Consider the following 91,377-nt stretch of genomic DNA (forward strand, 5'->3'; position numbering starts at 1 on the left):
TGTGGGTTGTGGTGATTTACATAAGATCATAAATTGCTGTGCCTGTCACGTTTTGGGGATTCGTCAGCCCTTTGGGTTCTTTCTAGGAACGATTAACTCTTTGTTACTCAGTTTTTACTTAGCCCACTAGGTTACAAACCTCGCGCCGCGATTAAATCGCTCCTAGATTGAACAAATTTCAATCCACAAAGGCCAACACGCCCCAGTGTTTACGCGTGATATAGGCGTTTGGATCGTTGTAGTTGCAATCTTGTGTCGAATGGTTGCGAATTCAAGGGGATTTTAGATAAAAGTTAGTAATACGTAAGAAGGCCAAGCAAATGCTTGGCCTTTCAATTTTTTAAATTTAGTAATTTAAATTATTCAGGGGCAACTTCAAGCGTTGTAAATAATGCATAACGTCCTGCATCTACGCCTTCTTCATTTACGGTAACCTTGTTAGAGGTTTCGATTAGGTATAGGCCTGGCTCTTTCCACGTAATTGTAAACATCCCGTCTTTATCGGTCGTTACTTTTACTTCGCCACGCTCGTTACGGTAGCGTGTGTCGCCTTTTAAAATACTTACTTCAACGCCTTCACCAGCAGATTTACCATCTTGTAGTAACTGAAAACGTGCTTGTTCACCTACAAATAAATCGTTTGGATGCGTTGGACCGCTAAGCTCTAAGCCTAAACCTAACTGTGCAGGTTTTGAGGTGCCATTTCGGCTTACAAATGTATCTACTGTTGAAACAACCTTCGTTGTCGTTACATCTTTTGCATTGCTTGGTAATTTTGCGTCTGTTTTTTTACCAAATACGCGCTTGCGCTTACCTTCTTCATTTTTGTAGAAGGTCATGTACATTGGCTTTTGGGTCATTGCAATGTGGTAAGTGCCTTGCTCTGTTAAGCTTACAGCAGCTGAGCTTTTACGTTTTAAGTAATAAGCACGAATAGTGTCGCTTACTGGCTCACCATTAGGCGCAAGTGCCATTAATAATGTGTCGTCGTACTCGGCGCCTTTTTCTTTAGGTTTAAAGGCTTTGTCTGGTGCAAATATTTCGTTAGAGATACTAGCGTCAATCATTACGTAATGCGCTTTATCGCCTGATAAAGATGTATGCGAAGGTAGTAACCAGCGTCCGTGTGCACTTGCTGAAGTTGACACTAAAGCAGATAAGCTCAATGCGCCGATTAATGCGGTTTTTAATAAATTAATTTTCATTGTATTTCCTTAAATTCAAATGATTAAGTAGCAGCTACTTAGTGCTTACAGTGACGAAGCTTTTAGAAAACTCGTTTTTACCATCAATTGTCAGCTTGCCTGATTTAGTTAAATCGAGCTCAACGCGGGTGTAGTCTCTGCCGCCTTCTTCGCGTACAACTTCAATATTTAGTAAGTATTTACCAGGTTTTACTGGGTTACCGTCTAAATCATTACCTTGCCAATTTATGGTGTAAGTACCTGCGCGTTTTGTTGCGCCGCTAATGCCGTCAAAGTTGGCATCGCTTTTACCAGCTTTACGCCACCATTGGCGTAAGTCTTTAAACCATTCTGTTTTTTGCACCCAAAGTGCAAGCGTTGTAACGTGTTTGCGCTCTGGTGTTTCAAGCCAAACTGCAACGTATGGGCGGTGATACGGTTGTACTTCTAAGTCGGGAAGCGTTAATTCAACCTCTAGCTGTGGTGTTTGCGCATGCGCCGTTGTTTGAAAAAACGCAGCTACGAGCAGTAATGCGGTGCTTATAAATAATTTAAATTTAACCATTAAGACACTCCTTTTATTTGTGGAACCCAACATAAATATATAACCAGTGGAGTTGCCACTCCCAGTAAAGTTATCCATATTCCTGCTAAGCGTTTTTTTCTATTTTGAAACAAAATAATCATGCCGGTGATGGCAAATATAATCATTAGTACGGCAGATATATCAATCACTAAACTCCATACTTCACCGCTGTGGCGGCCTTTATGTAAGTCGCCAATAAGGCTTAAAAAGCCACCTGTTTGGTAATCAAGATTTAGCTCGCCAGTTGTAAAGTCAAGCTCTGCGTAGGCAAACCCAGCAGGTAGTGGGTAGTCGAGCATGACAAGCGCGTCTTCTTTTTCCCACTCAATGCTTTTTACTTTTGTAAGTGAATATTGCTCGGCTAGGTAAGCTTCTATTTCAGGGTAAAGCGTAGGTAACGTATTTAGCTGTTCATTCGCTTTGGTAACTAACTCAGCTGGAATTGCCGCCGTTACTTGGCCGTTATTTTTATCGTTTTTAAGCCAGTCAATGTGGTTGAGCACAATGCCGCTAACGCAAAACAAAATAAGCAGAAAAAACAAAGCTGTAGAAATATAAATATGTAGAGCGCGACTTGTACTATACAAAGTTCGCTTATTAATAAACGCCATAAATAGTTTAATGTTGTAAAATTTACAACATGATAATGATTTGCATTAGTCATTACAAATTTACTTACTTAACTTTACATTAAGATTTTACAAGTAGAGGGTATTTGTAGGGATGCGTTTAGTACTTAGGTGGAGTGGAGGGCCTTAAGATAAGGTAAATCATTACCGATATTTCTATCGCTGCAACGAGGTAAATAACCCAAATCGGGGCAGTAGAGTACAGTAAAAATATAAACCCAATTAACATGCCAATGGCGGCATAACATTTTGCTTTAACGGGAACCACTTTGTGAGCTTGCCACTGTTGTAATGTAGTCCCATAACGAGGATGGTTAAGTAACCAGTGTTCTAGCGCGGGCGATGAGCGAGTAAAACAAGTGAGCGCTAAAATGAAAAATATAGTGGTGGGCATAACAGGCAGTACAATGCCAATAATACCAAGTGCAACCAGTATCAGCCCTAGCATTTTTAGCCATAAATTTTTATAACAAACAAAGGCTGCTCTTATATTCACTTATACTCATTTTGTTTAATTACGGATACATTAAATTGTAGGCTAATTGAGGCGTAATTCGAAGTACTTATGCCAATTTTATTAAAAACATGATGATTATATAGTATTAAATAGTGACTCATTTCGTTAAAAATTTTTGCTTGGTTTTAGTGCGGTTTTTTATCATTTAATAGACCAAATATATAAGCAGATTGGTATGAAATAACAACAGCACGCAATAAAAAAGGACAAATGTATTTTGCCCTTTTTTATTGTTAAATAGATTATGTGCGACTTTTTTAGAAATAGTAACCTAAATTTATATTGAAGCGACGCTCTGTATCGCCATCTCCTATCATTGTTCCGCCAATAAATGGCTGGTTACGCGCTTGAACATAATCAAAGTAGGTAAAAAAGGCACCGGCCGATACACTCACACCTGTTATATTCATCCATGTATTGGCGCTATCGTCTGATTTGTCGTATATGGTGCTGTAGTCGTTATAAAATTGTAGGGCATTTACAGGCCCCCATTCTACCGAATAATTGTAGGCAACGTTAAGGCTAGACATAGTTGCCTCGCTTGAAATCGTATCGTAATAGGCATAGGCTGCAACCGAAATACGGTCACTTTGATCGTCTAAGTCGTAGTCATACTCGCCATGTTGAAGCTGAATATTCCAGTTATTAATCTGACTATCAAGGTGTACAGCCCATGCACCATAACTACCTGCTCGATCTACACCGTCATGTAAGCCGCCACTGAGTAGTGAAATACCAATATCTGTTGTTATGTTTTTATTGTGCTTAATTTGATATGTTGCACGCCCAGCAAAGGTATTGTACTCACCAAGCTCATTAGCTGGTTCTGCATATGTTCCTTCGCTTGCACTGCGGCTACCAACAATATCATAAGAATAACGATGGCTTTTATCTGATGCTGATCCGTCAACACCGCCAAGCTCGTCATTTTTGAAAAAGCCTAAGTCTAATTTCCAGTTATCTTTCAATTTGCGTTTAACGACAACACCTAAATCAAAATCATCTTCTAGGCCAATATAATAGTTGCTGCTAAAAAAGTAGTTATGAGAATTATAAGGACCGTTACCAAATGGCACTTGTGTAATGCCTGCTTGCGCTTCCCAATCATTTGTAAACTCATAACCTAGATAGGCATATTTAATTACGGTCATATAATCAAAAAAGCGAATTTCACCATTTACTGAGATATCGTTAATTTTTCCTGATACATTTAAACGAAAAATATCAAAATCGAAATCACCGTCACGATCTTTATTATCTTCATCGTATGAGGCCACGCTATAGTTAGCGCGAATTGCACCACCGAATTTAATACCGTCGTCTTTTTTTACTGGCTCTACAACAGTTGCTGTTTGCTGAGCCTTTTTACTAATTTTAGCAACTTGCTCTTCATGCTTTTTATTGATTTTCTGTTGTTTGGATTTCTCTTCGATTAATTGATTTTCGAGCAGCTGCATTTGCTGTTTTAGTTGTTTTAATTGGTTTTGAAGGGTGTCGAGATCCGTGGCGTAAGAAGTGCCAGTAACACCACTTAAAATTAATGCTAACGTTAATTTAGAGAGTTTAGTCATAGTAGCTGCTCAGATGTTGATTAAAAAATAAAAAATTCAAGGCGTCAAAAAACGCCTTACGTTTAGAGTAAGTACAAAACTTATGTGTTTTTATTCTTTAGGAGCTTGAGTCAGCGCACCAACTTCTAGTAGGGGAGATGCATCTAATTTGTCAGCATCCATCATTGCGGCTACGCGCTGCATTGACGAGAGTAAAAGACTCTGTTCCCATTCAGCAAGTGCAGAGAACTTTTCAATGAAGTGTTCTTGCAATGGCTGAGGTGCTTTTTCAAGTAACTCTTTTCCTTTTTCTGTGAGGTATAAGCTCACTCGTCGTTTATCCATTTGACTGCGTACGCGTGTTACTAAATCTCTACTTTCGATTCTATCTAGAATATTTGTGACGGTTGCTGGGCTTAAATTGACATTTTGAGCAATACGACTGGCAGTTATGCCGTTTGTTTGGGAAACTTCCTGCATAATAAGCAGTTGTGGCCCTGTTAAACCCGCTGTTTTATTTAGTTGCTTAGAGTGCAAATCAATCGCACGGATCACTTTACGTAAAGAAACTAATAACTCGTCATATTTCTGCATTTTTTTATCTCGTCGAAAAAGCAATAGCTTGCCGTAATCGCGAAATGTTACACATCAAATAAATTGAATTCAAATTATATATTGTATTTCAACCCGCTTTTATTGGTTTTTAATGCTTAGAGCAGAAACTAATGTAAAATTATATTGTTCAAAATTTATTAAATATTCTTAGCATCTTGTATACATTAACTTGCGCACAGTACGTAGGTTGTGAATAATTGGCAAGTCTTATTACATAGACTTTAGTATTGTTCATCTACAGCTGTTAGTACAAAGTAATTGTTTGTGAGTTTACTGTAGATGTATTAATCGGCAATGAACAAATTCAGCAATCAATATTTAATATCAATAGCGTATACTTTAAGCATGCATTATTGTTTTTGCACAAATATTAAAAATCTTTAGTATCAGTATTATAGGGGAAGGTATGAAATTATCGCCATCAGTTAGCATTGAGCAAAGCGAAACCGGTCTTGAGTTTATTAAAATAGCTAGTGCAAAGTGCGATGCAAAAATATTTTTGCAAGGTGGGCAAATTACCGAGTTTATTCCTAAAAATAACAAGCCGCTTATTTGGGTGTCACAGAGCGAAACCTATCAAGAAGGTGTAAGTATTCGAGGTGGTATTCCAATTTGTTGGCCATGGTTTGGTACACATGCTAATGATGGATGGCCAGCCCATGGTTTTGCGCGCACAAGCGTATGGCAAGCCGATGAAGTACACGAATCTGATGAGCAAATTACAGTTAGTCTGAAGCTACCCATGAAACTTGTTAATACAACGTATTGGCCGCATCAGTCCGCATTCAAAGTTGAGTTTGTGTTAAGCGATAAGTTACAGGTTCGCTTGACGACCACTAACTTAGGAAGTGTGCCATTTAGCTTTACTCAAGCACTGCATACCTATTTTCCTACCTCAGACATTACAAATACTCATGTTGATGGGTTGCAAGGCGCGCAATATGTTGAGTTTAGTGAGGGGCCATTTGTACAAAATGACATTGTAAGCTTTGAGCGCGAAACCGACATGGTTTATACACAAGCAAATACAGAGCAAACCATTAATACGCCAGAAGGTGTTATTAATGTGAGCCGCGAAAATTCAAGTTCGTGTGTACTGTGGAACCCATGGATAGAAAAGTCAAAACGCTTATCTAACTTTGCTGATGATGAATATAAAACAATGCTCTGCCTAGAGGCCGCTAATGTTTTAGGCGATAAAGTAACGCTTGAGCCAAAACAAAGCCACACCTTAATAACCACCATTAGTTGGTAAGTAATTAAAGCAGTAATAGGGATAAATAGTGTTTAACAATCAACAAATAATGGATTTGCCAAAGCATGGTGATATTAGCTTTAAGCCGTTGGCTAACAAAGCGTTATTACATGCGCAACTTAGCTCGCTTCTGTTTTATATTCCGCTAATTGGAGCGCTTATTGCTGTTTGTTATTTTAATGAAGCCTTTGCTAATAAGGCACAAACGTATTTGCTAATTGGTATGCCTATTTTGGTGGCCATATCTATGGCGTACAACATGATAAGTGTGAGGTTGCGAGGTTTTGCAGTGCGAAATCATGACATTGCTTTTAAAAAAGGCGTTATTTGGCAACAAGTGACGGTATTGCCTTTAGCGCGTGTACAGCATATGGAAATACACCAAGGGCCAATAGAGCGAAAACTTAGCCTTGCGAGCATTAAATTATTTAGCGCTGGCGGTGTAAGTGCCGATTTACAAATTAGTGGGCTAACCCATGATGATTGTAAAAATATGCGCCAATTTGTACAAAATTACCGTCAAGACGACGCAACTACTCAGGCAACTTTAGTCGATGAGTAATACAATTATCGAAGATAAAGCGAGCCCTATTTACTGGCAAAAAGTATCGCCCTGGGCACTTTTATACTTTGTTGTGCACTTTAGTGTGCGGTTTGTAAAAGATGGCCTTTTAAACTTACTGCCCATGCTTGTGGTGTTTGTTACTCAAGTAGAAAATAAATTATTTTGGGCACAGGTTGCAGGCGGTCTTGCGCTGATTTTGCTACTTATTTACTCATTTTTATATTATTTAAATTTTAAGTTTTCTATTAGTAGCGACAACGAAATATTGCTTAACAAAGGTGTATTTAAAAAAGAGCGACTTACGCTTAAATTTGGCCGTGTGCAAAACGTTAATATTGCCGAGCCATTTTATTTTATCCCTGTAAACTTAGTTAATTGTATTTTTGATGCCGCAGGCAGTGTGTCACAAGAAGTTGTTTTACCTGGCGTCACTCAAGATTACGCACAGCAAATGCGTAAACAAATATTTGATTTTAAAGCGCAGCAACAGCAAGAAATACAAAATACTGAACAAAGCGAAACAGACACTATCGAAAACAGCCTAAGCATTAGTAATAAAGAAATAGCCAAATTTGGTTTAATGTCGAATATGGCTATTTTAGCAATCGCTGCTGTTGCCCCTTTTATAAACCTGATTGTTGATTTTTTAGAGAAGCAAATTATTGCGAAAGTAGAAGGCTTTTATCAACAAGAGCTTGGCATGCTGGCAAGTGCTGCTACTTTTGCGATGATCACCTTAATTGTTTTGCTAGTTTTGGTCGCTGTGATGCTATCGGTGACTATGTCGCTTATTCGTTTTTATAACTTTGAGCTTTATTTTAAAGGTCAAAAGTTTAAACGTATTGCTGGCTTGTTAGAGCGCCATCAGCTTTCAATGAGCATGGATAAAGTGCAATCTATTGTTATTAAACAAAACCTAATGGGGCGATTACTAAAGCGATTTACCGTGGAGTGTTTACAAGCAAGTAGCGGCGGAATAGCAGCCGGTGTTGCAGCTAAGAAAAATAAACAAACCTTAGTATTACCTGTATTAAATAGCGAACAAGTTGATAGTGTATGCCAATGGATTTACCCGTGGTTTAATAGTAAAAAACTCGCTTTTAAGCGCGCAGAGCGAGCGCTTTTGTATAAAAATTTAGGCTTTTATTCATTGTTACCGAGTGCACTCGTGTTTGGCTTTTGTTTTATTGCTGATATTAATACTCTGATAAGCCTTGGTGTTTTGGTGGGGTTTTCTGGCTTGGTAACTTTATCGTATCAGCGTTATGGTTATTACATGCATGAGGATAATGGCCGATTTTACATGGTTGTACGTAAAGGTATGATTGGCGTTCACTACCGTGTTTTTGAGCTTTATAAAGCGCAAAGTGCGCGCAGTATAAGTACGTACTTAATGAGAAAATCAGGCTTAAAAAGCCTGTATATACAACTTGCTTCAGGCTTTGCATTTATGCCTTATATAAAGCAGCAAGATGCTGACTTTATTATTGATTTTACAATCAAACAGATTGAGTCAGATACTCGCAGCTGGATGTAAATCACCCTAATAAAACATGTGTAAATACTCATTTTCACATGTTTTATTACACTTTCTTACTGCCCATGAAAGACATTTAATAATACTCTAGATGGTATTAAGGAATTCTTTTAGGGACGCTCATGAAAAAAACACTTATCGCATCGGCTTTATTACTAGCAGCACCGAGCTTTGCAGCCGATTGGCAAACTATTCATACCGAACATTTTAATGTTCACTACAGTGTTGAGCATGCTGATTTTGCTAAATCAACTGCAGCAGAGCTTGAAATAGTACGCATCAAAGTGCTTGAGCAGCAAAACCGAGCACTTGATAAAACAGTTGATGTAGTGGTGTTTGATCCCCTAAATGCGGCAAATGGCTTTGCGCTACCTACCTCAAATAATCCTGTAATGGCGCTTTTTACAACCCCACCACAATCCGACACCGTTATATCAAACAGCGCTGGCTGGCAGCAGTTACTTGTACTGCATGAATATATTCACTTAGTACACTTAGCACAGCCAACACGCAATGACTGGCAGCAAAAAGTACGTGGCATATGGGATTTATACGACTTAACCTACAGTGATACACCGCGCTGGGTAGCCGAAGGTTATGCCACATTGATTGAGTCTAAAATGACGGGCCGTGGGCGTTTATTTGATAACTACTCAGAGTCAATACTGCGAGAATTTGCTCAGCAAGGTGCTTTGCCAACCTATGGGCAATTAAATGGCGAGCAGGGCTTTATGGGCGGCTCAATGGCGTATTTAATGGGGAGCCGCTTTTTAAATTGGCTAGAGCAAAACTATTCAGAGCAAACACTCGATAGTGTTTGGACGCGAATGCAAGGCGTAAAAACGCGGGATTTTGATGAGGCATTTGGCGGTGTGTTTGGGCAAAGTGCAGCCAAGCTATATCGTCGATTTATAGCTGAATATACCTATAAAGCAATGCAAATAGAGCAAGGGGAGGTGTTACTTAATAGTGAACTTTGGCTTGAGCTAAATTTATATGCAAGTAACCCCGCACTTTCAAAAGATGGTAGTAAAATTGCGATTGTTGAGCGAGACAAAGAGAGTAATACCAAGCTTATAATTTATAGCACGGATGACAACATTAAAGCGCAAGAAGAGTTTACTAAAGCGCAAAAAGAGCTACTCGAAAACGATGCACAAGACATCCCCGATACAGCGCCAAGTGTGTTTAAGCGCGAACAAAAACAAGTGCTTAATCAAATTAATCGAGCCGGTATTGCAAACCCTCAATGGGTAAATAGCACAACGTTATATTTTAATGCGTACAGCAATGAAGAGTCGGGTATTTATAACAAAGTGTCTGACATATTTAGCTATAACACTGACACTGGAAATATTACACAACTTACCGAACTTGCTGGTATACGTCGTTTTAAAGTAACCAGTAACGGCGAAACCTTGTATGGCGAGCAAATAAGAGATGGCTACTCTGAATTAGTAAAGGTTGAACTCAATACGCAAACCATCACACCATTATTTACAAAAAGCCTTGAGACAACTTACGATTACCCAATACTCAGTCCTGATGAAACTAAATTAGCTTATTTATCAACGTCATTAAATGAAAACTGGCAGTTGTATATACAAGATGTGAGCGGCGAACAACAGCAACTAGTACCTATGCCAAACGGGTATCAATATTTAAGCCAGCCGAGCTTTAGTTTTAATGGCGAGTCACTTTACTTTGTTGCAGGCTTAAATAGCGCCACCGATATTTACAATTATCATATTAAAAGTAAAACACTCACCAAGTTAACCCAAGGACAAGAGGCCGTTGCTCACCCAATTGAAATGGCTGATGGCTCGTTACTCTATTTTTCGATAACCGCAGATGGGCCAAATGTAAAAACACTGCCAAAAGCTATAAAAAGCACTGTAGTTACTGAATTTTCGGCTAACAAAAAAGCACCGCTGCTAATTGTAAACGAACATACGCTTCCAAAAGCTAAAATATATACGCACCAAACAACGCAGCAGACAAATTACAACGTACTCGATCAGCACGCTACTTTTGCACTAGGAACACAGTATTATTCGGCTTCTACCAGTTTGTTAGATTTAAGCATTAAAAGTAGCGACTTATTAAAGCAGCTCGACTTGCAAGCGGGATATAGCACTGATTTACACGATGGAGCACTGCACGGTGGTTATGTGCAGGCAAAATATAATGCGCTTGATGTAAAACTGAAACTTGCACTGTTTGACTATGATTTAAATACATCGCGCCAGTACCAAGCAAGTTTAAATACCGACATAGATGCCCGTGGTGGTTTTGCTGCAGTAAGTTACCCAGTTAAATTTGGGCAGCTAAGTTTAACGCCAGAGATTGCCTACAATTACACTGATTATAAGATAAGCCATAAAAGTTGGACGCGTTTAGGCGTTGCTCAAAATTGGCAATATGATCGTCAAGATTTTGCGATAGGCCAAAGTGTTTATGCGAGTTGGTACGATGGCAGTAGTAAAAGTAGCAATTGGCAAGGCTACGATTTAGCCGCCAAAATTTTTGGTAAGGCGTTTGGTATTCCTCTTTATGCAAACTTTGATCAAAAACAGCGTGATGACAATAGCCTTGCATTAGGTGGTTTTAGCTCAAATCTTATTAATCAGCAACAAAGTAGTGAACATGTACTTTCATCTGATCTGCCCTTTTACAGCGCAACTGCAAAGCGCTATCAAGGCTACGGTGGCGGCTTTAGCCTTAAAGAAGGCATGCCGTGGCTTTATTATAAGCAACATCAACTCGACGACACCGTATACGCACAAAGCTACGGCTTAAAATACCAAGGTGATTTTAGCTTTGGGATGGGGCCTGCGGGCGTAAATGATTTAACCTTTAATATGGGGCTGTCGCGAGTAGAAGGCGTCAGTTTTGAAGATGAAATGCGTGCTTGGCTGAGCTTCTATTATTCGTTATAAATATTAATCGGCTAAGTTACTTTTCCATCTGCAAGGATAGTAACTTAGCTTGATATATATCGAGCTTTTGGTTATCACGCTCTAGTTTAATTGCTTTTTCAAGTAAGGTTTGTGTTTGTTTGGTATTGCCTTGTCGATAGCGAACTTTTGCGAGTTCCAAGTATAACTCAGCAATGTAAGGCGCTTTAGTAATGGCTTGCTCAAGGTTTGCTTTAGCTTGATGAACGTGGCCAGCTTGTAAGTTGTTTTTAGCGATCACTAATAATTCGTATGGGTCTTTTTCTTTATTAACTAATTGTGAGGTGAGCTCTTTAACAAGCTCTTTGTCGCCTAACTCTTCAGCTAAAAGCTTATAGTTGCTGATTAAATTAATGCTTATCTCGTTATTGCTAAGTGCTGTTTGGTAGATGTTTTTAGCGCTTTGTAAATCACCAACTCGGCGATGTAAAATACCAGCTATGTTAAATAGTTCTGCATCATTTGGTGTAAATTTATTCGCTTGTAAAATAAGAGAGTAAGCCGTATTAAATTGTTTTTTGACAAGTGCGTTTGCCGCTAAGTTACTATAAAACTTAGCTAGCAAATCGTTATAAGTTGCACTACCAGAATAGATACTACCTTGAGTCGGGAAATAGTCTATCAGTGTTCCTGCTCTAATAAATTCGATATAATTATCTTCTTTCTTTACTTTGGGAGCATATACCTTTGTCCTAAAGTGATTAGCCACATAGACTATGTTGCTTTCTTTGGCATACACCGGTTCGCTGGTCACTTCCTGGAAACTTGTATCGAGACTTAAGGTTTGTGCGTAGCTTTGTGTTAGTACCGCTAGACTAATGCAATTACCTTGCGATAATTTAAGGGCTTGCTTTGAAGTAAGTGTATCGCCATGGTACTTGAAGTTTTCTAACCGACCTTCTAGATAATTAAAAATAACTTGATCAGCTCGGGTATCTGCTAGATTTTCATTTGCATAGGTTAAGAATTTTTGCTTTTCTGCTTGAGGCAATTCAAAAATGCTTTGCTCGGTTGGAGTGTCCAAGCGCTCAAAAAGCGAATGATTTATAAGACTGGATAACTGTACTTTTTGAGCCGCAGTAATTGCGGGTGTATTTTTACATGCAGTTAAAAAAAGACAAAATATTAATATTATAAACTTCATAAGCCACCTCAATGTGAACTTTGACTTTACATTGAGGTGGTTTTCAAATCAAGCGTTAACTATGCCTCGCTTATTTGAGCGATTTACCTGTGACTGTTTTTTACGTTTTCGGCGGGTAAACCATAAGTAAAAGCCGGTTCCGGCTAGCCATACTGGACTTAAGCCAATTACACACCACAGTATTTTACTAGTAAGACCTGCAAAATAACCAAAGTGAAGTTTTCTGAAGCTATCAATTACTTGCCAGCCAATACCAACTTCGCGAATATCCCAGTTGACCATGTGGTCACCAGTCAATTTATTGTAGGTAACAGTATTGGCGTATTCACTGGCAAGCGGGTTGGCAGTTTTAACTTCTCCAAATACGGTAATATTTTCATCCGGTTCTAATGGCATAACCAAAAAAGTGCTATTAAAAGTAGTTATTTGTTGTTTGCTATTATCTAAAATATCTTGAAACGAGATATCTGCACTATGTAGCTTTTTGGTTAGCACAAAATGTTCTTCTTCTGCGTGCTCTATTACTTCGTGATACCAAACAGCCCAGTTAAAGTAGCCACCTGTAATCGCTAAAATAATAATGATAGGGGAGCCAATAACACCGGTCATTTTATGGATATCGCTAAGGACTATTTGTAGTGTCGCACGCCAGCGTACACTAAACAGACGTTGCCAAAACTTGCGATAAATAATGAGGCCTGTAATGCCTAAGATTAATAAAAACAAAGCAAAAAAGAAGCCTAAAACAGTACCTGTTTGGCCAGGTAAACTTTTTAAGTCATTTAGTAAAAATGTGTAATGTAGTTCTAAAAACCAATCAGTAAAGTAATGGCTAGTGCCTACTGGCTCCGATAAAATATCACCTGTGTACTGGTTTAAATGAAACTTATACCATTGCTCTGTACCGCGTTTAACTAAGTAAACCCGATCAGCAGTATCATTGTTAAAAATCTCCCAGCTACCCACTAGATACTCAGGGTAAGCATGTTCTGCTTTAGCGATTAATTTATCGATTGTTATACGCTCTGGCAACGCTTTTACAACAAAGTGACTATCAGGCATAAGTAAGCCATCTATTTCACTTTTAAAAACTAATACACTGCCTGTAATACTAATGACAATGAGTGGAATGATTGCAATAAGGGCAATCCAGCTGTGGATCTTAAAAAGTATTTTTCTCATGGATGGTTTTATATGCAGTAGCTAATGACCTGCGCATGATAACAACTATCATTTTTATTTGTAAGTTGCAGTAATGAATTTCAATAAAACAAACAAACTGTGAACTTAATTCTACGGTTTTTGTATACTCAGCTTGCCAGTACCTAAAATAAGTTTTTGCTATTTAGTTGAGTTAAATTTACGCGGCTCTACAATGCCGCGCTCATAGTAAAAGCCTTTTAAAACATATGTTTAATAAATGTTTTTATTTCCATTTCTAGTTAACATTTATGTAACGAGTGAGGTTGCTTTGGCGCATTATTTGCCTATATTGTCTTCTTTTATTTTGGTTTTTAGTTTTTTACCGCTACTAAACAAAATTCGAAAAAATCGTAGTGTCTCAGGTTTATCACTATTGATGATGACGTTTGGGTTAGCGCAAAGCCTTTATTTTATAACCTACAATATTTACTTTGAGCGCTATTATATTGCATTACCATTTATTGTAACCGGTGCGTTAAGCGGGCTTATTTTGTATTTTTTTGCACGTTTCAACGCAGCTAAACGAGAGCGCGTACAGCTGGTTACTATGTTAGGTTTTTCGTTACTGCCCTTTTCACTGCTTTTGAATTCAAACCTCGATACTGCAACGGTATTAAGCGCTTTAACGTATGTTGGCCTTGTGATGAGTTCGGTACGTGTTATGCCGCAAACTTATAAAACATTGCGTACGGGTAATGTAAGTAATTTAAGCGCGCGCTACTTTAGCTTGCAGTTTATTGCTGGTATTTGCGGCTTAGTTGTTGAGCTTTCAAATGCAGCCACAAGTACTGCGCACTTACTTATGTTTATTATGTTGTTGCTTACAAATGCTGTGCAATTTGGCTGTATGCAATATTATAGAGTGCGACCTGTAATGGCTTAAAGCTAAAATAAAAGTGCTAATTGAGTTTAGGTGTGGCAGTTTTAAGCTATTAATCATTACAAAGTTTAAACAATGCAATTAACTATTCATCAAATTGATGCGTTTACGAATGAGTTATTTAAAGGTAACTATGCGGCAGTGATCTCATTGAAATCGTGGTTAAGTGACGATTTAATGCTAAAAATTGGCGCAGAAAATAACGTATCTGAAACGGCTTTTACCTGCCAGCAAGACGATGGCAGTTTTGTTATTCGCTGGTTTTCGCCGTTAATGGAAATCGACTTTTGCGGTCATGCCACACTTGCGGCTGCCTATGTTTTATGTGAAGAGCATAATATATCGCAAATTCGCTTTATTGCTGATGCGGTGGGCGAGCTGATCGTTAATAAAAACGCTGATGGCAGCTTTGCAATGACCTTTCCGAAACAAGCACCGGTTGAAGTGCAAAATGTACCGCAGCAATTGCTTGATGGCTTGTCTATACAACCGAGTAAAGTGCTTAAAAACCGCCAAGCTTACTTTGCTATTTATGAAAATGCCGATCAAATACTTGAATTAAAAACTAGCTCAGAGCTTTTAAAAACGCTTTATCCACTTGATGTAGTGGCCACTGCTCCGAGTGCTGAATATGATTTTATATCTCGTTATTTTTGGCCTGCAAGCGGTGGCGACGAAGATTATGTGACAGGTTCTATTCATACTGGCTTGGCACCTTACTGGGCGCTGCAATTAGGTAAAACTACGTTAAGCGCTTATCAGGCTTCAAGCAGAGGCGGGCAGCTAACTTGCGAAGTGGGTGATACAACCGTCACCTTAACCGGGCATGCTGTAAGGTATTTAAAAGGCACTATTTATATTTAATCTTTATTGTTCTTGTTATAAAAAAGGCCACGTTTAACGTGGCCTTGGTTTTACTCAATTGTTAGAGCTGCTTTACGCTTCTAGCGCTTTTGCAATTAAGCGATCAATATATTTTTTATGCGCTTTAGTCGCAGTATCTGATCCCCATGCAACACTGGTATCGGCTATTTGAGTTAGCTGATATAACGCAGCGGTTTTAGCTAGGTTATCAAATTTACTTGCTTTACCAAGGCCTGCAATCGCGATTAGCTGGTTAACATACTCAATTTGTAAGTTGTGGCTAATAGAGTTGGCGTCTTTGCTTTTCACAAAAATGCTGGCAGTTAAATCTTGCATAAACTGAGTTAGACTATATTCATTACCGTATAGAGCGGTGTCAGAAATACGCAGTAACACAGCAGGGTGTAATAGCTGCGCAAGTACAGACTTTTGCATGCCTAAAATCATTTTGTGTGCTTTAGGGTCTTCATTTTTACCAAAGTGATTAAAGCCACGACGTTGCAGCTGTAAGTAGCTATAAAGAGGTTGCATGTTTTGTAGTACATCTGGTGCAAATACAAACTTTGCGAGTATATCCATCGCTTGTGTTTGACGCTCAAGCGATACCGGTGTAAATGGTTTATCTGCGTTTGCATCACCCACTACAGCGCGCTCAACGTACACACCACCAATCTGGCGAGAAACAACACCTGCTTGAGCTCGGTATTGACCAAATAAGCTATTAGCAGAGGTAACAAGCTGTTGGTAAGACTCACCTTTAACCGTTGCTTTATCTTTTAGTTCAGTAAATAGTTTATTGATAAGTGCCATACGATCTGCGCCATAGGCTGCAGGGTTTGACGACAAATCACCAATCATTACACGTGGATCGATATGGCGACCTGGTGCGCGCATGTCGTCGGCATCGTTACCAAAGGCAAGGGCATGTTCACTTGAACGAGCAAGTATTTTTTCAAGTCGAGCTTGCTCAGCAGCTTCATCTGCAAGCGCTACGCTGTAGCCGTAGTTAATTGCCCAATCATCATAAGGACCTGGTTTTGTTTGAAAAATATCACCTTGCTGCACACCAATTGGGGCAATGTTAGCCGGTGCATAATCCATAACAGAACCGGTTACTATGCCTTGGGTTTTGTTTTTGTCGTGTACTTCTTTTTCATCCCACAAAATAGATGATTTCATATTGTGGTTAAGACCTAAAGTATGGCCTACTTCGTGAAGTACCAGTTGCGTTAAACCTTGGCGAAGCATTTCTTTATCTTCAATTTTGTCGCCGCTAGCAAGGCCTTTGGCAAGCATTAGATTTTGTTGAATCTCATGCCCAAGAGAGCAATTTAGCTCGCCGGTATCTGTTGCTTCACCGTGGCTCATTGTTCCTTGGGTGAAAAGTGTGTCGTAAATCCAGCGGTTTTTCATAAATACAAACTCAAGCATAATGTCTGAGCCCAGTATTTCGCCTGTTAATGGGTTAGCAAGTGCTGGTCCGTATCCGCCAAATGGAGGCTTAGGTGACGAAGTCCAACGTAGTACGTTGTAATTAATATCGCCCGCATCCCAATCCGCATCGTCTGGTTGTACTTTTACTTCCAGCGCATTTTTAAAACCGGCTTTTTCAAAAGAAGTATTCCATGTTAAAACTGCATCACGAATAGTATCGCGCCATTCAACTGGTGTCGTATTCTCTATCCACCAAGTAATTGGTTTTACTGGCTCTGAAAGTGTTGCACTAGGGTCTTTCTTTTGTAAGTCCCAGCGTTTTATAACATCTTGATAAGGTGCCCAATCGGTAGATGTCATTTGATCAAATTGGTTGGTAAAATAACCAATGCGAGCATCATCCATACGGGGTGCATAATTGTTGCTAGGAAGAGCAACAAACGAGTGCTGCACTTTTACCGATACACTGCGAGGATCGCTTACTGCATTAGAGCCACGTACAGTAGGGCTTGGGTTAGTAAATACGTAATCAACTACTACGTCTAAGTTATTAGGGTATGGACGCTGTTTAATAATGCGTGATTTTTTATCGTCTAGTTTACCTACTTTAAAGCGTTTTTTAGCGTTTTTATCTGCTGGATTTGGCGTAGGTGATACTTTATGAAGTGCTTCGCTTAAAAATAACTTATTTACATTAAATGCTATTTTACCGTCTTCTTCTTTTTCTATTTTAATGCTCGCAAGTACCGCTTCACTAATATTGGCATCACTCGCTTTTGAAATCGCACTGCTTTCGTCAAATTTGTAGCGAGGTGTTTTGCTAATAATATCGATACGGTCAAAGTATTTTCTAAATTCAATTAACTTAGTTTCACGGTATGCACCACGATAATGGCCTGCATCTGTAACGCCATCGACAGTGTGCGCAAAATACACAAACGGCGTATTGAGTTGGGATTCGTTAATCACCATAAGGTGCTTACCGGTTTTTTCGTCTTGATAAAGGCTAAATATACCGGTAAATTCGGTTTGTCCTTTGATCATTTCGCTAAGTGTTTTTGACTCTTTTTCGTCTTTTTTATCGGCTGCAAATGCATGGCTGCCAAACGCTAAGCTAAGCGCAAGGGTGATGGACGTTAATTTCATTTTGAGACTTTTAATATTTGTTAATTTAATTGGACTGTACGTAAATTAATTTAATTTCGCACATCTTCGCGATGAAATTTAAGCGTTCAAAGCTAATTAATTGATATAAATAAATAAAAGTTTGTAACAAAATATAACGAATGAGATGAATCACCATTTTATTCATCTTTTATACTTATATAAAGTTGTAATTTATATGTATTTGCAACAGTTGCTTACAAATGTCATCTTAATGTTTCGTATAGCTCTGGTATTATGGTGTTAATAGAATTTTAGGGATAAATAAGATATGCAATCAAATTCACTTAGATGGGTTTTTCCATTCGTCGCGCTTGCTTTAGGTATCGTTGGTTTTATGGCAATTAACGCTATTGCAAAAGAATCAGAAAAAAAAGAAGTTATTGATGCTCGTCCAACGGTGCAAGTTGAGCCTGTGGCAGCAAATGATCACCAAGTTATCATTAATAGCTACGGCGAAGTAAAACCACTTGAAAATACACAGCTTTCGGCGCAGGTGTCGGGCGAGGTGTTAAGTTGGCATCCTAATTTTGTAGCCGGTGGTGTAGTTGCTCGTGGCGAGACGCTATTTACTATTGAAAAAGATAACTACGAAGCAGCAGTACTTGTTGCAGAGGCCGAGCTTGCTCGCGCGCAAGCGGGTTTAATTGAAGAGCAAGCTCAAGCGCAAGTAGCCGAAGACGAAGCCAAGCGCTTTCCAAGTAAAGCGCGCACAGATTTATTTTTACGTAAACCTCAAGTGCTCAGTGCACAAGCATCTGTTAAGTCGGCGCAAGCTGCATTAAAGCGCGCGCAACGTGATTTGGATAATTGTGATGTAACAGCCCCTTATGATGCGTTGGTGATTAGCCGAAATATAGGTGTTGGACAATTTGTTACTATGGGTTCGCAAGTTGCTGAACTCAATAATATTGAGACCGCTGAAGTGATTATTCCTATCGCAGGATTCGATAGCGTTTTTTTGCCAGAACGTATTAAAGGCATTACCGCAACGATTATTCAAAAAGGCCTAAACAGCTTTACCCGAGAAGGTGTAATTGACCGCGACCTAGGAATTGTTGATAACGCTACGCGTATGAGCAGTTTAGTGGTGCGTATAGAAGACCCATACGGTCTTAAAAATAAACAACCAGCGATTAAGTTTGGTAGCTACGTACAGATAAATTTTGCAGGTGCAATGCTTAATAATATTTACCGTTTACCGCAAGAGTTAGTTAATAACAAAACCGTATGGATCGTTAATGAAGAGCAGCAACTTGAGCCACGCAAAGTCACAGTTATTCGTGAAGAGGGTGAGTACTTTTACATCAGTGATGGTTTGCAAGCAGATGATAAGTTGGTGATTACGTTGCCAGAGTATCCGCAAAAAGGCATGGCTGTAAAAATTGCGGGCCTTCAAGATACTAAAAAAACAGAGGCACTTGAAAATGCTTCCACTGAAAAATTATAAAGGTAGGCTGAGTTATGAGTAACACTGAACTACCAAATACAGCGTCTAACGCTGAAAAACAAACCGGTATTATTGCTTATTTTGCCAATAACTCCGTTGCTGCCAACCTAATGATGATTTTTATTGTGGTGATGGGGATTATTAGCTTTCTAAATATCCAACGTCAAATGTTCCCTAATGTAGAAATTAACTACATTAATATTGAAGCTAACTATCCTGGCGCTTCACCACAAGAAATAGAAGAAAGCATACTTATAAAAATAGAAGAGTCACTAAAAGATGTGACCGAAATTAAAAAAGGCGTGTATCGCGCATTTAGAAATGGCGGTACAGCAAGCCTGGAAATAAACACCGATGCAAAACTTACCGATGTGCTTGATAAAGTAAAGTTACGTGTTGATGGTATAGCAACGTTCCCAGCCGGTATGGAACCGGTCACCATAAGTCAGGTTGAGTTTAGGCAAGATGTAATAGGTATGACGCTTGTTGCTGACCTACCTCTTACTGAGCTTAAGCCTATAGCAAACCAAATAGAGGATGAGTTACTACAGCTGTCTAACGTGTCGTTAGTGGTAAACGATGTTCCTCTTGATGAAATAGCAATTGAAATAGAACCCGATACGCTTCGTCAATATAACCTAACCCTTAGTGATGTAATGAATGCAGTGCGTCGTTACTCAGCTAACTTTTCGGCGGGGCAATTAAAAACAGACGCAGGTGTTATTTCTGTACGCGTCGAAAATCAGTTTTACTCAGGTGAAGAATTTAGACAAATACCGGTAAAAATAGGGGCTAATGGCGCTAAAGTGTTACTGCAAGATATTGCCGTGATTAAAGATCAGTTCACTGAAGGTGAGCGTTACTTTAAATTCAATGGTGAAAATGCAGTTTATATATCGGTAAAAGCGACTGAAGAGCAAAGTATTATCCCAGTTGCTGATTCAGTAAAAGCATTTATAGAATTAAAAAACAAAGAGCTACCACTGGGGGTTCGTTTAGAGCCACTAATGGATTTTACGTATTACCTAAATGCCCGCTTAGACATGATGGTTACAAACCTCATTCAGGGCGCTATTTTGGTTGCAATTATGCTATCAATCTTTTTACGCTTTAAGTTGGCATTATGGGTGATGATTGGTTTGCCAGTGTGCTTTTTGGGCGCAATGATGATGATGCCATTGTTTGGTGTAACCATTAATATTTTATCACTTTTTGCCTTTATTATGGTGCTAGGGATTGTGGTGGACGACGCCATTGTCATAGGCGAAAGTGCCTACACCGAAATAGAAAAAAAAGGCGGTGGTGTTGTTAATGTGGTTAATGGCGCAAAACGCGTAGCAACCCCTGCAACTTTTGGTGTACTAACTACCATTGCAGTATTTGCTCCGTTTACGTTATCTACAGGCCCAGAAAGTGCCTTCTTTTATGGTATAGCTGTGGTGGTAATGTTGTGTTTAGTATTTAGTTTGATTGAATCAAAGTTGATACTGCCAGCCCATATTGCTCACACTCATTTTTCACCAATAAAAGAGGGTGGCTGGCGAGATCGGTTTAATACGCGATTTTTTGGTTTTGTAAATGGCCCATATAAGCGCTTTGTTATACGTTGTGTTGAATGGCGTTGGTCAGTGTTATTTTCATTTATTGCCCTATTAATCGTAACCTTTGCTTTAATCTCATCAAATCAAGTTCGTACTGGGTTTATGCCAAAAATCCCGCATGACTACCCACAAATAAATCTAGAAATGAATGACAATGTATCAGACATACAAACAATAAATGCTATTCGTGAAATAGAGGCGATGGTGATTGCGATTGATGAAGATACCGAGCGCAAATATGGTCAAAAGCTCATAAGAGATATTTTAGTATTTAACCAAGGGCGCACCGAAGCCCAAGTGCTTGTACCTCTTGTTGATGAAAGTGTACGTCCTTATAACGCGTTTGAATTATCACGCCGTTGGCGCGAGGCCATGCCTGATATTGCCGGTGTTAAATCATTAACCATTTATGATGATGTAAATGGAGGAGGCAGTGACGGCGAATTTGGTTATTTATTATATGGCTCAGATATTGATACATTAAATAATGCAGGTCGTCGCTTTATAGAATTGCTGCAACAGCAAGAAGGTTTGTTTGATATTAGCTCAACAATAGACCCTGCCAGTAAAGAAGTGCAAATGAGCCTAAAACCGGTCGCTTACGACTTAGGTTTAGATTTGGCTTCTATTGCTAATCAAGTTGGGGCAAGCTTTTACGGTGGTGAGGCTCAGCGTGTTATTCGAAACGGCGAAGAGGTGCGTGTAATGGTACGTTACCCTAAACTGACTCGAGAGGCATTTTCGTCACTTAAGCATGCGGTTGTTACTACCCCGCAGGGCCGTGAAGTACTGCTTGGCGATGTAGTTGAACTCACTGAAACACCGGGTATTAGTTATATTCGCCGCGAAGGGGGTTATCGTACAGTGTATGTTTATGGCAACATTGATGAGGAAGTGATTGAGCCAAACGAAGTTGTAGATCAAATTAAAGAAAAATTACTACCACAACTTAAAGAAGAGTACCCAAGTGTTAAGTCAGAACTTGGTGGCGCCATTGAAGAGCAACAAGATCAAGCTAATCAGCAGAAGATGTTTTTCTTCGGCGGTATGATTTTGGTGTATATTTTATTAGCCGTACCCCTTAAGAGTTATGCGCAACCACTTATTGTTATGTCGGTGATTCCATTTAGCTTAACGGGAGCAATATGGGGGCATTACTGGTTTGGTTTGGATATAACTTTAATGTCTGGCTTTGGTATTATTGCTGCAGCTGGGGTGGTTATAAACGACTCACTCGTTATGACCGATTATGTGAATCAAGCCCGTAAAGCAGGTGTTAGTATTAAAAATGCTGTAATAGATGCCGGTTGTGCTCGATTCAGACCTATATTACTTACTTCAATCACTACATTTGCAGGCGTATTGCCCATTATGTTTGAAACAAGTTTGCAGGCTAAGTTTGTAATACCTATGGCGGTAGCGCTTGGTTTTGCAGTGATGTTTGCAACATTAATAACACTTATATTGGTACCATGTTTGTATATCATATTAAGCGATATTGGTAACTTGTTTAAGCGCTTGTCGGGGCTTATTAAGCGTATATTTAAACGCAGCCCAGTTAAGGTTTAGTTTAATAAGTAATATATGTATTTCAATAATAGATACAAAAAAGCACGGAACGGTTAACCGTTCCGTGCTTTTTTATTACTTATTGTTACTTCATCAAGCAGCTAAAACAATAATAATTAATCTTTAAATTGTTTATGGCAATCTTTACAGCCTTTAGCCCATGCACCAAAAGCTTTACCGATTACGGCTTTATCGCCTGATTGAGCAGCTAACGCTAGCTTATCTGCATTTACTGCAAAAGCATTCGCTTTTTCAACGAAGGTTGCATTTTCAGCCCAAACAGCAGCAAGTGCAGCTGTGTCGCCTTTATCGGTTCCTTCGTAAAACGCTTCCCATGGCATTTTTGAAAGTGCAGCTGCGTTGTTAGCACGCTTTTTAAATTGCTCTGCGTCAAAAGGTACTTTGCCTTTTAGCATTGCACCCATATCGCTTATTTGTACTGAGATCATTGAAAATGCAGCTTGGCGATACTCAATTGCGTCACTTGGCTCTTTAAATGCAGAATTTGCCGATACACTAAATACACACGTTGCTAGCGCTATTGTTGCTAATACGTTTTTTAATTTCATGTTTGCCCCTGTTGGAAATTTTAATTATTAATTAAGTATATTGTATCTAACATCGTATTTATTCAAGCAAATGCGATGGGTTTAATTAAAATTTAATCGTTTATGTCTATGTCAGCAAATATCATCCCGCGACGCATGCTTCGAGTTGCTAAAAATACCTCGCCAAGTAAAGACATAAAGGCACATATAAGCAATGCCATTGCTGCAACAAAGCAGCAGGCAATTGTAACGCCTAAATTTATAGATTGAATATGTGATAAAAACAACAGCATAACAACGGCACATACAAGCAAAGCACTTAAAACACTCAAGCTAAAAGCGATATGTATACATCGAGAGCGCTTTAAAAGGGCGCGAAGTTCTGTAGCCAGTGATTTATTGAAATCTTCATCTGTACTTACCTTTAACCTGCGTTCTAATTGACGTGCCCTATCGGTAATTCGTGCTAAGCGATTAGATAAAACACCCAGTGTGGCAGCAATCCCGGTTATGAGAAATACAGGAGCCACTGCGGTTTGAATTACTTTAGCCATAGTTAAGATGTTAATCACTTCATTATTCATATTTGTCTCAAAAAGGTCGGTTTGTTTACACTTGTTTACAAATTTAGATTGAATTATTGTTACTTCAAATCAATTGCTTAGGCTTGTTTTCTGTCTTTGTGTAGACGCATTGTAATTTGTTTGTAATCAAGGTGTTGCTCAGGGTGGGTGTAAAGTTTTATATTCTAGTTACAAACCAATTACGATTGGTATAAGCACAATAATATAAAACTCGTCCCAGGGGAAATAATGTCTAAAAACATAATAAAAAGAACTGCAATAGCAACTGCAGTATCAAGTGCGTTTATTGCAACATTCGCAAGTGCAACAACTTTACCTACAGTTACTATTGCTCATCACCAAGCAGAGCAAGTTAAAGATACTGTTTCTGCACAGAAAGAACCATCAGCATATATGATCGTACTTCGTGCGACGACCTCTGTTGATGGATTTGTAAATGGTACTTATCAGGCATCAAACAACCGTGAAATTACGGCAAATATTGAGCAGCTTCAAGATACAATGACTTTAGAGCTCAATAGCTTAGATTTTGATGCGAAAGTAATTGGTAAAACTAAAATACTAGCACCAACACTAATTGTTCAAGCATCACCAGAAGCATTAGCTAAAATAGCAAAAGACTCACGTGTAGCTAAAGTATTACCTATGTTTGATAACGAGTTACATGTAGCTGCAACGTCGGACTATATTCATGCTAAACCTTTAATCGATGAGGGTATTGTAAGTGGTAAAGGCCAGCGAGTAGCTGTTTTAGATACAGGTATTGATTATACTCACAAAGCATTTGATGGCGCGGGTACTGTTGAGGCATATGATGCTGCTCAGGAAGATCCTGCCGCAGTTACTTGGCCACAAGGTATTGTAAAAGGTGGTTTCGATTTTATTCGCAATGATGCAGACCCAATTGAAAACGATCCTGTTGTTGTTATTCCTGATGTTGATGAGCCAACAAATCACGGTACATCTTCTTCACACTCAGTAAGTGGTATTGCACCTGATGTAGAGCTGTATGTTTACTCTGTTTGTGGTGGTGGTTGTCCAAGTGCGGCACAAGTTGCAGCATTAGAAGCTGCGATGGATCCTAATGGAGATGGTGACATTTCTGATCGTGTAGATGTAATGAATATGTCACTCGGTGGCGAGTTTGGTGATACATACACAGGTGGTGGTGCGCAGTATTTAATTCAACGCGCTGTTGATCTAGGTGTAAATATGGTTATCTCTGCTGGTAATGACGGCGATAACCCATTTCGTGTTGGTGGTCCAAGTACAACACCGAATGCACTATCTGTAGGCGCGATGACGCATCCAACAACTCAAGTTAGTATAGCTACTGGTACTGTTGCGGGTGTTGAAGGTAATATCCAAGGTTCAGGGTTTGGTTTGCAGGCTGACTATGCTATTTCAGGCGCTGATATTGACTTAGTTTACCCTGATGCTAACCAAAATGGTTGTGACGAGTTTGCCGCTGATGTTGATTTTACAGGTAAAGCTGTATTAATTGACCGTGGTGCATGTGCATTTACAGTTAAAGTACTTAATGCGCAGAAAAAAGGTGCTGAATTTGTACTGATTGCTAACAATACAGATGATGGTACCCCTGCACCAATGGGTGGCAGTGACGCTGCTGTTACGATTAAAAATGTAGGTATCAATTTTGCTGCAGGTGCTGCTTTAAAAGCGCAATTAGCGGCAGGTAATACGGCAACATTTGATATTGATGTAAAAGTTAAAACAACATCGGGAGCCGTAGCAACATTCTCTTCTCGTGGTCCTTCTATGGATGGTTTATTAAAGCCTGAAATTACAGCTCCAGGTACAAGTATTGAAGTAGCTGCAGCTGGTACGCAAACTGAGAATAACCCTGTATCTGGTACGTCTTTCTCTGGCCCTATAACTGCCGGTGCCGTTGCGATGATTCGCGAAGCTCACCCTGAGCGAAATGCATTTGAAATTAAAGCTACGATCATGAATGCAGCTGATCTAAATGTAACCAACGAGCCGCTAGCAACTAACCCTGACTCAAAGCTTGCTCCAATTAGTATGATTGGTTCAGGCTTAGTTGACGTAACTAAAGCAGTTAATTTACCAGTAGCTGCATGGGTTAATAATACACAATTTAATACTAAGCAAGCTGCGCTTTCTTTTGGTCTGGTGTCTATGACTGAAACAGAGTCGTTAACGCAGACTGTAACGGTTAAAAACTTTTCATCAGACGCTAAAACGTATGCACTTCGCACTGAAGCGCGTTACCAGAATGATGAAGATACAGCAGCAATTAGTTGGGATTTCCCTGCATCAGTAACAATTCCTGCAGGTCAGTCAATGAATTTTGACGTGGTACTAACTGTTGATCCTACAAAACTGCCAGTATGGGAATTAGAAAACCCGTTTAGTGCTGACGATATTGCAGCAAGAAGCGCAGCACTTACTTCAGTAGAGTTTGATGGTGCATTAGTATTTGATGATGCAAGTACAGATACAGATCATGATTTACACGTTGTGTATCACGTAATGCCAAAAGCAGCGACAGCGCTAAGTGTTTCATCTCAAATTATAGACAACGAGATGGCACTTATCGTTGAAAATAGTGGTCAAACAGAAATTACGCCGTTCGCAGAAACCATTATTGCAATGGGTACTGAAAAAACACGAGAAGAAGCTGAATTTAATATTATTTCGACTACTTTCTCTGCTTTTGCTGATGACTCTTGTGATTCGGGTATCTTTGTAACATCTTCTATCCAATTACGTGACCCATTAACTCATGTATTCCAAGCTGGCGTTAGACTTGAAATAGATACAGATAATGACGGCGTATATGATCAAATTATGCAAAACTATAACGACCGTGGTCGTCAAACTGCATTCCCAGGTCGTAGCCGTACAGTAATTGGAACAACAGATGGTGCGGGTAACGACTCTTTAGCATGGGTTACTCCGATGTTTCATTCAGCGGGTGAGAACACGGTTACATTCTCTGCGTGTACAAACTTATTTAACGTAGATGCTTCGCTAATTGGCGAGCAAATGAACTTTAAAGCTTCAGTAGGTAGCCCTGCTTATCAAACGGGTGTGTTTTCTGAAACAGACAGCATTGAAGGTTCAACGTTATTTGGTACTTCTCCTACTGTAGCATTAACGTCATTAGAGACAGGCGAAGTGGTTTCATCACTTAAACCTGGTGAAAAAGCGATTGTTGAAGCTAGCGGTCCATTTGCATTATCGCAAACATCTGGCCTGGGTGTTGTTAAAGCAATGGCAAGTGCTGATTTAGAGCTTCCTGCAATTGAAGCTCCAATGTTAGTTGGTGGTGAATTTACAGTTTCTGAAGATGCAGAAAATGGCACAGTTGTTGGTAAATTAACAATTACGGAGTCTGATTTTGACTTAGACGTTTCGGAGTACTTCGTTCAGTCTAATACCAATATTGGTCTAGGTGTTGATGAGCAAGGTCAAGTAGTTGTTGTAAATACAGAGTTATTAGTTGGAAATTCATCAGCTGAAATTCAAGTTGTGGCAATTGATGTACGCGGTAATGTTTCTGAACCTGTAATGGTTAACGTTAGCGTTGCTGAAGTGGTAGTACCTCCAGTTGTTGAGACTAAGAAGAAAAGCTCTTCTGGTTCTCTTGCATGGTTAACATTACTAGTAGCGCCGTTTGCATTTATGCGTCGTCGTAAACAAAAGTAATTTTATAACTTAACTGTTATATAGAGGGAGCTTCGGCTCCCTTTTTACATGGTTTCTCAAATTAAATAACGACAAATTCTAATTTTAGATATATTTATACCAATCTGCTTGATTAAATGAGCTACTTTGAGTTAAGAAAATCCTGTCGATAATAAGGCAAAAATTTCGTTATTTAGTTGTTCTATATCAGAAATTTTTAACACAGTTAGCGTCAGGTTTAATCTCTCAAATTGATTAAGTTGGTATTACTTAATAAAAATTAAATACAACAAGGACTTTGACTGATGAAACGTACTCCATTCGCACTTGCTGCATTATCGCTAGCTATTTTAAGTGGCTGTAATCAAGCCCCAGAAGAGACTCAAAAAAGTAATACACAAGTTAAAACGGTTCAAGTAGTCCAAGCTGCAGCCCCTATTGCTAAAAAAGTGCCTCATGAGATGACTATTCATGGGGATACGCGTATAGATGATTACTATTGGTTACGTGATGACGAACGTAAAGCGCCAGAGGTGATTAACTATTTAGAAGCTGAAAATACATACACAGATGCAATGCTTGCACATACTAAAACGCTGCAAAGTGAATTGTTTGAGGAGCTAAAAGGGCGTATTCAAAAAGACGATGATTCAGTCCCAGTTAAAAGCGGTGATTATTTTTACTCAACGCAGACACGTGGCGATAACGAGTACACTACTTATTTACGCAGCAGCGATTTTGCAGGTAACGATCAGCAAGTTATTTTAGATGTAAATGAGCTTGCTAAAGGCCATGATTATTATGCGGTAAGTGGCTTAGATGTAAGCCCGAATGGCAATTTAATGGCTTATGGCGAAGATACTGTTAGTCGTCGTATTTATAGTATAAAAATAAAAGATTTAACAACCGGTAAATTACTCGAAGACACACTTGAGGGCACTAACGGTGGCATTGTGTGGGCAAACGATAATAAAACGGTTTACTACATTAAAAAAGATTTACAAACTCTACTAGGTTATCAAGTTTATCGTCATACATTAGGTACACCACAAGCTGATGATGAGCTAATTTACGAAGAAACTGATACCAGTTACTACATGGGTATGAGTAAAAGTAAAGATGAGTCAGAGATTTATATTTGGCACAGCAGCACGGCTGCATCAGGTGTGTCGGTATTGAGCGCTGATGATGCTAAGGCAATGCCTAAGCGTTTAATTGAGCGCGAAGTAGGGCTTGAATATGAAATATCTAAACTAGGGAATACTTACTATATTGTAACTAACTTAGATGCTGTAAATTTTCAGTTGATGAAAGTGGATATTGATAGAGCAGGCGACAAAGCAAATTGGCAAAGTGTGATCCCAGCGCGCGACGGTATTAAACTCGAAGGCATTGATTTATTTAATGACTACTTAGTTTACCAAGAGCGTGAAATGGGTCAGTCAAAACTTATTGCTCGCAATTTAAAAACAGGTAAAGAGTTACCACTGAGCTTTAACGATAGCGCTTATACAATTGGTACTTATGGCAATAATGATATAGATAGCAGCACGTTACGTGTTTACTACACAAGCATGACAACGCCTGATTCATCATACGATGTAAATTTAGCAACAGGCAACAAAACATTACTTAAACAACAAACTGTATTGGGCGACTTTAGTGCTGACAACTATGCCTCAGAGCGCATTTTTGTAACTGCACGTGACGGTATAAAAGTACCGGTAAGTTTGGTTTATCGTAAAGATGCGTTTAAAAAAGACGGTACAAATCCATTGCTGCAGTACGGTTATGGTTCGTACGGGGCAACGATGGATCCAACGTTCTCCAGCTCACGCTTGAGCTTGTTAGACCGTGGCTTTGTATTTGCAATTGCCCATGTACGTGGCTCGCAAATGCTAGGTCGTCCTTGGTACGAAGACGGCAAGCTACTTACTAAAAAGAATACGTTTAATGACTTTGTTGATGTAACCAAAGCATTGGTTTCTCAAAAGTATGGCGCAAAAGATGAAATATTTGCGTTAGGTGGCAGTGCTGGTGGCTTATTAATGGGCGCAGTAGCAAACCAAGCGCCTGAGCTTTATAAAGGCATGGTTGCTGCGGTACCGTTTGTTGATGTAGTAACCACGATGCTTGATGCGAGTATTCCGCTTACAACAAATGAATATGGCGAATGGGGTAATCCGAACGAAAAAGCGTATTACGATTACATGCTATCTTACTCGCCATACGACCAAGTATCTAAGCAAGCATATCCTAATATGCTAGTAACGACTGGCTTGCACGATTCACAAGTTCAATACTTTGAGCCAGCTAAATGGGTTGCTAAGCTGCGTGACTATAAAACTGATGACAATAAATTATTGTTTAAAATAGATATGGAAGCAGGGCACGGTGGTGCATCGGGTCGCTTTAAGCGCTTAGAAGATACCGCGCTAAACTATGCATTTATGCTTGATTTAGCGGGTATTAAAAAGTAGTTAATTTATATATTTAAAATAAATAAAAATGTAAGGTGCTTTTTAAGAAAGCACCTTTTTTTGTGGCAAATTAAAGCTAAACATAGTGCCTTTGCCAATTTCACTTTGCACGTATATTTCGCTATCCATCAGTTTCAATAACCCCCGACATATAGCTAGCCCTAAACCACCTTGCTGACGCCCCTCTTTATTAGAATTACTTGCTTGATAGTGAGGATTAAAAATAGCACTCAGTTCATCTTGTTTTATTCCAACGCCAGTATCTGAAACATGCACAAATAGCTGATTGTCGCCACTGCGCTTTACATGTACTGCAATGCTACCACCGCTAGGCGTATGCCTAATAGCGTTATCAATTAAGTTACTTAATACGCGTTCTAATTTTGCGATATCGGCTACAACAGGGAAATCACAAATTGCAGGTTCTACCGATAAATGAATACCCTTTTTATTTACAGCTAAGCTAAATTTAGCAATGCAGTCATAAATTAACTCGCCTAAATTAAAGGTTTCTTTATTTATGTTTATTTCGCCATTTTCTAAATGGGCAAGTTCAAATATTTGTTCTATGAGTAATTTTAATTGTCCGCAATTATTAAGCGACACTTGTAAGTATTCTTGTTGTTCTTTTTGACTTAATTGCTCACCAGATTGATTTAAAACCTCTAAAAATCCTTGCAGTGATGCAAGTGGTGTACGTAGGTCGTGCGATAAGTGAGTGAGTAACTCTTTGCGTTGTTTATCGCCCTCTTCAAGTGCTTTAAATTGCTCATTAATACGGGTAAGCATTGCTTGAATGCTGCGACCCAAACTATGTACTTCATTGCTTTTTTGTGTTGAATAGTTACTTAATTTTGTATCTGTAAGGCTGTAATTGGCCGCTTCAATATTGCTTACATCACGGGCTAAACGCTGTATTGGATTGGTGAAAAAACGCAGTAAGATTAGCATTGCAATGAGTAAAAAGGCTAAAGCGGAGCCAAGCCATAAAGCGGCTAGCCATAGCCTGTCATTATTTTTTATAGTATTGAGGGAGGTATCGTAGGCTTCACCGCCAATAATTACATATAGGTAACCTTGTAACTTGTCGTGATTAAATACAGGCGCAACCGAAAATATTTTTTGTTGGTCTTTATTGCGCGGATTATCACCATAGATAGGTGCTGCTTTAGGGTCATTAATGAGCTTTTTTAAAGGCGCTAAATCGATATAGTTACGCTTAACTTTTCCTGGTTTTGCTGAGTAAGTAAGAATTTTTCCGGTTTCGTCTACAAAATAAAATTCAAACGCAGGGCCTAATAGCATTAAAGTATGAAAAAGGTTTTCGAGCGCTTTATAGTCGTAAACACCTTCTTTTATCAATGGGTTATCTTGTACTAAATGCTCAGCTAACGCTAAATGCAGATTTTGCTCACCATGGTGTTTTGAAGTAAGTTCTAATTGTTTGCTCCAGCCATAAACAAGTGCACAAATAAAACAAAATATAACAACTAACGATATGGCTAATTTTTGGTACAAAGATAATTTCATAATAGGAGTCTTAATTTAGTTGGCTAGGGTTTAGTTTATAACCCACACCCCAAACTGTTTCTATAATGGGCATTTTCTGGTGCTCTTCTAGCTTGGCGCGTAAGCGGTTTATGTGCGAATTAACTGTGTGCTCGTAACCACTATGTTGATATCCCCATACTTTATCGAGTAATTGTTGGCGACTAAAAACATGACTAGGGTGGCGTGCAAAATAAACAAGTAAATCAAATTCGGTGGCGGTAAGGTTGAGTGCTTGCTTGCCTAAATAAACTTGGTGCGAACTGAACTCAATGTGGAGTGAGCCTACGTTTAGCGTTTGTTCGCTATCAACGGGTGAGTTATCGTTATTCTGACTGGCAAGTAATTGTGCTCTGTGGCGCAATTGGGTCTTTACTCTGGCTTGTAACTCACGCGCAAAAAATGGTTTACAAATATAATCATCTGCGCCCATTTCAAGACCAATCACTCTGTCCATATCGCTACTGAGCGCGGTCAGTAAAATCACAGAGGTAGTAGGATAATGTTCTTTTATTTTTCGGCATAAACTCAAACCATCCATTTGCGGTAAGTTTATATCGAGTAAAATGAGTCCGTAGGGGTGCTTAGCTATTTTTTTTAAAGCAAGCTCGGCACTCACAACATGATCAACATGTAAGTTAAGTGAAGTAAGCTGCGTGGTAATTAATTTACCTATTTCTCTGTCGTCTTCTACTACTAATAATTTTTCGTGACGCATGTATAACCTCGTAAAAAGGGGGGCATCCGTGCTCCCTTACTTCCCCATTACAAGCTGGTATGTCAACGCGTAAATATCGTTAATATTAATTACTGAGTTCGAGTAATGACAACTTTCGCCAATGGATTATCAAATTTATGTTCAGGGCTTAGCACTGAACTTGATAGCCCGTCTTCATTAGTAACTACACCAGGGTGTCTTGCTACAAAATCAACATCATCGCGGGCTTCATTAAAGCCTTCGCCGCCATCCACAGGACCCGGTAATGTACCAGCTGCTTCTGTATTTGCTTCCGTACCTGCATCATAAGCAACGGTGGTGCGCATAATAGACTCACCAACGGCTAATGTAGATACATCTACAGCACTAAGACCGGTAAACCCATCATTTGTATTCACCATCATAGTGGCAAGCGATAGTTTTAGTACTTCGAGCGTGTCGGTAGTAATCGTGATTGTGGTATTTGCACCAGGTCCAACTGGGCCTTCACTCGATGCATTAGCAATACCATTTTCAAATGTAAGGAGTTGGCTGTTATCCCCGCCTTCAGCCATTGTTTCTAATGCCACTGATGAAGGACTGCCTATTTGCCATAGCGTACCTTCATGGTGTGCAATAACGGCAACTGGTGAAAATGGTTGACCAGCAGTTAAATTACTTACAGTAACGTTAAATTCATAGCTGGTAGCTGTCGGTGCTGGTGTTGGTGCAACTACTTGATCAGGCTCGTTGCTATCATTGTCGCCACATGCTGCAAGAGTAGTTGCAAGCGCTAGTATTAAAGCGCTTTTTTTAAAGTTTTTAAAAGATGACATTATAGCGCTCCTACTTAACCGTAACGGTTAGTTTTGCTACTGGGTTTAACCATCTGTGCACTGTATTGCTTAAGTCACTATTACCAGCGGTTAGATCGTCATCACCTAAGTTACCAGGATGAATATGAATATTAATATTGCTATCGGTGCTTGTTAAACCAGCACCACCGGTACCAGCATTACCACCAGGAGCAGCTGGAATACCAGGCGTACCTGGTGCACCTGAACCTTCTACTACAAGTTCATTATTTTGTTCAGTACCTGCATCGTAAGCATTTAAAAACACAGTATACGTTCCAGCTTCGGTTGGAATTTTCCAGCTATCAAGACCGACAAAACCGTCATTTGTAGGAAGTAGCATTGCGGCAACAGAAAGGTATTCGTTACCATCAGATGTCGTTAGGGTTGCCATTGCAGATACTGTTGGCGCAAGTAGACCTTCAGCCGGGTTTGCAGCCATATCACTACCTGCGGCAGTTGCTTGTGCAACTAGTTCTGCAATATTTCCGCCCTCAGCCATTGTTTGTAATGCGGTAGAGGCTTCCGTTGCTACTTCGAACAGTTTATCTTCACTGTCGTGAGCAGTTATTAATACGGGTGTAAAATGGATGCCTTGAGTTAAGTTGGTTATTTTTAAATCTAACTCTGCGGCCATAGTTGATTGGCTAGCTGCCGCTAAAAGAGTTGCAATTGTTAATGTAGAAGCTTTCATTATTATTTCCTGTAAGTGATGATTCGAGTTAAGTATTGAATAATCGTCTCCAGAAACTCTCACAAACTTATCACTTTTTTATCACAAGATTTTACGTTGTGATTTTTTGCTAATACAGCAGTTGATTTATGGACATTTGTTTAATTAAAAGGCAACATACATGAAACAAAAAGGAGAGTGTTATGGAAGAAAATCAACAGGTTGAACCAGTTAATAAAGATGACCGTACGTGGGCTATGCTATGTCATTTAAGTGCATTAGCTGGATTTATTGTGCCGTTTGGCTCAATAATTGGGCCATTAATTGTGTGGTTAATTAAAAAAGATGAAATGCCAGTTGTTGACGTGCACGGTAAAAAGGCGCTTAACTTTCAAATAACGATGGCAATTGCATATGTAGTTTGTTTTTTACTGATGTTTGTAGCAGTAGGCTTAATATTACTACCTTTAGTGGCAATTTTTGGGTTTGTAATGGTTGTACTGGCGAGTATTAAAGCTAACGAAGGAAAAGAGTTTAATTATCCGTTTAGTTTAAATTTGATAAAATAAACACACAGTTTATTTTTATACCCATTGCATTAAATTAGTGATCTATTATAGCGATGAGAAAATAGCTCAATAACAAGGCTAAAATTATGATACATAGTTGTTCTATATAAATAATTTAAACGTAGTTAGTGAGTTATTTAATACGCTAGAATGATCATGTTTTTAATAAAATTGGTATTATAAACCCAGCTATAGGCTGGGTTTTTACGTTTAGCTATAAGGGCATTATGCTTTATCTCACGTTATTTATTAGCGCATTTATATCTGCCACATTATTGCCCAGCTCTTCTGAGGTGATAATGGTGGGAATGATTGCCCAAGGTAAAGTTAATTTATGGCTTATGTGGTGCGTAGCAACACTTGGAAATGTATTGGGAAGCTGCGTTAATTACTGGTTAGGCACGCAGGTACTGCGTTTTAAAGATAAAAAGTGGTTTCCTGTATCGCAAAAAGGGCTTGATAGCGCACAAAAACAATTTAATAAATATGGTGTATATAGTTTGTTATTTGCTTGGTTACCGGTTGTGGGAGATCCATTAACAGTAATTGGAGGCATATTTAAAGTACGGTTTAGTGCTTTTTTGTTGCTAGTAATGCTAGGCAAAGGCGCGCGCTATTTAGCGGTTATCGCCCTTGCCGTTGGATTCGAAAAACTCATTTAGATACAAAAGTTATTTCGCCCAATCAAGTGTTAACGACACTGAGTCGGCAAAACGCAGTGCATGCGGTTTATCAACACGTGCTTTAGCGTAATGAACACTTGGGTGCGAGTGACAAACCGCAAGAATTTCAGCAACTAATTTCTCGAGCAGTAAAAAGTGCCCTTGCTCTACTAAACTAATCACTTCTTTGGTGATCACTTTATAATTTAGTGCTTGGTCTACTTCATCCGTTTTACAGGCATCATCAGCAGGGTAGTGAATCTCCAGATTGATCACTACGTCTTGCTTTTTTTCACGCTCATCGGGGTTAAAGCCAATAAATGTACGCAGTCGCAAATTAGTAACGTTAATAATTGCATTAGCCATAGGTTAACCTTTTATAAGCTGCAAAAATTCGTTACGCGTTTTAGGATCGCTTCTAAAGTTACCTAACATTACTGATGTACGCATGCTTGAATTTTGCTTTTCTACACCACGCATCATCATACACATGTGTTTTGCCTCAACAATAACGCCTACGCCCTTAGCGCCTGTCACTTCTTCAACTGCTTTAGCGATTTGATGCGTTAGCTGTTCTTGAATTTGAAAACGGCGTGAAAACATATCAACAATACGGGCAAATTTAGACAAGCCTAATACTTTACCGTTTGGTATATAAGCAATATGGCAACGGCCAATAAAAGGCAGTAAATGATGTTCACACATAGAGTAAAGCTCTATGTCTTGCACTAACACCATGTCGTCAGCATCAGACGTAAATACCGCTTTATTAGTTATTTCATCAAGTGTTTGACGATACCCCTGCGTTAAATATTCCATTGCTTTTGCAGCACGTTTCGGCGTATCAAGTAAGCCTTCGCGGTTAGCATCTTCGCCTACTGCGGTGATGATTTTTTGGTAACTTTCTTTTAATTCATTATGCATAAATATCTCAGTTTATTTAGCTTATTTACTTTAAATGACGACCGCCATCTACAGGTAAAGAGCGCCCTGTGATGTATTGGCTTTGTAATAGTAAATCAATGCTATTGATAATTTCTTGGCATCCGGGTTCAATGCCCATTAATGATTTTTTAAGGGTCTTAGCGCGATATTGTTCATCGTCATGTTCATTAAAAATAATGAGCGATGGAGCAACCGAGTTCACTTTTATGTTTGGCGCATATTTAGCGCTAAACGATTTAGTTAGGTTGTCGAGTGCTGCTTTACTTGCTGCGTAAGCTAAATGTTTAGGGCTGCCTGTTTCAACTACATAATCAGTGAGGTGAATTATATCGGCAGGTACTTTTTCATTTTGCTGATGTTTTAAAAGCAGCTCTGCGCACATTAAATTAATTAAATACGGTGTTTTGGCATGTATACGCATCATATTATCAAACAGTGCTGCGAAGTCAGGGTTGTTAGCTTCGCAGTCCCAGCTTGATGCGTTATGTACAATAGCGCGCAGCGATGTTGTATGCATATTAAGCGTATTTATAAATGCACTAATACCGTCATCGGTACTAAAGTCAGCATAAATACATACAGCGCCTTGTTGCTCTAATTTATCAACAGCGCCGTGACGAGTACGATACGTAATAATAACAGCCTGCCCTTGGGCTATATAATGCTGAGCTAGCGCTAAACCAATACGTTGGCCTGCGCCGGTAATTAAAATGGGCGATGTCATATAATGCAGTGTTCTCTTTGGCGGGTAATTAATAAATATTAGCGTGTTAATTTAGTAAAATATACGCAGTCTCTTGAACTGTCGATCAAAAAAGCAATTAATCATTAATGGTATTAATTGCTTTATTTTATTTACTAAAACATTAATCGTAAATTGTCGGAATTGGTTGGCGCTTATGTTGTGTACGCGTGTAAATACTCACAAGCTTTTGTTCAACATCATTAGACACAGGTTTACCTTCTAAAAAGTCATCAATTTGCTCATAGCTTAAACCAAGTGCTTCTTCATCTGTTAAGCCTGGGCGGTCACTTTCTAAATCAGCTGTAGGTGCTTTATCTACTAATAAAGCTGGCGCACCTAGTGCAGTTGCAAGCGCACGAACTTGGCGTTTTGATAAACCAAAAAGCGGCGCTAAATCGCATGCACCATCACCAAATTTGGTATAAAAACCAGTAATGTTTTCAGCACTATGGTCAGTACCTACGACTAAACCTTGGCAAAAACCTGCAATTTCATACTGAGCAACCATACGTTGGCGTGCTTTAACGTTGCCTTTAATAAAATCTATCTGAGCTTGCTCAGGAAGGGCTTCGCCGCTATCAACTATAGCTGCAAGCGCTTGCTCATGCAGCGCATCGGCTGCCGGTTGTACGTTAACGGTCATACGTTTACTTGGCTGAATAAAATCAACCGCCATTTGGGCTTCGTCTTCATCGGCTTGTACGCCATAAGGCAAGCGAACAGCAATAAATTGATACTTATCAGTGTCTAGCTCTTCATTTAGCTGGTTGACTGCTAATTGGCACAAACGTCCACAAGTTGATGAGTCAACGCCACCACTTATACCGAGCACTAACGACCTTGAGTAAGCTGCCACTAAGCGTGCTTTTATAAAATTAACTCGACGGGTTATTTCTGCGTTTATATCAATTGTTGGCTGAACTTTCATTTCAGCCATAATTTCGGCGCGCATGGCCAGCTCCTATAGTCTTATATAAACTTATTATGTGATTAAGCGTTTAATAATTAAAGCCCTAAATGGGCTTTAATCTGACGTAGTTCTGTTTTTAGTTGCTCAACTTCTGCGAGTAGTTCGTCTAACTCACTATTTTTAAGTGCATTAACTTTTGGCTCATGAGTATTATTTGTTAAGTTAGTTTGCTGGTCTGCGAGCTGATGTATATAGCGACTTTCTCGCTTACCAGGTTCTCGTTCTAACTTTATTACGTAATCATTTTCAATAAGCTCATTTAGTGCACTCTCTACTTCGTTTACATTATTAAACTCAGCAAGTCGAGTACTTCGAGTTCTCAGCTCTCCTGGTGTCTGTGCGCCGCGTAATAGCAGTAAACAAACAATAGCGCGCTGTTGCTGTGAAAATTGTAAATTACTAAATTCAGTATTACAAAAACGATGGTCGTATTTATTTACGCGACCAGAAAGGCCTTCGTCTATTGTAACCAAACGCAGTTCGATTAGTTCATCAAGTATATTTTGTACGTCGTTTTCAGTGAAATTTACAACAGGATCGCGATTAGACTTTTGATTACATGCATTTGTAAGGCCATTTAACGATAGCGGATAATGCTCTGGCGTCGTACTTTGCTTTTCTAGTAAGCAACCAATAACACGTTGTTGATTTGCTGATAACTGCATAAATAATCTCAAATTAGTAAGCGTATTTTATTAGCTTACACTTTTATTGGGTATCAAGCCATTGGCTAAGTTTAGGTTGTAAAGCGGCTAGATCGAGAGGTTTACTCAAATAGTCGTCCATTCCAGCGGCAAGGCATTTATCTTTATCGCCCTGCATAGCATTTGCGGTTAAGGCTATTATAGTAATATTTTTATTATACTTACCTGCATCGCCTTTTCTTATCGCTTGTGTTGCCTGATAGCCGTCCATTTCTGGCATCTGGCAGTCCATTAAAATAAGCTCATAAGGCTCGCCTTGCTTTGTATTGAGCTTAACAATTGCCTCAAACCCATTTTGTGCAATATCAAAGCTCACTCCAGCCTGTTTTAATAACGCTGAGGCGACTACTTGGTTTACTTTATTATCTTCCACTAATAAAATTTGTGGTTGAGAAAAGTTAGTGGCGACCATTTTTGTGAGTTTGTTTTGCAACTGAGCTTGCTTTTGTTGTCGTTCTATAAACTGATCATTAGTGAGTGAATCAAATAAATCAGAAGGCGTTAGCGGTTTGAAAATCATACAATCAATCTTTATCGCTAGCTTTGATTCCTCTTTTGAGTAGCTCATAGGTGCCATTATTACTAATTTACAGCCTTGTATATTTATAAATCCTTTTAGAGCAGTAATGCATTCTGGCGACGCTTTTTCAAAAAAGTAGTAATCAATTAAAATGGCATCAGTATTTTGAACCTCATTATGTGAGTAATTCAATATTTGTTGATAGTCATTGATGCACTCTACACTAGCGCCCCAAACAGAGAGCTGCTTACTTGCTGTATTAGCATTTAAGCTGCATTCATCAATTATTAAAATATGCTTATTTTTAATTAAATGACTCGGTAGATCTTGCTCTTTACTGAGTCGAGGTTGTATCTTTATTGTGAAAGAAAATGTGCTACCTTGGCCTTTCACGCTGGTTACACCAACCTCTCCGTTCATGAGTTCACAAAGCTGTTTTACTATCGCAAGGCCTAATCCTGTACCACCAAACTGACGCGTTGTTGAGGCATCTGCCTGTGTAAAGGAGTTAAACAATGTCGCTTGTTTTTTAAAGTCGATACCAATACCAGTATCAATAATAGAGCATTGTAAAAATGAACCGTTGGTTGTGTCATTTATTTTTGCCACAATTATTACTTCACCATTTAAGGTGAATTTAACAGCGTTACCGATCAAGTTATTTAAAATTTGACGTAGCCTGTTTGGGTCGCTAATTATTTCGCTGACTGTAATTTGAGTGGCATCTAAAATAAGCTTGGTATTGTTTTGCTCTACTTTTAAGGCGAACGATTCAACCACCTCACCTAATAATTTAGGTAAGTTAAATTGTACATTGTCGATATCGAGTTTACCGGCTTCTATTTTTGAAAAGTCTAAAATGTCATTAATTATATTAAGTAATGATTGAGCAGATGATTGGGCTAACTCTATATGGTGTTCTTGTTGTTGATCTAATTTTGTTTGCTTTATTATATTTAACATTCCGAGCACGCCGTTCATTGGGGTGCGAATTTCGTGACTCATACTCGCTAAAAACTCACTTTTTGCGGCAACTGCTTGTTCTGCTGTTTCTTTAGCCGTTACTAGCTCTTGTTCAGTTTCAATACGTTGCTGGCTAGAATGTAGGCTACCTATCAATGCGGCGACAGCGATTAAAAAACTTTCCTCATTTTTAGTCCAATTACGTTTAATTCTACATTGCTCAGCACAAATAATACCCAATACACCACTGCCTGCAGGTATAATTACACACAGCATAGATTTGATCTCTAACGGCAGTAAATAATGTGTGGAGAGAGGCGCCAAGGTTGAATTTTGTAAAACATCAGAAGCATTAAATACAGCTTGATGGTCAATAGTATTAAAAAAGTCTGGGAGGTTTTTCCTAAGCCAAAGTAACTCTATTTTATCTGCTGAGTTCAATTCACTGTGCACGGCAAATGGAATTAGTTGGCTTTTGCCTTTATCAAAAAACCGTATGCTGGCGCGCTCAATTTGAAATGCTTGGCAAATAGATTGTGTAATTATGTCCTTGGATTGGCTTAGCTGGCCGTTTAAAATTAATTTATTTATAGTAAGCGAGGCTAAAATTTCGTTATGCAACGCTATAGAGCTACTTTCTAATTCAACTTTTTTTCGGGTATCTATATTCTGCAATGATCCAAAAATTCTTACACATCGTCCGTTTTTTTGCTCTGCCTCACCATGCACAAGCACCCAAATTGACTCTCCTTCTGCATTCATTACCTCCAGCTCAACTTCGTATTTTTCGCCGTGTTTTATAGCACGTTCAATCAAAGGTTTAATGGTTTCTCTGCTCGTGCCTTTTTTAAAGTAGCTCAAATCTATTGGCCACTTAGGTTGGGTATTTAATGGGTATTTGAATATTTTTTTGGTCATATCTGACCAATACACTTGCTGAGTTTCTAAATTAAATGACCATGCGCCGATTTGTGCTAAATCACTCATTGTTTCGAGCATTTTCTCGTTTTGTTGTTGGCGATTAAGCATTTTTAAAAAGAATAAAAACGCCCAAGTCAGTAATCCACAAATAATAATAATAGCCAAACGCAATGGCCAAATAGCTGAATGAGGCGGATTCCAACCGAGCTTTGGGGTAACGTATAGTTGCCAGCTTCCACCTTGGAAGTTCAAAGTGAATTCAAGAGGGTTTTGTTCAATAATATTTGAGTTCCCATAAAAAAACTCCCCTTTTTTACCTAAACCATTGCGACCTTGTATGGCAACGAGATACTCCTTTTCAAGTTCATAGATTCCAGAGTTGGTATAAATTTTTTGAATATCGAGCACAACTGATAACAAACCCCAAAATTCATTTTTAGGAGGGGTGTATACAGGGACTCTGGCTATTAATGCCTCACCTCCTTGCACTAAAGTGAGTGGCCCAGCCATGATGATCGTGTTTGTGTCGCGGGCTCTAATTGCATCTGCACGTTGATTTTTGTTATTTAAAAAATTAAGACCTATCGCTTTTTCATTTCCTTTTAAAGGATAAGTCATTTGAATAACCATATTTGGGGCGCCGCCAATATTACGCAGTTCTTTTGAGGTATTGAAAAGAGGGGCGGCAATCTGTGCAAAGCGTTCTTGCTCTAAGTTTGGCTCTACGGCTACAGCAACACCTAAGCCACGCACTAGTTGGATATTAGAAATTAAAGTCGATTCAAGCTGGGCGCGATAGGTGCTTACTTCGGAGAGGATTTGCAATCGATGGGCGTCTTTTGCTCGATTATAGTTAATACGCTCAAGTACCACACAAACCAATACAGTTAATGCAAGCGATAGCCAAAAGGTCAGCTTAAAGTTATGAACATTCGTTTTTTATTATTAATCGATGGTGGCATTAGCTGCATGTTGGCGTTAATTAAGGCAAATTAACTATAGCTAATTTATTACGAAAATGAAAACAGCGCTAGAGCCTGTTGGTCTTTCGAGGTTAAAAAATTAATCCTGAAAGGTCAACATGCCCTTAAATACGCCGTTTATTTTTTATAATTAGTTGTTTAACTAGTTACGCATCGCTAACTTCACGCGCCCAATGATTTTGCTTTGCTACATGTAGCTTGCGGTAACCATCAAGTAGTGCCGCATGCTTTTTAAAGCCTTCAAGCGATAAACCAGGGAAAGTTAAACCGTTAAACTGCTTTTTACCTTCGGCAATTTCTATAGCCAGCGCTACATTATTAGCACCAAACATTAAGCCTAGTGCATCTTGGTAATCTGCGTATTCGCGCTCGTCATCGTATTTAATTTCAAGAACTGCTTTTAAACAGCGGAAGTGGCGCATTGCCTCTTCGTTTACTTGGCCTGTATGAAGTATCCAGTCAACCCAATCAATGGCTTCTTCGCTGCCTGCAGCTAAACATAGGTGCGCTTTAAGCTCACCTATACGCAGTGTGTGCCATGGTGTGTCGGCATCGGTTGCAAGGCCAATAAATTCTGCGGCGCGGATAATATCGCTGTGGCCTGCTTCTTCAAGGCTGTCGTAAATGTCCATCCATTGCTCTGCATCGTACTGATCAAGCGATAGGAATGTTTCGCGGAATTTAGCGCCTTCGTTGTTGTTGCGCCAAATAAGCTCATCAACAGGGTAAATGTCTGACATGCCCGGTACTAAAATACGACATGCGTATACGTTTAGATGCGTGTAATCCATGATGTAGATATCATGATCCATGCTGTGAATTAGGTCAGTACAGAAGTTATATTCTTGCTCTGTTGTGCCGCTAAAGTCCCAATGGACAAATTCAAAGTCAGGTTTTGCACGGAAGAAATCATGCGAAATCAAACCGCTTGAATCAATAAAGTGCAGTTCAATGTTCTCTGGTGTTGCTACTTCATCGTTATCAAATGTTGCAGGTTGGAATACATCTAGCTGATCAAGACGACGACCTTGTAGTAACTCAGTCACGGTACGTTCAAGCGCAACTTCAAATGATGGGTGAGCACCAAAAGAAGCAAATACAGAACCATCTGTTGGGTTAATAAGCGTTACGCTCATTACAGGGTATTTGCCCCCAAGTGATGCATCGGCAATACGTAAATGAAAGCCATGGCTGCGAAGTTCTTCACACGCTTCGTGAATTTTAGGGTATTGCTTAACAACGTCTTCAGGCACGATTGGTAAACAAATACCTTCGGCGATGATGCGGTTTTTAATCGCGCGTTCAAATACTTCTGATAAACCTTGTACGCGCGCTTCAAATTTCGTGTTACCTGCGCTCATACCGTTAGATACAAAAATATTACCAATAACGTTTACCGGGATGTATACGTCTTGGTTATCGCGTTGGCGAGTGTAGGGCAGGGTACAAATGCCACGATCAATATTGCCTGAGTTAAAATCAAAAAGGTGTGATGCGTTAAGTTCGCGCTCTGGGTCAAAGTAATCCCATAAGCTTTCATCCATAATACCTTGTGGTACTTCATCGCCTTCAACTTTAAACCATTTTTCACTTGGGTAATGAGTAAATTCGCCATTAGCAAATTCTTCACCTAGGTAAAAGTCTGCAAAAAAGTAGTTACAGCTTAAACGCTCAAAGTATTCACCAAGTGCTGAGGCAATAGAGGCTTTGTCGGTTGCGCCTTTACCATTGGTAAACATAACACCGCAGTCACTGTCTTTTATATGAACCGAATAACAGTTAGCTACAGGGTTAAGCCAAAGCGCTTCTTCAACATTAATGTTTAGGGCTTTAAGCTTGTTTTGCATGGTAGAGATTGACGATTCTAGGTCGCGGTCTTTACCTTTGATAAATGTTTTTTCAGTCATATTGATCTCAACTAGTTCTGCACGATGTGTGGAGCTGACATTATCGTGGATTTTGATGTTTATTTCACCCTTTGCGAGCAAGAACATTATTATTTAATAAAACTGTGGTTATCATATGCTCTCAACGCTTGGTGAAAATTATCAAAGGAAAGGCCGATGTTTAAATTAATCAAATGGTTACTGTTATTGACTGTTATTTTAGGGTTGGCGAGTACCGCCGTTGTTTATGGCGTACTTAGTTTAAGTTTACCCGCTCTTGATGGAAACGGGCGTAGTAACGCGGTAGTAGAGCCTGTAAAAATTTCGCGCGATGTATTAGGGCAAGTAGTAATAAACGCCAATAGCCGAAACGACGCTGCCTATGGTTTAGGTTATGCACACGGGCAAGACCGATTTTTTCAAATGGATTTATTAAGGCGTAATGCAGCAGGCGAGCTAAGTGAATTATTTGGCGAAGCAGCGCTGGGGCTCGACAAAAAAATGCGCTTTCATCAATTGCGTAAACGCAGCCAAATTATTTTACAAACGCTGCCAGAGGCAGATAAGCAATTACTTAAACGTTACGCTCAAGGTGTAAACGAAGGTTTAGCGCAAGTAGGGTATTCAAGCTTTGAATATTTACTAACAGGTGCAGCACAAAAGCCATGGCAAAGTGAAGACAGCCTACTTGTGATATTTAGCATGTACCTAGATTTACAAAGCGCCACATTTGAGCGCGACCAAGCACTCATTCAAATTGAGCAAGCGTACACAAAGCAAATGGTTGATTTTTTAACGCAGCCGAGTAAGTACCAAGCCGCGCTTAATGGCAGTAGATTAGCGCCTTATAGCGGCGGCATACCTACTTTTCCAACTCAAACACAACACACAGTTAAAAGTATTGAAGCCAATCAAGAGCGCGGCAGTAATAACTGGGCTGTTACGGGAACGCTTACTAAAACAGGTGCTGGTATGGTGTCGGATGATATGCATTTATCGATGGCAGTGCCTGTAATTTGGTACAGAACACAGCTAAATTACATGCAAAATGGAGCGCCTACCCAAGTAACTGGTGTATCGCTGCCAGGCGCACCTGCCATTGTAGTGGGCACAAACAATAATATTGCATGGGGATTTACGAATGGCTATTTAGATACTGCCGATTGGATTGCTTTAAATGACGAGCGTAAAACATGGCAAGTTGATGAATCGATTGCATTACCCGATGGGGAGGTCGAAAACTACTCATTAATACTCAGTGAATATGGCCCTGTAAAATACATTAACGAAAAGCCTTACGCACTTAGCTGGACTGCACATCAATCTTATGCCGTTAATATGCAGCTAGTGAAGTTAGAACAAGCCAAAACAGTAGATGATGCACTTGCTGTAGCAAGCGATGTGGGCATTCCGGTGCAAAATTTAATGGTGGTAGACAGCCAAGGTAGCGCCGCGTGGAAAAATATCGGTGGTATACCGGCTCGTAAAACACCAAGTGAGCTTGGCGTAAATGCCGATGATTACAGCGTGCTTTGGCAGCAAAACGAATTACAACGGCCCTTTGTTAAAAATCCACAAAGTGGGCGATTATGGACTGGTAATTCTCGCGTGGTATCGGCTGAAGATAACGCGCGTTTTGGTAATGGTGGTTATGCACTCGGTGCGCGTTCAAGTCAAATTCGCGATAGATTATTTGAAAAACAAACATTTGCTGAGAGCGACTTTTACGCATTACAACTTGATAATCAAGCTCGCTTTTTAATGCCTTGGCATGCTCTGCTATTAAAGCAATTAAAAACCGATACAACTGAAAATCAGCAATATATAACAGCACTCGAAAATTGGCAGCAATGTGCATGTTCAAACTCCATAGGGTATACCTTAGTTAAGCGCTACCGCGATGAAGTGATTAATATTGTATTTAGTAATATGGAAGACGAATTAAATAAACAACAAGGCACACTTAAATACGTAAAACGAGATTTAGAGCCCGCAGTTTGGCAGCTTATTAACAACAAACCCAACACATGGATAAACCCACAATTTAAGAGCTGGGATGCACAATTACACGGTGCATTTAGCCAAACTATCACTAAGCTTACAGAACAATTTGGCAATAACGTACAAAGCTGGCAGTGGGGCAAGGTAAATGAGTTAGTGATAGAGCATCCATTTGCAAAGCAAATGCCGTTACTTGCTAAGTTATTAAATATGCCTACAGCTACGGGTTTTGGTGATAGTTACATGCCTGCTGTACAAGGGCGTAGTTTTGGCGCATCGCAACGCTTTATTGCTCAACCTGGGCATTTAGAGCATGCAATTATGGCTATTCCTGGTGGGCAATCGGGGCATCCATTATCTGAATTTTATAGAGCGGGTTTTAGTGATTACGTTGAGGGCAAACATACACCTTTATTGCCGCAAGAATTAATACATCAAATAGTAATAGAGCCTGCGCAATGAACTAAAGTATAGCTAAACACGTTCTATATAATTACTAATAAAACAACAGAGAACTAAAATGAAAAAAATATTACCCGCATTAATAACAGGTTTATTACTAAGTACAGCAGTGCAAGCAGATGAAGGTCCAGTAACAGCACAAAAATTAAGTGACCATGTATACGTACTATTTGGGCAAGGCGGTAATATTGCAGCAAGTGTAGGCGATGATGGCATATATATTATTGATGATCAGTTTGCCAAGTTATCAGACGACATCAAAAAAACCATTAGCGATTTAAAACCAGGTAGCGCAGAGTTTGTTATTAATACGCACCATCATGGCGATCATACCGGTGGCAACGAGAACTTTGCTAAAGCGGGCGCGCACGTTATAGCGCACGACAACGTACATAAACGCTTAAAAGAAAAGCATGGAGAAGGGTCCGATTTTTTACCCCGCATTAGCTTTGGTCACGATTTAAAACTGCATTTTAATAACGAACACGCGCATGTAGTGCATTACGAACATGCACACACCGATGGCGACTCAGTTATCTTTTTCAGTAACGACAACATAGTGCACATGGGCGACATTTACTTTAATTTTGGCAGCTTACCGTTTGTTGATGTAGATAGCGGCGGCAGCGTTGATGGTATTTTAGCGGCAGTAGACGATGTAGTTAAACAAATCGACGACAACACTAAAGTAATACCAGGACACGGTAAGGTAAGTGACCGTTCAGGACTGATAGCGTATGGTAAGCTAGTTCAAAACGCGAAAGACGTAATGCTAAAAGCAATGCAAAATAATGCAAGCTTAGAGCAAGTACTTAAAGCCGATCCATTGGCTGAGCTGAATCTTGAATACGCAGGCTGGTTACCAAAAGAGAAAGTAACCACACTTTTTTATCGCAGCTTAAAGTAGTACATCTAAAGTAAAAAACATGATACAAAGCTGAGTGTATTCTTGAGTTAATCGAGCGTGCATTCGGCTTTTATTTTCTTATGCCTAAAGGAGTTGTGTATGTCGGCAGAAAAAACCCATCTTGAAATTTGTAACTTAACCAGAGAGCAATATCCGCAAATTAAGACCTTGATGGATCAAGCGTATCCCGACTTAGGTGGTGCGTGGCCAAGTCATACCATTTTTAGGTTAATAGACCAATTTCCTGAAGGGCAAATAGGTATTGTAGATGACAGCGTGCTGGTGGGCTTAGCGCTGAGCGTACAAGTTGATTACACACGTTTTTCAAACCCGCATACATACGAAGACATTGCAGATGGTCACGACCGTGTATTTAGCGATACCGACGGCGATGCACTATATGGCTTAGATGTTGCCATTAGCGAAACTCACAGAGGCATGCGTTTAGGTCGTCGCCTTTATGATGCCCGTAAAGAACTGTGCCGCCAATATAACCTACGCGCTATTTTAGCGGGTGGTCGTATTCCACGTTATTACAATCATAGCAGTGAAATGACGCCAATGGAATACATTGCAAAAGTAGATCAGAGAGAGCTATACGATCCTATTTTAAGCTTTCAGCTATCTAACGATTTTCAGGTAAAGCGTTTACTTAAAAAGTATTTACCAGAGGATCAAGAGTCAGTTGGTTACGCCACTTTACTTGAGTGGAATAACATTATGTATGAACCAACCGACACGGTACTTGAGTCAACTAAATCAATTGTGCGTGTAGGTGCTGTGCAATGGCAAATGCGCTGTGTTGAATCGGTTGAAGAAATGCTAAAGCAGGTTGAATACTTTGTAGATACCGTATCTGACTACAAAAGTGACTTTATACTATTCCCTGAGTTTTTTAACGCGCCATTAATGGGCTTAGGAAATCAAAGCAACCAAACTGAAGCAATTCGTTATTTAGCTGAATATACCGAAACGTTTAAAAATGCCATGTCGCGTATGGCAATAGAATACAACGCCAATATTATTACAGGCTCTATGCCACTTGCCGAAGATGATAAAATTTATAACGTGAGTTATTTATGCCACCGCAGCGGTAAAATAGACGAGCAACGTAAAATACATATTACCCCGCATGAGCAAAACGATTGGGTTATTCAAGGCGGCGATAAAATTGCCGTGTTTGATACCGATGCTGGTCGTGTAGGTATTCAAATTTGTTATGACGTAGAGTTTCCTGAGCTTTCACGCATATTGGCCAAACAAGGTTTAGATATTTTGTTTGTGCCATTTTGGACCGATACCAAAAATAGTTATTTACGTGTGCGCCATTGTGCACAGGCGCGTGCAATAGAAAACGAATGTTATGTGGTTATTGCGGGCTCGGTAGGTAACTTACCACAAGTAGAAAGCCTTGATGTGCAGTATTCGCAATCAGCTGTATTAACGCCATCGGACTTTTCGTTCCCGCACGATGCAACACTTAACGAAGCCACGCCAAACACCGAAATGCTATTATTTAGCGATCTTGATATGGATAAACTTAAAATTCTTCACAGCGAAGGCACGGTGCGTAACTTAAAAGATCGCCGCGAAGATTTATACGAAGTTATTTTGAAAAAGAGAGATGTTTAATGGCGTGGGTGTACTTAATTATTGCTGGGTTACTTGAAATTGGCTGGCCGATAGGTTTAAAAATTTCGCAAAACGATGATACTCGCTGGCAGGGTATAGCAATAGCTGTGGCATTTATGGTCGCTAGTGGCTTTATGTTGTGGCTTGCACAAAAGCAAATATCAATGGGCACATCATACGCCGTATGGACAGGTATTGGCGCTGCAGGTACGTTTTTGGTGGGGATATTGTTTTATAACGATGCCGCTACATTTGGTCGTATTGCGGGAGTATTAATGATTATTAGTGGTGTGATAACCCTAAAAATCAGCTCTTAGAATCAGTTCTTAAAGCTATAAAAAATTATAACAGCGCAGGTATAAAAGCCTGCGCTTTTTTGTGCCCTTAATTCGGCAACATAACCAAAACAGCGGCAATGGCTATGAGGATTAAGCCTGCGGTGTCTTGCTTTTTAAGCGGTTGTTTTAGCCAAAGCACAGCAATTAGCATGGTAAAAAACACTTCAACCTGTCCAAGTGTTTTAACGTAAGCAACGTGCTGTAAGCTCATTGCACTAAACCAGCCAATAGAGCCGATACAACTAAAAACACTAATTGCGGCTGTAGTACCTTTGTATTGCCACAGTTTACTAAGTGTTTGCGGCTCTTTTAATAATAAATAGCCCAGTAGTATTAGTGTTTGTAGGCTAATTACAAACAGCAAAACCCAAGCTGCTGAGTGAGGAAATAGTAATCCTGAGTTTAAGCTTGCTTCTCGTACCCACAGCGATGTAAGTGCAAAGCAAGTACCACAAGCCAGTCCTAGTAATGCTGTTTTAGCATTAAAGTGTTTAACGCTTGTTATGCCGCTGAGTAGCAATACGGCAATAGCGCCAAAAAACACACCAAGCCAACCGAGTAAAGAAAGTGCCGAGCCAAAAAATAATACGCCTAAAATGGCAGCTACTAACGCCTCGCTTTTGGCAAGCCCAGCACCTACGGCGTAATTATTCATTTTAAATAGCTTAACCATTAAACCAGTGGCAAGTATTTGCATCACACTTGCGCCTACAATAAATGCCCAAAAGGCATTATTAAACGTAGGCATGGCGGTATCTTGATATTGATACAAACCATATAAATACACGCCAGCAATGGGGCCTGCGATAATAAAGCGAGAGAGGGTTACGCCAGCCACACTCACATCGTTACTTAATTTACTTTGCAGGGCATTACGCCATGCTTGCATGAAGGCGGCTAAAAAAGTGAAAAATATCCAGGTCATGGTCGTCATCGTTAAAATGTAAGGCAGTAAAGTTAACAAGCTTTGAGAAGTAAAGCGATGCATTAACCGTGATGTTGAATATTCATCATCTGCGACATTATGTCGCACAAGATTGAAGATAAATTTAGTTATAGTAAGCCTGATGTTATTGCTAGCCGCTAGAGTTTGCCATAAAACGCATCTGGCGGCTTTTTTACATTGGTTGTGTTATTTTATCTAATTAACAATAACTCAGAATACCACTATGACTATTTTAATTGTTTGTGCTTTATTGGCTGTATTAATGCCATACATTGCTAGAATCCCTGCCGTAATTGAGTTAAATAAACTCGGCGGATACGATAATAAACATCCTCGACAACAACAAACTCAATTAACCGGTTTGGGAGCACGTGCTTTGGCAGCTCATCAAAATTGCTTTGAGTCGCTAGCTGTTTTTGCGGTCGCGCTTGCGGTAGTTTTAGGTACTAACAATGCAAATGCAGTGACTGAAACCCTTGCCATGACACATATTATTGCACGTGTTTTATTTTGTGTTTTTTATTACTTAAATCTTGATATTATTCGCTCAATTATGTGGTTTATTGGTTTGGGGTCAGCCATTGCCATGATTGTGGTGAGCTTATAACTTTATAGCGTAAAACCACAAAGCAAGCAGCCTAAAAGGGCGCTTGCTTTGTAGTCTTGAAAAATCTAATAAAGTTAGTGCGATACTTTAATTCGCTCTATTAAATCGGTATTAGCAACTTCATTGTTTATTGCAAAATCGAGCTGTACAAGTACGTTTTGATAACCCATTGATGAGGGTTTATATTGCCACTGTCTTAGCGCCTTTTTAGCTTCACGGTCAAATATGGCTTCAGGCTTTGCACTAACAACAGAAACATTAGCGGTTTCACCATTGGGAGTTATATCGTACTTTAATACCACTGAGCCACTGATGCCTTGTTGAGCTGCTTGTTTCGGATAAAGGGGTTCAATACGCATTGTCGGTGAAATGTGATCCTCTTTAGTCATTGCCTCTGGTTGCTTTGCAATCGCCAATCCACTTAGCATACTTGCTGCTACAAGTAATAAGCCACCTTTAGCAAACTTTGAATGTTTTCCGCTGTGTTTTATATTAGTAAGTCGTTGTAACATCGTTTTTTTATCTCCGTAGTGTGAATAAGCCATAAGTCCTGTGGGCGCATTTGCCGCACAGCTTATTAAGGCTTTGCTGTATAAAATGTGTTGTTGTGTGGTTTTATTGGCAAGTACCCGTTCATCACAAGTCAGCTCTTGTAGACGGCGCATGCTTGCGTAACAAGCCCAAGCTAGTGGGTTAAACCAAAGTAAAATAGTAGGCAGTAATATAAGTGCGTTTGTTAGGTTGTCTTTGCGTTTAATGTGTACGTTTTCGTGCTCTAAAATAAGCGCTAATGTGGCTTTATCGAATTGCGCATTATAGTTACTCGGTAACACTAGCTTGCTGTTTAAAATCCCGATCACCATTGGCGTGGCCACATATTGGCTGGTATAGGCATTAACACCAGCGGTAAGAGTGCCTTCAAATTGGGTTAACTCAGTTAACTGCAGGCTTTTAACAAAACGGGTATGTGTAATAAAGCTAGCTATTAATAACCCTGCGGTAATAAGTAGATACATGAGCGCCCAGCTAATACCTACCTCGTTTGTAAAAGATTGGTTGGGGGTGATTAAGTAGTGACTAATATTACTGTTTTGCAGTGGTTTAATTGCGTTTGGTAAATTAGCAATCACCAATGCCGCAGGTAATAGCCATGCTAATTTATATACAAATCGCGAGCCAAGGGCTTTTAAACCAAATCGCTCGAGTAAAATAAATCCACAAAACAAAATACTTAATAGTAGTTGCTGCTCAATCAACCAATTAAACCCAGTTTGAATAACCATGTTAATCCCTTACTTTTGGTTTTTTTCCCAGTCATCTATAACTTTTTTAAGCTCGTTTATATCTTGCTGAGAAAGCTGCTCCGATTTAGCAAAGCCACTTACAAGTGGCGCAATACGCCCACTAAAAAATCGCTCAATAAAGTTTTGGCTTTCTTTTAGGGTGTAGTCGGCGCGCTCCATACAGGGAGTATAAATATATTGGCGACCTTCTTTTTCAAATGTAAGTGCGCCTTTTTTTACTAGTCGACCTAGCAGGGTTTTAATGGTTTTTTCGTGCCATTGCTTATCGTCGCTTAAGCGCTCAATTATTTGGCTCGCGGTGGCGGGGTAGTTAATCCAAAGTGCGTCGAGCACGTCAAACTCTGCTTTTGATAACTCAATCATGCTATTGCCTACAAATGTAATCTTTAATTAAAGACTACACCTGTAATCTATAATTGCAAGTTTATTTTTAACTTTTTGAGATGTAGTTAAGTGACTTGGTATTAGATTTTTGAAATGTCGGTTTTATTAATTTGTATATATTGGTTTTCAGGTAGGTTTAGTTTTGAAAGGGTGAGGTCACTAAATTGCGATCTATATAAATCAATAACTTTGTATCCGCAGTAATGCGCCATTTTACGTATTTGCCTGTTTAGCCCTTGTTTTAAAACAATACTAAACTGATTACTGGCTATTTTATTTACTTCACAAGGCAGGGTTATGTGTTTATCAACGGGTACGCCTGCTGCCATTTTGTCACAAAAAGCATCGTCTAAAGGCTTATTTACGGTGACTAAATAATGTTTAGGCTGGTGGAAATCAGGATGTATTAGTTGGTTACAAAAATCCCCATCGTTGGTCAAAATAAGCAAACCACGAGAGTCTTTATCTAATCGACCAATAGGGTAAACACGGGTAAGTGTAGGCAAATGGTGAATAAGGCTGGCAGGGTCATCAATATTTAATTTGCAGTCAATGCCTACCGGCTTGTGATACGCAAAATAAACTAAATCGGCCGCGCCTTTAATTTCTTTTTCGTTCACTATTATTGTGTCTTGCTCATCAACGTGATCAATATGATTCGCTGGGCGATTATTTACAGTCACAACACCTTCATCAATTAAACGCGATGCTTGTTTACGAGAGCAAATACCTGCATGGGCAATATATTTAGCGAGTCGGATTTTTGTGATCATAACGTGTGACGCCAGCGGCTAATAAAAATTTGATCGCGATTATAGCAAAGCTGCGTATCTATGAGGTTACTTTTAAAAAAGGTGGTTGTTATGGGTATGAAATTCTCAGAATTAAAAAAACATGAGCCCTTACAAAAGGTGGTTGCGCATTCTCTTGAAATGGCATTATACCAAGTCTCTGTAATTATAAATAATGTCGAATATTACGTGACAGAGGAAAATGGTGAGTTTATAAAAGCACTAAGCCCACTGCATATTCAAAAGCGTTTTGAAAAAATAGCCTATGCACAAATGATGCTACGCCATACAAGTGCTTACGATGAAATGTGCGGTCAACCCGAAAAAACAGCCAGTAATATGCTTGAAGTCCCATTTGGAAAAAATAATCTGTTTTGATGGTATGAGTTTGCTAATATTCGCTTTTTAAGAGGCGCAATATGTACCAATTACAAGCAGATCACTCCGACGCATTAAGCTCTATACTACATAGTAAAATGGTTGAATTTAACGCCCAGCATTTTGATGCGCAAAGGCTGCCACTAGGCTATAAATTTACTGATGAGCAAGGCGAGCTTGTTGCCGGTATTAGTGGGTGTGTGTTTGGTAATTGGCTAATGATTAACTGGCTTTGGTGTAGCGATATTGCGCGAGGTAAAGGGCTTGCAGATAAACTGCTAACGGCACTTGAACAAGCTGCTATTGAGCTAGGTGCTACAACTGCTCAGCTTGACACACTTGATTTTCAAGCAAAACCTTTTTACGAAAAGCGCGGTTATAGTGTTAAGTATCAACTTAATAATTACCCACGCTCAGGTACGCGTTACTTTATGGAAAAGCCACTTTAATTTTTGCGGGCTATTTTTCTTTTAGTGGCTCGCCTTCAAAGGTAATACCTAAAAAAGGTGTTGCCTCTGGTGCTAACATAAACGTGCGAATGTTTATGTGATCATCCCCTTTAGGGTTTTGCAGCACGTCTTCTCGGTAAAACTTACCAAAACAATCCAACGTATTTTGTTTACTTAAATCGTTTAATTTAGCAAACGCAAAAATTTTACACGAGCCGTTGTTCTCACTCGCAGCGCTAAGTAATCCATGGTTATTAAAGCCACATGCAGTAAAGTCGTAATTTGCTTCTATCACCGCCATTGTATCGGTAAATTGAATGCTTTTTGGGTTTTCAGCAAGTGCTTTTAAATAGTTATTTAGTGTCATGTGTTACCTTTGGATTTTTAATTATTTAGCGCTCAACTCTAGCTCATCTGTTTGCTGATTTATATTGAATTTAAATCGCGATAAAAAGTTCATTCCTAGCAAACCTTGCCCACGAGTGTTTTCAATGCTCAACACTTCAAAACCATAAATAATTTGCGAGCCCACTTTAAACGATTCAATTTGATAACGCTTTACAACAATTTGGCCGTTAGCTGTGTTGACTGTTACATCGCCTAAATATAAAGGTTGTGGCGAAATTTGCTCAATTATACTTGTAGGTAGTGAGGTTACGCTTGCGCCTGTATCAATCATTAGTTCGGTTGATACATTATTATTTATTTCGGTGTTTATTAAGTAGTGCGCGCCGTAAGGCGTTAAAGCAACGAAGTCGTCTTGCGATTGTGCTTTATTGATCATAGCTTGCAGTGTTTGCACTTGGCTTTTCAGATTGTGCTGGTTTGGCATTCGATCGAGGGTTGCTTGTGCGCTAATTAAATCGCCTTGCTGATAGTAGGCATACGCAAGCGGATATAAAAACTGTGCGTTATCGCTTTTATAGTCGAGCCAAATTTGTGTTTGCTCAATAATAGCTTGCCAATTTTGTTGCTCAGTTAATGTGTGTAATTCGTTTTGAGTGAGCGTATTTAAACGTGTATTTACGTTACTTTGCTGATCAGCAGGCAGTAATGAATTAAGCTCAAATAAAGCAATAATGGCATTTTGTGTTTGCTCGCTATTTATTAAATACTCAACCTGTAAATTAAGTAACTCTACGTTATAAGGGTTGTTATTTAATAGCGCATTGAGAAATGATTCGCTAAGTAATAAATTGCTATTTAGCCATGTTTTAAGCTGCACTAGCCATGATGAATAAAGGTTTATTGCGATTTCTGGATTGCTGCTTTTGAGTTGTTGATAGCTACTAAGTGCGGCTTCAAATTGGTGTTTTTTAAACTGCTGCTTTGCCGTATTTAATAGCGTATTTTGCTGTTTAGGCGATATGCTTTTTTCAGCACCTTGCGTTTTTTGTACTTGAGTTAACGCAGGCTGCGGCCATAATAAATAAGCGTTAAGGCTAAGTGAGCCAATTAATAGCAAGGTGATTAGCTTGGTATAGTGGCTCATTGTGACCTCTTATTTAATGCAATTGGTATTATTTAATAAAGTGCGTTAGGGCATGAATATTGGCTATTTCAATATCAGCTAGCCCTTTATAAGCATAATTGGCGTCTTGATCGTTTAACCATACCGATTGGCAACCGGCATTATTTGCGCCTTGTACGTCGGTATCTAGGCTATCGCCAATGTGTAAAATTTCACTTTTAGCAACGTTTAAGTGCTCGGCAGCTTTATCAAATAAGGTGCTGTGAGGTTTTGCTTTACCGTGCATACCGGCTTGTAACACGAGCGAAAATTTATTGTGTAAGTTAAAGCGTTCAATTTCAACATTACCATTAGTTATAGCAACCAGCGTAAAGTGCTGGGCTAAGTTATCTAGCAGCTTTAGTACGTCATCGGTTACCACTATTTTACTGCGCGCATCGGCAAAGGCGTTGTAGGCAGCATCGGCATGATGCTCTACCTCTTCCTCATTCAAATCTAGTTTAGAAAGGGCTAAGCGCAATGTATGTTGGCGCCATTTAGTGACGTTATCAGCAAGTTCAGGTAACTGTAATACGGCCTCATTGCGGCATTGTTGCCAGTATTTTGGGCCTTGGGCTAAGTAGCTAGGGAGCGCATTTAAATAATCTTGCTGCGCTTTAACCGCTGCTTTTATAATGGGGTGATTGTTGTAAAGAGTGTCGTCTAAATCAAAGCTCATGACAGAAAATGGCTTAATAGCACGATTAAATCGGATCATTTTTATTTACCTAATCAGTTCGTTTTTTTGCACGAGGGTGAGTGTTGTCGTACACCTTGGCTAAATGTTGAAAATCTAAATGCGTATACACTTGTGTAGCCGACAAACTGCTGTGCCCTAGTAACTCTTGCACGGCGCGTAAATCACCAGATGATTCTAAAATATGTGACGCGAACGAGTGGCGCAGCTTATGCGGGTGAACCTGCGAGCTAATGCCTTGTTTTATTCCCCACTCTTGCATGCGTAGGCGTACTTGGCGAATCGAAATACGGTTTTTTTGGCTACTTAAGAATACTGCTATTTCATCGGGCTTTGCAAACTGAGGGCGTATTGTGAGCCATTTTTTTAATGCGTCTAACGCTTTTTTGCCCACCGGAATTAACCGCTCTTTATTGCCTTTACCACGCACTAAAATTTCGCCATTGGCAGCGCTAATATCTTGCATGTTAGCGCCAACTAACTCGCTTATACGCAGCCCTGATGAATACATCAACTCCATCATTGCTTTATCTCTAATAGCGAGAGGTTCGTCGTCGGGTATTTCGAGCAAGCGTGCCATTTGATCTACATCGAGATTCTTAGGTAGGGGCTTTGCAAACTTAGGGCCTTTTATACCCACTGCAGGATTATGGTAATGCGATTGCTCGGCAATGTTTTTTGCTTTTAAAAACTTATACAAACTGCGAATGCAGCTGAGCTTTAAGCTAATAGTACGGCCACTTAATTGTTTTGAACGCAGTGCCATGCTGTAGCGGCGAATATGCTCGCCTTGCACGCCAAACCAGTCATCACATAATTTGTTAAAATAAAGAGCTGCAAAGCTAAGCTGGCTTACGTATTGATTAACTGTGTGCGCTGAATATTGTTTTTCAAACTTTAAATAGTCGCTAAATAGCATTATGGGTGTGCGCCAATTGTCGCTTAATTGGGTAATGTTAGGCGCGTCTTCACTCATGCTAGTTCAAGTAAACGTAGTTGTAATGAACGTACAAAATCGAGAGCAAATAAATTATCTTGTGTGGGCTCAAAATGGTTATCATTATTGCTACCAAAAGCCAATATGGCAATTGGGTTTACAGCCTCTCCAATTAAGTAAATAGCCGTTGATTGTGTTGTTTCATTAAATAACAACAGGCTTTCTTGTTGATCTATGCGGCCTAAATAATGGCTTGAATTAGTTAGGCGGTGAGCAATCAGTTCATCATAATTTTTGTTGTACTTTAATAATTTACAATTGCTTATTGTTGGGTTTGTGCAAATAATATTTTGTAAGTTACTTGCTAATGTATTGAAGTCGTAGTTACTCCAAAGCTGGCGATGACATTGACTAAATAAGCGATAAACAAACTCGTTTTGAGTTGCGTGTTGGCTCATGGTCTCTATTTGGTTTTTTAAAAGCGTATTATGCTCGCGTAGCTGGCGTTGTTGAATATGTACTAGCGATGTTGCACCTTGAGTTTGCTGCTGCAGTTCAAGTTGGACTAGTAGTTCTGGATGCTGAATTAAAAAATCAGGGTGTTGCTGCAAGTAATCAATAACTTGCTCTTTATTTAGCTCGGTCATAGCGCGACTTGTCCATCGAATACATGCTCTGCTGGGCCTGTCATACGTACTGGGTGACCTTCGCCACTCCAGCGCACTTGCAAACTTCCACCTGGCAAATCGACTTGAACGGTTGTTGATAATTTATTTTGAATATGACCAATAACCATTGCTGCACACGCGCCAGTTCCACACGCTAGGGTTTCGTTAACGCCGCGCTCCCAAACTCTTAATTTAATGTGCTCTTGCGATACAACCTGCATAAAGCCAATGTTCGCTTTTTGCGGAAAGCGTTCATGGTTTTCAAGCAATGGACCCAATATATCAACTTGGGCGGTAGTGATATCGTCAACTTCCAGTACACAATGCGGATTACCCATAGATACCGCGCCACTAAATACCGTGTGCTCTTGCGTTCTAATAATATAAGTAAGCTCACGCTTGCTGGCTTTTAAAGGGATTTTACTTGGCTCAAAGTTAGGGTGACCCATGTTAACCGTTACTTGACCGTCTTTTTCTATGTAGAGCGTTAAGTTGCCCGACTTGGTCGATACACTAATTTTGTGCTTGTTAGTAAGGCCTTTCATACGTACAAAACGGGCAAAACAGCGTGCGCCGTTGCCGCATTGCTCTACTTCGGTACCGTCGGCATTAAAAATTCGATAATGAAAGTCGAGATCGGGAGAGTACGGCGCTTCAACCATCAGTAACTGGTCAAAGCCAATGCCAAAATGGCGATCTGCCAGTTTTTTGATTTGATCTCGCGACAAAAAAACATTTTGTGTAATGTTATCAATCACAACAAAGTCGTTGCCTAAGCCGTGCATTTTGGAAAAATTAACTAACATAGCGCTCTAATTCGGTTTTGCTCTGTGCTAATCATGCCACAGAGCAGCTAGTAGACAAAAACGTTTATGGTAAAACTTTCTCACCTTGATAAAGGCTTTCAATAGTTTCGCGTTCGCGAATAAGGTGATGCTGCTGACCATCTACCATTATTTCTGCAACACGCGGGCGCGAGTTGTAGTTTGAGCTCATGGTAAAGCCATATGCCCCCGCACTTCTTTGTGCGAGTAAATCGCCTTGTTTTAGGGCAAGTTCGCGGTCTTTTCCTAAAAAGTCGCCGGTTTCGCACACCGGCCCCACAATATCAAAGTTGTGAGTAGGTGTTTCGTCATCGCGCACGGATACCGGAATGATTTTTTGCCACGCTTGATAAAGCGCAGGGCGAAGCATATCGTTCATACCAGCATCGACAATGGCAAAAAATTTGTCTTGGTTTTGTTTAATAAATTCAACTTGAGTAACTAAAATACCTGCGTTAGCTGCAATAGCGCGCCCTGGTTCAAAAATTAGTTCAAGGTGTTTATAGTTAGCTAAGCGCTCGGTAACTTGCGCTGCATATTCACTTGGGTGCGGTGGTTGCTCGTTGTTGTACGGTACGCCTAAACCGCCACCAATATCTAAATGAGTTAGCTCAATACCGTTAGTTTTTAGCTCATCAATAAGCGCCATTAGTTTATCAAGGGCTTCTAAAAAAGGTCTAACTTGCGTTAATTGAGAGCCAATATGACAATCGACACCAATTACTTTTAAACCAGGTAAAGCCGCTGCTTGTTGATAAACACTCACTGCTGTTTGAATATCAATACCAAATTTATTCTCTTTTAAACCGGTAGAAATATACGGATGTGTTTTTGCATCTATATCGGGGTTTACGCGAATAGAAATAGGCGCTTCTAGGTTAAGCTCGCAAGCCACTTCAGAAATACGTTCAAGCTCAGAGGCTGATTCAACGTTAAAACATTTAATACCCAGCTTTAATGCATACGCTATTTCGTCAGACGTTTTAGCCACGCCTGAAAAAACCACTTTAGAGGCGTCGCCACCTGCTTTAATTACACGCGCAAGTTCGCCTTTGGATACAATATCGAAACCCGAACCTAAGCGCGCTAATATATTAAGTACGGCAATATTTGAGTTTGCTTTTACAGCGTAACATACTAGGCTTTTGTGATTTTTAGTGGCGTTAGCAAACGCTAAGTAATGGCGCTCAAATGTAGCACGCGAGTAAACATAACATGGCGTACCGTATTGCTGCGCTATGCTTGCCACACTGACGTCTTCGGCAAATAATTGGTTGTTTTTGTAATTAAAATAATCCATTTATTGCTCCTGACTTTGCTGTGCTTTGGCTTGCTCTGCGGTAGTGGCTGGCTGAGCTGTATTTTGAGGTTGGTTTTGCTCTGTTTGTGGCTCTGGTAAATATAACGGACCGCTTTGTCCGCAGCCAGCTAAGGCGCTTAACAGTACAGTGCTTATTAATAGTCTTTTTAATTGTAAGGTATGTGTCGCTTTCATTAGATTAATACGGTTGCTGGCTTTATAATCGCAGAGTAACAGAATATCTAAAAAATGCAGCTATTCGCGGATGATTTTATTCCTGTTACACTAGCTGCACATTTTTAAAGCTAAAACGTACCCAATATTAGGCGGCTCGCCTGCAAAGGAAATAACAATGACTGAACACGAATATCACCAATTAGCCGAAGCTCTTATGTTCACTATTGAAGAGCAGGTTGATGATTGCGAAGCTGATTTAGACTACGAATCGGCACAAGGTATTTTAGAAATTATTTTTCCTGATAAAAGTAAAATAGTGATCAATAAGCAAGCACCTCTTCATCAAGTATGGGTTGCAACTAAGTTTAACGGACATCATTTTGAAATGCGTGATGGGTTATGGATTGATAACCGCTCTGGCGCTGAATTTTGGGCATTTATTAATGAAGCGTCAACGCGCCAAGCTGGCCAAGAAGTTAAATGGCAATCAACACTATGAGTTTAGAATTTGTAGAATACCCAGCCCAAGGTGAGCACAAAGCGACCGTTATTTGGTTACATGGCTTAGGCGACTCTGGTGATGGTTTTGCACCAGTAGCACCGCAATTAAACCTACCAAGCGAGCTTGGTATACGGTTTATTTTTCCGCATGCGCCAGTGCAACCGGTCACCATAAATGGTGGTATGGAAATGCGCTCTTGGTACGATATTAAATCTATAGAGTTAGATAAACGCGCTGATGAGCAAGGTGTGAGAGATTCGGCTGCTAAAGTAGAAGAATTAATCAACACAGAAATAGCAAATGGCATACCTGCTAATAAAATTATTTTAGCTGGTTTTTCTCAAGGTGGTGTTGTGTCGCTGCATTTAGCGCCGCGCTTTGAGCAAAAGCTTGGCGGTGTTATGGCGCTTTCTACTTATATGTGTGTGCCACAAAAATTTGCTGATGAAGCAAAACATACCGATTTAAATGTATTTATGGCGCATGGTAGTCAAGATAATGTTGTACCTTATAGCGCAGGTAAAAGTGCGTTTGAAGTATTAACAGCACATAACATGGATGTAAGCTGGCAAGAATATCCGATGGCTCATCAAGTTTGCGCAGAAGAACTGCAAGCTATTCGCCAATGGTTGGTTGCTCGTTTAAGTTAATTTTGGAATCGCTGAGGTCAATATGAGTCAAAAAATAGTTATTAAAGCAAATGTTAAACGCGAACTACAAGAGAGCTTACCAACGGTAAGCTACGAGTGGAATTGGCGTCGTATTGTGAGTATTGCTATGTTGGTATTAATGACCTCTGCAGCTGTTGTGTATGGTTTAACAACGTCAGTCAGTGCAGAGCAAGGCGAGCATCCAAATGAGCAAGAGCACTTTTTAAGTTTTAGTAATAACGCAGAGAACCAGACAAGCGATGAAGTAACGGATGTTGAGCCAGAATTATCGGTAAACAATATCCCTGATGAGTCTGTGGAGATAACGCAGACGAGTATCGAACCGTTGTCAGCTGCGCAAAACGAAAATCAAAAAAACATCTCAAGTAAAACACTAGGCGAAGTCGAACTTGTAAATAATAATACGGTTTTATTAGCTAACAACGATATTGTTACTGATCAAAGCGAAAGCATTAATATAGAGTTAAACTCAAATATTGATAATGAAGTACAAGAAGAAATCGCAGAAGCTCAAAATGAAGCTGAGCTAGCCAATCAGAGCGACTTACTCTTAGAGCTAGAAAACGATGATGGCGCATTGAGTGGCACGGAAGGTTTTTCGCCTACCGCGCAAGTTGCAAGTGTGGCATTGGGCGCGCAAATAGACACGGGTAAAATTAGCCGTGCAGTACTTACTCGAAAAGTAAGCCGACGTGAGCCTACTAATGTGTTTGCTGCTGACATTCGTTTAAGTCAGTTTGAGGAGTCATTATCATTTTTTAGTGAACTTAAAGGCTTACAAGGTCAGCAGGTAAAGCATGTGTGGTCTTTTGAGGGCACTACGATGGCTGAAATTTCGCTCAATGTAACCTCTACTCGCTACAGAACATACTCAACGAAAAATATTATGGCCACGCAAACAGGTCACTGGCGTGTAGATGTCGTTGATGGGCAAGGTAACTTGATAGCTCAAAAAGAATTTAGAATTTTAGCAGACTAAAACTAGCTAAACGCAGTAATTAATTGGATACCCTTATGACAGAAAAAACAAAATTAGTACGTATCGCAACGCGTAAAAGCGCCTTAGCACTTTGGCAGGCCGAATTTGTGAAAGCAGAGCTTGAGCGTTTTCATGCAGATGTGTGCGTAGAATTAGTCCCTATGTCGACGCAAGGGGATATAATTTTAGATACGCCATTGGCTAAAATTGGCGGTAAAGGCTTATTTGTTAAAGAGCTAGAGCAAGCTATGTTAGATGGTCGCGCTGATATTGCTGTGCATTCTATGAAAGACGTGCCAGTAGAGTTCCCAGAAGGATTGGAACTACATACTATTTGTGAGCGTGAGGATCCGCGTGATGCGTTTGTATCAAATAACTTTGCTAATTTAGGCGAGTTACCACAGGGCGCTATTGTTGGTACTTCGAGCTTACGTCGTCAGTGTCAAATTAAAGCGCTTCGCCCTGATTTAGATATTCGTGATTTACGCGGCAATGTAAATACGCGTTTAGGTAAATTAGATGACGGCCAATACGATGCTATTATTTTAGCGGCAGCGGGGCTTATTCGCTTAGAAATGGAGTCGCGTATTGCTGATTACATTGAGCCAGAAGTGTCATTACCAGCAAATGGTCAAGGTGCTGTAGGTATTGAGTGTCGTATTGATGATGAAGTAACAAAAGCATTACTTGCACCACTTGAGCATACACAAACACGTATTCGCGTAAACGCAGAGCGCTCTATGAACCGCTATTTAGAAGGTGGCTGCCAAGTTCCTATTGGTGCTTATGCATTAGTTGATGGCGAGCAAGTACATTTACGTGGTTTAGTTGGCGCTGTGGATGGCAGTGAAATTTTACGTGACGAAGTAACAGGTCATGTAAATGACGCAGAAAAATTAGGTATTGAGCTTGCTAAAAAATTACTAGCTCAAGGTGCAGATAAAATATTAGCTGAAGTTTATAGAGACGCATAAATGACACATATTCTGATAACTCGGCCCGAAGGAAAAGGCGCAGCCCTTGCTCAGCAACTTGAGCAGGCGGGTTATCAGGCGTCTTTGTTTCCGGTATTAAAAATAACGCATTTAACACCCTCTAGCACTGAACTTAGTCCGCTGTTAAATGCAGATAAAATAATATTTATATCGCAAGATGCAGTTAGTGCACTTTCGCAATTAAAACCCGATATAAATACTAAAGCTCAATTTTATGCGGTTGGGCAACAAACAGCCGACATTATATATGAGCAATTTGGTGTACGCGCAGCATTACCAAAACAGTATGATTCAGAAGGGTTGCTTGCGCTTAAATCACTCGCAGAGGTTGATGGCAGCAATATAGTGTTAGTTAAGGGGCAAGGTGGCCGCCCTGAGTTAGCTAAAACGCTCAAAGAGCGCGGTGCTTTTTTAAATAATTGTGTTGTGTACAAACGTGAACCCACAGAGAGTATTCTCCCTAACTGGACAGACCACTGGAAAAGCCAGAATGTACACGGTATAGTCATAACAAGTAATGCTGCAGTTGATGCTATATTTAAAAGCCTTGCTGCACACCAACTACAATGGTTACAACAGTGCCAATTTTATGTTGCCAGCGAGCGGATAGCCGCTTATTTAAAGCTGCAACAAGTAAGCTTGGCTAATATACATATTGCAGCAGGGGCTAGCGATGATGCTATGTTTACCTGCATAAATCAGCAAGGTAGCAACATGAGCGAACAGTCAAAGCCAGTTACGGCAGAAAAAGCCACACCAACAACAGCTAACACAGCCTCAGCTAAATCAACAAAGCAAGAGCCTGCAGCTACAAAAAATACGGCAGACAAAAATAAACAAAAGGTAAGTAAGGTTGCAGCACTTGCGCTTTTGATTTCGTTAATTGTGGCCTCTGGTGTTGGATACGAGTTTTATCAAAAACTAAATGCTGGTAAGGCGCAAAACCTAGCCGTTAATGAGTTAAGCGAGCAAAATAAGTTACTCGTTCAAGAGCTGCAAGCACTTAAATCGGCGCAATCTAATTTACAGCAAGCGCTGTTTAATAGTGAGAAAAAAATTGCCACAGCCCTCAGTGAAAGTACAGCTCAAAATCAGCAAGAATTGAAAGCCGCTTTGCAAAAGGCGCAGCAACAAGGCTCGTCTCTAAACCCACAAGAAGTAACCAGTTTACAACGTATGGCTGAGTTTAAACTATGGGCTGAAAAAGATTACCAAGGCACTAATGCTGTTTTAAAACGCTTAGATGGATTACTTAGTGAGCATCCAGGAACAGTTGAAGTTCGCCAAGCTATTATGCAAGACATACAAACACTTGATAGCCTTAAACCTGTTGCAACAGAGGCTATTTATTTACAGCTAAACAGTGTACTAAGCAGTATTGACGACTTAGTTTTTAATGCAGTTAATTTGCCAGAAGAAGTTACCGAAGTAGATGAAAATGTATTAAGTGAAGACATAAATGATTGGCAGCAGAATTTAAATAACAGCTGGGGTCGCTTCTTAGACAGCTTTTTAACACTTCACCATCGAGAAGGAGGAGTAGTTGCTCCATTTCTTGATGAGCAAGAGCGTCACCTCGTTAATCAACGTATTAAGCTTTATATTACTCAGGCACAAGATGCGTTACTTAGTAAACAAGCTAGCATTTACTTTAGTACTTTAAGTGAAGCAAAACGCTTAGTTGATGAGTATTTTAAGAAAGACGATAACGCTACACAAAGGGTTTTAAAATCAATAGCTAGTCTTGAAAAAGAATCACTTAACTTTAACCCTAAAGTAACACTTCAAAGTACACAGCAGGTTAAGGAGTGGGTGCAATGATAGGGCTAATAATACTGGTTATTGCGTTAGTACTTGTTATTGGTGTAGCTCCTTACGTTATAAATGAGAAAGGTTATGTCCTTTTCTCATTTAATAACTATACAGTTGAGGGCACTATGATTGCTTTTTGCGGTACAGTGATTGTTATTACTGCGATCGTATTTATTACATATAAGCTAATCCGCTACTTATTATCGATTTATCATAATACTAAACATGGCTTTTTTGCACGTAATCAAGAGCGCAAACAAGCAGCTATTGAGCAGGCTCTGTGGAGTGCTATTAACGATGATTATGAGCATGTAGAGCAGGCTTTATCGGGTAATAGTGTGCCAGATAAGTTTGAAGATATTCGCTTAGCATTACTTGCAAAAGCAGCGCTTGCTAATAATCAAACAGATAAAGCACTTGAGCGTTTATTTGAAATAAGCCCTGAGCATCAACTAAAAGTCGCGAAACTTTGGCTAGCAAGTGGCGATAGTAGCGCAATTGAATCGCAGATGCGTGTAAGCGCCGAATCTAAAAAAGCTACTGCGCTTGAGTTAAAGCTGTATACCGAAGTGTTGGTGCAACAGCAGCACTTTAGTGCTTTAGAAGACATTTTACCAAGATTGTTGCGCAAAAAGGTGTTTTCAAGCGAGCAGTGGACATGTGTTTTTAATGCTTACTTTTCAGCTCTGCCAATTGAAGAAATTACACATAAATATAAACAGCTTCCTAAAAAGCTACAAGCTTATGCGCATACTGCTTATTTAGCGAAAATGGCAGCGATAGGTCAGCTAGCTGTAATTGAGGGCGACTTGATAAAAATGGTTAAACACAACGAACAGCACAATCAACTTGCCCATATCTTAAATGGCGCAGCCAATGCTGATGCAATCAAGTTGCAGACCTGCATTCAAGAGCGCCTTAAAAAAGATGAAAGTAATAATGCTTTATTACTAGCACTTGCTTGCCTTGCCAATGCACAAGGTGACTATGATTTAGCCGCAAGGGTATTTGATAAAGCGTTGAACTCTGAAAATAAAAAACAGTACGCGGAACAAGCTGCGCTAAGCTATAGTAAAAGTGCACAAACTGAGAAAGCACTGGTTTTGTATCAATGAGCTTAAATATGAAAAACTAAACTAAACTAAACTAAACTAAACTAAACTAAACTAAACTAAACTAAACTAAATGTAAGTACAGGTATAGGAGCTGAGTATTGAAAAATTTATTCGTATTAACTTTCAGCCTAGCCAGTGCTTACTTTTTAACTGGATTTGCTAGTAATCTTCTTCTTTCTATTGATGGTTATGCCGTTGCTTCATGGCCTCCTTCGGGCATTGCATTGGCTGGACTTTTACTGTGGAATCGTAGAGCTTTACCTGGCATCATTATTGGTGCGTTATTAACAAATATAGTTAACCTCGATAGCGCATCTGATATCTTCAATTGGCAAATTGCCATTCAAGCCTTGTTAGTTACTACAGCGTCTGTGTTGCAAGCATGGATAGGCGCTCAATTTATTACAAAAGTTATAAAAGCCCCCCTTGATCTCTCTTCTTTAAAGCATTGTATACAAAGCTTATTTATAGCTGGTCCAGTGTGTTGTGTTCTGGCTGCAGGAGTCGGTACGTTTTTATTAGTTAGTAATCACGTAATACCAGCACATGGCGCTATTGATAATTTTATCGCATGGTGGATAGGTGATAGCGTTGGAGTATTAATTTTTACTCCGCTGGTGCTTGCTGGGTTTAACTATCAACAAGTTCAAAATAGGCTGCAGGTTATTATTCCTTCTCTAATGATATATATCATTATTAGTGCAGGATTTTATACTGCGTCTAATTTTAAAAAAGAAAAAGAAATACAAAAACAAGAGCTTAAAATATTGTCTGTTCAAGATGCTATAAGCCAACGAATTGATGAAGTGTCAGCCCATCTAAGCTTGCTAGCAACATTTTTTGCAAGTAGTGATGAGGTGACTTTTGATGAATTTAAGCTATTCACTTCTAAACAGCTTAGTTATAGTCAAGAAATTGTTGCATTTGAATGGGTACCTTACATTTCAGCAGAGCAATTAGCCGATTTTGAACGCTCAGAAAATACTCAATACATTGATGATTACTATGTAAAAGAAAGATGGTCAGAAGGGGTATGGGAGCCAGTAAGTTCACGTGACTTTTATTACCCTGTACTTTATGCATACCCATTGATTGGTAATGTAAGTGTTATTGGTTTTGACTTAGCCTCAAATAAAGGGAGGGCGGCAGCATTACACAAAGCAAAGATTTTAAATGAGCTAGTGCTAAGTGAGCCAATCGATTTAGTACAAAATACGCAAGAAAAAGGTGTGTTATTTTTGCACCCTGTTTTTGGAAACTCCACTACTGAAGATGACTTTAAAGGGTTTGTTGTTGCAGTAGTAAGCCTTAAAAAATTATCGCAATCGTTATTATTTGATCAAAATAACCTCGTTGCAGCTAGCTTTTTAGATGTGACTTTACCCAATCAAAAACAGAGTATTTACACAGCCGATACTCATTCTTTTGAACTATTAAAAGAATACCAATTACTTATTGGCAAGCGGATCTGGCAAGTGCAATTACATGAGCCTGTAGTTAGAACATCATGGTTAATGTATTGGCTTGCACAAATAGTAGGTATGCTATTTGTGTGGTTATTAATAACTTTTTTGATTTCGGTTACTGGTACAAATATACAAATTCGTGAGCAAGTGGCAAAACAAACTCGTGTTTTACGTCAAGAAAAGCAAAAAGCTGATGAAGCAAGCCATATTAAAAGCCAGTTTTTAGCTAATATGAGTCATGAGGTGCGCACACCTATTAATGGTATAAAAGGACTGCATTATTTAGCGCTGCAGCAAAATGATTGGCCACAGGCTCGAACTTATATAGAGCAAGCGGATGGTGCGCTTGGTGTGTTACTGAGGGTATTAAACGATGTACTCGATTTCTCTAAGATGGAAGCTGGCAAACTTGATTTAGTACAAGAACCCATTAATGTGGGTCGCTTAGTGGATGAAGTGACGAATTTAATGCAATTTGAAGTAGATGTTAAGTCACTGGAATTGCATCTCGATTACGATAAAACAACAAACTTAACTATTCATACCGATCCTATTCGTTTAAAACAAATACTTTTAAATTTACTTAATAATGCAGTTAAATTTACAGCGCAAGGCTGCATAACACTTAAAGTATGGCAATCAAAAAAGATGACTTATTTTAGTGTTAACGATACGGGTATTGGTATTAGTGAAGCAGCTCAAAAACAGTTGTTTAAACCTTTTTCTCAAGCCGATAGTTCTACTTCTCGACAATATGGTGGCACAGGACTAGGTTTGAGTATTTGCAAAAAACTGGTTGAGTTGATGGGAGGGGCTATTGATTTAGCTAGCCACGAGGGTAAAGGCTCTACTTTTACATTTAGTGTGCCGTTGAATTCCCCCCTACCAAAAGCAGAGCAGGTACAGCAACAATATAATGAGATAGATGTTGAGAGCTTATCGTTTACTGATTATAAGCTGCTTTTAGTTGAGGACAATTCTTTAAATCAACATGTTGCTAGTGCAATATTAAAGACCAAGGGGTGTGTAGCTGATATTGCGAGTGATGGGTTTGAAGCAATAAAAATGTTGACTACCAATAGTTATGACATTGTGCTGATGGATATTCAAATGCCAAATATGGATGGTTTACAGGCAACCAAAGTTATCCGTAATGATTTAGGGCTGATTGATTTACCTATTATTGGTTTGTCTGCCAACGCGCATGATGATGATGTTAAAAAAGCAGTTGCTTGTGGAATGGATAACTATATAACCAAGCCAATTGATGCTAATACGCTATTTAAAACACTGTGGCATCATTTATCACATAAATAAGTTACGTTATTTTTGCACAAAAAGCAGACATATGACCGCTTAAACTTACCGCAAACCATATAGACTTGAAAAATAACCATATCTGCGTATCATGCGCGCAAATTTAACTAAACTGGGTTGCTATTATGATCAATAGAAAATTACCTTTGCTAGATATTCACCGCCATTTAGACGGTAATGTACGTGCGCAAACCATATTAGAACTTGGTCGTCAGTTTAATATAGAGTTACCTGCAGATAATGTTGAGGCACTCATTCCTCATGTTCAAGTTATTGATCCTGAGCCAAATCTTATGGCTTTTTTACAAAAGTTAGATTGGGGTGTTGCAGTACTTGGCGACTACGATGCGTGTAGGCGCATAGCGATTGAAAACATTGAAGATGCTCAAGCCCAAGGCCTTGATTACGTAGAGCTTCGTTTTAGCCCTTACTATATGGCACAAAGCCAAGGTTTACACCCGCAAGGGGTTGTAGAAGCGGTTGTTGATGGTATTAAATCAGCAACAAAAGGCGCAAACATAAAAGCGAATTTAATTGGTATTTTATCGCGTACTTATGGCGTAAAAACATGCCAGAAAGAGCTTGATGCATTACTCGCATTTAAAAATGATTTAGTAGCGGTTGATTTAGCCGGTGACGAAATAGGTTTTCCCGGGGAGTTGTTTGTAGCGCACTTTAAACAGGTACGAAATGCCTATTTAGCATCGACTATTCATGCTGGAGAAGCTCTTGGTGCTCCGAGTATTTGGCAGGCAATTAATGAATTAGGGGCGAGCCGAATAGGGCATGGCGTTAAAGCTATTGAAGATCCAAAGCTCATGGATTACTTACGCGATAATCGCATTGGTATTGAGTCATGCTTAACAAGTAATATTCAAACCAGTACAGTGAGCGACCTAGCTAAGCATCCACTTAAACAGTTTTTAGAACACGGTATTTTAGCGTGTATTAATACTGATGATCCTGCTGTTGAAGGGATTGAAATTGAGTATGAATATGCAGTTGCAGCACCTCAAGCTGGTTTATCTCAAGCTGATATGGAAAAAGCCCAAGCAAATGCATTAGAAATAGCATTTTTAAGCGATGGCGATAAAAAAGAGCTTTCGGCAATCGTTAGCGCACGTTAATTTAAGAGTATTAAAAATGCCGCTTTATATAAGCGGCATTTTGTTATCTGCAATTTAGTGTGTTTGGCAGCTTATGTAATTATCGTAAAGTGCTTTAAGTACATCTGCCCGGCTGATCATACCGATTACTTTAATGCCATCTACAACTGGGTAGTTTTTTGGTTTACCAGGCTGCATTTTTTCAGCAAGCTCAATAATATTTGTATCACCATCTATAGTAACGACTCCTGTTTGCATAAGCTGCGATACTTTTACTATGCCATCACAAAAATAACTGCTTTGCATAAGTGGCTTTAAAAGCTCTTGTTCGGAAATAAATCCGACTAGGCATTTATCTTTATCGAATACTGGTGCACCAAGTAGTTTAAATTTTTGTAGTTCTGCTATGGCTGTCGTCATTTCTGTATCTGGTGTGATATTTGGCAACTTGCGTTGCATAAAATCTTTTACTTTTGTATTTAGCATTTGGGTCTCTCCCGCTGATGTTCTATACAAAGTATGGTTTATAGATAGGGATTTAGGAAATTGTTTATATTGATGGGGTTGATAGGTTATAACTATTAAATATTTGTTGTTATAAAAATAAAGGCACCGATTAGGTGCCTTTATTTATAACTGAAAGTAAATTTCAATTATTTGATAAATGCGAATGCGTCGGCGTACATGTTTTCACGAATTGCACCATGGGTAATAAAGTCATCGCGGACTATACCTATCATGTCAAAACGACCCGCCATATAAATATCATATGGGGCAAGTGATACGATATCTTGTATTACGGCTTTGTGTACATAGCCAGTATGACCTTGCCAATTCGCTGATGGATTTTCTACCACAGGGATAAACTCAAAGTTTTTATGGCTATCGGCCCATGTTTGCATTTCTGTGTGCGCGTATAAAGCTGACTCTTCTTTTACACCCCAGTAAAATAATACAGGACGGTCGCACTTAATTTCAGCTAAGTGATCAGCCATTGATTTTGCGTATGAAAAACCAGTACCGCCGGCGAGTAAAATAATAGGGCGCTCACATTGCAGGCGCAACTGTGAAATACCTAGGCCAGCTTCAATGTCTACTAATTGCCCTGTGGTATGGGCGTTTTGTAAATGTTCTAACGATTGCATTGCATAAGAATCGGCACCAGATGCGCCAATATGCAGTTCTATTGCATCGCACTGTGAAGGGCGGCTAGCAATAGAAAAAGCACGTTTGTCTTTTTCGCCTAATACGAGTTGCATGTATTGGCCAGCTTCAAAGGTCACAGGTTGTTGTGGCTTTAAAATTACTTTATGAACAAATTCTGTAAGTGGGCTGATAGCTACAACTTCAGCTTTTAATGTTTGCATTTTTTACCTTTTAGCAGCGCTTTTAACAGCAGATACGCAATCGAATGACTCGATTCTAGCATATCTGCAGGGTTATTTTATAGCCTGTTATGTACTTACATATAAACACTTAAACAATATTAAGGCTTTCCCAAATATCATCTACGCGGTCTTTGGTGTCTTTATCCATAACAATAGGCTCGCCCCATTCGCGGGTGGTTTCGCCAGGCCATTTATTGGTAGCATCCATTCCCATTTTTGAACCAAGGCCAGAGACTGGCGATGCAAAATCGAGATAATCAATAGGTGTGTTTTCTATTAATGTTGTATCACGCGCAGGATCCATTCGGGTTGTTATAGCCCAAATAACATCTTCCCAATCACGGGCATTAATATCGTCATCGCACACAATTACAAACTTGGTATACATAAACTGACGTAAGAACGACCAAACCCCCATCATCACGCGCTTGGCATGGCCTGGATATTGTTTTTTCATTGTTACAATCGCCATACGGTACGAGCATCCTTCTGGCGGAAGGTAAAAGTCGACAATTTCAGGAAATTGCTTTTGTAATATTGGCACAAACACTTCATTAAGTGCTACACCTAAAATCGCAGGCTCATCAGGCGGTCGGCCAGTAAATGTGCTGTGATAAATAGGGTCTTTACGATGCGTTAAGTGAGTGACCGTCATTACTGGAAAGTCATCTACTTCATTATAGTAACCGGTATGGTCACCATAAGGGCCTTCTGGCGCCATTTCACCAGGCATTATGTAACCTTCAAGTACTATTTCTGCACTGGCAGGGACTTGTAGGTCATTTGAAATAGATTTTACAACTTCGGTTCTGCTACCACGTAATAAGCCAGCGAATGCATATTCGCTTAGAGTGTCAGGTACAGGCGTTACGGCACCTAATATAGTGGCAGGATCGGCACCTAGTGCTACCGATACAGGGTAGGGTTGCCCTGGGTTTTCTTTACACCATTCTTGAAAATCAAGCGCGCCACCACGATGTGACAACCAACGCATAATTATTTTATTTTTTCCTAATAATTGCTGGCGATAAATACCCAGATTTTGGCGTTTTTTATATGGGCCTTTAGTGACCGTAAGGCCCCAAGTAATTAATGGCGCTGCATCACCTGGCCAGCAATGCTGAATGGGCAACTTAGTTAAATCGACATCATCACCTTCTAAAACTACTTGTTGGCAAGGCGCTTTTTTAACTTCTTTTGCTGGCATATTAAGCACTTGCTTAAAAATAGGTATAGCGCCTAGAGCTTCTTTAATGCCTTTTGGTGGCTCAGGCTCTTTTAAAAAAGCGAGCAGTTTACCGACTTCACGTAGCTCGCTAACTTCTGTTTGGCCCATTCCCATAGCAACGCGCTTTGGTGTACCAAATAAGTTGGTAAGCACCGGCATATCGTAGCCTTTTGGATTTTCGAATAATAACGCAGGACCTTTTGCACGCAATGTGCGATCAGATATTTCGGTCATTTCAAGATACGGGTCGATTTCTTGGGTGATACGTTTAAGTTCGCCTTTTTTCTCAAGTAAATCGATAAAATCACGTAGATCTTTATATTTCATTGTGGGCCGCTATTAAGCTAAAGAGTTGAAGTATTATACCCATTTCATGCAAGGCAAGTCATTACTTGTGCTTAAAACTTAAAGCGCTCTACGGCACTCGTTAGAGAGTGTGCAAGTTGATTTACGTCTTCACTTTCGCTTGCTAGGGTTGTCGCGTTTTTGGCATTTAAGGTGGCTTGCTCTGTTACCTTTGCCATTATTTTTTGGATGTCGTTACTATTAGTTAGCTGTTCATGAGAGGCCTTTGCTATTTGTTCGCTCATTTGATTAACCGATAGTAATGTGCTTTTTATACGCTCTACAGCTTTATTTAGTTCAGCACTATTTTCAACACATTTTTTGGCTTGTTGTTGGCCATCATTAATTTCACTTTGTGTTGTTTTAGTATGCTGTTGTAATGTTTGGATCATGGTATTTATTTCGCTTGTTGAGCTTTGTGTACGCGCAGCTAGTGAGCGAACTTCATCAGCGACAACTGCAAATCCTCGTCCATTTTCACCAGCTCTTGCCGCTTCTATTGCAGCATTGAGCGCAAGCAAGTTTGTTTGCTCAGCAATACTACTAATAGTCTCTACAATGGCACCAATGAGTTCGGTAAATTCAGCAAGCTCTTTTGTGCTACTAACTGCCTTATCTAAACGGCTTAATAGTGCCTCAATACTTTGGCTATTTTGATTGGCTATTTGGTTTACGTCATTAGCAAACTGTGAGGCGTTAGTTATTTCATTTGATGTGCTATCAGCTTGTTCGTACACGACTTGTGAATTATCTAGCATACTTTGTGCAAGCGCAGTTGCTTGTGCGCTCCGCTCTAGCTGTAGTTGGGCTACAATGGTCATTTGCTGGCCTTTTTCACTGGTTTGAATCGCTGATTTGTCCAGTTCATGTGCATCGTTACTAATTGCTTTTATTAAATGGCTTAAGTCGTCACTAAGTTTATTAATATTGTTAAGTAAAGTGCCAAACTCATCTTTACTGCGTGGATGGCTGCGCTTAGAAAAGTCACCTGAGGCTATGCAAGCTAAATCACGATTTACTTTATTAAGGGGCTTTAGCATTGCATTGGTGGTAAAAATTGAAATTATGATCACCAGTATAATCAGTACAAGGGCGATTATAATTACCGAGCTTGAGCCCATATTAATGGCTGATTTGGCATTATTTTGAAGGGTGTTAAATCGTTCATCAGCAAGTTTATTAAGTTTAAGTAATTGGTTTTCTGTGTTTATAAATTCTTGTTGAAAGCGTTCAAATTTTTGTTGCGCCGTTGTTTTGTTTTCAATCGTTTTCTTTTGTTTTACATAAATACCATTTGGCGCATTTAAGAGATCCCTTAAATCGTTGAACTCAATAGTAAGTTGGCCGATGTTTAGATCATTACTAAAAGGTGTCGCCTGCTGCTCTAGGTAAGTAAAGTTAGGCTGAATATTATCGAGTAAAAACAAAGTATCTTGTTGGTGATTACTTAAGTCGCTAGTACTTGTAGTTTGAGTGATGCTTTTAACATTGTTACTTAAATTAAATAGTAGATCATCAATACGTGTTGCCGTACCAAACATAGAATCGAGTAGAGGCTGTTGTGTTGAGGGTACTTCTAATAGCTCTATATCAAGCAAACGATTACTCAAGCTAGTCAATTGCTCAATGAATTCTTTAATAAGTGATAGGGCCGAGTTTTGTGCTTTAAATCGTTGTTCCTTTGCACTAAACATTGCAGCACTTATTTTGCTTAGTTGATTAAAGTTATCAGTTGTTGCTGCAAGTAAAGCTTGCATATTTTGCTGCTGAAATAGTTGAGATTCAAGCGCATTAAGCATTGTTAGAAATTGCTCTTGCTCTGCGTATGCTTGGTCTTTATTTCGCAATAGTGAATCTGGTTTGGTCTGGCTGTAAGCAACAGCATTAAATTTAGTTATGGAAAGAAGTGAAAGCCTTAAATCTTTACTAACTTGTTGTACTGGAACGGCTAAAGTTTCTATACGTGAAGTAGTAATACTAATTTGGTTTAACGACCAATAAAAAAACACACAGCTAGTCAGCATTAACAGCCCTATGGCAGAAAAAGCTAAGATTATTTTATGTTTTATAGCAATAGAGCGCATAACTTCATCAACAAAATTAACACTTTATTTAGTGTAGCAGTGTTTTTTAGATGTTGTTAATTGGTGGCTAATTAATAATGCATTGCTGCTTTTTCCCTGAAATTATAAGCATGGCGTGATTATCTTTACCCCAAAACAGTACATTTTCGCTTATGTACTTATTCCCTGATGTACTTTTTTCATGATTAATTAAATGCGTTTCGTTGTTAAAAGTAAGCTCAGCATATTTATCGTTGATAATACTTAGTGTTAGTTTTTTTTTACCACATAGATAGGTAGTATTTACTTGCTGTTCGCTACATGCGATTAAGCTAAGTAAGCTGACTATAATTGCTATATTTATTTTCACTCTTACCTCCATCTACGTTCAAAATGATCATCTTTGGGAAGCCCTACCCTTAATTCTAATTAGAGATTAACAAAGCTAAATTAACCGTTGGTGAAAGTAGTGCTTTACGTTATGTTTATAGCAATATTTTTTGAGCTCGGAAGCTTTATGGCTGGTACTAACCTTTTAACATTATTAGACGATATAACCACTTTGCTTGATGACATTGCGACAATGAGCAAAGTAGCAACAAAAAAAACAGCGGGTGTATTAGGCGATGACTTAGCACTCAATGCACAGCAGGTTACAGGTGTAGCAGCAGAGCGTGAATTACCGGTTGTTTGGGCTGTGGCAAAGGGCTCATTTTTAAATAAAGCGATACTCGTACCCGCTGCTTTATTAATAAGCGTATGGCTGCCTTGGTTAATAACACCGCTTTTAATGATGGGTGGTTTGTTTTTATGTTTTGAGGGAGCTGAAAAAGTATTTGCTAATTTTTTACCTCATCATAATGAAGTAGTTGATGAAAGCGAGAAACTAGATTTAGTTGAGTACGAAAAACAAAAGATTAAAGGCGCTATAAGAACCGACTTTATTCTTTCTGCTGAAATCATTGTTATTACGCTAGGTACTGTTGCTGGTGCTACATTATTTAACCAAGCGTTAGTGCTCTGTGTTATCGCAATTATAATGACTATTGGCGTTTATGGTTTGGTTGCCGGTATTGTAAAGCTGGATGATGCCGGGCTTTATTTACTCAACCAATCTAAAGTGTCAGCTAATAAATTTAAAGAATTACTTGGTAAAGGCTTACTCGCAGCAGCGCCTAGGTTGATGCAGTTTTTAGCATTTGCGGGCACTATTGCGATGTTTTTGGTGGGTGGCGGTATTTTGGTCCATGGTGTTGCGTTGCTGCATCATATACAGTTGGATGTAACAAGCTATGCTCAATCGGTTGCTGGCGGTACAGGAGAAGTATTAGCACCTCTCTTGTTTGATGGTTTGCTAGGCGTTATTGCCGGCTTAGTTGTTGTGCTTATACATGTAGGTTATACAAAGTTATTTAAAAAATAATTTATAGCTGGCGTACTTGTGGCGCCAGCTATATTGAAATTCACTCATTTACAGATAGTTATTTTACAAAGTGACTCCAATTCAAATTGTGCTTTAGTATTTTTTTGTTCAATGGCCTTTTTATACCAATAAATAGCTTGCTGTTGATCCTGATCTATTCCCTGACCATCGCGATACATTTGCGCTAAATTTAATTGCCCCCATTGAGAGCCTGCTTCAGCAGCTAGCTTAAAGCTATTAAATGCTTCAAAAAATAACTTATCTTTAAAATAAATAATGCCTTGTTGATTGTTTTTATCGAGTTTTAAACCTTTATATAGTGGCTTAGGTTTGGGAAGATGCATCACAAACCCACCATAAAGGATGTTGGCATAGGGACGCAGCACGTCGTAAATAGCTTCGTCGTTGTAAAGGCGTGCTACTTCATCACGAGGGAGGGTGATTGTTTTAGTGGAAAAGTAATTGTCTTGAATTAGCTGGCTAGTACGCATTGCCAAAGTAATACTATTATTACGTTTATAGCTGTAGTTGCTTATCTGAAAGGTAATAAACTGTTTATCAAAACTTAAAACTTGAGCAATTCTTAAATTGGTTAGGGTCCAGGGCTCGTGTGTAAATTTGTCGGCGTGTACTAAGTAGGTGTCATATATTTTAGGGGTATTCAAATAGCTTTGCTTTTGAGTCTCGGTATCAAGATGCTGTTGATAAAAAAACGAAACAATCCAAAGCAATAAAAATACACCAATAAAGTATTTAGGTAGGCTTAGTTTTTCTATTAACGGTAGTTGCGATATTTTAACCGGTCCGCTTTTTCCGCATTGATAACACTCGCGTTTATAGCTTAATTTTAAGGCAAGCATAGGTAAAATGCTAAATCGTAAATAGCGGCTTTTATTTACTAAATGGTAGGCGTCGCTTTGGCAGTGAGGGCAGCGTGTTATTTGTGCAAAATGTGGAAATGATTCACTCGTGTTGAAAAGTAACATAAAGCACGCTCCTTGTTTAATTACCTAAAGGTAAAACAAGAAGCGTGTTAGTTAAAGCTACAAACTGTAAGTATGTCTGTTATTACTTATTTTGAGCTTTAGGCTTAATAGTGGTTTTTGCATCGGCAGCCATTAGAGCAAATACAGCATATGCAGCGGTATTTTGACGCAGCTTAGCAGGTGTTACTTTATCAAGCGTATCGTCAGCTGTATGGTGGTAATCAAAGTAATCTGTTCCATCTTGAGCAAGTTCAAAAATAGGTGCTGAGGTTGCTGCTTTAAGTGGAATTAGATCAGGGCCACCATTCGCTTGGTTTTTACCAATATGCTCAATATTTAACGGCGAAAGTTCTTTTGCAATAGCACGCACTACAGGAAGTGACTCTGCGCTTACGTTCGATTCAAAAGCATATACAACATCGGCGCCAAAATCAGACTCAGCTGCTGCAACAATATTGCTTAGCTCGTTTTTATGCTTTGCAAAATAAGCTTTTGCACCCCAAAGACCTAGCTCTTCAGCTGCAAAAAGTACCACACGAATACTGCGCTTAGGACGCTTTACATCGCTAATATGCTTAGCGGCTGCCATTGTTAGTGCAACGCCTGCACCGTCATCTAGTGCGCCAGTCCCTAAATCCCAAGAATCTAAATGCCCGCCGATCAGTACATATTGTTCTGGGTTTTCGGTACCATTAAATTGGCCAATAACGTTATAACCGGTGCCTTCACCAAGGCTTTCGGTTTGCACATTAATATTTACCGACACTTCTTTATTTAAAGCGACTAAGCGTGCGATTTGATCGGCATCTGGGTTAGCAATGGTTACGTTAGGTATTTTTGTAACACCTTCTTTGTAGTAACTACCGCCAGTGTGTGCAAAACGATGATGACCGGTACTTACCGAGCGCATCATGTAGGCAACAGCGCCTTTTTTAGACGCCTCAATAGCGCCTGTGCCGCGTGCTTTTACTGCAGGTCCGTAACCATTGCCATCAATGTGGCGGTTCATACGATAATTAATATACGCAATTTTGCCTTTTAAGCTGTTCGCCGGTGCGGCTTTTAGTTCATCAAGTGTTTCGAACAAGACTACTGGTGCGGTAATCCCATCTTTTGGGGTACTTATACTGTTACCTAATGCAGTTAAGTGCAGTGGTTGCTCGCTTGGTGTTAGTATTTTTCCGCTTTCACTATAACGGCGCCATTCAGGAAATGTTGCTTTTTCTAGCCATACTTTATCAAAACCAAGCTCATTAAATTTAGCTTTAGCCCATGCCACTGCTTTTTTATCATTTTCAGTACCAGGTAAGCGAGGGCCTACTTCAGTTGTTAATGACTCTAGTAATTTATAGCTTAGATCACTATTTAGTGCAGAGGTGCGCACTTCATTGACTTGTTGTAATTGCTTTTGGGTAAATTCGGCATTGTTAGCGTTTGCAGCCATACTGCTAGTAAGCAGCAGTGCGGTAATTAATTTTTTCATTTTGGTAGGCCTTTTTAATAATTAGCGCTATTAGAACATGTAACAAACATGATAAAAAATAGATGAGATGAATAGGCTTTGTAATAGATTTAATGCTGTTAGGTATAAACGTTTAGATATAAATATAGCCCGCGTACATGTACGCGGGCTATATTTTAAAGCTGTTATTTAAGGCATTTATTTAAAAGCTAAATTGCGCAGCTAAACGAAGATTTGTGCCCTCGCCAACAGTTACATTATTAGTTCCACCACCACCTAAATAGCTTTTATCAAATAAGTTTTCGATGTTAAGACGTAAATTAATATCGGTATTACTTAAGTTAAACTTATAAGTGGCACCTACATCAACACGCGTATATGCATCTTTAGTAATTGTATTGTCGCTATCGGCAAAGCGCTCACCTTCGTAAAATGCACCAGCATTAAGTGCAATGGCGTCGTTTAATTCATAACGCGTCCAAAGTGATGCCGACCATTTAGGTGCATCGGTAGGGCGTTTGCCTTCCAATACTTCATCGCGTTCAAAATTAGCATCTAGATACATAGTTGATGCCATTACAAATAAACGGTCAGTAGCAGCGCCTTGAGCGCTTACTTCAACACCTTTATGGCGTTGTTCACCCACTTGGTTTGTTTCACTTGTGAATGAGCCAATAGGCGTCTCAAGCTGTTCGCTAACAAGTGTGCCTTCTTTACTAATATCAAAAATTGCACCTGTTAGTAGTAAACGGTCATCAAATAATTGCCATTTAATACCAATCTCTCTTTGCTCTGAGGTAATGGCATCTAGCTTCATGCCATTATTTACATCGGTTTCATCAATCAGAGTTTCACTACCTTGAGGCTCGAAACCTTCTGAGTAACTAGCGTATATAGTTGCAGAAGCATTTGGGTGATAAAGCACACCTACCTTTGGTACAAATGATTCGTTATCTGCACCTTCTCGTGTTTGTTTATCGTAACGGCCACCTAGCGATAATTGCCACTCTGGTGAGAACGAAATTAAGTCCTGAACGTAAATACCGTAATAGTCGTATTCAGTTTCGCTTACTGTATCATCTGTTTTATAACTTACAGAAGGGCGTGATGGTTCTGCTTGTCCTGCAGAAAAATCAAAGTATTCAGCGGAAGTACGGCGTTGCCCGTAGTAGTAATCTAGCGAGTTTGCGCCAATTAAAAACTGATGCTGTAAGCTACCTGTTTTAAATTCACCAATAAAATCAATAAATGCAGTTTTAAATTGCCAATCATCAAAGCGATCGTAAGGGCGAGATTCATAGCTGTCACCTTCAGCAAAGCCATTAGGCATGCGAGGTGCTGACTCAAAGCGTTGGCGTTCAAACGTTTGTTCGTTGTAACCAAGTTTTACTTGCCAGTTATCGGTTAAAAATACCTCTAGGTCTACACCTAGGTTTTCTACGGTAATATCGGTGAACGCCCAAGACATATCACGGATTGTTTTATCGCTACCAATTACATTGGCATTATCGTCTATCCATGCGCCAGTATCTAAACCTGCTTCGTCATCTGTGCGGTCGTAATGCACACGTACTAATGCGTTATCGCTAATATCGTAATCTACAACTAATGCACCTAAAAAGCGGTCGCGTTCACGATTTTCACCATTTTGGTATTCACGCCAGTAGTCAACGTCTTGCTTTACTAAAATACCACGAGCACGTAAATCTTCCGATTCAGTTAATGCGCCTGCAGCATCTACCATAAAGCGAGTTGAGCCATGCTGATCTACATCGGCACTGGCATTAAATAGTGTTTGTGCTGTAGGTTTTTTAGTTACCATGTTAACCAAGCCCCCCGGGCCTGACTGACCATATAAAATGCTTGATGGACCTTTAATTACTTCAACTTGTTGCAAAATTTCGATGGGTTGTTGATAGTGTGACCAATGTTGATGCCCGTCGCGTAAATAACCCGTAGATGAACTTAGCTCAAACCCACGCAAGTTAAATACTTCACGGTTTCGTTGTTGTGAGCCAGCTGTTAGGCTTGCGTCATTTGTGAGTACTTCGCCAAGGGTAGTGGCAAGTTGTTCGCTAATAATAGTGTCGGTTATTACAGTGACAGATTGTGCAGTTTCAAGTAATGAAGCTGATGTTCTCATTGCGCCATTGGCGTTATCTACTTTGTAATCGTTAAAGTAGCTACCTTTTACTTCTATGCGTTCAAGGTCGGTAGAGTTTGCATGTGCGTTTGCGGTAATACTTGCTAATAGTGCTATGTAAAGAGAGTTCAGTTTCATTAATTGCTTCCAGGGCAGATATGTAAAAAACAATCGCGATCTTAATGCAAACTACTATCATTTTCAACACCTTTCATTAGCCTGTTTATAATGTGTTTGCTAATGGTTGCCAATTACGAATTCTGCTATTATTAGCAGCATATTTAGTGGGACTTTCTCCCATGTTATTTTATTGCTATGGAACTTACTGTGACTTCAACTGCTTTTTCATCTTTGGCTTTACCGGCTGGACTCGTTGATAATTTATCAACACTTGGCTATGCCCACATGACACCTGTGCAAGCGCAAAGTTTGCCGCCTGTACTTGCTGGTAAAGACATCATTGCTCAGGCAAAAACCGGTTCAGGTAAAACTGCTGCGTTTAGCTTGGGTGTGTTAGCTAAACTAAACGTAAAACGTTTTCGTATTCAATCTTTAGTGTTGTGTCCTACTCGTGAGCTTGCTGAGCAAGTTGCAGTTGAAATGCGTAAATTAGCGCGCGGCATTCATAACATTAAAATATTGACGTTATGTGGTGGTGTTTCAATTGGCCCGCAAATAGGTTCACTTGAACATGGCGCGCATATCATTGTTGGCACACCTGGGCGTGTTGATGATCATATTCGTAAAGGTACTTTACGTTTAGATGATGTTGAAACATTGGTACTTGATGAAGCCGATCAAATGCTTGATATGGGTTTTCAAGACACACTTGATGCAATTATTGAGCGTATTCCACAAAATCGTCAAACATTGTTATTTAGTGCTACATTCCCAAGAGCCATCGAAGCAATTGCTAAGCGTGTACTTAAAAATCCAGAAATGGTTAAAGTAGAAGAAGAGCAAGCCAAAAGCACAATTAAGCAGTACTTCTACAAAATGGATAACAATAAGCAGCGCTATCCAACGCTTAAGTTATTACTTCTTAAATTTACACCACAAAGCTGTGTTGTATTTTGTAATACCAAAGTAGAAACACAACAAGTGTGTGATGATTTAGCTGACGAAGGCTTCAGCGCTGTTGCATTGCACGGTGATTTAGAGCAACGCGATCGTGAACGTACGCTAATTCACTTTGCAAATAAAAGTGCTTCAATACTTGTTGCCACCGATGTTGCAGCGCGTGGTTTAGATATTGATGACATGGACATGGTTATTAACTACCATTTAGCACACGACACGCAAACACATGTACATCGTGTTGGTCGTACTGGTCGCGCTGGTAAAAAGGGCATTGCATGTTCGATTTATGGTGAAGCAGAAGCGTTTAAAATTGCACAAATTGGCGATCATTACGAGCGTGATATTACTCCAGAGCAAATGCCGCCGTTTAATTTATTAGATAAACCGCCGTACCGCCCTGAAATGGTTACTTTGATGATTGATTCAGGTAAAAAGCAAAAAGTACGTGCAGGCGATATTCTTGGTGCTCTAACAGGTAAGGATGGGGTTGCAGGTCGTCAAGTAGGTAAAATTAACGTACTTGATAACGTAGCATTTGTTGCAGTTGAACGTAATTCATCAAAACCAGCACTTCGTAAATTAACTGAAGGTAACATTAAGGGGCGTAAAATACGCGCTCGTCGCCTTACTCGTTAATTTATATTTGAATGAATGTACTAACGAGCTGCTGCTTTTAGTTGCTCGTATTCTCCTTTTACTTTTTTAAATTTTATTTCGCAGCCGCTAGGCTTGTCGGGATGATTTTTGAGAGCTTGTTGCCGCCAGCGTTTTTGTAGCTCTTTAAGGGTAAAGTTAGTTGGCAGTTCCCATTTAGCAGTGAGCTCATCATAATTTTCTTTTGTTAACGTTACTGTTGTATCTGCATGTTTTACCCTCTCCCAAAAACTAGTCAAGAGTGCATCTACTTCTTGTGCTGAGGCGTCGTAATTTTCCCAGTTTAGATAATAGTCCTTCAAATTTGTTTTAATTGTTAGTGGGTACTCACACTCTTTTTCTAAAAGTTCTATATGCAAAGCTGAAACTAACAATGTTTGTGGATGAAGCTGAGTTTGAAGTTGATACAGTGCATTCATGATGAGAAAGTTGCGCTTAAATAAATCACGATCAGGATTTTTATCAAGTGATTTAATTGCACCACTATTTATAAGTTCTGATGCTAGAATATGAACTTGCCAAACTTGCTTTGTTAATATTAAATCAAATATCTGGTCAATCAGTGGGTTAAGCATTGTTTACGCCCTAGTAATTGGTGTATCTTCGATAAAGATTACATTGTTATAAGTAACAATCTGAAGGATTAAAATTATGCGAGGCAAGTTTAAGTGCCTTTTATTCATTGTATGTAGTGCGCTAGCTCCACCGAGCTGTGCACAAAATGCTACTTTGTTACTTGATGAGTTTAAACAACAACAGCAATGGAGTGCAAAGCTTCAATCTGGTAATACATTGCTGGAAATGCAGGCAACCACCGCTAAAGATCGTGCTTTAGTGTATTCAGAGTTGGGTAACTTAGCATTTTCTAACGGCCAATATCCTGATGCATTACACTATTTTAAACTACTCGAAAAAGAAACATCCCTCTCATTTTTACCTACAGAAAATTTTCGCGCAATAAAAATGCAAGGGGTGATACTGTTTTATCAAGGCTTATTTCAGCAGGCTATTGTTGAATATAGTCGTGCATTGGTTATTGCTGAAAATAACAATGAAAAGCTTGAACAAGCTAATATATTAAATAATATAGGTTTAGCCTATTTTGATATGCATAATTTAAAGCTCACTCTTGATTATTATTTAAAAGTACAAAGCCTCTATGAAACTGAAGGTAGCGATCAGGATAAGGCTGATATTTTGCTTAATATCGCTGGAGTTTATGTGCGGTTATCGCGCTATGACAGTGCATTCGCTATCTATAAAGATGTTCTTCAAGTTTACCAAAAGCTAGGAGATCAAAGTGGTATTGCCCAAGTATATAACAATATGGGTGTGGCTTCTTTTGAAAGTAATCAATTCGACTTAGCACTACATTACTACGAGTTAGCACTGCATTATTATTTATCTGTTAATGACTATAACCACTTATCAACTCAGTACACCAATTTAGCGAATATTAACTTAATTTTAAATAAAGTGGATGTTGCCTATGAACAAGCAAGATTAGGTGAGAAATTTGCACTTAAAATTTCAAATCAAAGTTTGGAGCTTAATGCGCTATATGCTTTGGGAAAGGTACAATTTGTAAAAGGGGAACTCGATAAAGCTAAAGTGAGCTTGGAGCGTTCAACAGCGCTTGCCCACGAGTATAAAAGTGAGCGGATGATCCGAAATGGTTTAGGCACCAAGTCATTACTTGAAGCAAGCCAAGGTAATTACTCTAGTGCAATGATCCTTCACGAAAAGTTTATAGGTGAACTAAGACTATTGAGAAGCGATAGTATTATTAATGCATTGGCTGCATTGCAGGATCAATTCAAAGCAACTCAATTAAACCAAGAAATAAAGCAACTTAAGCAAGAGCGCAAAGTACAAGAATTAAAAATGGCTCAGCGCTCTCAGCTCACTTTGTTTGTTTTTGTATTGTTATTCTTGGTTGTTGTGACTGGTGTGGCACTGTATCGGCGTGGTGCAGAAAAGCGGGCGAAACATCACCTAGCTGAGCAGGTTGAGCAGCGTACAGCTGAATTGCAAGCAGTGGCGCAAGAATTAAGAGAAGCTAATGATGTAAAAAGTCAGTTTTTAGCAAATATTAGTCATGAAATTCGCACTCCTCTGACCGCAATTTTAGGCCAAACTGATGATTTAATTAACGGACTGTATGAACCTGAGCAACTTCAAGATGAATTAGAGATAATTCAACGCCATAGTGATCATTTAAAGAGTTTAATTAATGATGTGCTCGATTTAAGTAAAATAGAAGCAAACAGATTAGAGCTCAGTATTTCTTGTTTTGATATTGTGCAATTAATAAATGATGTACACGCTATGTTTATTACTCAAGCGACAGCAAAAAACCTACGTTTAGTGTTAGATAATCAAATTGGTGATGAGTTCTACACAAAATTAGATTTAATTCGTGTTAAACAAATACTCATTAATTTATGTGCTAATGCGATCAAGTTTACCCATTCAGGCCAAGTAGTGATTGTTCTAAATAAGACAGAACAAGGAGTCGTATTGGTCATTAAAGACACCGGAATCGGTATGAATTCAACACAATTAAAACTGATTTTCGAGTGCTTTAGCCAAGCTGATAACAGTATTAGTCGCCGATTTGGTGGTACGGGTTTAGGTTTGAGTTTGTCGCAGCAATTAGCCTCTATGATGGGAGGTTATATTAGTGTGCAAAGCGAATATAAGAAAGGCAGTCAGTTCTCATTCTTTTTACCGTGTGTAAAAGTTTCGAAAGAGCAGGGTCTTGCCGAATTACAAGCTCCAGTTTTAAAAGACAAGCAGTTAAGTGGGAGGGTTTTACTTGCTGAAGATCACCCTGATAATCGAAGGCTAATAAGTCGTTATTTACGCTCAATAGGACTCGAAGTTATTGCAGTTGAAAATGGTGAACAAGCCGTTGAACAATGCTTGCAAGAAGATCCAGATATAGTCTTACTCGATATACAAATGCCAGTGATGGATGGACGAGCTGCCTTTCAATTATTACAACAATGCGGTTTTCAACGTCCTATTTTTGCTTTAACTGCGAATGCAATGAGCCATGAGGTGGATGATTATTTAACACTAGGGTTCAGCGGATATCTAGCCAAACCTATCGATAAAGAATTATTTTATAAAACGTTAACTCAGTATCTTGGTTACACTAAAACGCCACAACAAGTTGAACAAAGTGATATTGATATGAGTGACTTGGTTATTAGTTTTAAGCAGAGTTTTACTTTAGAAAATGAGACTATAACACAGCACTTTATATGTGAAGATTTTGAAGCATTACAAAAAGATAGTCATCGTATTTTAGGTGCAGCGCAAATGTTTGGGCTGGATGAAATAGCGCAAGCAGCTAAAGATCTAGACAGAGCTTTATTACAAAAAGAAGATAATAGGAATAAGCAACATATCAAAGAGTTAGTGTTTAACCTGCAAGCTATTCTTCGAAAATACATGAAGGTTAACACATAAGTCAAATTGTTATTTATGGTATTAAAAAAGCGCCAAAAGGCGCTTTTTATTTTGAGTTTGGACGCTTCTTATTGACGTCTCATCGAATCAAAGAACTCATCGTTGGTTTTGCTCATTGATAGTTTATCGATTAAAAATTCCATCGCATCAATTTCTGACATGTCATGAACAATTTTACGTAAAATCCAAAGCTTCTGTAGCTCATCTGGCTTAGTTAGTAATTCTTCACGACGAGTACCTGAGCGGTTAAAGTCGATAGCAGGGAATACACGTCTTTCCGCAATTTTACGGTTAAGGTGCAGTTCCATGTTACCAGTACCTTTAAACTCTTCGTAGATAACTTCATCCATTTTAGAGCCAGTGTCGATAAGCGCTGTAGCTATGATTGTTAAGCTACCGCCTTCCTCAACGTTACGTGCAGCACCAAAGAAACGCTTAGGTTTATGAAGTGCGTTAGCATCAACACCACCAGTAAGTACTTTTCCTGATGAAGGAATAACGGTGTTATAAGCACGTGCTAAACGAGTGATTGAATCTAATAAGATAACAACATCTTTTTTATGCTCAACTAAACGTTTTGCTTTTTCGATAACCATTTCGGCAACTTGTACGTGACGAGAAGCGGGTTCATCGAATGTAGAGGCAATAACTTCGCCTTTAACTAAGCGCTGCATTTCTGTTACTTCTTCCGGACGCTCATCAATTAACAATACCATAAGCGTTGCATCTGGATGATTGTGTGTAATCGATTGCGCGATATTTTGTAGTAGCATTGTTTTACCCGCTTTTGGCGGAGCCACTAACAAACCACGTTGACCGCGGCCAATTGGCGATGCTAAATCAAGTACACGGGCTGTAATATCTTCTTTACTGCCGTTACCGCGTTCCATACGAAAACGTTCGTTAGCATGTAACGGAGTCAGATTTTCGAAAAGAATTTTAGTACGAGAGTTTTCAGGTTTATCAAAGTTAACTTCATTTACTTTAAGTAAAGCAAAGTAGCGTTCACCGTCTTTCGGTGGACGGATAAGACCTGAGATTGAATCGCCAGTACGCATGCTGAAGCGGCGAATTTGGCTAGGTGAAACATAAATGTCATCTGGCCCAGCTAAGTAAGAGGCTTCTGATGATCTTAAAAAGCCGAAACCATCTTGTAAAATCTCTAATACACCGCCGCCGAAGATGTTCTCTCCGCCTTTGGCATGTGATTTAAGAATAGCAAAAATAATGTCCTGCTTTCTTAAACGGGCTACGTTTTCGAGCCCCATGGACTCAGCTTGGTTTACAAGTTCTTTTATAGACTTGTCTTTTAATTCGCGTAAATGCATATTGGTGGGTTCTTTATTACAGTTGTCATACTCAAAATCGCTTTGATCGTTGAGTGAGGTTTGTTGAATATAACTAAGGATTAGTTGGCTTTATAAACTAGCAGTTCACTGGCGAAGCGTCCAGTCTTTATACAAAATAAATTCAAAAAAGGGCAAAAAGCCCTTTTTTATAGTTCTAGCTTACAGTTAGATGTTGTTTTCTAAAAACTCGATAAGCTGAGTTTTTGAAAGGGCACCTACTTTCGTTGCTGCAACTTGGCCGTCTTTAAAAAGAAGCAAAGTAGGGATACCACGAATACCAAATTTTGGCGGTGTTCCCGCATTTTGGTCAATATTTAATTTAGCAACAGTTACACGGCTGTCGTATTCATCAGCAACTTCGTGAAGAATAGGGGCGATCATCTTACAAGGTCCACACCATTCAGCCCAGAAATCTACTAGTACTGGTTTGTCAGATTGTAATACGTCAGCTTCAAAGCTATCGTCAGTAATTTGGATTATTTTCTCGCTCATTGCGCTCTCCGATTTAGTTAGGCGAAATATTTAGTGCGTATTTAAACACTCTTGTTTCTTATTGCAAGTTTAAACGTTATGCTTAAACGCTATGACTAAGACACATTTAACCGATAAAAAGTTTTCAGACTTTGCTATCGCACCGGAAGTGGTTGCCGGTTTAACCGAGAATGGGTTTGAATATTGCACACCTATTCAAGCAAAATGCCTACCTTTTATTTGTGATGGACGCGATATCGCGGGCCAAGCTCAAACTGGTACAGGCAAAACGTTGGCATTTTTAACTGCCACGTGCCATCGGTTATTACAATCTAGCAAAGCACCTAGTAAACATCCAAGAGCCCTGATCATGGCCCCTACTCGGGAGCTTGCGATTCAGATACACAAAGATGCTAAAATTTTAGCGCCGCACTGTAATCTTAACTTAGGTTTAGTATATGGTGGCGAAGATTACGAAAAACAACGTGCACAACTAGAAAAAGGCGTTGATATTTTAATTGGTACTACAGGTCGCCTAATTGATCTGTATAAGCAAGGCTGTTACACCCTTAATGAAATTGAGGTTGTCGTGCTTGACGAAGCTGATCGTATGTTCGATTTAGGTTTCATAAAAGATATTCGTTATATGTTTCATCGTATGCCGGATACATCAAAACGTTTAAACTTATTATTCTCTGCCACATTATCGTATCGCGTACAAGAATTAGCGTTTGAGCACATGACAAACCCAGAACATGTTCAAATTGAACCTGATGTTAAAACGGGTAAACGCATCCAAGAAGAGCTATTTCATCCTTCGCAAGAAGATAAAATTAAGCTGTTATTAACCTTAATTGAAGAAGAATGGCCGGAAAAAGCAATTGTATTTGCAAATACAAAACACAGTTGTGAAACCGTTTATGCTTGGCTTAAGTCAGACGGTCATCGTGTGGGCATGCTTACTGGTGATGTTAATCAGAAAAAACGCCAAACTATATTAGCGCAATTTAGTAAAGGTGAATTGGACTTTTTAGTAGCAACTGATGTTGCAGCACGCGGTCTTCATATTCCAGAAGTAAGTCATGTATTTAACTTTGATTTACCGGACGATTGTGAAGATTATGTTCACCGTATTGGTCGTACTGGCCGCGCTGGTGCATCAGGCCATGCAATTAGCTTTGCGTGTGAGCAATATGCATATAACCTGCATGAAATTGAAGAATATATAGAGCACAGCATTCCTTTATCGCATTACGATAAAACTGCATTGCTAGATGATTTAACTCAGCCTATTATTCAAAGAAAGCGCAACTATTCAACAGGTCCACGTAGCCGTAGTAATAACAGCGGACGTCGCCCAAATAATAGTTACCAAAAAGGACGGTCGTAAGCGATCGTTTGTATAAGCAGTAGTAACTAGAGGTTTTTGAACGGTGGGGCAACTTAAACCGCAAAAAAATGTTTATGCAGTTATTGATTTAGGCTCAAATAGCTTTCATATGCTTATTGTTAAATCAATCGCTGGTGGCCTACAAACAATAGGCCGCGTTAAACGAAAAGTTAGATTAGCCGCAGGACTTGATACAAAAAATGTATTGAGTTCTGAAGCAATGCAGCGAGGCTGGGAATGCCTTGCTCTTTTTGCTGAGCGCTTACAGGATATCCCCAAAAAAAATATCACCATAGTTGCAACTGCAACACTGCGTTTAGCAACGAATGCTGATGTTTTCAAAATTAAAGCAGAAAAAATTCTTGGTCATAATATCAATGTAATTAGCGGAGAAGTAGAAGCGCGCACAATTTATAAAGGTGTTGCTCATACTTCATCATGCACGGGCAAACAGCTTGTTATTGATATCGGTGGTGCTAGTACCGAGGTTGTTATCGGCAAAGGTTTTGAAGCACTGCACTATAAAAGCCTCAATATGGGGTGTGTAACCTATCTTGAACGCTACTTTAAAGATTGCCAATTAAGTGATAGTAACTTTAATACGGCAATAAAAGCAGCTCGCACTGTCATTGACGAAATATCTCCCGAATATAAAGCCGCTAGTTGGAAAGTTGCTTCAGGTGCTTCTGGTACAGTCCAAGCAATTCAAGAAATAATGGTCGCGCAAAATCTTGACGACTTACTTACGCTTGAAAAGCTTAACACGATAAAAAATCAAGCCATTGCATTTAGCACTATAGCCGCATTAGACCTTCCAGGGCTAAGTGAAGACCGCCGCTTGGTATTTGTATCCGGACTCGCTATCTTAATTGCGTTATTTGAATCTCTTGAAATAGAGAGCATGGGATTAGCGGGTGGAGCTCTGCGTGAAGGTGTTTTATATAGTATGGTGCCAGAGCTTCATAATAACAATATTCGTAAACGCACAGTTGATGGGTTTATGAGTCGTTATCATGTTGATCAAAAACAAGCGTGTCGAGTTTCAGGTTTAGCTGTGCAGTTAGCTGCAAATATTAATAAAGATTGGCCAATTGAAAGTTTAAATGGGCTACCATTATTAAAAGCAGTAGCACAGCTTCATGAGGTTGGATTGCTAATTGAGTATAAGCAGTACCATAAACACACTGCTTATATTTTGGAAAATACCGATATGCCAGGTTTTTCACAGTCTGAGCATAAGTTAATAGTAGCGGTAGCAGATGCACATCGTTCTGACTTTCCAAAAGACTGCTTTAACTCTCTCGGTATAAATAGTTTATTGGCACAATACATTGTTAGGCTATTACGTATTGCGGTTATTTTATCAATGCGTAGACAAGATGATGTAGTGCCTCATTTTGAGTTAACTGCTAAAAATGAAGTGTTAGACCTTAAGTTCGAAAGAAACTGGTTAAAGGATCATCCATTAATGGCCAGCGAGCTACAGCAAGAGTCTAAACAACAAGGTAAACTTGGGTGGAAGTTCATAGTAAACTAATTAAAAAAGGCCCATCAGGGCCTTTTTAGTGTTTAAAGTAACCATTTCGATGCAAATATGTGCGAACAGCATATTATTTCAAGTTTTCTTCAAAAAAGGGTTGATCTGTTTTCGGATCTCCCTATAATGCGGCCCCACTGAGACGGGAAACGCCAACGCATAGCGGGGCACGAACAACTCAGGGTGTTAAGTAAAGCTTAAATTGAATCTTTTTAGAAAGTTTAAATTTAAGTGTTGACAAAAAAATAGGAAAGCGTAATATGCGCAGCCCTAGCGAGATAAAGTTAAACTTTATAATCGCAACGTTCTTTAACAATATAAAGCAATCATCTGTGTGGGCACTCGTACAGATTGAGTTCTAACAGCCAAACTACTTACTCTTTATGGGTAATTAGCGAGGCAAACAAATTAGAGTCTCAATTGAAAACTGAGTGACCAACAGAATAGTTATTTCGGTAATTATTCGGCACAGTCAATT

76 protein-coding genes and 1 pseudogene are annotated in these 91,377 nt (G+C 39.4%); 32 read left to right on the top strand and 45 right to left on the bottom strand.

Annotated features, from left to right (window positions below):
• Window positions 1-359: 359 nt before the first annotated feature.
• The 6 genes from DC53_RS14370 to DC53_RS14345 form a co-directional block, all read right to left on the bottom strand.
• Window positions 360-1,205: a DUF4198 domain-containing protein gene (locus DC53_RS14370; RefSeq protein WP_008136072.1), complete on the bottom strand. Its 846-nt coding sequence runs from the start codon at window positions 1,203-1,205 to the stop codon at window positions 360-362.
• 34 nt (window positions 1,206-1,239) lie between these two features.
• On the bottom strand, window positions 1,240-1,749 hold the full coding sequence (locus DC53_RS14365) for a DUF2271 domain-containing protein (protein ID WP_033028887.1): 510 nt from the start codon (window positions 1,747-1,749) through the stop codon (window positions 1,240-1,242).
• Window positions 1,749-2,381, bottom strand: coding sequence for a PepSY-associated TM helix domain-containing protein (locus tag DC53_RS14360; protein WP_033028888.1), 633 nt, complete (start codon window positions 2,379-2,381; stop codon window positions 1,749-1,751). Before DC53_RS14360 ends, DC53_RS14365 begins: the two co-directional genes overlap by 1 nt.
• A 118-nt stretch (window positions 2,382-2,499) precedes the next feature.
• Window positions 2,500-2,895, bottom strand: coding sequence for a YbaN family protein (locus tag DC53_RS14355; protein ID WP_033015673.1), 396 nt, complete (start codon window positions 2,893-2,895; stop codon window positions 2,500-2,502).
• 278 nt (window positions 2,896-3,173) lie between these two features.
• Window positions 3,174-4,487: a putative porin gene (locus DC53_RS14350; protein WP_008136080.1), complete on the bottom strand. Its 1,314-nt coding sequence runs from the start codon at window positions 4,485-4,487 to the stop codon at window positions 3,174-3,176.
• A gap of 90 nt (window positions 4,488-4,577) precedes the next feature.
• A complete protein-coding gene (locus DC53_RS14345; RefSeq protein WP_007377393.1) occupies window positions 4,578-5,060 on the bottom strand; it encodes a MarR family winged helix-turn-helix transcriptional regulator in 483 nt (160 codons plus the stop codon).
• Window positions 5,061-5,487: 427 nt separating this feature from the next.
• On the opposite strand from DC53_RS14345, the gene DC53_RS14340 reads away from it, so the two are divergent.
• The 4 genes from DC53_RS14340 to DC53_RS14325 all read left to right on the top strand — a co-directional run bounded on the left by DC53_RS14340 (window position 5,488) and on the right by DC53_RS14325 (window position 11,377).
• A complete protein-coding gene (locus tag DC53_RS14340) occupies window positions 5,488-6,336 on the top strand; it encodes a D-hexose-6-phosphate mutarotase (protein ID WP_033028889.1) in 849 nt (282 codons plus the stop codon).
• A 28-nt stretch (window positions 6,337-6,364) separates the two neighbouring features.
• Window positions 6,365-6,898 carry a PH domain-containing protein gene (locus DC53_RS14335; RefSeq protein ID WP_033028890.1) on the top strand — a complete coding sequence of 178 codons (534 nt, stop codon included), beginning with the start codon at window positions 6,365-6,367 and terminating at the stop codon, window positions 6,896-6,898.
• Window positions 6,891-8,438 carry a PH domain-containing protein gene (locus DC53_RS14330; RefSeq protein WP_033028891.1) on the top strand — a complete coding sequence of 516 codons (1,548 nt, stop codon included), beginning with the start codon at window positions 6,891-6,893 and terminating at the stop codon, window positions 8,436-8,438. Before DC53_RS14335 ends, DC53_RS14330 begins: the two co-directional genes overlap by 8 nt.
• A gap of 122 nt (window positions 8,439-8,560) precedes the next feature.
• Entirely contained in the window at window positions 8,561-11,377 is a 2,817-nt protein-coding gene (locus tag DC53_RS14325; protein ID WP_033028892.1) for a TolB-like translocation protein, read from the top strand.
• Window positions 11,378-11,393: 16 nt separating this feature from the next.
• Here DC53_RS14325 and DC53_RS14320 read toward each other — a convergent pair whose 3' ends face one another.
• Together DC53_RS14320 and DC53_RS14315 are read right to left on the bottom strand one after the other, a co-directional pair.
• Window positions 11,394-12,539, bottom strand: a complete 1,146-nt coding sequence (locus DC53_RS14320) for a tetratricopeptide repeat protein (RefSeq protein ID WP_033028893.1) — start codon at window positions 12,537-12,539, stop codon at window positions 11,394-11,396.
• Window positions 12,540-12,587: 48 nt separating this feature from the next.
• Window positions 12,588-13,721 (bottom strand): PepSY-associated TM helix domain-containing protein, encoded by a 1,134-nt coding sequence (locus DC53_RS14315; protein ID WP_033028894.1) that lies wholly within the window; start codon window positions 13,719-13,721, stop codon window positions 12,588-12,590.
• Window positions 13,722-14,010: 289 nt separating this feature from the next.
• On the opposite strand from DC53_RS14315, the gene DC53_RS14310 reads away from it, so the two are divergent.
• Together DC53_RS14310 and DC53_RS14305 are read left to right on the top strand one after the other, a co-directional pair.
• Window positions 14,011-14,625, top strand: coding sequence for a PQ-loop repeat-containing protein (locus tag DC53_RS14310; protein WP_033015705.1), 615 nt, complete (start codon window positions 14,011-14,013; stop codon window positions 14,623-14,625).
• 72 nt (window positions 14,626-14,697) lie between these two features.
• Window positions 14,698-15,486 carry a PhzF family phenazine biosynthesis protein gene (locus tag DC53_RS14305; protein ID WP_033028895.1) on the top strand — a complete coding sequence of 263 codons (789 nt, stop codon included), beginning with the start codon at window positions 14,698-14,700 and terminating at the stop codon, window positions 15,484-15,486.
• 72 nt (window positions 15,487-15,558) lie between these two features.
• On the opposite strand, the gene DC53_RS14300 is transcribed toward DC53_RS14305, so the two are convergent.
• The gene (locus DC53_RS14300) at window positions 15,559-18,066 is read right to left on the bottom strand and encodes a zinc-dependent metalloprotease (RefSeq protein ID WP_033028896.1); all 2,508 of its coding nucleotides are present in this window, start codon (window positions 18,064-18,066) and stop codon (window positions 15,559-15,561) included.
• Window positions 18,067-18,355: 289 nt separating this feature from the next.
• Here DC53_RS14300 and DC53_RS14295 point away from each other — a divergent pair, with 289 nt between their 5' ends.
• Both DC53_RS14295 and DC53_RS14290 read left to right on the top strand, forming a co-directional pair.
• Window positions 18,356-19,534: an efflux RND transporter periplasmic adaptor subunit gene (locus DC53_RS14295; protein ID WP_033028897.1), complete on the top strand. Its 1,179-nt coding sequence runs from the start codon at window positions 18,356-18,358 to the stop codon at window positions 19,532-19,534.
• A gap of 14 nt (window positions 19,535-19,548) precedes the next feature.
• The gene (locus DC53_RS14290) at window positions 19,549-22,704 is read left to right on the top strand and encodes an efflux RND transporter permease subunit (protein WP_033028898.1); all 3,156 of its coding nucleotides are present in this window, start codon (window positions 19,549-19,551) and stop codon (window positions 22,702-22,704) included.
• A 116-nt stretch (window positions 22,705-22,820) separates the two neighbouring features.
• Here the strand turns inward: DC53_RS14290 and DC53_RS14285 are convergent, their stop codons facing one another.
• The gene (locus tag DC53_RS14285; RefSeq protein WP_033028899.1) at window positions 22,821-23,273 is read right to left on the bottom strand and encodes a c-type cytochrome; all 453 of its coding nucleotides are present in this window, start codon (window positions 23,271-23,273) and stop codon (window positions 22,821-22,823) included.
• Window positions 23,274-23,365: 92 nt separating this feature from the next.
• Complete coding sequence (locus DC53_RS14280; RefSeq protein ID WP_007377300.1) at window positions 23,366-23,836, bottom strand: DUF2721 domain-containing protein; 471 nt, start codon at window positions 23,834-23,836, stop codon at window positions 23,366-23,368.
• A gap of 228 nt (window positions 23,837-24,064) precedes the next feature.
• On the opposite strand from DC53_RS14280, the gene DC53_RS14275 reads away from it, so the two are divergent.
• Window positions 24,065-27,529 (top strand): S8 family serine peptidase, encoded by a 3,465-nt coding sequence (locus tag DC53_RS14275; RefSeq protein WP_033028900.1) that lies wholly within the window; start codon window positions 24,065-24,067, stop codon window positions 27,527-27,529.
• A gap of 284 nt (window positions 27,530-27,813) precedes the next feature.
• Window positions 27,814-29,988 carry a S9 family peptidase gene (locus DC53_RS14270; protein ID WP_033028901.1) on the top strand — a complete coding sequence of 725 codons (2,175 nt, stop codon included), beginning with the start codon at window positions 27,814-27,816 and terminating at the stop codon, window positions 29,986-29,988.
• A gap of 42 nt (window positions 29,989-30,030) precedes the next feature.
• Here DC53_RS14270 and DC53_RS14265 read toward each other — a convergent pair whose 3' ends face one another.
• From DC53_RS14265 to DC53_RS14250, 4 genes are all read right to left on the bottom strand, one after another.
• Window positions 30,031-31,518: a sensor histidine kinase gene (locus DC53_RS14265; RefSeq protein WP_007377303.1), complete on the bottom strand. Its 1,488-nt coding sequence runs from the start codon at window positions 31,516-31,518 to the stop codon at window positions 30,031-30,033.
• Between the two features lie 10 nt (window positions 31,519-31,528).
• Window positions 31,529-32,254, bottom strand: coding sequence for a response regulator transcription factor (locus tag DC53_RS14260; RefSeq protein WP_007377304.1), 726 nt, complete (start codon window positions 32,252-32,254; stop codon window positions 31,529-31,531).
• Window positions 32,255-32,343: 89 nt separating this feature from the next.
• Window positions 32,344-33,069: a spondin domain-containing protein gene (locus DC53_RS14255; protein ID WP_007377305.1), complete on the bottom strand. Its 726-nt coding sequence runs from the start codon at window positions 33,067-33,069 to the stop codon at window positions 32,344-32,346.
• A 10-nt stretch (window positions 33,070-33,079) separates the two neighbouring features.
• The gene (locus DC53_RS14250; protein ID WP_007377306.1) at window positions 33,080-33,781 is read right to left on the bottom strand and encodes a spondin domain-containing protein; all 702 of its coding nucleotides are present in this window, start codon (window positions 33,779-33,781) and stop codon (window positions 33,080-33,082) included.
• Window positions 33,782-33,963: 182 nt separating this feature from the next.
• Between DC53_RS14250 and DC53_RS14245 the strand changes: the two genes are divergently transcribed.
• Window positions 33,964-34,329 (top strand): DUF4870 domain-containing protein, encoded by a 366-nt coding sequence (locus DC53_RS14245; protein WP_007377307.1) that lies wholly within the window; start codon window positions 33,964-33,966, stop codon window positions 34,327-34,329.
• Between the two features lie 227 nt (window positions 34,330-34,556).
• Window positions 34,557-34,991: a YqaA family protein gene (locus tag DC53_RS14240; protein WP_033023727.1), complete on the top strand. Its 435-nt coding sequence runs from the start codon at window positions 34,557-34,559 to the stop codon at window positions 34,989-34,991.
• Between the two features lie 9 nt (window positions 34,992-35,000).
• Here the strand turns inward: DC53_RS14240 and folX are convergent, their stop codons facing one another.
• The 7 genes and pseudogenes from folX to ycaO all read right to left on the bottom strand — a co-directional run bounded on the left by folX (window position 35,001) and on the right by ycaO (window position 43,649).
• A complete protein-coding gene (gene folX, locus DC53_RS14235) occupies window positions 35,001-35,357 on the bottom strand; it encodes a dihydroneopterin triphosphate 2'-epimerase (RefSeq protein ID WP_007377309.1) in 357 nt (118 codons plus the stop codon).
• Window positions 35,358-35,360: 3 nt separating this feature from the next.
• On the bottom strand, window positions 35,361-35,915 hold the full coding sequence (gene folE, locus DC53_RS14230) for a GTP cyclohydrolase I FolE (protein ID WP_007377310.1): 555 nt from the start codon (window positions 35,913-35,915) through the stop codon (window positions 35,361-35,363).
• Window positions 35,916-35,940: 25 nt separating this feature from the next.
• Complete coding sequence (gene folM / locus DC53_RS14225) at window positions 35,941-36,660, bottom strand: dihydromonapterin reductase (protein WP_007377311.1); 720 nt, start codon at window positions 36,658-36,660, stop codon at window positions 35,941-35,943.
• A gap of 142 nt (window positions 36,661-36,802) precedes the next feature.
• On the bottom strand, window positions 36,803-37,633 hold the full coding sequence (nadE, locus tag DC53_RS14220; protein WP_033028902.1) for an NAD(+) synthase: 831 nt from the start codon (window positions 37,631-37,633) through the stop codon (window positions 36,803-36,805).
• A 53-nt stretch (window positions 37,634-37,686) separates the two neighbouring features.
• Window positions 37,687-38,316 (bottom strand): YceH family protein, encoded by a 630-nt coding sequence (locus DC53_RS14215; RefSeq protein ID WP_007377313.1) that lies wholly within the window; start codon window positions 38,314-38,316, stop codon window positions 37,687-37,689.
• A gap of 43 nt (window positions 38,317-38,359) precedes the next feature.
• Window positions 38,360-41,721, bottom strand: a pseudogene (locus tag DC53_RS0120420) (ATP-binding protein).
• 167 nt (window positions 41,722-41,888) lie between these two features.
• Window positions 41,889-43,649 carry a 30S ribosomal protein S12 methylthiotransferase accessory factor YcaO gene (gene ycaO, locus DC53_RS14210; RefSeq protein WP_007377315.1) on the bottom strand — a complete coding sequence of 587 codons (1,761 nt, stop codon included), beginning with the start codon at window positions 43,647-43,649 and terminating at the stop codon, window positions 41,889-41,891.
• A 156-nt stretch (window positions 43,650-43,805) separates the two neighbouring features.
• Here ycaO and DC53_RS14205 point away from each other — a divergent pair, with 156 nt between their 5' ends.
• From DC53_RS14205 to DC53_RS14190, 4 genes are all read left to right on the top strand, one after another.
• Window positions 43,806-46,091, top strand: a complete 2,286-nt coding sequence (locus DC53_RS14205; RefSeq protein WP_007377316.1) for a penicillin acylase family protein — start codon at window positions 43,806-43,808, stop codon at window positions 46,089-46,091.
• A gap of 58 nt (window positions 46,092-46,149) precedes the next feature.
• Window positions 46,150-46,998 (top strand): MBL fold metallo-hydrolase, encoded by an 849-nt coding sequence (locus tag DC53_RS14200; protein ID WP_007377317.1) that lies wholly within the window; start codon window positions 46,150-46,152, stop codon window positions 46,996-46,998.
• Between the two features lie 99 nt (window positions 46,999-47,097).
• Window positions 47,098-48,630: a carbon-nitrogen hydrolase family protein gene (locus DC53_RS14195; RefSeq protein ID WP_007377318.1), complete on the top strand. Its 1,533-nt coding sequence runs from the start codon at window positions 47,098-47,100 to the stop codon at window positions 48,628-48,630.
• Window positions 48,630-48,947: a DMT family transporter gene (locus DC53_RS14190; protein WP_007377319.1), complete on the top strand. Its 318-nt coding sequence runs from the start codon at window positions 48,630-48,632 to the stop codon at window positions 48,945-48,947. Before DC53_RS14195 ends, DC53_RS14190 begins: the two co-directional genes overlap by 1 nt.
• A gap of 67 nt (window positions 48,948-49,014) precedes the next feature.
• On the opposite strand, the gene DC53_RS14185 is transcribed toward DC53_RS14190, so the two are convergent.
• Window positions 49,015-49,893 carry an EamA family transporter gene (locus DC53_RS14185; RefSeq protein WP_420713805.1) on the bottom strand — a complete coding sequence of 293 codons (879 nt, stop codon included), beginning with the start codon at window positions 49,891-49,893 and terminating at the stop codon, window positions 49,015-49,017.
• 244 nt (window positions 49,894-50,137) lie between these two features.
• Here DC53_RS14185 and DC53_RS14180 point away from each other — a divergent pair, with 244 nt between their 5' ends.
• Complete coding sequence (locus DC53_RS14180) at window positions 50,138-50,521, top strand: MAPEG family protein (protein ID WP_007377321.1); 384 nt, start codon at window positions 50,138-50,140, stop codon at window positions 50,519-50,521.
• 74 nt (window positions 50,522-50,595) lie between these two features.
• On the opposite strand, the gene DC53_RS14175 is transcribed toward DC53_RS14180, so the two are convergent.
• The 3 genes from DC53_RS14175 to DC53_RS14165 all read right to left on the bottom strand — a co-directional run bounded on the left by DC53_RS14175 (window position 50,596) and on the right by DC53_RS14165 (window position 52,982).
• Window positions 50,596-51,804, bottom strand: a complete 1,209-nt coding sequence (locus DC53_RS14175) for a TonB family protein (protein WP_007377322.1) — start codon at window positions 51,802-51,804, stop codon at window positions 50,596-50,598.
• A gap of 9 nt (window positions 51,805-51,813) precedes the next feature.
• Complete coding sequence (locus DC53_RS14170) at window positions 51,814-52,188, bottom strand: BlaI/MecI/CopY family transcriptional regulator (protein ID WP_007377323.1); 375 nt, start codon at window positions 52,186-52,188, stop codon at window positions 51,814-51,816.
• Window positions 52,189-52,289: 101 nt separating this feature from the next.
• Window positions 52,290-52,982, bottom strand: coding sequence for a pseudouridine synthase (locus tag DC53_RS14165; RefSeq protein ID WP_033028903.1), 693 nt, complete (start codon window positions 52,980-52,982; stop codon window positions 52,290-52,292).
• A 90-nt stretch (window positions 52,983-53,072) separates the two neighbouring features.
• On the opposite strand from DC53_RS14165, the gene DC53_RS14160 reads away from it, so the two are divergent.
• Both DC53_RS14160 and DC53_RS14155 read left to right on the top strand, forming a co-directional pair.
• On the top strand, window positions 53,073-53,378 hold the full coding sequence (locus DC53_RS14160; protein WP_007377325.1) for a DUF6482 family protein: 306 nt from the start codon (window positions 53,073-53,075) through the stop codon (window positions 53,376-53,378).
• 41 nt (window positions 53,379-53,419) lie between these two features.
• Window positions 53,420-53,827, top strand: a complete 408-nt coding sequence (locus tag DC53_RS14155) for a GNAT family N-acetyltransferase (protein WP_033028904.1) — start codon at window positions 53,420-53,422, stop codon at window positions 53,825-53,827.
• Window positions 53,828-53,837: 10 nt separating this feature from the next.
• Here DC53_RS14155 and DC53_RS14150 read toward each other — a convergent pair whose 3' ends face one another.
• The 8 genes from DC53_RS14150 to lptM all read right to left on the bottom strand — a co-directional run bounded on the left by DC53_RS14150 (window position 53,838) and on the right by lptM (window position 59,958).
• On the bottom strand, window positions 53,838-54,194 hold the full coding sequence (locus DC53_RS14150) for a HopJ type III effector protein (RefSeq protein WP_033028905.1): 357 nt from the start codon (window positions 54,192-54,194) through the stop codon (window positions 53,838-53,840).
• A gap of 21 nt (window positions 54,195-54,215) precedes the next feature.
• Window positions 54,216-55,319 carry a retroviral-like aspartic protease family protein gene (locus tag DC53_RS14145; protein WP_007377328.1) on the bottom strand — a complete coding sequence of 368 codons (1,104 nt, stop codon included), beginning with the start codon at window positions 55,317-55,319 and terminating at the stop codon, window positions 54,216-54,218.
• Window positions 55,320-55,347: 28 nt separating this feature from the next.
• Window positions 55,348-56,055, bottom strand: coding sequence for an HAD-IA family hydrolase (locus DC53_RS14140; protein WP_007377329.1), 708 nt, complete (start codon window positions 56,053-56,055; stop codon window positions 55,348-55,350).
• Window positions 56,056-56,065: 10 nt separating this feature from the next.
• Window positions 56,066-57,010, bottom strand: coding sequence for a tyrosine recombinase XerC (locus DC53_RS14135; protein ID WP_007377330.1), 945 nt, complete (start codon window positions 57,008-57,010; stop codon window positions 56,066-56,068).
• Window positions 57,007-57,618: a DUF484 family protein gene (locus DC53_RS14130; protein ID WP_033028906.1), complete on the bottom strand. Its 612-nt coding sequence runs from the start codon at window positions 57,616-57,618 to the stop codon at window positions 57,007-57,009. The genes DC53_RS14135 and DC53_RS14130 overlap by 4 nt, the downstream gene beginning before the upstream one ends.
• A complete protein-coding gene (gene dapF / locus DC53_RS14125; protein WP_007377332.1) occupies window positions 57,615-58,445 on the bottom strand; it encodes a diaminopimelate epimerase in 831 nt (276 codons plus the stop codon). The genes DC53_RS14130 and dapF overlap by 4 nt, the downstream gene beginning before the upstream one ends.
• A 64-nt stretch (window positions 58,446-58,509) precedes the next feature.
• On the bottom strand, window positions 58,510-59,763 hold the full coding sequence (gene lysA, locus DC53_RS14120; RefSeq protein WP_033028907.1) for a diaminopimelate decarboxylase: 1,254 nt from the start codon (window positions 59,761-59,763) through the stop codon (window positions 58,510-58,512).
• On the bottom strand, window positions 59,764-59,958 hold the full coding sequence (gene lptM, locus DC53_RS14115) for an LPS translocon maturation chaperone LptM (protein WP_007377334.1): 195 nt from the start codon (window positions 59,956-59,958) through the stop codon (window positions 59,764-59,766).
• A gap of 157 nt (window positions 59,959-60,115) precedes the next feature.
• Here lptM and cyaY point away from each other — a divergent pair, with 157 nt between their 5' ends.
• The 8 genes from cyaY (at window position 60,116) to add (ending at window position 69,924) form a co-directional block, all read left to right on the top strand.
• Complete coding sequence (gene cyaY, locus DC53_RS14110; RefSeq protein WP_007377335.1) at window positions 60,116-60,439, top strand: iron donor protein CyaY; 324 nt, start codon at window positions 60,116-60,118, stop codon at window positions 60,437-60,439.
• Entirely contained in the window at window positions 60,436-61,092 is a 657-nt protein-coding gene (locus DC53_RS14105) for an alpha/beta hydrolase (protein ID WP_007377336.1), read from the top strand. The genes cyaY and DC53_RS14105 overlap by 4 nt, the downstream gene beginning before the upstream one ends.
• A 22-nt stretch (window positions 61,093-61,114) precedes the next feature.
• A complete protein-coding gene (locus DC53_RS14100) occupies window positions 61,115-62,092 on the top strand; it encodes a DUF2914 domain-containing protein (protein WP_007377337.1) in 978 nt (325 codons plus the stop codon).
• Window positions 62,093-62,127: 35 nt separating this feature from the next.
• Window positions 62,128-63,066, top strand: coding sequence for a hydroxymethylbilane synthase (gene hemC, locus DC53_RS14095; protein ID WP_007377338.1), 939 nt, complete (start codon window positions 62,128-62,130; stop codon window positions 63,064-63,066).
• Window positions 63,067-64,908: a uroporphyrinogen-III synthase gene (locus DC53_RS14090; protein ID WP_007377339.1), complete on the top strand. Its 1,842-nt coding sequence runs from the start codon at window positions 63,067-63,069 to the stop codon at window positions 64,906-64,908.
• A complete protein-coding gene (locus DC53_RS14085) occupies window positions 64,905-66,014 on the top strand; it encodes a heme biosynthesis HemY N-terminal domain-containing protein (protein WP_007377340.1) in 1,110 nt (369 codons plus the stop codon). The genes DC53_RS14090 and DC53_RS14085 overlap by 4 nt, the downstream gene beginning before the upstream one ends.
• Window positions 66,015-66,112: 98 nt before the next feature.
• Entirely contained in the window at window positions 66,113-68,797 is a 2,685-nt protein-coding gene (locus tag DC53_RS14080) for a CHASE domain-containing protein (protein WP_007377341.1), read from the top strand.
• A gap of 125 nt (window positions 68,798-68,922) precedes the next feature.
• Window positions 68,923-69,924: an adenosine deaminase gene (gene add, locus DC53_RS14075; protein ID WP_007377342.1), complete on the top strand. Its 1,002-nt coding sequence runs from the start codon at window positions 68,923-68,925 to the stop codon at window positions 69,922-69,924.
• Window positions 69,925-69,978: 54 nt separating this feature from the next.
• On the opposite strand, the gene DC53_RS14070 is transcribed toward add, so the two are convergent.
• The 5 genes from DC53_RS14070 to DC53_RS14050 form a co-directional block, all read right to left on the bottom strand.
• Complete coding sequence (locus DC53_RS14070; protein WP_007377343.1) at window positions 69,979-70,389, bottom strand: CBS domain-containing protein; 411 nt, start codon at window positions 70,387-70,389, stop codon at window positions 69,979-69,981.
• 167 nt (window positions 70,390-70,556) lie between these two features.
• Window positions 70,557-71,270 carry an NAD(P)H-flavin reductase gene (gene fre / locus DC53_RS14065; protein ID WP_007377344.1) on the bottom strand — a complete coding sequence of 238 codons (714 nt, stop codon included), beginning with the start codon at window positions 71,268-71,270 and terminating at the stop codon, window positions 70,557-70,559.
• A gap of 109 nt (window positions 71,271-71,379) precedes the next feature.
• Window positions 71,380-72,846: a 4-hydroxy-3-polyprenylbenzoate decarboxylase gene (gene ubiD / locus DC53_RS14060; RefSeq protein WP_007377345.1), complete on the bottom strand. Its 1,467-nt coding sequence runs from the start codon at window positions 72,844-72,846 to the stop codon at window positions 71,380-71,382.
• A 71-nt stretch (window positions 72,847-72,917) separates the two neighbouring features.
• A complete protein-coding gene (locus tag DC53_RS14055) occupies window positions 72,918-74,948 on the bottom strand; it encodes a methyl-accepting chemotaxis protein (RefSeq protein ID WP_033028908.1) in 2,031 nt (676 codons plus the stop codon).
• 67 nt (window positions 74,949-75,015) lie between these two features.
• A complete protein-coding gene (locus DC53_RS14050; protein WP_050484126.1) occupies window positions 75,016-75,297 on the bottom strand; it encodes an MliC family protein in 282 nt (93 codons plus the stop codon).
• A 147-nt stretch (window positions 75,298-75,444) separates the two neighbouring features.
• Here DC53_RS14050 and DC53_RS14045 point away from each other — a divergent pair, with 147 nt between their 5' ends.
• A complete protein-coding gene (locus DC53_RS14045; RefSeq protein WP_033028915.1) occupies window positions 75,445-76,350 on the top strand; it encodes a DUF808 domain-containing protein in 906 nt (301 codons plus the stop codon).
• A gap of 44 nt (window positions 76,351-76,394) precedes the next feature.
• Here the strand turns inward: DC53_RS14045 and DC53_RS14040 are convergent, their stop codons facing one another.
• From DC53_RS14040 to DC53_RS14030, 3 genes are all read right to left on the bottom strand, one after another.
• Window positions 76,395-77,336: a tetratricopeptide repeat protein gene (locus DC53_RS14040; protein ID WP_033028910.1), complete on the bottom strand. Its 942-nt coding sequence runs from the start codon at window positions 77,334-77,336 to the stop codon at window positions 76,395-76,397.
• Between the two features lie 82 nt (window positions 77,337-77,418).
• Window positions 77,419-78,819 carry a M20/M25/M40 family metallo-hydrolase gene (locus DC53_RS14035; protein ID WP_033028911.1) on the bottom strand — a complete coding sequence of 467 codons (1,401 nt, stop codon included), beginning with the start codon at window positions 78,817-78,819 and terminating at the stop codon, window positions 77,419-77,421.
• 181 nt (window positions 78,820-79,000) lie between these two features.
• The gene (locus DC53_RS14030; RefSeq protein ID WP_033028912.1) at window positions 79,001-81,079 is read right to left on the bottom strand and encodes a TonB-dependent siderophore receptor; all 2,079 of its coding nucleotides are present in this window, start codon (window positions 81,077-81,079) and stop codon (window positions 79,001-79,003) included.
• Between the two features lie 189 nt (window positions 81,080-81,268).
• Here DC53_RS14030 and dbpA point away from each other — a divergent pair, with 189 nt between their 5' ends.
• Window positions 81,269-82,657 (top strand): ATP-dependent RNA helicase DbpA, encoded by a 1,389-nt coding sequence (gene dbpA / locus DC53_RS14025; protein ID WP_007377352.1) that lies wholly within the window; start codon window positions 81,269-81,271, stop codon window positions 82,655-82,657.
• 20 nt (window positions 82,658-82,677) lie between these two features.
• Here the strand turns inward: dbpA and DC53_RS14020 are convergent, their stop codons facing one another.
• Window positions 82,678-83,250 (bottom strand): DNA-J related domain-containing protein, encoded by a 573-nt coding sequence (locus tag DC53_RS14020; protein WP_033028913.1) that lies wholly within the window; start codon window positions 83,248-83,250, stop codon window positions 82,678-82,680.
• A 76-nt stretch (window positions 83,251-83,326) separates the two neighbouring features.
• Here DC53_RS14020 and DC53_RS14015 point away from each other — a divergent pair, with 76 nt between their 5' ends.
• Complete coding sequence (locus DC53_RS14015; RefSeq protein ID WP_033028914.1) at window positions 83,327-86,152, top strand: tetratricopeptide repeat-containing hybrid sensor histidine kinase/response regulator; 2,826 nt, start codon at window positions 83,327-83,329, stop codon at window positions 86,150-86,152.
• 68 nt (window positions 86,153-86,220) lie between these two features.
• Here DC53_RS14015 and rho read toward each other — a convergent pair whose 3' ends face one another.
• Window positions 86,221-87,480, bottom strand: coding sequence for a transcription termination factor Rho (gene rho, locus DC53_RS14010; RefSeq protein ID WP_007377355.1), 1,260 nt, complete (start codon window positions 87,478-87,480; stop codon window positions 86,221-86,223).
• 186 nt (window positions 87,481-87,666) lie between these two features.
• Window positions 87,667-87,993, bottom strand: a complete 327-nt coding sequence (gene trxA / locus DC53_RS14005) for a thioredoxin TrxA (RefSeq protein ID WP_002960942.1) — start codon at window positions 87,991-87,993, stop codon at window positions 87,667-87,669.
• 91 nt (window positions 87,994-88,084) lie between these two features.
• Between trxA and rhlB the strand changes: the two genes are divergently transcribed.
• Together rhlB and gppA are read left to right on the top strand one after the other, a co-directional pair.
• Entirely contained in the window at window positions 88,085-89,362 is a 1,278-nt protein-coding gene (rhlB, locus tag DC53_RS14000) for an ATP-dependent RNA helicase RhlB (RefSeq protein ID WP_007377356.1), read from the top strand.
• 43 nt (window positions 89,363-89,405) lie between these two features.
• Window positions 89,406-90,899, top strand: a complete 1,494-nt coding sequence (gene gppA / locus DC53_RS13995; protein WP_007377357.1) for a guanosine-5'-triphosphate,3'-diphosphate diphosphatase — start codon at window positions 89,406-89,408, stop codon at window positions 90,897-90,899.
• The last annotated feature ends 478 nt before the right edge of the window (window positions 90,900-91,377 follow it).

This window comes from Pseudoalteromonas fuliginea, assembly GCF_000690055.1.
In the GTDB taxonomy this organism is placed as follows: Bacteria; Pseudomonadota; Gammaproteobacteria; order Enterobacterales; family Alteromonadaceae; genus Pseudoalteromonas; species Pseudoalteromonas fuliginea.

Excerpts from the sequence above, each read along its gene's own strand:
- DC53_RS14370 (WP_008136072.1), bottom strand. The coding sequence starts at position 1,205 with ATGAAAATTAATTTATTAAAAACCGCATTAATCGGCGCATTGAGCTTA.
- DC53_RS14365 (WP_033028887.1), bottom strand. The coding sequence starts at position 1,749 with ATGGTTAAATTTAAATTATTTATAAGCACCGCATTACTGCTCGTAGCT.
- DC53_RS14360 (WP_033028888.1), bottom strand. The coding sequence starts at position 2,381 with ATGGCGTTTATTAATAAGCGAACTTTGTATAGTACAAGTCGCGCTCTA.
- DC53_RS14350 (WP_008136080.1), bottom strand. The coding sequence starts at position 4,487 with ATGACTAAACTCTCTAAATTAACGTTAGCATTAATTTTAAGTGGTGTT.
- DC53_RS14345 (WP_007377393.1), bottom strand. The coding sequence starts at position 5,060 with ATGCAGAAATATGACGAGTTATTAGTTTCTTTACGTAAAGTGATCCGT.
- DC53_RS14340 (WP_033028889.1), top strand. The coding sequence starts at position 5,488 with ATGAAATTATCGCCATCAGTTAGCATTGAGCAAAGCGAAACCGGTCTT.
- DC53_RS14330 (WP_033028891.1), top strand. The coding sequence starts at position 6,891 with ATGAGTAATACAATTATCGAAGATAAAGCGAGCCCTATTTACTGGCAA.
- DC53_RS14325 (WP_033028892.1), top strand. The coding sequence starts at position 8,561 with ATGAAAAAAACACTTATCGCATCGGCTTTATTACTAGCAGCACCGAGC.
- DC53_RS14320 (WP_033028893.1), bottom strand. The coding sequence starts at position 12,539 with ATGAAGTTTATAATATTAATATTTTGTCTTTTTTTAACTGCATGTAAA.
- DC53_RS14315 (WP_033028894.1), bottom strand. The coding sequence starts at position 13,721 with ATGAGAAAAATACTTTTTAAGATCCACAGCTGGATTGCCCTTATTGCA.
- DC53_RS14305 (WP_033028895.1), top strand. The coding sequence starts at position 14,698 with ATGCAATTAACTATTCATCAAATTGATGCGTTTACGAATGAGTTATTT.
- DC53_RS14300 (WP_033028896.1), bottom strand. The coding sequence starts at position 18,066 with ATGAAATTAACGTCCATCACCCTTGCGCTTAGCTTAGCGTTTGGCAGC.
- DC53_RS14295 (WP_033028897.1), top strand. The coding sequence starts at position 18,356 with ATGCAATCAAATTCACTTAGATGGGTTTTTCCATTCGTCGCGCTTGCT.
- DC53_RS14290 (WP_033028898.1), top strand. The coding sequence starts at position 19,549 with ATGAGTAACACTGAACTACCAAATACAGCGTCTAACGCTGAAAAACAA.
- DC53_RS14285 (WP_033028899.1), bottom strand. The coding sequence starts at position 23,273 with ATGAAATTAAAAAACGTATTAGCAACAATAGCGCTAGCAACGTGTGTA.
- DC53_RS14280 (WP_007377300.1), bottom strand. The coding sequence starts at position 23,836 with ATGAATAATGAAGTGATTAACATCTTAACTATGGCTAAAGTAATTCAA.
- DC53_RS14275 (WP_033028900.1), top strand. The coding sequence starts at position 24,065 with ATGTCTAAAAACATAATAAAAAGAACTGCAATAGCAACTGCAGTATCA.
- DC53_RS14270 (WP_033028901.1), top strand. The coding sequence starts at position 27,814 with ATGAAACGTACTCCATTCGCACTTGCTGCATTATCGCTAGCTATTTTA.
- DC53_RS14265 (WP_007377303.1), bottom strand. The coding sequence starts at position 31,518 with ATGAAATTATCTTTGTACCAAAAATTAGCCATATCGTTAGTTGTTATA.
- DC53_RS14260 (WP_007377304.1), bottom strand. The coding sequence starts at position 32,254 with ATGCGTCACGAAAAATTATTAGTAGTAGAAGACGACAGAGAAATAGGT.
- DC53_RS14255 (WP_007377305.1), bottom strand. The coding sequence starts at position 33,069 with ATGTCATCTTTTAAAAACTTTAAAAAAAGCGCTTTAATACTAGCGCTT.
- DC53_RS14250 (WP_007377306.1), bottom strand. The coding sequence starts at position 33,781 with ATGAAAGCTTCTACATTAACAATTGCAACTCTTTTAGCGGCAGCTAGC.
- DC53_RS14245 (WP_007377307.1), top strand. The coding sequence starts at position 33,964 with ATGGAAGAAAATCAACAGGTTGAACCAGTTAATAAAGATGACCGTACG.
- DC53_RS14240 (WP_033023727.1), top strand. The coding sequence starts at position 34,557 with ATGCTTTATCTCACGTTATTTATTAGCGCATTTATATCTGCCACATTA.
- folX (WP_007377309.1), bottom strand. The coding sequence starts at position 35,357 with ATGGCTAATGCAATTATTAACGTTACTAATTTGCGACTGCGTACATTT.
- folE (WP_007377310.1), bottom strand. The coding sequence starts at position 35,915 with ATGCATAATGAATTAAAAGAAAGTTACCAAAAAATCATCACCGCAGTA.
- folM (WP_007377311.1), bottom strand. The coding sequence starts at position 36,660 with ATGACATCGCCCATTTTAATTACCGGCGCAGGCCAACGTATTGGTTTA.
- nadE (WP_033028902.1), bottom strand. The coding sequence starts at position 37,633 with ATGCGCGCCGAAATTATGGCTGAAATGAAAGTTCAGCCAACAATTGAT.
- DC53_RS14215 (WP_007377313.1), bottom strand. The coding sequence starts at position 38,316 with ATGCAGTTATCAGCAAATCAACAACGTGTTATTGGTTGCTTACTAGAA.
- ycaO (WP_007377315.1), bottom strand. The coding sequence starts at position 43,649 with ATGACTGAAAAAACATTTATCAAAGGTAAAGACCGCGACCTAGAATCG.
- DC53_RS14205 (WP_007377316.1), top strand. The coding sequence starts at position 43,806 with ATGTTTAAATTAATCAAATGGTTACTGTTATTGACTGTTATTTTAGGG.
- DC53_RS14200 (WP_007377317.1), top strand. The coding sequence starts at position 46,150 with ATGAAAAAAATATTACCCGCATTAATAACAGGTTTATTACTAAGTACA.
- DC53_RS14195 (WP_007377318.1), top strand. The coding sequence starts at position 47,098 with ATGTCGGCAGAAAAAACCCATCTTGAAATTTGTAACTTAACCAGAGAG.
- DC53_RS14190 (WP_007377319.1), top strand. The coding sequence starts at position 48,630 with ATGGCGTGGGTGTACTTAATTATTGCTGGGTTACTTGAAATTGGCTGG.
- DC53_RS14185 (WP_420713805.1), bottom strand. The coding sequence starts at position 49,893 with ATGACCTGGATATTTTTCACTTTTTTAGCCGCCTTCATGCAAGCATGG.
- DC53_RS14180 (WP_007377321.1), top strand. The coding sequence starts at position 50,138 with ATGACTATTTTAATTGTTTGTGCTTTATTGGCTGTATTAATGCCATAC.
- DC53_RS14175 (WP_007377322.1), bottom strand. The coding sequence starts at position 51,804 with ATGGTTATTCAAACTGGGTTTAATTGGTTGATTGAGCAGCAACTACTA.
- DC53_RS14170 (WP_007377323.1), bottom strand. The coding sequence starts at position 52,188 with ATGATTGAGTTATCAAAAGCAGAGTTTGACGTGCTCGACGCACTTTGG.
- DC53_RS14165 (WP_033028903.1), bottom strand. The coding sequence starts at position 52,982 with ATGATCACAAAAATCCGACTCGCTAAATATATTGCCCATGCAGGTATT.
- DC53_RS14160 (WP_007377325.1), top strand. The coding sequence starts at position 53,073 with ATGGGTATGAAATTCTCAGAATTAAAAAAACATGAGCCCTTACAAAAG.
- DC53_RS14155 (WP_033028904.1), top strand. The coding sequence starts at position 53,420 with ATGTACCAATTACAAGCAGATCACTCCGACGCATTAAGCTCTATACTA.
- DC53_RS14150 (WP_033028905.1), bottom strand. The coding sequence starts at position 54,194 with ATGACACTAAATAACTATTTAAAAGCACTTGCTGAAAACCCAAAAAGC.
- DC53_RS14145 (WP_007377328.1), bottom strand. The coding sequence starts at position 55,319 with ATGAGCCACTATACCAAGCTAATCACCTTGCTATTAATTGGCTCACTT.
- DC53_RS14140 (WP_007377329.1), bottom strand. The coding sequence starts at position 56,055 with ATGATCCGATTTAATCGTGCTATTAAGCCATTTTCTGTCATGAGCTTT.
- DC53_RS14135 (WP_007377330.1), bottom strand. The coding sequence starts at position 57,010 with ATGAGTGAAGACGCGCCTAACATTACCCAATTAAGCGACAATTGGCGC.
- DC53_RS14130 (WP_033028906.1), bottom strand. The coding sequence starts at position 57,618 with ATGACCGAGCTAAATAAAGAGCAAGTTATTGATTACTTGCAGCAACAC.
- dapF (WP_007377332.1), bottom strand. The coding sequence starts at position 58,445 with ATGTTAGTTAATTTTTCCAAAATGCACGGCTTAGGCAACGACTTTGTT.
- lysA (WP_033028907.1), bottom strand. The coding sequence starts at position 59,763 with ATGGATTATTTTAATTACAAAAACAACCAATTATTTGCCGAAGACGTC.
- lptM (WP_007377334.1), bottom strand. The coding sequence starts at position 59,958 with ATGAAAGCGACACATACCTTACAATTAAAAAGACTATTAATAAGCACT.
- cyaY (WP_007377335.1), top strand. The coding sequence starts at position 60,116 with ATGACTGAACACGAATATCACCAATTAGCCGAAGCTCTTATGTTCACT.
- DC53_RS14105 (WP_007377336.1), top strand. The coding sequence starts at position 60,436 with ATGAGTTTAGAATTTGTAGAATACCCAGCCCAAGGTGAGCACAAAGCG.
- DC53_RS14100 (WP_007377337.1), top strand. The coding sequence starts at position 61,115 with ATGAGTCAAAAAATAGTTATTAAAGCAAATGTTAAACGCGAACTACAA.
- hemC (WP_007377338.1), top strand. The coding sequence starts at position 62,128 with ATGACAGAAAAAACAAAATTAGTACGTATCGCAACGCGTAAAAGCGCC.
- DC53_RS14090 (WP_007377339.1), top strand. The coding sequence starts at position 63,067 with ATGACACATATTCTGATAACTCGGCCCGAAGGAAAAGGCGCAGCCCTT.
- DC53_RS14085 (WP_007377340.1), top strand. The coding sequence starts at position 64,905 with ATGATAGGGCTAATAATACTGGTTATTGCGTTAGTACTTGTTATTGGT.
- add (WP_007377342.1), top strand. The coding sequence starts at position 68,923 with ATGATCAATAGAAAATTACCTTTGCTAGATATTCACCGCCATTTAGAC.
- DC53_RS14070 (WP_007377343.1), bottom strand. The coding sequence starts at position 70,389 with ATGCTAAATACAAAAGTAAAAGATTTTATGCAACGCAAGTTGCCAAAT.
- fre (WP_007377344.1), bottom strand. The coding sequence starts at position 71,270 with ATGCAAACATTAAAAGCTGAAGTTGTAGCTATCAGCCCACTTACAGAA.
- ubiD (WP_007377345.1), bottom strand. The coding sequence starts at position 72,846 with ATGAAATATAAAGATCTACGTGATTTTATCGATTTACTTGAGAAAAAA.
- DC53_RS14055 (WP_033028908.1), bottom strand. The coding sequence starts at position 74,948 with ATGCGCTCTATTGCTATAAAACATAAAATAATCTTAGCTTTTTCTGCC.
- DC53_RS14045 (WP_033028915.1), top strand. The coding sequence starts at position 75,445 with ATGGCTGGTACTAACCTTTTAACATTATTAGACGATATAACCACTTTG.
- DC53_RS14040 (WP_033028910.1), bottom strand. The coding sequence starts at position 77,336 with ATGTTACTTTTCAACACGAGTGAATCATTTCCACATTTTGCACAAATA.
- DC53_RS14035 (WP_033028911.1), bottom strand. The coding sequence starts at position 78,819 with ATGAAAAAATTAATTACCGCACTGCTGCTTACTAGCAGTATGGCTGCA.
- DC53_RS14030 (WP_033028912.1), bottom strand. The coding sequence starts at position 81,079 with ATGAAACTGAACTCTCTTTACATAGCACTATTAGCAAGTATTACCGCA.
- DC53_RS14020 (WP_033028913.1), bottom strand. The coding sequence starts at position 83,250 with ATGCTTAACCCACTGATTGACCAGATATTTGATTTAATATTAACAAAG.
- DC53_RS14015 (WP_033028914.1), top strand. The coding sequence starts at position 83,327 with ATGCGAGGCAAGTTTAAGTGCCTTTTATTCATTGTATGTAGTGCGCTA.
- rho (WP_007377355.1), bottom strand. The coding sequence starts at position 87,480 with ATGCATTTACGCGAATTAAAAGACAAGTCTATAAAAGAACTTGTAAAC.
- trxA (WP_002960942.1), bottom strand. The coding sequence starts at position 87,993 with ATGAGCGAGAAAATAATCCAAATTACTGACGATAGCTTTGAAGCTGAC.
- rhlB (WP_007377356.1), top strand. The coding sequence starts at position 88,085 with ATGACTAAGACACATTTAACCGATAAAAAGTTTTCAGACTTTGCTATC.